General features: G+C 38.1%; 116 protein-coding genes, 1 pseudogene and 1 riboswitch. Of the genes and pseudogenes, 108 read left to right on the top strand and 9 right to left on the bottom strand.

What is annotated here, in order from left to right:
- The first annotated feature begins 6 nt into the window (after positions 1-6).
- The 66 genes from codY (at position 7) to D1953_RS07325 (ending at position 69,615) form a co-directional block, all read left to right on the top strand.
- Entirely contained in the window at positions 7-786 is a 780-nt protein-coding gene (gene codY, locus D1953_RS07650; protein ID WP_119116569.1) for a GTP-sensing pleiotropic transcriptional regulator CodY, read from the top strand.
- Between the two features lie 903 nt (positions 787-1,689).
- Positions 1,690-2,079: a flagellar basal body rod protein FlgB gene (flgB, locus tag D1953_RS07645; RefSeq protein WP_119116568.1), complete on the top strand. Its 390-nt coding sequence runs from the start codon at positions 1,690-1,692 to the stop codon at positions 2,077-2,079.
- The gene (flgC, locus tag D1953_RS07640; protein ID WP_119116567.1) at positions 2,079-2,537 is read left to right on the top strand and encodes a flagellar basal body rod protein FlgC; all 459 of its coding nucleotides are present in this window, start codon (positions 2,079-2,081) and stop codon (positions 2,535-2,537) included. The genes flgB and flgC overlap by 1 nt, the downstream gene beginning before the upstream one ends.
- A 21-nt stretch (positions 2,538-2,558) precedes the next feature.
- Positions 2,559-2,867 carry a flagellar hook-basal body complex protein FliE gene (gene fliE / locus D1953_RS07635; RefSeq protein WP_119116566.1) on the top strand — a complete coding sequence of 103 codons (309 nt, stop codon included), beginning with the start codon at positions 2,559-2,561 and terminating at the stop codon, positions 2,865-2,867.
- A gap of 97 nt (positions 2,868-2,964) precedes the next feature.
- Positions 2,965-4,569 carry a flagellar basal-body MS-ring/collar protein FliF gene (gene fliF / locus D1953_RS07630; RefSeq protein WP_119116565.1) on the top strand — a complete coding sequence of 535 codons (1,605 nt, stop codon included), beginning with the start codon at positions 2,965-2,967 and terminating at the stop codon, positions 4,567-4,569.
- A 12-nt stretch (positions 4,570-4,581) separates the two neighbouring features.
- Positions 4,582-5,601, top strand: coding sequence for a flagellar motor switch protein FliG (gene fliG / locus D1953_RS07625; protein WP_245979975.1), 1,020 nt, complete (start codon positions 4,582-4,584; stop codon positions 5,599-5,601).
- Positions 5,594-6,355, top strand: a complete 762-nt coding sequence (gene fliH, locus D1953_RS07620) for a flagellar assembly protein FliH (RefSeq protein WP_182480542.1) — start codon at positions 5,594-5,596, stop codon at positions 6,353-6,355. Before fliG ends, fliH begins: the two co-directional genes overlap by 8 nt.
- A complete protein-coding gene (gene fliI, locus D1953_RS07615) occupies positions 6,355-7,674 on the top strand; it encodes a flagellar protein export ATPase FliI (protein WP_119116562.1) in 1,320 nt (439 codons plus the stop codon). Before fliH ends, fliI begins: the two co-directional genes overlap by 1 nt.
- A 2-nt stretch (positions 7,675-7,676) precedes the next feature.
- Positions 7,677-8,117, top strand: coding sequence for a flagellar export protein FliJ (gene fliJ, locus D1953_RS07610; RefSeq protein WP_119116561.1), 441 nt, complete (start codon positions 7,677-7,679; stop codon positions 8,115-8,117).
- 13 nt (positions 8,118-8,130) lie between these two features.
- Positions 8,131-8,742 (top strand): MotE family protein, encoded by a 612-nt coding sequence (locus tag D1953_RS07605; protein WP_119116560.1) that lies wholly within the window; start codon positions 8,131-8,133, stop codon positions 8,740-8,742.
- A gap of 21 nt (positions 8,743-8,763) precedes the next feature.
- A complete protein-coding gene (locus D1953_RS07600; RefSeq protein ID WP_119116559.1) occupies positions 8,764-11,493 on the top strand; it encodes a flagellar hook-length control protein FliK in 2,730 nt (909 codons plus the stop codon).
- Between the two features lie 10 nt (positions 11,494-11,503).
- Positions 11,504-12,136, top strand: coding sequence for a flagellar hook assembly protein FlgD (gene flgD / locus D1953_RS07595; RefSeq protein ID WP_245979973.1), 633 nt, complete (start codon positions 11,504-11,506; stop codon positions 12,134-12,136).
- Between the two features lie 151 nt (positions 12,137-12,287).
- The gene (locus D1953_RS07590; RefSeq protein WP_119116557.1) at positions 12,288-13,697 is read left to right on the top strand and encodes a flagellar hook protein FlgE; all 1,410 of its coding nucleotides are present in this window, start codon (positions 12,288-12,290) and stop codon (positions 13,695-13,697) included.
- 18 nt (positions 13,698-13,715) lie between these two features.
- Positions 13,716-13,967: a flagellar FlbD family protein gene (locus D1953_RS07585; RefSeq protein WP_425454255.1), complete on the top strand. Its 252-nt coding sequence runs from the start codon at positions 13,716-13,718 to the stop codon at positions 13,965-13,967.
- The gene (gene fliL, locus D1953_RS07580) at positions 13,957-14,385 is read left to right on the top strand and encodes a flagellar basal body-associated protein FliL (RefSeq protein ID WP_119116556.1); all 429 of its coding nucleotides are present in this window, start codon (positions 13,957-13,959) and stop codon (positions 14,383-14,385) included. Before D1953_RS07585 ends, fliL begins: the two co-directional genes overlap by 11 nt.
- A gap of 50 nt (positions 14,386-14,435) precedes the next feature.
- Entirely contained in the window at positions 14,436-15,434 is a 999-nt protein-coding gene (gene fliM / locus D1953_RS07575) for a flagellar motor switch protein FliM (RefSeq protein WP_119116555.1), read from the top strand.
- Positions 15,424-16,650, top strand: coding sequence for a flagellar motor switch phosphatase FliY (gene fliY, locus D1953_RS07570; protein ID WP_119116554.1), 1,227 nt, complete (start codon positions 15,424-15,426; stop codon positions 16,648-16,650). The genes fliM and fliY overlap by 11 nt, the downstream gene beginning before the upstream one ends.
- A 20-nt stretch (positions 16,651-16,670) precedes the next feature.
- Positions 16,671-17,033: a response regulator gene (locus D1953_RS07565; protein WP_119116553.1), complete on the top strand. Its 363-nt coding sequence runs from the start codon at positions 16,671-16,673 to the stop codon at positions 17,031-17,033.
- A 23-nt stretch (positions 17,034-17,056) separates the two neighbouring features.
- Entirely contained in the window at positions 17,057-17,716 is a 660-nt protein-coding gene (fliO, locus tag D1953_RS07560; RefSeq protein ID WP_119116552.1) for a flagellar biosynthetic protein FliO, read from the top strand.
- Entirely contained in the window at positions 17,713-18,378 is a 666-nt protein-coding gene (gene fliP / locus D1953_RS07555) for a flagellar type III secretion system pore protein FliP (RefSeq protein WP_119116551.1), read from the top strand. Before fliO ends, fliP begins: the two co-directional genes overlap by 4 nt.
- Positions 18,379-18,392: 14 nt before the next feature.
- Positions 18,393-18,662, top strand: coding sequence for a flagellar biosynthesis protein FliQ (gene fliQ, locus D1953_RS07550; RefSeq protein ID WP_119116550.1), 270 nt, complete (start codon positions 18,393-18,395; stop codon positions 18,660-18,662).
- A gap of 3 nt (positions 18,663-18,665) precedes the next feature.
- Positions 18,666-19,442, top strand: coding sequence for a flagellar biosynthetic protein FliR (gene fliR / locus D1953_RS07545; protein WP_119116549.1), 777 nt, complete (start codon positions 18,666-18,668; stop codon positions 19,440-19,442).
- 1 nt (position 19,443) lies between these two features.
- Complete coding sequence (flhB, locus tag D1953_RS07540) at positions 19,444-20,526, top strand: flagellar biosynthesis protein FlhB (RefSeq protein ID WP_119116548.1); 1,083 nt, start codon at positions 19,444-19,446, stop codon at positions 20,524-20,526.
- 32 nt (positions 20,527-20,558) lie between these two features.
- Complete coding sequence (gene flhA, locus D1953_RS07535) at positions 20,559-22,595, top strand: flagellar biosynthesis protein FlhA (protein WP_119116547.1); 2,037 nt, start codon at positions 20,559-20,561, stop codon at positions 22,593-22,595.
- On the top strand, positions 22,592-23,770 hold the full coding sequence (flhF, locus tag D1953_RS07530) for a flagellar biosynthesis GTPase FlhF (protein WP_119116546.1): 1,179 nt from the start codon (positions 22,592-22,594) through the stop codon (positions 23,768-23,770). The genes flhA and flhF overlap by 4 nt, the downstream gene beginning before the upstream one ends.
- Positions 23,751-24,620 carry a MinD/ParA family protein gene (locus tag D1953_RS07525; RefSeq protein WP_245979971.1) on the top strand — a complete coding sequence of 290 codons (870 nt, stop codon included), beginning with the start codon at positions 23,751-23,753 and terminating at the stop codon, positions 24,618-24,620. Before flhF ends, D1953_RS07525 begins: the two co-directional genes overlap by 20 nt.
- A 9-nt stretch (positions 24,621-24,629) precedes the next feature.
- Complete coding sequence (locus D1953_RS07520; RefSeq protein ID WP_119116544.1) at positions 24,630-25,736, top strand: protein-glutamate methylesterase/protein-glutamine glutaminase; 1,107 nt, start codon at positions 24,630-24,632, stop codon at positions 25,734-25,736.
- Between the two features lie 14 nt (positions 25,737-25,750).
- Positions 25,751-27,799: a chemotaxis protein CheA gene (locus tag D1953_RS07515; RefSeq protein ID WP_119116543.1), complete on the top strand. Its 2,049-nt coding sequence runs from the start codon at positions 25,751-25,753 to the stop codon at positions 27,797-27,799.
- A 162-nt stretch (positions 27,800-27,961) separates the two neighbouring features.
- Entirely contained in the window at positions 27,962-28,435 is a 474-nt protein-coding gene (locus D1953_RS07510) for a chemotaxis protein CheW (protein WP_119116542.1), read from the top strand.
- A gap of 3 nt (positions 28,436-28,438) precedes the next feature.
- On the top strand, positions 28,439-29,080 hold the full coding sequence (locus D1953_RS07505) for a chemotaxis protein CheC (RefSeq protein ID WP_119116541.1): 642 nt from the start codon (positions 28,439-28,441) through the stop codon (positions 29,078-29,080).
- Positions 29,073-29,576, top strand: a complete 504-nt coding sequence (locus tag D1953_RS07500) for a chemotaxis protein CheD (RefSeq protein WP_119116540.1) — start codon at positions 29,073-29,075, stop codon at positions 29,574-29,576. Before D1953_RS07505 ends, D1953_RS07500 begins: the two co-directional genes overlap by 8 nt.
- 107 nt (positions 29,577-29,683) lie before the next feature.
- Positions 29,684-30,454 carry a FliA/WhiG family RNA polymerase sigma factor gene (locus tag D1953_RS07495; protein WP_119116539.1) on the top strand — a complete coding sequence of 257 codons (771 nt, stop codon included), beginning with the start codon at positions 29,684-29,686 and terminating at the stop codon, positions 30,452-30,454.
- A gap of 111 nt (positions 30,455-30,565) precedes the next feature.
- On the top strand, positions 30,566-31,207 hold the full coding sequence (locus D1953_RS07490; protein WP_119116538.1) for a hypothetical protein: 642 nt from the start codon (positions 30,566-30,568) through the stop codon (positions 31,205-31,207).
- Positions 31,208-31,362: 155 nt separating this feature from the next.
- Positions 31,363-32,088 (top strand): 30S ribosomal protein S2, encoded by a 726-nt coding sequence (rpsB, locus tag D1953_RS07485; RefSeq protein WP_119116537.1) that lies wholly within the window; start codon positions 31,363-31,365, stop codon positions 32,086-32,088.
- 144 nt (positions 32,089-32,232) lie between these two features.
- Positions 32,233-33,117 (top strand): translation elongation factor Ts, encoded by an 885-nt coding sequence (tsf, locus tag D1953_RS07480; RefSeq protein WP_119116536.1) that lies wholly within the window; start codon positions 32,233-32,235, stop codon positions 33,115-33,117.
- Between the two features lie 158 nt (positions 33,118-33,275).
- Positions 33,276-33,998: a UMP kinase gene (pyrH, locus tag D1953_RS07475; RefSeq protein WP_119116535.1), complete on the top strand. Its 723-nt coding sequence runs from the start codon at positions 33,276-33,278 to the stop codon at positions 33,996-33,998.
- Between the two features lies 1 nt (position 33,999).
- Entirely contained in the window at positions 34,000-34,557 is a 558-nt protein-coding gene (gene frr, locus D1953_RS07470) for a ribosome recycling factor (RefSeq protein WP_119116534.1), read from the top strand.
- 377 nt (positions 34,558-34,934) lie between these two features.
- Positions 34,935-35,708: an undecaprenyl pyrophosphate synthase gene (locus D1953_RS07465; RefSeq protein WP_119116533.1), complete on the top strand. Its 774-nt coding sequence runs from the start codon at positions 34,935-34,937 to the stop codon at positions 35,706-35,708.
- A 26-nt stretch (positions 35,709-35,734) separates the two neighbouring features.
- On the top strand, positions 35,735-36,529 hold the full coding sequence (locus D1953_RS07460) for a phosphatidate cytidylyltransferase (protein ID WP_119116532.1): 795 nt from the start codon (positions 35,735-35,737) through the stop codon (positions 36,527-36,529).
- A gap of 51 nt (positions 36,530-36,580) precedes the next feature.
- Positions 36,581-37,738 (top strand): 1-deoxy-D-xylulose-5-phosphate reductoisomerase, encoded by a 1,158-nt coding sequence (dxr, locus tag D1953_RS07455; RefSeq protein ID WP_119116531.1) that lies wholly within the window; start codon positions 36,581-36,583, stop codon positions 37,736-37,738.
- A 6-nt stretch (positions 37,739-37,744) separates the two neighbouring features.
- On the top strand, positions 37,745-39,013 hold the full coding sequence (gene rseP / locus D1953_RS07450) for an RIP metalloprotease RseP (protein WP_119116530.1): 1,269 nt from the start codon (positions 37,745-37,747) through the stop codon (positions 39,011-39,013).
- A 516-nt stretch (positions 39,014-39,529) separates the two neighbouring features.
- On the top strand, positions 39,530-41,230 hold the full coding sequence (locus tag D1953_RS07445; RefSeq protein WP_119116529.1) for a proline--tRNA ligase: 1,701 nt from the start codon (positions 39,530-39,532) through the stop codon (positions 41,228-41,230).
- A gap of 148 nt (positions 41,231-41,378) precedes the next feature.
- Positions 41,379-45,695: a PolC-type DNA polymerase III gene (locus D1953_RS07440; RefSeq protein WP_119116528.1), complete on the top strand. Its 4,317-nt coding sequence runs from the start codon at positions 41,379-41,381 to the stop codon at positions 45,693-45,695.
- A gap of 191 nt (positions 45,696-45,886) precedes the next feature.
- Positions 45,887-46,357 carry a ribosome maturation factor RimP gene (gene rimP / locus D1953_RS07435; protein WP_119116527.1) on the top strand — a complete coding sequence of 157 codons (471 nt, stop codon included), beginning with the start codon at positions 45,887-45,889 and terminating at the stop codon, positions 46,355-46,357.
- A 41-nt stretch (positions 46,358-46,398) separates the two neighbouring features.
- Positions 46,399-47,526 (top strand): transcription termination factor NusA, encoded by a 1,128-nt coding sequence (nusA, locus tag D1953_RS07430; RefSeq protein WP_119116526.1) that lies wholly within the window; start codon positions 46,399-46,401, stop codon positions 47,524-47,526.
- Between the two features lie 17 nt (positions 47,527-47,543).
- On the top strand, positions 47,544-47,819 hold the full coding sequence (gene rnpM / locus D1953_RS07425; protein ID WP_182480541.1) for an RNase P modulator RnpM: 276 nt from the start codon (positions 47,544-47,546) through the stop codon (positions 47,817-47,819).
- A 5-nt stretch (positions 47,820-47,824) separates the two neighbouring features.
- Positions 47,825-48,127, top strand: a complete 303-nt coding sequence (locus D1953_RS07420) for a YlxQ family RNA-binding protein (RefSeq protein ID WP_119116525.1) — start codon at positions 47,825-47,827, stop codon at positions 48,125-48,127.
- Between the two features lie 19 nt (positions 48,128-48,146).
- Positions 48,147-50,288 carry a translation initiation factor IF-2 gene (infB, locus tag D1953_RS07415; RefSeq protein ID WP_119116524.1) on the top strand — a complete coding sequence of 714 codons (2,142 nt, stop codon included), beginning with the start codon at positions 48,147-48,149 and terminating at the stop codon, positions 50,286-50,288.
- Positions 50,285-50,566, top strand: a complete 282-nt coding sequence (locus D1953_RS07410) for a DUF503 domain-containing protein (RefSeq protein WP_119116523.1) — start codon at positions 50,285-50,287, stop codon at positions 50,564-50,566. Before infB ends, D1953_RS07410 begins: the two co-directional genes overlap by 4 nt.
- An 18-nt stretch (positions 50,567-50,584) precedes the next feature.
- A complete protein-coding gene (rbfA, locus tag D1953_RS07405) occupies positions 50,585-50,953 on the top strand; it encodes a 30S ribosome-binding factor RbfA (protein WP_119116522.1) in 369 nt (122 codons plus the stop codon).
- Positions 50,954-51,055: 102 nt separating this feature from the next.
- On the top strand, positions 51,056-51,976 hold the full coding sequence (gene truB / locus D1953_RS07400) for a tRNA pseudouridine(55) synthase TruB (RefSeq protein ID WP_119116521.1): 921 nt from the start codon (positions 51,056-51,058) through the stop codon (positions 51,974-51,976).
- Between the two features lie 33 nt (positions 51,977-52,009).
- Positions 52,010-52,960, top strand: a complete 951-nt coding sequence (gene ribF / locus D1953_RS07395) for a bifunctional riboflavin kinase/FAD synthetase (RefSeq protein WP_119116520.1) — start codon at positions 52,010-52,012, stop codon at positions 52,958-52,960.
- 135 nt (positions 52,961-53,095) lie between these two features.
- On the top strand, positions 53,096-53,365 hold the full coding sequence (gene rpsO / locus D1953_RS07390) for a 30S ribosomal protein S15 (protein ID WP_119116519.1): 270 nt from the start codon (positions 53,096-53,098) through the stop codon (positions 53,363-53,365).
- Between the two features lie 289 nt (positions 53,366-53,654).
- Positions 53,655-55,775: a polyribonucleotide nucleotidyltransferase gene (gene pnp, locus D1953_RS07385; RefSeq protein ID WP_119116518.1), complete on the top strand. Its 2,121-nt coding sequence runs from the start codon at positions 53,655-53,657 to the stop codon at positions 55,773-55,775.
- A gap of 221 nt (positions 55,776-55,996) precedes the next feature.
- Positions 55,997-56,962 carry a polysaccharide deacetylase family protein gene (locus D1953_RS07380; protein ID WP_119116517.1) on the top strand — a complete coding sequence of 322 codons (966 nt, stop codon included), beginning with the start codon at positions 55,997-55,999 and terminating at the stop codon, positions 56,960-56,962.
- Positions 56,963-56,997: 35 nt separating this feature from the next.
- Positions 56,998-58,224: a M16 family metallopeptidase gene (locus D1953_RS07375; protein WP_119116516.1), complete on the top strand. Its 1,227-nt coding sequence runs from the start codon at positions 56,998-57,000 to the stop codon at positions 58,222-58,224.
- A 145-nt stretch (positions 58,225-58,369) separates the two neighbouring features.
- Positions 58,370-58,618, top strand: coding sequence for a YlmC/YmxH family sporulation protein (locus D1953_RS07370; RefSeq protein WP_119116515.1), 249 nt, complete (start codon positions 58,370-58,372; stop codon positions 58,616-58,618).
- Between the two features lie 193 nt (positions 58,619-58,811).
- Positions 58,812-59,711 carry a dipicolinic acid synthetase subunit A gene (gene dpaA / locus D1953_RS07365; protein WP_119116514.1) on the top strand — a complete coding sequence of 300 codons (900 nt, stop codon included), beginning with the start codon at positions 58,812-58,814 and terminating at the stop codon, positions 59,709-59,711.
- Positions 59,712-60,311, top strand: coding sequence for a dipicolinate synthase subunit B (locus D1953_RS07360; RefSeq protein WP_119116513.1), 600 nt, complete (start codon positions 59,712-59,714; stop codon positions 60,309-60,311).
- 144 nt (positions 60,312-60,455) lie between these two features.
- Entirely contained in the window at positions 60,456-61,511 is a 1,056-nt protein-coding gene (gene asd, locus D1953_RS07355; protein ID WP_119116512.1) for an aspartate-semialdehyde dehydrogenase, read from the top strand.
- Positions 61,512-61,586: 75 nt separating this feature from the next.
- Positions 61,587-62,819, top strand: a complete 1,233-nt coding sequence (gene dapG, locus D1953_RS07350) for an aspartate kinase (RefSeq protein ID WP_119116511.1) — start codon at positions 61,587-61,589, stop codon at positions 62,817-62,819.
- 35 nt (positions 62,820-62,854) lie between these two features.
- Positions 62,855-63,721, top strand: coding sequence for a 4-hydroxy-tetrahydrodipicolinate synthase (gene dapA / locus D1953_RS07345; protein WP_119116510.1), 867 nt, complete (start codon positions 62,855-62,857; stop codon positions 63,719-63,721).
- Between the two features lie 656 nt (positions 63,722-64,377).
- Positions 64,378-66,045 carry a ribonuclease J gene (locus D1953_RS07340; protein WP_220453359.1) on the top strand — a complete coding sequence of 556 codons (1,668 nt, stop codon included), beginning with the start codon at positions 64,378-64,380 and terminating at the stop codon, positions 66,043-66,045.
- Between the two features lie 219 nt (positions 66,046-66,264).
- Complete coding sequence (locus D1953_RS07335) at positions 66,265-66,945, top strand: ClpP family protease (protein WP_119116677.1); 681 nt, start codon at positions 66,265-66,267, stop codon at positions 66,943-66,945.
- A complete protein-coding gene (locus D1953_RS07330) occupies positions 66,942-67,169 on the top strand; it encodes a YlzJ-like family protein (protein ID WP_119116509.1) in 228 nt (75 codons plus the stop codon). Before D1953_RS07335 ends, D1953_RS07330 begins: the two co-directional genes overlap by 4 nt.
- Before the next feature lie 121 nt (positions 67,170-67,290).
- Complete coding sequence (locus D1953_RS07325; protein ID WP_119116508.1) at positions 67,291-69,615, top strand: DNA translocase FtsK; 2,325 nt, start codon at positions 67,291-67,293, stop codon at positions 69,613-69,615.
- A gap of 37 nt (positions 69,616-69,652) precedes the next feature.
- On the opposite strand, the gene D1953_RS07320 is transcribed toward D1953_RS07325, so the two are convergent.
- On the bottom strand, positions 69,653-69,946 hold the full coding sequence (locus tag D1953_RS07320; RefSeq protein ID WP_119116507.1) for a DUF6509 family protein: 294 nt from the start codon (positions 69,944-69,946) through the stop codon (positions 69,653-69,655).
- 340 nt (positions 69,947-70,286) lie between these two features.
- Here D1953_RS07320 and D1953_RS07315 point away from each other — a divergent pair, with 340 nt between their 5' ends.
- From D1953_RS07315 to mutL, 25 genes are all read left to right on the top strand, one after another.
- On the top strand, positions 70,287-71,381 hold the full coding sequence (locus D1953_RS07315; RefSeq protein WP_182480539.1) for a BMP family lipoprotein: 1,095 nt from the start codon (positions 70,287-70,289) through the stop codon (positions 71,379-71,381).
- Positions 71,382-71,809: 428 nt separating this feature from the next.
- Complete coding sequence (locus D1953_RS07310) at positions 71,810-73,345, top strand: ABC transporter ATP-binding protein (protein WP_119116506.1); 1,536 nt, start codon at positions 71,810-71,812, stop codon at positions 73,343-73,345.
- Positions 73,338-74,384: an ABC transporter permease gene (locus D1953_RS07305; protein ID WP_119116505.1), complete on the top strand. Its 1,047-nt coding sequence runs from the start codon at positions 73,338-73,340 to the stop codon at positions 74,382-74,384. The genes D1953_RS07310 and D1953_RS07305 overlap by 8 nt, the downstream gene beginning before the upstream one ends.
- Positions 74,385-75,344 carry an ABC transporter permease gene (locus tag D1953_RS07300; protein ID WP_182480538.1) on the top strand — a complete coding sequence of 320 codons (960 nt, stop codon included), beginning with the start codon at positions 74,385-74,387 and terminating at the stop codon, positions 75,342-75,344.
- A gap of 222 nt (positions 75,345-75,566) precedes the next feature.
- Positions 75,567-76,847 (top strand): EF-P 5-aminopentanol modification-associated protein YfmF, encoded by a 1,281-nt coding sequence (yfmF, locus tag D1953_RS07295; RefSeq protein WP_119116504.1) that lies wholly within the window; start codon positions 75,567-75,569, stop codon positions 76,845-76,847.
- On the top strand, positions 76,847-78,133 hold the full coding sequence (yfmH, locus tag D1953_RS07290; protein WP_119116503.1) for an EF-P 5-aminopentanol modification-associated protein YfmH: 1,287 nt from the start codon (positions 76,847-76,849) through the stop codon (positions 78,131-78,133). The genes yfmF and yfmH overlap by 1 nt, the downstream gene beginning before the upstream one ends.
- 128 nt (positions 78,134-78,261) lie before the next feature.
- Entirely contained in the window at positions 78,262-78,987 is a 726-nt protein-coding gene (ymfI, locus tag D1953_RS07285; RefSeq protein WP_119116502.1) for an elongation factor P 5-aminopentanone reductase, read from the top strand.
- A gap of 81 nt (positions 78,988-79,068) precedes the next feature.
- A complete protein-coding gene (locus tag D1953_RS07280; RefSeq protein ID WP_119116501.1) occupies positions 79,069-79,329 on the top strand; it encodes a DUF3243 domain-containing protein in 261 nt (86 codons plus the stop codon).
- A gap of 588 nt (positions 79,330-79,917) precedes the next feature.
- On the top strand, positions 79,918-80,709 hold the full coding sequence (locus D1953_RS07275) for a DUF3388 domain-containing protein (protein WP_119116500.1): 792 nt from the start codon (positions 79,918-79,920) through the stop codon (positions 80,707-80,709).
- Positions 80,710-80,726: 17 nt separating this feature from the next.
- Positions 80,727-81,629, top strand: coding sequence for a helix-turn-helix domain-containing protein (locus D1953_RS07270; protein ID WP_119116499.1), 903 nt, complete (start codon positions 80,727-80,729; stop codon positions 81,627-81,629).
- 53 nt (positions 81,630-81,682) lie between these two features.
- Positions 81,683-82,267 (top strand): CDP-diacylglycerol--glycerol-3-phosphate 3-phosphatidyltransferase, encoded by a 585-nt coding sequence (pgsA, locus tag D1953_RS07265; protein ID WP_119116498.1) that lies wholly within the window; start codon positions 81,683-81,685, stop codon positions 82,265-82,267.
- A 24-nt stretch (positions 82,268-82,291) separates the two neighbouring features.
- Entirely contained in the window at positions 82,292-83,533 is a 1,242-nt protein-coding gene (locus tag D1953_RS07260) for a competence/damage-inducible protein A (RefSeq protein ID WP_119116497.1), read from the top strand.
- A 329-nt stretch (positions 83,534-83,862) separates the two neighbouring features.
- Positions 83,863-84,906 carry a recombinase RecA gene (gene recA, locus D1953_RS07255; protein WP_119116496.1) on the top strand — a complete coding sequence of 348 codons (1,044 nt, stop codon included), beginning with the start codon at positions 83,863-83,865 and terminating at the stop codon, positions 84,904-84,906.
- A gap of 294 nt (positions 84,907-85,200) precedes the next feature.
- Positions 85,201-86,760: a ribonuclease Y gene (gene rny, locus D1953_RS07250; RefSeq protein WP_119116495.1), complete on the top strand. Its 1,560-nt coding sequence runs from the start codon at positions 85,201-85,203 to the stop codon at positions 86,758-86,760.
- Between the two features lie 101 nt (positions 86,761-86,861).
- The gene (locus D1953_RS07245; protein WP_119116494.1) at positions 86,862-87,659 is read left to right on the top strand and encodes a TIGR00282 family metallophosphoesterase; all 798 of its coding nucleotides are present in this window, start codon (positions 86,862-86,864) and stop codon (positions 87,657-87,659) included.
- A 164-nt stretch (positions 87,660-87,823) separates the two neighbouring features.
- On the top strand, positions 87,824-88,084 hold the full coding sequence (gene spoVS, locus D1953_RS07240; protein WP_119116493.1) for a stage V sporulation protein SpoVS: 261 nt from the start codon (positions 87,824-87,826) through the stop codon (positions 88,082-88,084).
- Between the two features lie 121 nt (positions 88,085-88,205).
- Positions 88,206-89,126 carry a dipeptidase gene (locus D1953_RS07235; protein WP_119116492.1) on the top strand — a complete coding sequence of 307 codons (921 nt, stop codon included), beginning with the start codon at positions 88,206-88,208 and terminating at the stop codon, positions 89,124-89,126.
- A 252-nt stretch (positions 89,127-89,378) separates the two neighbouring features.
- On the top strand, positions 89,379-91,115 hold the full coding sequence (locus tag D1953_RS07230) for a 2-oxoacid:acceptor oxidoreductase subunit alpha (RefSeq protein WP_119116491.1): 1,737 nt from the start codon (positions 89,379-89,381) through the stop codon (positions 91,113-91,115).
- Position 91,116: 1 nt separating this feature from the next.
- Positions 91,117-91,983, top strand: coding sequence for a 2-oxoacid:ferredoxin oxidoreductase subunit beta (locus tag D1953_RS07225; RefSeq protein WP_119116490.1), 867 nt, complete (start codon positions 91,117-91,119; stop codon positions 91,981-91,983).
- 215 nt (positions 91,984-92,198) lie between these two features.
- Complete coding sequence (locus tag D1953_RS21190) at positions 92,199-92,576, top strand: hypothetical protein (protein WP_182480537.1); 378 nt, start codon at positions 92,199-92,201, stop codon at positions 92,574-92,576.
- A 248-nt stretch (positions 92,577-92,824) separates the two neighbouring features.
- A complete protein-coding gene (gene miaB, locus D1953_RS07215) occupies positions 92,825-94,369 on the top strand; it encodes a tRNA (N6-isopentenyl adenosine(37)-C2)-methylthiotransferase MiaB (protein ID WP_119116488.1) in 1,545 nt (514 codons plus the stop codon).
- A gap of 1 nt (position 94,370) precedes the next feature.
- Positions 94,371-94,799, top strand: a complete 429-nt coding sequence (locus D1953_RS07210; protein WP_119116487.1) for a YlbF/YmcA family competence regulator — start codon at positions 94,371-94,373, stop codon at positions 94,797-94,799.
- Positions 94,800-95,143: 344 nt separating this feature from the next.
- A complete protein-coding gene (gene cotE / locus D1953_RS07205) occupies positions 95,144-95,680 on the top strand; it encodes an outer spore coat protein CotE (protein ID WP_119116486.1) in 537 nt (178 codons plus the stop codon).
- Between the two features lie 207 nt (positions 95,681-95,887).
- Positions 95,888-98,488, top strand: coding sequence for a DNA mismatch repair protein MutS (gene mutS, locus D1953_RS07200; protein WP_119116674.1), 2,601 nt, complete (start codon positions 95,888-95,890; stop codon positions 98,486-98,488).
- A 21-nt stretch (positions 98,489-98,509) separates the two neighbouring features.
- A complete protein-coding gene (gene mutL, locus D1953_RS07195; protein ID WP_119116485.1) occupies positions 98,510-100,399 on the top strand; it encodes a DNA mismatch repair endonuclease MutL in 1,890 nt (629 codons plus the stop codon).
- 58 nt (positions 100,400-100,457) lie between these two features.
- On the opposite strand, the gene D1953_RS07190 is transcribed toward mutL, so the two are convergent.
- The 5 genes and pseudogenes from D1953_RS07190 to D1953_RS07170 all read right to left on the bottom strand — a co-directional run bounded on the left by D1953_RS07190 (position 100,458) and on the right by D1953_RS07170 (position 104,821).
- Positions 100,458-101,573 (bottom strand): site-specific integrase, encoded by a 1,116-nt coding sequence (locus tag D1953_RS07190; RefSeq protein ID WP_119116484.1) that lies wholly within the window; start codon positions 101,571-101,573, stop codon positions 100,458-100,460.
- A 493-nt stretch (positions 101,574-102,066) separates the two neighbouring features.
- Positions 102,067-102,189 (bottom strand): annotated as a pseudogene (locus D1953_RS22175) (excalibur calcium-binding domain-containing protein); the annotation flags it as partial.
- Positions 102,190-102,931: 742 nt separating this feature from the next.
- Positions 102,932-103,813: an outer membrane protein assembly factor BamE domain-containing protein gene (gene bamE, locus D1953_RS07180; RefSeq protein WP_119116482.1), complete on the bottom strand. Its 882-nt coding sequence runs from the start codon at positions 103,811-103,813 to the stop codon at positions 102,932-102,934.
- An 81-nt stretch (positions 103,814-103,894) separates the two neighbouring features.
- Entirely contained in the window at positions 103,895-104,329 is a 435-nt protein-coding gene (locus D1953_RS07175; protein ID WP_245979968.1) for an ImmA/IrrE family metallo-endopeptidase, read from the bottom strand.
- Positions 104,330-104,347: 18 nt separating this feature from the next.
- Complete coding sequence (locus D1953_RS07170) at positions 104,348-104,821, bottom strand: helix-turn-helix domain-containing protein (protein ID WP_119116481.1); 474 nt, start codon at positions 104,819-104,821, stop codon at positions 104,348-104,350.
- Between the two features lie 168 nt (positions 104,822-104,989).
- On the opposite strand from D1953_RS07170, the gene D1953_RS07165 reads away from it, so the two are divergent.
- From D1953_RS07165 to D1953_RS07105, 15 genes are all read left to right on the top strand, one after another.
- Positions 104,990-105,250 carry a hypothetical protein gene (locus D1953_RS07165; RefSeq protein WP_119116480.1) on the top strand — a complete coding sequence of 87 codons (261 nt, stop codon included), beginning with the start codon at positions 104,990-104,992 and terminating at the stop codon, positions 105,248-105,250.
- A gap of 18 nt (positions 105,251-105,268) precedes the next feature.
- Positions 105,269-105,415, top strand: coding sequence for a hypothetical protein (locus D1953_RS21185; protein ID WP_182480536.1), 147 nt, complete (start codon positions 105,269-105,271; stop codon positions 105,413-105,415).
- A 12-nt stretch (positions 105,416-105,427) separates the two neighbouring features.
- Positions 105,428-105,724 (top strand): group-specific protein, encoded by a 297-nt coding sequence (locus tag D1953_RS07160; protein ID WP_119116479.1) that lies wholly within the window; start codon positions 105,428-105,430, stop codon positions 105,722-105,724.
- Complete coding sequence (locus D1953_RS07155) at positions 105,724-106,425, top strand: Rha family transcriptional regulator (RefSeq protein ID WP_119116478.1); 702 nt, start codon at positions 105,724-105,726, stop codon at positions 106,423-106,425. Before D1953_RS07160 ends, D1953_RS07155 begins: the two co-directional genes overlap by 1 nt.
- A gap of 54 nt (positions 106,426-106,479) precedes the next feature.
- On the top strand, positions 106,480-107,127 hold the full coding sequence (locus D1953_RS07150) for a sporulation sigma factor-processing peptidase (RefSeq protein ID WP_119116477.1): 648 nt from the start codon (positions 106,480-106,482) through the stop codon (positions 107,125-107,127).
- A gap of 279 nt (positions 107,128-107,406) precedes the next feature.
- Entirely contained in the window at positions 107,407-107,625 is a 219-nt protein-coding gene (locus D1953_RS07145) for a YqaI family protein (RefSeq protein ID WP_119116476.1), read from the top strand.
- 104 nt (positions 107,626-107,729) lie between these two features.
- Positions 107,730-108,674, top strand: coding sequence for a YqaJ viral recombinase family nuclease (locus D1953_RS07140; RefSeq protein ID WP_119116672.1), 945 nt, complete (start codon positions 107,730-107,732; stop codon positions 108,672-108,674).
- Entirely contained in the window at positions 108,674-109,570 is an 897-nt protein-coding gene (locus tag D1953_RS07135; RefSeq protein WP_119116475.1) for a recombinase RecT, read from the top strand. The genes D1953_RS07140 and D1953_RS07135 overlap by 1 nt, the downstream gene beginning before the upstream one ends.
- A 170-nt stretch (positions 109,571-109,740) precedes the next feature.
- Positions 109,741-110,472 (top strand): DnaD domain protein, encoded by a 732-nt coding sequence (locus tag D1953_RS07130; protein ID WP_119116474.1) that lies wholly within the window; start codon positions 109,741-109,743, stop codon positions 110,470-110,472.
- Positions 110,363-111,274, top strand: coding sequence for an ATP-binding protein (locus D1953_RS07125; RefSeq protein ID WP_245979966.1), 912 nt, complete (start codon positions 110,363-110,365; stop codon positions 111,272-111,274). The genes D1953_RS07130 and D1953_RS07125 overlap by 110 nt, the downstream gene beginning before the upstream one ends.
- A gap of 31 nt (positions 111,275-111,305) precedes the next feature.
- The gene (locus D1953_RS07120; RefSeq protein ID WP_142920442.1) at positions 111,306-111,521 is read left to right on the top strand and encodes a hypothetical protein; all 216 of its coding nucleotides are present in this window, start codon (positions 111,306-111,308) and stop codon (positions 111,519-111,521) included.
- A 103-nt stretch (positions 111,522-111,624) separates the two neighbouring features.
- A complete protein-coding gene (locus D1953_RS21010; protein WP_142920441.1) occupies positions 111,625-111,807 on the top strand; it encodes a hypothetical protein in 183 nt (60 codons plus the stop codon).
- A 20-nt stretch (positions 111,808-111,827) separates the two neighbouring features.
- Positions 111,828-111,986, top strand: a complete 159-nt coding sequence (locus D1953_RS07115) for an IDEAL domain-containing protein (RefSeq protein WP_119116472.1) — start codon at positions 111,828-111,830, stop codon at positions 111,984-111,986.
- 13 nt (positions 111,987-111,999) lie between these two features.
- On the top strand, positions 112,000-112,257 hold the full coding sequence (locus D1953_RS07110) for a hypothetical protein (protein ID WP_119116471.1): 258 nt from the start codon (positions 112,000-112,002) through the stop codon (positions 112,255-112,257).
- Positions 112,258-112,283: 26 nt separating this feature from the next.
- Entirely contained in the window at positions 112,284-112,757 is a 474-nt protein-coding gene (locus D1953_RS07105) for a DUF1064 domain-containing protein (RefSeq protein ID WP_119116470.1), read from the top strand.
- Between the two features lie 124 nt (positions 112,758-112,881).
- On the opposite strand, the gene D1953_RS07100 is transcribed toward D1953_RS07105, so the two are convergent.
- Together D1953_RS07100 and D1953_RS07095 are read right to left on the bottom strand one after the other, a co-directional pair.
- A complete protein-coding gene (locus D1953_RS07100) occupies positions 112,882-113,013 on the bottom strand; it encodes an anti-repressor SinI family protein (protein ID WP_245979964.1) in 132 nt (43 codons plus the stop codon).
- A 29-nt stretch (positions 113,014-113,042) separates the two neighbouring features.
- A riboswitch (cyclic di-GMP riboswitch) is annotated at positions 113,043-113,126 on the bottom strand.
- A 232-nt stretch (positions 113,127-113,358) separates the two neighbouring features.
- A complete protein-coding gene (locus D1953_RS07095; protein ID WP_119116469.1) occupies positions 113,359-113,739 on the bottom strand; it encodes a DUF4183 domain-containing protein in 381 nt (126 codons plus the stop codon).
- A 150-nt stretch (positions 113,740-113,889) separates the two neighbouring features.
- Here D1953_RS07095 and D1953_RS07090 point away from each other — a divergent pair, with 150 nt between their 5' ends.
- A complete protein-coding gene (locus tag D1953_RS07090; protein ID WP_245979961.1) occupies positions 113,890-114,222 on the top strand; it encodes a DUF4183 domain-containing protein in 333 nt (110 codons plus the stop codon).
- 493 nt (positions 114,223-114,715) lie between these two features.
- Here D1953_RS07090 and D1953_RS07085 read toward each other — a convergent pair whose 3' ends face one another.
- Positions 114,716-114,886, bottom strand: a complete 171-nt coding sequence (locus D1953_RS07085; RefSeq protein WP_119116468.1) for an aspartyl-phosphate phosphatase Spo0E family protein — start codon at positions 114,884-114,886, stop codon at positions 114,716-114,718.
- A 201-nt stretch (positions 114,887-115,087) separates the two neighbouring features.
- Between D1953_RS07085 and D1953_RS21180 the strand changes: the two genes are divergently transcribed.
- Positions 115,088-115,255 (top strand): hypothetical protein, encoded by a 168-nt coding sequence (locus D1953_RS21180; RefSeq protein ID WP_182480535.1) that lies wholly within the window; start codon positions 115,088-115,090, stop codon positions 115,253-115,255.
- Positions 115,256-115,343 lie beyond the last annotated feature (88 nt).

Genomic DNA, 115,343 nt, shown 5'->3' with positions numbered 1-115,343 from the left:
ATAAAGATGAACTTATTAAGTAAAACAAGAAAAATTAATGCAATGCTCCAAAAAGCAGCTGGTAAACCTGTGAATTTTAAAGAAATGGCCGACAGTTTAAGTGAAGTGATTGACGCGAATGTATTCGTTGTAAGTCGTCGAGGAAAATTACTAGGTATTTCTATTAGTCAAAAAATTGAAAATGAACGCTTAATAAAAATGTATGAAGAGAGACAATTCCCTGAACAATATACGAAGAGTTTATTTAATATACAAGAAACTTCTCCTAATTTGACTATGGATAGTGAGTATACAGTTTTCCCGATTGAAAATAAAGACCTCTTCGCTAATGGATTAACAACGATTGTGCCGATTATCGGTGGTGGTGAGCGTTTAGGTACATTAGTTCTAGCTCGTTTAGAAGAAAAATTTGAAGATGATGATTTAATTTTAGCGGAATATGGTGCAACGGTAGTAGGAATGGAAATTTTGCGTGAAAAAGCAGAAGAAATTGAAGAAGAGGCTCGCAGTAAAGCGGTCGTACAAATGGCAATCTCTTCACTATCCTATAGTGAATTAGAAGCAATTGAGCATATTTTTGAAGAATTAAAAGGGAATGAAGGGCTGTTAGTAGCATCTAAAATTGCTGACCGTGTCGGCATTACACGTTCCGTTATTGTAAATGCTCTTCGTAAGTTAGAAAGCGCTGGGGTTATTGAATCTCGCTCTTTAGGTATGAAAGGGACATATATTAAAGTATTGAATGATAAATTTTTATTTGAATTAGAGAAATTAAAAAATAGTTAATAGAAGAATAGGGTCTTGTAATGTCCTAAGTAAGGGTATTACAAGGCTCTTTTTTTGATGTTAAAAAAACAATTTAGTGGGGATTTTCTCCGAAAGCGGGTGGCGGTCCAGTTTTGACAGCATATGGCCTCGAGAGGCTAAGCTGGTTATAGAGGTACAGTAGATTATTTATTCCCTGTCTATATTTCTTATTTCCTCATAAGTTTGAGATCGGCGTCTTGATTTTTCTGTTAAGTGTTAGGTAAAAAGTTATAATGGAGAACAGTTTGTTACATTAGTGTGACGTTTTTGTGGGAAATAGGGGGAAAAGTTACGTAAGTGTGATTTTTATCATTTTAATTATATTATTATAACTACTACAATAGTAGAAATGCTTTATATAATGTGCGGGATATGTAAGATTGAAGAAGACGGTCGATAGTCGTGGTAAATGTAGATATTTGTCAATTTTTATCGAAAATAGGTGGATATTTCTAGTTGGTATAGGTATTAATGTTTAAAAGTATGAAAAATCTTAATAATTTTTGAATCCAATATACGGTATAATTGTTAATAGCTATAGATTCTTAACCATTATTTTTAAAAGAAGTTATTTTGAAATGAGTTAAAAGGGAAGAAGCAATTATTTCCACTAAGAAAATAGTTCTAAAGTAACAGGCGCATAGAGTGATTTTCTTCTATTATTAGAGATGTGCTTTCAGAATAACTGGATTATTTGTCGAAATATGTAACAAAAAATCATTTTTTGGGATTTGAGGAGCAGGGTCTCGACAAAATAGTGCTTTAGTTCCGTGAAAATTCGATGATTTATTTGCGGATTAGTCTTACAATAATTACTGAGAAGATGGTCGATATAATACAAAAGTAAAATATAATTGCCATAAGAAAGAGGTGGAGAATAATATGGAATTATTTTCAAATACCTTTAGGGATCTTGAAAATGCTTTAGACTATTCAAGTATGAGGCAGAAAGTTATTTCGCAAAACATTGCTAATGTAGATACACCTAACTATAAGGCGAAGAATGTGACGACCAGTTCTTTTAAAGAAGCGTTGCAGGCCTCTATGGACAGCTACCGTACGGATCAAAGGCATCTTAAGTTTAGTACAAAAATCAATGGCTCAGCGATTGTGACACAGCAAAATGTAACGTATAACAATAATGGTAACAGTGTTGATATTGATAAAGAAATGACTGCTTTAGCGACAAATCAAATTTATTATAATGCAGTAACAGAGCGACTAAGCGGAAAATTTAGTTCATTACAAAATGTAATCAGGGGTGGTAAATAATGAGTATGTTTCACAGCATAAACACAACAGCCTCTGCTCTTACTAGTCAGCGCTTGAGAATGGATGTCATTTCTTCTAATATGGCGAATGCTGAAACGACTAGATCACAGTATGTTGATGGTGAATGGAAACCATATAGTAGAAAAGCGGTAGTTCTTCAAAGTACAGAGAATGAAAGCTTCTCAAACTTTTTACATACAGCCATGGGACAATCGAAGGGTGTGGGAGCTGGTGTGCAGGTGACTAAAATTGTCGAAGATGAGGCAACGCCTTTTAAGCTTGTATATAACCCAGAACACCCGGATGCAAATGCAGAAGGATATGTGGAAATGCCAAACGTAGATCCTCTTAGGGAAATGGTAGATTTAATGAGTGCTACACGCTCGTATGAAGCGAATGTAACAGTGTTGAACGCCTCAAAAGGGATGATGATGAAAGCACTAGAAATAGGGAAATAAATAGAATAGGGGGATGACACAATGGCAGGACTTACTCTTTCTGCTGCCAATAACGTGGCCAATTTGCAAGAAGTGACTAATATAAAGAAAACAACACCATTTGAAGCGCAGCAATCTTTTGGAGCAGCGTTGAAGGAATCAATTAATCAAGTGAATGAAGCACAACTTTATTCTGATTCGTTAACGAATAAAATGGCGAATGGAGAAAACGTAGACTTACATAGCGTAATGATTGCATCACAAAAAGCAAGCATTTCATTATCAGCAACATTAGAGATTCGTAATAAAGTTGTTGAAGCGTATCAGGAAATTATGAGAATGAATATTTAACGTTCATTTTAAAACCTCATTTTAAAATATAGTGCTAGGAGGAATGAAAATGTAAACCTCCTTTCATACATTTAATTAGACTAACCGGGGGATTAAAATGAATGATTCATTAGTGAGAATAAAAGAGAAAATAACGGGATACTGGAGTACTCGTACAAAAAAACAAAAAATTATTGGTATTAGTGCAGCAGTTTTACTAGTTATCCTCATCGTTGTTGCTTCGATTTTAGCTACACGCACTACTCTTGTTCCTTTATATTCTAATTTGACTCCTTCAGAGACGGGTTCAATTAAAGAGAACTTAGATAGCAAAGGTATTGAAAATGCAATTTCGAACGATGGAACAACGATTAGTGTTCCAGAAGAAAGTGTAGATACCTTAAAAGTAGAATTAGCTGCTGAAGGTATTCCAAGTTCAGGAAATATTGATTATTCTTTTTTTGGTGAAAATGCTGGAATTGGAATGACAGAAAATGAGTTTAATGTTGTAAAGCTAGATGCAATGCAATCAGAAATTGCTGGTCTTATTAAGAAAATCGATGGTGTTCAAGATGCTAGTGTAATGATTACATTGCCGGAACAAGGTGTTTTTGTTAGTGATACGAATGAAGAGGCATCTGCATCCGTTGTGTTAACAACAAAGCCAGGTTATAAATTTGAAGAAAATCAAATTAATGCTCTCTATCATTTAGTGTCAAAAAGTGTTCCAAACCTTCCTACTAATAATATCGTCATTATGAACCAAAACTTTGAGTATTTTGACTTAGAAGATGAAAATAATTCTGTAGGAACTAAATTTGCTTCACAACAAGAAATCAAAAAAGAAATTGAACGAGATGTTCAGAGACAAGTGCAAAATATGCTTGGAACATTAATGGGAAGAGATAAAGTAGTTGTATCAGTTTCTACGGATATTGATTTTACTCAAGAAAATCGTGAAGAAAATTTAGTTGCTCCTGTTGATGAGGAAAATATGGAAGGGATTGCAATCTCTGCCCAGAGAATTAATGAAACCTATACAGGTGATGGTGCGGCAGCAGCAGGTGGAATTCCGCAAGGTGAGGATACAGCGGATTCATTAGGCGCATATGTGCAAGGTGGAACAAATGGCAATGGGGATTATGAGAAAGTAGAGGAAACAATTAATAATGAAGTAAACCGGATTAAAAAGGAAATAGTAGAAAGCCCGTATAAAGTACAGGACCTAGGCGTTCAAGTGATGGTAGAGCCGCCTACACCGGATGATCCCACCTCTCTTTCACAAGATAGCATCGATGATATTACAAAAATTCTTGGAACGATTATTCGTACAACGGTAGCTAAAGGTGAGAATGGAGAAGCGTTAACAGATGCGGAAATTGAAGAGAAAATTGCTATTTCTGTTCAACCGTTTAATGGAAAAGTGGACGTAACGAATGCTCAAGAAAGTTCAACGTTACCATTATGGGCTTATGTTGTTGGCGCAGTATTATTGCTTGCTATTATCGTTCTGCTTGTTTTATATATTCGTTCAAGAAAACAACAGGCAGCAGAGGAAGACGAAGAAGAAGAATTGTTGGAAGAAGCAGTTTATGAAATACCAGATTTACCTGAAGAACAAGATTCCGAAGCTTCTATCAAACGCAAGCAGCTGGAGAAAATGGCAAAAGAAAAACCAGAAGATTTTGCAAAATTATTAAGAAGCTGGATAGAAGAAGACTAGGAGGCGATGCAGGTGACAGGGAAAAAGAAAAAAGGTGAATTAACAGGGAAACAAAAAGCAGCCATCCTCCTGATTTCCTTAGGTCCGGATGTTTCTGCATCGGTCTATAAACATCTTTCTGAAGAGGAAATTGAAAGGTTGACTCTTGAAATCTCTAGTGTAAGAAAAGTAGATTCAAAGGAAAAAGAAGAAGTATTAGAAGAGTTTCATAATATTGCGCTGGCGCAAGATTATATTTCTCAAGGCGGAATTGGTTATGCGAAACAAGTGCTTGAGAAAGCGTTAGGGGAAGAGCAAGCAGCAGCAATTATTAATCGTCTTACTTCTTCACTGCAGGTACGTCCGTTTGATTTTGCTCGAAAAGCTGAACCAGGGCAAATTTTAAACTTTATTCAAAACGAGCATCCACAAACAATTGCTTTGATTTTATCGTATTTGGAAGCGACACAAGCGGGGCAAATCTTATCGGAGCTGCCACAAGAGATGCAAGCAGATGTTGCTAGACGAATCGCTTTAATGGATAGTACATCACCAGAGATTATTAATGAAGTAGAACAAATTCTGGAGAGAAAACTATCAGCTACTGTGACGCAAGATTATACGCAAACAGGTGGTGTTGAAGCGGTTGTAGATGTCTTAAACGGTGTGGATCGCGCTACGGAACGAACGATTCTCGATGCACTTGAAATTCAAGATCCTGAATTGGCTGAGGAAATTAAAAAACGCATGTTTGTTTTCGAAGATATTGTTACGTTGGATGGAAGAGCGATTCAACGTGTTATTCGTGAATCAGATAATGAAGATTTAAAGCTTGCTCTTAAAGTGGCAAGTGAAGAAGTAAAAGAAATTGTATTCCGCAATATGTCTAAACGAATGGTGGAAACGTTCCAGGAAGAAATGGAATATATGGGACCTGTAAGATTACGTGATGTCGAAGAAGCACAATCCCGTATTGTTGCTGTTATCCGCCGCCTGGAAGAAGCAGGTGAGGTCGTCATCGCTCGTGGCGGAGGAGATGATATTATTGTCTAGGATTATTAAATCATTTCAAGCGAAAGAACAAGTTGGAAAAACGATTAACATCCGCCCGTTTCCCGTCATTCATTCAGAACATGAAGAACAGGCGGCAGTAATCGATGAGACAACGCTACATGAATTGTTAGAACAAGCTGAGAGACAGGCTGAATGGCTAGTTCAACAAGCAAACGAACAAGCAGCCATGATTAAAAACGAGATAGAACAGGCAAGGGTTTATTGGGAACAAGAAGAAAGACCAATGTACATGGAGCAAGCCCAAAAAGAGGGCTATCAGCAAGGAATAGAGGACGGGGTACAAAAAGGATATAGGGAGACAGCTGAAGCGATTGCTTATGCCAAGGAAATTGTGGAACTGTCTAAACAAGAATACAGCAAACAAATTGAAGCAGCGGAGCCTGTTATTTTAGAACTTGCGATGAAAGTGGCTGGTAAAATTATTGGATATGAATTAAAGGAGAATGAAGAGGGCTTTTTCTCGATGGTGAAACGGGCAATTAAAGAGGCGAGGGAGAATCGCGAAGTACAACTTCATATACATCCAAGTCAGTATCCGTTCATTCTTTCTCATAAAGAGGAGCTTGAAGCAATCTTTCCGAAGAACACGGATTTATACGTCTATCCTAATGATGAATTGGCAGAAAGCAGCTGTATCATTGAATCTGAAAGCGGGAGAATCGATGCAAGTGTCGATAGTCAACTTCGAGAAATGAAAGATAAACTGACGGAATTATTAGAAGGGGAATCATGATGAAAGCGATTGACCTGATACCGCTAATTGATGAACTTGGTACGTTTAAGCACTATGGCCGTGTAAAACGGGTTGTAGGGTTAATGATTGAATCTCAAGGTCCTGAAAGTGCGATTGGAGATATTTGCTACATTCATACCGGTGTTCGTCAACATAAAAAAAGAATTTTAGCAGAAGTTGTCGGTTTTCGTGATGAAATGGTCATTCTTATGCCATTTACAGCCGTCAATGATATTTCTCCAGGAGCAATTGTAGAAGGATGCGGTCGTACATTAGAAATTAAAGTGGGAAGCGGTCTAATCGGGAAAGTTGTGGATCCGCTTGGACAGCCGATTGATAGCTCGATTCTTCCGAAAGGATTGGCTTCTGTAGCGATTGATCAAGATCCACCTAACCCGATGACGCGTCCACCTATTTCTGAGCCAATCGATGTAGGGGTTCGTATGATTGATAGTTTGCTAACAGTTGGGAAAGGACAGCGTGTAGGAATCTTTGCAGGGAGCGGTGTTGGGAAAAGTACGCTTCTTGGGATGGTAGCGAGAAACACCACCGCAGATTTAAATGTTATTGCGTTAATTGGAGAGCGTGGTCGAGAGGTGCGTGAGTTTATCGAAAAAGACTTAGGTCCAGAAGGCTTAGCACGGTCTATCATTGTTGTAGCAACAAGTGATCAACCAGCATTAATGCGTATTAAAGGGGCGCTTGCTGCAACAGCGATTGCTGAGTATTTCCGTGATAAGGGCTTGAATGTCATGTTAATGATGGACTCTGTTACTCGGGTGGCGATGGCTCAGCGTGAGATTGGCTTAGCTGTGGGCGAACCGCCGACAACAAAGGGATATACGCCATCTGTCTTTGCGATATTGCCGCGTCTTTTAGAAAGAACGGGTACGAATCAACTTGGAACGATTACTGCTTTTTATACAGTGCTTGTTGATGGGGATGACATGAATGAGCCGATTGCGGATGCTGTGCGTGGAATACTTGATGGGCACTTTGTATTGGACAGGCAGCTAGCAAACAAAGGTCAGTTTCCAGCGCTTAACGCATTGAAGAGTGTGAGTCGCGTTATGAATAATATCGTTGGTACTGAACATAAGAAGGCAGCTGAGCAATTACGAGCGAATTTAGCAACGTATTTAGAATCAGAAGATTTAATTAATATTGGAGCTTATAAACGAGGTTCTTCGAAGACAATTGATGAGTCAATTAAACGCTATCCTGCTATTTTATCTTTTTTAAAGCAAGGGACGCATGAAAAAGCGACAAAGGAAGAAAGTATTGACAACCTTATACAGTTGATGGGAAAAGGTGAATGAAAATGATCTACCAATATAAATTTGAAAAGATATTAACCATCAAGGAAAAGGAAAAAAGCGATGCACGTACGGCATATAATGAAGCGCTGAAAAATTTTGAACAGGTAGCTGAGAAGCTTTACAAATTGTTGAAGAAAAAAGAAGAACTGCTTGATTATCAGCAAGTAAAGTTGACTTCAGGCCTTTCTGTCCAAGAAATTCGTCACAACCAGCTTTTTATGGGGAATTTAGAGAGGTTGATTGAGCAATGTCAAAAAGATGTTATTGAAGCACGCTACAGGATGAATCTTCAACAGGAAAGATTGAAGGAAAAAAACATCGAAGTAAAAAAATATGAAAAAATAAAAGAAAAAGACTTTCAAAAATTCCTAGAAGTTGTAAAGGAAGCTGAAAATAAACAGATGGATGAGATTTCTATCCAGCAGTTTTTAAGCAAGGGATAGGGGGGGGGCTAAAGTGGCTCGAAAAGCTAAACAAAACATTGAAGACGTTGCACTAGAAGAACAGAAATCGGGAAAAATTCAATGGTTTCTATTTGCTATCGTCATTCCTGTCATCTTTTCCATTTTGGTTACAATCATTGTCATGACTTACTATGGTGTAAATGTATTTGAAAAAACGAAGGAGATTTCAGATAAGATTTCCATGCCAGTTTTTCAAACGGATGAAAAACAAAAAGAAAAAACAACTACAGACTATAATCAAAAAATTGTTGACCTTCAAGCAGAGATTAAAGACAAAGAGGCAGAAATTCAGTCTCTAGAGAGCATCATTGATAGTCGCGATAAAAATCTTCAAAAGATAGAGGCCGAAAAAGAACAACTTCAAAAAGAAATCAATGAATTCAAACAAACTCAAACGACAAGCGATGTAGAAACTAAGGAAATTGTAAAAACATATGAAACGATGTCAGCTAAAAAAGCAGCGCCGATTATTACACAAATGAGTGACGATGATGCTATCCAGATTCTCGCTAATTTGAAACCAGCAACTCTAGCCAAAGTATTAGAACAAATGGATCCTGAAGATGCTGCCCGCCTAACAAAAAAATTACAATCACAGTCTTGATCAAAGGGGGTGAAACAGGATATGAACTCAGCTATGTTCGCGATGCTGCCAATTGTCAGTCCTTCCACTTCAACACTAGTAGCTTCTCAAGCGTCTACATCTAGTGAAGCAGGAAAGTTTGGTGCTGTTTTAGATAGTGCAATGTTGACTGAAATGGTAGAGAAGGAACCTCAGTTTGAACAACAACAAGTATTTTCAGAAGATCAAATATCTGTTATCGAAGACGTAGTTCAGTTTTTAGAGATTGGTAGTTTAGCGGAAGTAGAGGGCGGCGGTATAGTAGCAGAAGAACTGTTATTGAATGAAAGTTTCACTGAACAGAATGCATTATTGCAATTGTTGTTAAAGTTAAATGGTGAAGATGAAACGGCGGTAGCAGAATTTTTTACGAGTATTGTACAAGTTAGTGTGCCGCCAAAAGAAGAGGAAAACGGCGGATTACTATTCACTGGTATTTCTACGGAATTACAATCACTAGAAAGGCAAAGCGATTCAGTAGAAAATCAAGGTATCTATCAACTGTTTTCAAACAATTCGATTGAACGTTTGAAAGAAGTCGAGAGTAGCCAATTAGAGCTAGAAGACTTTGGAGAGGTATTGACTGACATTTCACTTGATCTATATACGGCATTAAAACAATTGGAAGCTTTGGATATGAAAGAGTGGTCGAAGCTTGATTTAACAGGGACAGTGAATGTGTTATACATAGCCAAACTTCAAGAATTACTAACCGGCAAGCAAGATGCAACAGAAGATCAAGTTGGGATGCATAAAGAAATCAAAAGTCTGTTAGAATCTATTGCTGAGAAACTGCGAAAAGGGTTAAATAAGGAGTCACGAAGAGCAGTGACAGAAATCGCCCTTGTAAACGATAGACCGTTATTCACTAGCATTTCCACTGAATGGTCTAAGAGTTCACAAGAAGTACTGAATAATAGTCAAGTGGCGCCTCAAGAAAGTACTCCAATGTTTCTGAATAGTGCTGTGGACTTTTCGAAAGAAGTTCCGAGCAACCAAATAGAGCTTAAAACGATTACAGAGATGCTTCGCAATCTATCACCCGATCTATATGAGGCACTAAAACAATTGGAAGCTTTAGATGTGAAAGAGTGGAAAAGGCTTGATTTAACAGATATAGCGAATGTGTTAAAGCTTGCTAAACTTCAAGAGGTACTCCCTGTACAGCAAGGTGAAACAGAAGATGAAGCTATGCTGCAAAGTGAGATTAGTAACCTGCTGGAATCGATTGCCGAAAAACTGCAAAAAGGGGTAAATACAGATTCACAAAAGGCGGCAGTGGAAACCGCTTCTGCATCCTTATTAGAAAACGGTGGACCGTTATTTAGAAGTATTTCTAACAATTCACAAGAAGTATTTAATGGTCAAGTGGTAGTTCAGAAAAGGACTCAAACGTTTCCGCGCAGTGCTGTGGACTTTTCAAAAGAAGTTCAGAGCAGCGAAGCAAAGATTGAAGTGGTGAAAGAGGTACTGGATAACATATCGCCTAAGCTATATATGACATTAAAACAATTGGAAGCTTTTGATGTGAAAAAGCAGTTGGGATTAGATTTAACGGATACGGCGAATGAGTTGCAACTGGTCAAACTGCAAGAGTTACTAACCGCGCATCAAGGTATAAAAGAAGATGCAAATGAAGCTATGTTGCAAAAAGGAGTAAATACAGATTTACGGAAAGCGGCGACCGAAACCTCCTTTGCGCCCTTATTAGAAAACGATAGACCATTGTTTACACGTATTTCTACTGAATCGTATAACAACAATTCACAAGAAGTGTTTAATGATCAAATAGCACCTCACGAAAGGAATCAAACGCTTTTGAATAGTGCTGTCGACTTTTCGAAAGAAATTCTGAGTAACGAAGCAGAGCTTGAAGCTGTGAAAGAGTGGTCGAAGCTGGATTTAACGAGTACAGCGAATGAGCTGCAACTGGCTAAACTGCAAGAGTTACTAACCGCGAGGCAAGGTGTAACAGAAGATGAAACTATACTGCAAAAGGAAATCAAAAACCTGCTAGAGTTCATTACTGGAAAACCGCAAAAAGGATTGAATAATAAGGATGCACTAAAAGTAGTGACAGAAACATTAGTTGCTGCTTTATTAGAAAATGATAGAAATAAGTCTTTAGAGGTTATAAAACAGGCTTATGCCCGATTCGTGATTTCTAATAGTGATAGCTCCGAAGAAACGAGTAGCGATGTAACGTTAAAAACAGCAGAGCTAAACATACAAAGCTCTTCGTTACCATTTCAAATGACGAAACTTGAACAATTTGTGTTAAATATGGGTAAAAATGATCAAACTGTCGATGCTGAGCAATTTGTTAAATCGTTTGAAACTATTTTAAGTAAAGCGAATTTCTCAAAAGCAAATGGCATTCAAAAATTGTTCATTCGCTTAAACCCAGAGCATTTAGGTTCACTTCGAATTGAGTTGATTCAAAAAGAAGGTGCGATGGTAGCTAAAATTTTAGCAACGACTGCGCAAGCAAAAGAACTGCTTGAACATCAGTTGCAAAGTTTAAAGCAGGCTTTTACTAACCAAAACATTCAAGTAGAGAAAATTGAAATTTCTCAGCAAATTAGCACGTTTAACTCTGAGCGCTTTGCACAGCGAGATAACGAAGCGAATGAACAACGACAGCAACAAGCGCAGCAAAATGAAAGCGAAGCTGATTCAGAAACGGATTTTACTGAGAGTTTTGCAGAAGCTTTATTAAATATAGAAGTATAGGTGAAGAATAATGACCACAATTGATACATCGCTTTTACTGTCTAATAATGTGCAAGAAAGAAAAGTAGGAGATGCATTAGGAAAAGACGATTTTCTAAAGCTACTTATTACTCAACTGCAAAATCAAGACCCAAGCAGTCCGATGGATAACGGTGAATTTATTGCACAAATGGCTACCTTCTCGACTATGGAACAAATGATTAATATTGGTTCTAAACTCGATACACTGATTGAAAATAATAAGCAAAGTGACTTGCTTAATTATAGTACATTTGTTGGTAAGGAAATCAAATGGCACTCAGTTGAAGAAAGTGGAGATAGTGAGGAAGCAATAATTAAGGAAGGAACGGGTGTAATCCAATCTGTGCAGTATAAAGGAGACAGCGTATACTTTTTTCTTGAAGATGGCACGAAATTAGAGCCAGGGAATATTTCAGAAGTACATAGCATTCCTTCTAATAGCCTTGCGACAGGCAGTGAATTAATTGGAAAACAAGTAACCTGGCAAGATGAAGATGGAAATGAATTGTCAGGGTTAATTCGTTCTGTCTTAATGAGTAATAATAAACTTCTCTATGAAGTAGATGATGAAAAAGGGACAAAGCTTACGAGTGATCAATTGATTAAAATTGCGAGTAAATAAAGAGATGAGACAAACAAGGTTTTAACCAATTATTACATAAATCTCTACCGGTATTACGAGTGAGATTTTGTTGGATAAATAGGCCTAATCTTTTAAGAGAGAGCCATGATTGCTCTAGAGGCAGTCAATAATCGAAAGGGGAAATGAAAAGATGCTTCGTTCAATGTACTCTGGTATTAGTGGATTAAAAAATATGCAAACAAAACTGGATGTAATCGGGAATAATATTGCCAATGTCAATACATATGGGTTTAAAAAAAGCCGTGTTACGTTTAGTGATACAATGAATCAAACGATTGCAGGAGCTAGCGCAGCGACAGAAAATAGAGGAGGAACAAACGCTAAGCAAGTAGGTCTAGGCTCTGCAATTGCATCAATTGATACTATTCATACGCAATCAAGTTTACAAAACACGAGTCGCGATCAAGACCTCGCAATTTCAGGAGACGGCTACTTTGTTGTCAAAAATGGTGATGCTGAATTCTACACGCGTGCGGGGAACTTTTACTTAGATGATAACGGAACACTTGTTACTTCGGATGGATTAAAAGTACAAGCATTTAAAGTGGACGCAGATGGAAATGTCACAAACGATTATGATGATGTATCGGTGAATGTGAACGCACTTATGCCGGCTGTAGCAACTAAGAAAATCACGTTTAAAGATAATTTATCAGCTGATTCCACACCGGGTGCTGCATCAGTTTTTACGCAACAAATCAAAGTAACGAATAAAGAAGGAAAAGCGGAGAGTTTAACAGTCTACTTTATGAAAAATATTGATGGGAAAACGTGGGGAGCTTATCTAAATGATCCTAGTAAGTCCGATGATGCTATTGCTACACCAAATCCAAAACCAGTAGATTGGGTTAATCCGCCAGCACCAACTGGAAAATTGGCAAATTTCACATTCTCAAATGGTAAAATAACAGCAGTAAATGGTACTTCTGTACCGGCTACAGCAACAACGGCCACAGCTACAGTAAAGGTAACAAAGTGGTCTGATGGACAAATAAGTACGGTTTATAATGGGGGAACGGGTATCCCTACTTATCCTCCTTATACAGATGCAAGTGGTAAATCTGTGACCACTCCTCCGGATGGGGTTAGTGAGGTTTTAAATTCAACATTTACATTAGATTTTACAAATCTTATGGAAAATAAAGGGACGACTACAGCTTCAATTAATCCTGATGGCAATGCCCAAGGTAAACTAGAAAGCTTCAATTTCGGTTCTTCTGGGGAAATCAATGGAGTGTATTCAAATGGTTTAGTTGTAACATTAGGTCAACTAGCGATTGCTAAATTTAGTAATTCATCTGGATTAATGAAAACAGCAGGAAATACGTTCCAAGAGTCGATTAACTCGGGTACAGCGGATATTAGTATTGCTGGAGATGGACGTGGGACCATTCGTTCTGGTTCTCTTGAAATGTCGAATGTCGATTTATCAGAAGAATTCACAGAAATGATCGTAACACAGCGTGCATTCCAATCAAACACAAAAGTTATCACAACATCTGATGAAATCCTACAGGAGCTTGTTAATTTAAAACGATAGGTTAAGGGAGGGATGAGGTTGGCTGATGGGTCAACCTCAATCATCATTATTAAAGTAACCCGATTGAATGGTAGAAGTTTTACGGTAAACGCCTTATATATAGAGGCAATTGAATCGTTGCCAGATACGACGATTACGTTTACGACGGGGAAGAAGATTGTTGTACGCGAGAAGGAAGAAGAAATCACACAAGCTATTATTCAATTTTACCGTGCTGTGAATGTTCTCGGATTTCGTCAGGACGTGGAGGGTATAGGTTATGAAGAATAAAGTGTTAACGATTATGCTGATTATGCTTGTTGCCATTTCGCTGTTAGGTGTATTGGTAGTTGTGGTGATTAATAAGATGAATGATACGGGTGTCGCAAATAGAGAACCATCCATTGATGAAATTGTGGAGGCGTCTGTTGAAATTCCAGAGATTACTACAAATCTTGCTGGCAATGACTATATTAAAATTTCGTTTACCATTCAAACCGATGGAAAAAAAGCAAAAGAAGAGTTAGAAAAGCGAAATTTCCAAGCGAAGAATATTATTATTACGGAATTGTCAGAAGTAAAGACAAGTGAATTAGCTGGGAAAGCAGGGAAAGAAAAGCTGCAGGAAGTCATTAAAAAAGAATTAAATGAATTAATGCAAGAAGGACAAGTTGAACAGGTGTATATCACCTCCTCAATCCTTCAATAAGAAATCTTTTGGGCAAACGCTCAAGTGAGCAGTTTTGGAGGTGATGGCGATTGTCTGGTGAAATATTATCACAAAGTGAAATTGATGCTTTGCTTTCAGCGCTTTCTACAGGAGAAATGGATGCTGAGGAGCTGAAAAAAGAAGAAGTTGAGAAAAGAGTTAAAGTTTATGACTTTAAACGAGCGCTTCGCTTCTCAAAAGACCAAATTCGAAGTTTAACGCGAATTCATGAAAATTTCGCGCGATTACTGACGACGTACTTTTCAGCACAGCTTCGAACGTATATTCATATAGCGGTGGCATCTGTTGACCAACTCCCGTATGAAGAATTTGTTCGTTCGATTCCGAAAATGACGATTTTAAATGTCTATGAAGTGCCGCCGTTAGACGGGCATATTATTCTGGAAATCAACCCGAATATTGCTTATGCGATGATGGATCGCGTGCTTGGGGGGAGAGGTGAAAGCGTAAATAAGGTCGACAATTTAACGGAAATTGAAACGAAAATTATGACGAGTTTATTTGAAAAGGCATTTGAGAATTTGCAGGAAGCATGGGCTACAATCGTTGATATTGATCCGATCATGACAGACTTTGAAGTGAATCCTCAGTTTTTACAACTTGTCTCACCTAATGATACAGTGATTGTTATTTCGTTAAATATTCAAGTAGGGGATACAACTGGAATGATTAATATGTGTATTCCGCATGTTGTATTAGAGCCGATTATACCGAATTTATCGGCGCATTACTGGATGCAGACTTCACAAAAAGAACGAAGTCCAGAAGAAATGGCGATGCTTGAAAAGAGAATTACGCATTCGGACATGATTGTTGCGGCGGAATTAGGAGAAACAAGCATTACTATTCATGATTTTCTACAACTAGATGTTGGCGATGTGATTGAGTTAAATCAACTCATTGATGCACCTTTAACTGTGAAAATCGGGGATGTTCCGAAATTTTACGGACAACCAGGTAAGGTAGGCAAAAAGCTAGCCATTCAGATTCTTGATATTTTGAAGGGGGGAGACGAAGATGGTAAGTGATGAGATGCTTTCTCAAGATGAGATTGATGCTCTGTTAAGAGGTGATACAGAGGATGACGTAAGTGAGGTGAGATCTCCCCTTAACGTAGAAGATTATTTATCGCCGATGGAACAGGATGCACTTGGTGAAATTGGAAATATTTCTTTTGGAAGTTCAGCAACCGCTCTATCCACTTTATTAAATCAAAAGGTAGATATTACAACGCCGACTGTTACATTAATTGAAAAAAGTAAATTAGCCGCTGAGTTTCCGCATCCATATGTGACGATTCAAGTGGAGTATACGGAAGGATTTTCTGGGGTTAATGTTCTAGTCATTAAACAAAGTGATGCTGCAATTATTGCAGATTTAATGCTGGGTGGTAATGGATTAAACCCAAGTGGCGATCTTGGAGAAATTCAATTAAGTGCTGTACAAGAGGCGATGAATCAAATGATGGGCTCAGCAGCTACTTCGATGTCGACCATTTTTAGTAAGAGAGTCGATATTTCACCGCCAAGCATTGATTTACTTGATATGGTCAGTGGAGAAGGAGAAAAGTCGATTCCAAACTCAGATCCACTGGCGAAAATTTCATTTCGATTGCGTGTCGGTGAGTTAATCGATTCTAATATTATGCAATTGTTACCATTGCCTTTTGCAAAAGGGTTGGTTGAGGAACTGATGGGCGGAGCAATTTCAGAGTCTGATCTGCCAGTACAGCCAGCAACGGCTCAAGTCGAGTCACCACAAGCTCAAGTCGCTCAAGCGGTTGAACAAGCAGCAGCAGTGCAGCAGCCAGTATATGAACAACCGATTCAACCAGATCAACCAGCTTATCAAATGCAGCAACCAGTACAAATGGCGAGTTCCCCGCAGCATTTTGGTACAGGTACAGTGGTGCCAAGTCAACCAGTGAATGTTCAACCAGCGAACTTTACAAGCTTTCAGCCTTATCAGCTTCAAGAGGCAGAAGCAAAAAATTTAAATATGTTAATGGATATTCCGCTTCAAGTAACCGTTGAATTAGGTCGAACTAAACAATCGGTTAAAGATATTTTGGAATTAGCGTCTGGTTCAATTATTGAGCTGGATAAATTAGCCGGTGAACCGGTTGATATTCTTGTGAACAGCCGCCTAATTGCTAAAGGTGAAGTGGTTGTTATTGATGAAAACTTTGGTGTTCGTGTGACAGACATTGTCAGTCAAAGCGATCGATTACAAAAATTAAGATAATTTCAGGGGGTATACAGGATATGGCACATAAAATTTTAATCGTTGATGATGCAGCATTTATGAGAATGATGATTAAGGATATTCTTGTGAAAAATGGATTTGAAATTGTTGGGGAAGCAGCTGATGGAGCACAAGCGGTACAACTGTTTCAAGACACACAGCCAGATTTAGTAACAATGGATATTACAATGCCGGAAATGGATGGTATTACAGCGCTTAAAGAAATTAAAAAAGTTAATCCGCAAGCCAAAGTAATTATGTGTTCGGCAATGGGACAGCAAGCGATGGTTATTGATGCGATTCAAGCGGGTGCAAAAGATTTTATCGTCAAGCCATTTCAGGCAGATCGCGTGTTAGAAGCCATTAATAAAGCGTTAAGCTAATAAAGTAAGAGGGTGTCATTCACTTGTTTTCTGTAAAAAAATTATGTCAAGTTTTGTTCGCCCTTGGCATTGTTTGTTTTTTTCAAACAATGCCTGTTCATGCAGAAAACCTTGATCAATCAGTGAAGGATATGTATGAGCAGCCTGAATCATCTAAAGCAGAAAATGCTGTGAAAGATGATTCAACAACCGAAGAGAAAGCTGTATCCTCTAGCGGTGTCGGGCTTTCTTTCTCGGACTTTTTCAGGATGATATTTGCGATGCTTTTTGTTGTAGCTTTGCTTTATATTGTTCTTCGGTTCATTAGTAAAAAGTCAAAGACGTATCAACAAGCCAATTTTATCGAAAATCTAGGTGGAACAAACTTAGGCAATAATCGCTCCGTTCAAATTGTGAAAGTAGGAGAGCGTGTGCTCCTTGTTGGAGTCGGCGAAAATATTCAACTGTTAACAGAAATTGAAGATGAAGAAGAGCGCCGACAATTACTAGAAGCCTATAATCAAAAATATGAACAAATGATGCAGCCCACTGATTTTGTAATGAAGTTAAAAAAGAAATGGACAAAATCAGCGGTGAGCGGAGAGTCATTTTCAAGTGAATTAAAAAATCAGTTAGAAGAAATGAGACAAAGTAGAAAGCAGCTAATGGATAAGCTTGATCAGAAAGGAAGAGACGATAAATGAGTGAGTTTATGGAGTTTTTCAATACTAGCGATCCTGCTAATGTCTCTACTTCTGTCAAGCTCCTTTTAATGCTGACGGTTTTATCTCTTGCTCCGAGTATTTTAATTTTAATGACTTGTTTTACAAGAATTATTATTGTGTTGGGATTTGTGCGAACGTCTCTTGCAACACAGCAAATGCCGCCGACTCAAGTGTTGATTGGCCTTGCCATGTTTATGTCTTTCTTCATTATGGCTCCGACATTTCAAGAGGTGAATAAACAAGCACTTACCCCTCTATTTGAAGAAAAGATTACGTTAGAGGAGGCGTATGAGAAAGCGTCAATCCCATTTAAAGAATTTATGAGCGAGCATACGAGGCAAAAGGACCTGGCGCTTTTTCTTGATTACGCCCAAATGGACCAGCCAAAGTCTATTCAAGATATTCCATTGACAGCACTAGTACCCGCTTTTGCGATTAGTGAAATGAAGACGGCTTTTCAAATTGGATTTATGATTTTTATACCATTTCTTGTGATCGATATGATTATTGCCAGTGTTTTAATGTCGATGGGGATGATGATGTTGCCGCCGGTCATGATTTCATTACCATTTAAGATTCTTCTCTTTGTGCTAGTAGATGGATGGTACTTAGTAGTCAAATCTTTATTACAAAGTTTTTAAGCAGGTGAAAAACGTTGAGTGCAGATTTTGTTATTGATGTAGCGGAACGAGGAATTTATACGATCTTGATTGTATCGGGGCCATTGTTATTAATTGCGCTAGGCGTTGGTTTAGCGATTAGTATCTTTCAGGCGACGACGCAAATTCAAGAACAAACACTTGCCTTTGTTCCGAAGATTGTTGCCGTTCTTATTGGCATTGTTTTTTTAGCACCGTGGATGATTAGCCATTTAATTTCATATACTGCGGAAATACTTGGAAACTTGAATCGTTTTGTAGGTTAGGGCATGGCAGAGATTCTACCCTATTTTCCCGCCTTTTTATTAATCTTTGTTCGTGTAACTACCTTTTTTGTTGTCCTGCCAATCTTCTCGCATCGATCGCTTCCGATGATGCATCGAATCGGATTTGGTTTTTTCCTTGCTTGGATTATGTATTACACGATTGAAGCGCCTGTATTAGAGATAGATTTGACTTATTACTTTTTGATTTTGAAGGAAGTGCTTGTTGGGCTGTTTATTGGCTTTGTTGCGTATATGATGATGTCAGCAATTCAAATTGCTGGGGGATTTATTGACTTTCAAATGGGGTTTGCGATGGCGAATGTTATTGACCCGCAAACAGGAGCGCAAAGTCCGCTAATGGGCCAATATATATATACCATTGCTTTATTGTTTTTATTAAGTACGAATGGTCATCATTTGTTGCTTGATGGTATTTTTTACAGCTATCAATTTATTCCGATTGATCAAGTATATGTACCGTTTGGAGATGAATCCATTATTGAATATTTGGCAAAGGCGTTTAGCCAATCCTTTGTTATTGCTTTGCAAATGTCGATTCCTGTTGTAGGAAGTGTTTTTTTAGTGGATGTGGCACTTGGAATTTTGGCGCGTACGGTTCCACAGCTTAATGTATTTGTTGTCGGAATTCCAGTTAAAATTGTGGCGGGTTTTATCGTACTTTTTGTTGTCATTGGAGCAATGATGCATGTTGTCACTAATTTATTTGAACTGATACTTATTGCTATGCGAAATTTGATGGAACTGATCGGAGGCAGGTAAGATGAATGAACTTCGGTTAGACTTGCAATTTTTCGCAGGAGAAAAAACAGAAAAAGCAACACCGAAAAAAAGGCAGGATTCTAGAAAAAAGGGGCAAGTTGCTAAAAGTCAAGATATAAATACCGCCATAAATTTACTCGCGGTGTTTGGAGTGCTTGTTATTACGGGGCCATTCATGTATGAACAGATTTTCGGTCTTATGCGAGAGTTTTTGCAAAATATGATGTTAGAAAGCGTGACAGAAGAAAATATTCAGGTGATGGTGTACGAAATATTGAAGATGATGGTCTTGACCCTTGCGCCTGTTTTTGTTACCGCTATGATTGCCGGGATGCTCGCGAATATCATGCAAGTTGGGTTTATGTTCTCAACAGAAACGATTCAATTTAAACTAGAAAAATTAGATCCGATTAAAGGATTTAAACGAATCGTCTCTATGCGAGCTATGGTGGAGTTATTAAAATCTATCTTAAAAATTTCGATTATCGGCTTTATTGCTTTTTTTGTGTTATGGAACCGTATGGATGAAGTGATGGTGCTTTCGCATATTCCTGTTAGTGATGCGCTTGTTTTGTTAGCGGATATTACGATTAAAATGGGACTATACGCCGCGGTTGCCTTGTTTTGTATAGCAATTCTTGATTATTTATATCAGAAATATGACTTTGAAAAAAACATTAGAATGTCCAAACAGGATATTAAAGATGAACATAAAAATTCTGAAGGGGACCCGCTCATCAAGTCTAAAATTAAGCAAAAGCAACGGCAAATGGCGATGCAGCGTATGATGCAAGAAGTACCAAATGCTGATGTGGTTATTACAAACCCCACACATTTTGCGATTGCTTTAAAATATGATGAACAAAAATCAGATGCTCCTCTTGTTGTAGCAAAGGGTGTCGATTTTGTCGCTCAGAAGATTAAATATATTGCAAAAGAAAATGATGTCATAATGGTTGAAAATCGCCCGTTAGCGCGAGCCTTATATGATCAAACAGAAGTCGGACAAGCAATACCGGAAGAGTTTTTTAAAGCAATAGCAGAAATACTTGCCTTCGTTTATAAAACGAAGGGGAAGATATAATGCCTTAAAGTAGCTAGTTAGGAGAGAAGAAAATGAAAGCGCGAGATTTAGTTGTTCTTATATCGGTTATCATGATTGTAGTCATGTTAATTATTCCTTTACCAACATGGTTGTTAAGTATTTTATTATTAATAAATATTTCTCTTGCGTTGTCGGTTCTTCTTATTACGATGAATATTAAAGAACCGCTAGAGTTTTCCGTTTTTCCGACTCTACTTTTATTGTTGACGTTGTTTCGATTAGGACTGAATGTTTCTACAACTCGTGCAATTTTAACGCATGGTGATGCAGGTGGGGTTGTAGAAACATTTGGATCGTTCGTTGTAGGTGGAAATGTGCTTGTCGGTTTAGTCGTCTTTATTATTTTAGTCATCATTAACTTTATTGTTATTACAAAAGGTTCGGAGCGTGTTTCAGAAGTAGCTGCTCGCTTTACATTGGATGCAATGCCAGGTAAGCAAATGTCGATTGATGCAGATTTAAATGCTGGAATGATTTCAGAAGCAGAAGCACGTGTAAGACGTGAAAAAATTAGTAGTGAAGCAGACTTTTATGGTTCCATGGACGGTGCGAGTAAATTTGTTAAAGGGGATGCCATTGCTGGAATTATTATCGTCATTATCAATTTAATCTTTGGGATTATGATTGGGATGTTGCAGTTAGGGTATTCGTTTGGCGATGCAGCGGCACATTTCTCGACACTGTCTATCGGGGACGGAATTGTCAGCCAAGTTCCGGCTCTATTAATTTCAACCGCAACTGGGATTGTTGTGACACGGGCTGCTTCTAATGGTAATTTGAGTGCCGATATTACATCACAGTTGTTTCAATATCCGAAAATGTTATATGTCACAGCTGGTACTATTTTTTGCCTAGGTTTATTTACGCCTATTTCGAATCTGTTTACAATTCCAATCGCTGCTGCACTAGCAATTGGAGCTTATATGATGGCAAAAGCTCCGAAACAAGATAAAGAGGATTTACAAGAGATTGAAGAAGAAATAGAAACGGACGAAATGAAAAGCCCAGAGAGCGTTGTCAATTTATTAAGCGTCGATCCAATCGAATTTGAATTTGGATATGGATTAATCCCGCTTGCCGATACAAATCAAGGTGGCGATTTATTAGATCGAGTCGTGATGATTCGCCGACAGCTTGCCATTGAAATGGGACTTGTCATTCCTGTTGTACGGATTCGCGATAATATTCAATTAAACCCGAATGAATATCGTTTGAAAATTAAAGGAAATGAGATGGCAAGGGGCGAGCTGCTGTTAAATCATTACTTAGCGATGAGTCCGGGGATTGAAGATGATTCGATTGAAGGAATTGATACGGTAGAGCCTTCCTTTGGGTTACCGGCTAAATGGATTGCCGAAGATATGAAAGAACATGCGGAAATGATGGGTTATACCGTTGTCGATCCACCGAGCGTTGTATCCACTCATTTAACAGAAGTGATTAAAGCTAATGCTCATGAGTTACTTGGCCGTCAAGAGACGAAACAGTTAATTGAGCATTTGCGTGAAACGGCGCCAATTCTTGTTGAAGAAGTGACACCAAGTCCGCTAGCGATTGGCGATGTTCAGAAAGTGTTGGCTAAATTACTAAAAGAAAAAGTATCGATTCGAAACTTACCTATTATCTTCGAAACACTTGCGGATTATGGGAAAATGTCGTCTGATACGGACCTGCTCACCGAATATGTACGTCAAAATTTAGCAAGACAGATTACGAATACATTAGCTGGGGGAGAACAGCGCCTTCAGGTTATTACTGTATCTGGCAAGGTGGAGAAAATTATTGCCGATGCTGTTCAACAAACGGAACATGGAAACTATTTATCGTTGGACCCAAATGACTCTCAACTCATTTTAGAAACGCTTGCAGCTAAACTAGAAGAGCTAGCCTTAATGGAGCAGCAACCTATTGTGCTTTGTTCACCAGCAGTTCGGATGTATGTGCGCCAATTAACAGAGCGTTATTTCCCGAATGTGCCGATTATTTCCTATAATGAGTTAGAAGCTAGCGTTGAAGTACAAAGTGTAGGGGTGGTGGATGTAGCGTGAAGGTAAAGAAGTATACAGCAGAGTCGATGACGGAAGCGATGAAATTTGTTCGTGAAGAATTAGGCGCAGATGCGGTTATTTTAAGCTCGAAACCGATATATATTGGTGGATTTTTAGGCTTGTTTAAAAAACGGCGTATTGAAGTTGTAGCGGCTATCGATTCAACAGCAGAATCCAATCAGACGGTTGTTAAGCAAGAACCAAGGAAAGTAAAGCCGTCATCTGTACTTGAACAATTGCCGAAGCCAGTTTCAAGTGAATCTATAAAGAAAGACCTGGAAACACCGAACTCTGATTTGTTAAAAGAAATTGCTGATTTAAAAGGAATGATTACGGGATTACGTGCTACAGGAACGGAGGATATTCACTATCCAGAATTGTTAGCGCCGGCTCATGCTGTTTTAGTGAAGCAAGAAATTGCTGCATCGATTCGTACGGAAGTAATGGATGTTTTAGTTGCGAAGTGGCGTATGGCGAAACATGAGGTCACCCAAGAAGAAGTGCAGGATTGGCTAAAATCCGCTTTGGCTGAGCAAATTGAATGGATTTCCAAAGAAGATCTGGCTTTTCAAAAGAAATATATTAATGTTGTCGGACCAACTGGAGTAGGTAAGACGACAACACTTGCTAAAGTTGCCGCTCAAACAGTATTAAAGGAGCGTAAGAAGGTAGCCTTTATTACGACGGACACATACCGAATTGCGGCGATTGATCAATTGAAAACTTATGCAAAAATTTTAAATGTGCCGATAGAGGTGGCTTATAATTTAGACGATTTTAAACGAGCAGCTGAGCGTTTTGCACACTATGATTTAGTATTTATTGATACGGCAGGAAGGAATTTTCGAAATGCTCAATACGTAAAGGACTTAGGGGACATTATTGATTTTACAGAGGAGATGGAAACGTATCTTGTGCTCAGTTTGACGTCTAAGCAAAGAGATATGGAGGATATTTATCGTCAATTTTCCACAATCCCTTTGAAACATATTATTTTTACGAAAGCGGATGAAACAGCGACATATGGAGCAATGATTAATATGATGCAACAATATCAATTAGCGCCTGCGTATATTACAAATGGGCAAAATGTACCCGATGATTTGATGAAGGCCACCCCTGTTAATATATTGAACTTATTATTTGGAGTTAAAGATGATGAAAGATCAAGCTGAAAATTTACGTCAGCAATTAGAGGACTATCGAAAGAAATCTATGGCGAAGACACTCGCAGTCATTAGTGGAAAAGGCGGAGTAGGAAAGTCAAATTTTTCGTTAAATTTCGCCATCGCTTTAGCGAAAAAAGGAAAAAGAGTTCTTCTGTTTGATATGGACATTGGTATGGGGAATATTGATATTTTAATTGGCAGACATTCGACATACAGCATTGTTGATTTTTTTGATCGAGGCCTTTCACTCGTCGATATTATGACAGCGGGACCGGAACAAATCTCCATTATTACAGGCGGTACAGGCTTAACGAATTTATTTTCACTTAGTGAAGTGAATTTTTCAAGGTTTATGGAAGAATTTAATGAATTATTGAATCAGTATGATTACATTTTGTTTGATATGGGTGCTGGAATTACGGAGGACTCGGTTAAGTTTCTTCTATGTGTGGATGAGTTAATCGTCATTTGTACACCAGAGCCGACAGCGGTTATGGATGCATACTCCGTTATGAAGTATTTACATTCTGTTAATCCAGAACTGCCATTTCTACTCGTTTGTAATCGTGTATTAACGATAAAAGAGGGACAGGAGACGATTACGCGTATTCAAAATGCACTGCGAAAGTTTTTGCGAAAAGAAGCCATTGTGTTAGGATGTCTCCCAGAGAATCGGACGGTATCAAATGCTGTATCAAGGCAAGTCCCTTTTATCGAGTACGATTCAGGATCGGATGTTTCAAAAGCTTTAATGAATCTTGTCCTCAGATATAACAATCATTCTTTTAACGAAGAGTGGACGTTGCCCAAAAGTAACTTTCTTCAAAATATGAAGCGATATTTTCTTGGAAGGTAGGCGGCTGATATGAAAAAAATAAAGGTTTTGGTTGTAGATGATTCAGCGTTCATGCGGAAGTTAATTGCGGAGTTTTTAACAGAAGATAGCAGGCTCGAAGTAGTCGGAAGTGCAAGGAATGGACAGGAGGCTATTAGTAAAATTCAATCGTTACGACCTGATGTTGTAACGTTGGATGTAGAAATGCCTATTATGAATGGCCTAGAAGCTTTAGGGGAAATTATGAAGGATTGTCCAACGCCTGTTGTCATGTTGTCGAGTACAACGAAAGAGGGAGCGGAAAATACACTTATAGCCATGCAAAATGGAGCGTTTGATTTTATCGCTAAGCCATCAGGGGCAATCTCACTAGATTTATATAAGGTAAAGCAGGAAATCATAGATAAAGTAGTTGCTGCGAGCCGGGCAAATGTTCACAAATTACAAAAAAATGCAGGAGAAATACAAAGAAATCTATCTGGATGTAAGAAATATAGTAAAATAGAATCAGAAGTATCTGTCGTTTCAAGTTATGCTATAAGAGATAGGGTCTATAGAAGTAAGAAAATTGTTTTGATTGGTACTTCTACTGGAGGACCGAGAGCGTTACAAACCGTATTGACTAATCTTCCACAGTCCATTAATGCACCGATTTTAGTTGTTCAGCATATGCCGCCGGGGTTCACGAAATCATTAGCAGAACGTTTAGATTCACTTTGTCATATTCATGTGAAAGAAGCGGAAGATGGTGAGCTGATTCAAAAAGGAACCGCGTATATTGCTCCTGGCGGGTTCCATTTGAAAGTGCGAAAGATTGGTACGGGTTTAGCGATTGTATTGGAACAATCTGAACCTCGTAACGGTCATCGTCCTTCTGTAGATGTTATGTTTGAGTCAGTGGCGAGTGAGTTAATAGATTTTACGAAAACAGCTGTCATTATGACCGGTATGGGAAGTGATGGGGCAAATGGTTTAACTGAATTGAAGAAAAAAGGGCAAGTGAAAGCTATTGCAGAGTCCCAAGAAACATCTATTGTATTCGGTATGCCAAAGGCAGCTATAGCCACTCATTTAATAGACAATGTAGAGAATGTAGAGAATATCGCCAAAACAATTGTAAAGTATTGCGAGTCTTAGGAGGTGCAGGGTTTATGGATATGAATCAGTATTTAGAAGTATTTATTGAGGAAAGTAAAGAACATCTTCAAATGTGTAGTGAGCAGTTATTAGAGCTTGAAAAGAATCCAGATGATTTATCCATTGTAAATGATATTTTCCGTGCAGCTCATACATTAAAAGGGATGTCTGCGACAATGGGATATGAAGACTTAGCTAATTTGACACATAAGATGGAAAATGTGTTAGATGCTATTCGTAATGAGCAGATTACATTACAGCCTGAAACGTTTGATACGTTATTTCTAGCCGTTGATGATTTAGAAGCGATGGTCTATTCCATTGCAGAAGGTGGCGAAGGAAAGCGAGATGTGAAGGACGTTGTGGAAAAACTACTTCTTATCGAAAAAGGTGAATCTCTTATTCCGACAGCAGCTAATGAAGTTTCAGCAGCAAGTGCTATACTTGAGCCGAAAATTGTAAATAGTGAATACGATGAATTTGAAATAACGGTTTTACAACAGTCTCAGGATCAAGGCTTTAATAGCTATGAACTAAAGATTAGTTTACGAGAAGATTGTTTATTAAAAGCAGCGCGCGTGTTTATGGTGTTTGAAGTATTAGAGAAAATCGGTGAGGTTATTAAATCAAATCCACCGGTTGAACAGCTAGAGGAAGAACAATTTGATCACAGTTTTTCTGTCACAATGGTAACGAAGGAATCTGTTGAGGATGTTCAGAAGAAAGTAATGAAAGTTTCTGAAGTAGATAAGGTTCAAGTACATACGATTGATCTCGAGCATTTGCGAATACCGGTTCCTGTAGAGGAACAAGAGCCAGTTGTAACAGCTAGTCAAGAGGCGCCAGTTGTGACAACAGTTGCAACAGAACAAACAAAAAAAGAAGAGAAAAAGCAAGCGCCTGTTAAATCCAATTCAAGTAAAACGATTCGGGTAAATATTGAACGTTTAGATATTTTAATGAATTTATTTGAAGAATTAGTTATTGACCGAGGCAGATTAGACCAAATCTCACGTGATTTGGATAATCAAGAGCTTCATGAAACTGTAGAAAGAATGTCACGTGTGACAAGTGACTTACAAACTATTGTGTTAAATATGCGAATGGTCCCGGTTGAAACGGTCTTTAACCGTTTTCCGAAAATGGTTCGTCAGTTAGCACGTGATTTAAATAAAAAAGTAGATTTACAGATTGTTGGTGCCGAAACAGAGTTGGATCGTACGGTCATTGATGAAATTGGCGATCCGCTCGTACATTTATTGAGAAATGCGATGGACCATGGAATTGAAAGACCTGAAGTGCGTTTAGCAAATGGGAAGCCGGAGGAAGGGAAGATTCTTCTAAAAGCGTACCATAGTGGAAATCATGTTTTTATTGAAATTGAAGATGATGGAGCAGGAATTAATAGAGAGCGTGTATTGAATAAAGCTATTGCAAACGGAATTCTTTCGGAAGAAGCGGTAGCCACTCTCACAGATAAGCAAGTGTATGAGTTAATTTTAGCTTCAGGTTTCTCCACTGCTGAAAAAATTTCTGATGTATCTGGACGCGGTGTTGGTTTAGATGTAGTGAAAAATACGATTGAGTCTCTTGGTGGAAGTGTGACGATTGATTCTAAAGAAGGGGCCGGTTCTGTTTTTTTAATTCAGCTTCCGCTCACACTTTCCATTATTTCAGTCATGCTTGTTGAGATTCAAAAAGAAAAGTATGCGATCCCACTTTCTTCTATTATAGAGACAGCTATTATTAAAAAAGAAGATATTATGAATGCGCACAATCAGCAAGTTATTGATTTTAGAGGGAAAATTCTTCCACTTTTATTCTTGAAGGATATTTTTGAAGTACCTGAGTTCGGTAAAGAGGATGAGTTCTTATCAGTTGTTATTGTTAGAAAAGGCGATAAGATGGCTGGTTTAGTCGTGGATTCGTTCATTGGCCAACTTGAGGTTGTCTTAAAATCGTTAGGAGATTATTTAAGTACAGCTTTTGCGATTTCTGGAGCAACGATTTTAGGGGATGGACAAGTTGCGTTAATTATTGATTGTAATGCGCTTATTAATTAATGCCTAAAAGAAAACGAGCAGTAAGCCCTCAACTCAAGCTGTATGAGGAAACAAAGAAGATAGGGACGCCTGTTCGGAAAGGTCCAATTAGTTGAACTTTATTTTCTGCGATGGAGTTTTGTTCAAAAATACATAAGTTTAGAAGAAAAGGAGGAGAAGAGCATGACAGCAGTGTCCACGGAGCAAGAGATGAAGATTATTGTATTCCAAATTAAAGACAAAGAATATGCCTTGCCAGTTGAGCGTGTAAGAGGGATTGAAAAGCTTCTACATATTACGAGAGTACCTAAAACATTGCCATTTATTAAAGGTGTCATTAATTTACGAGGTGTGATTACGCCAATCATTGATTTAAGAATTCGTTTTGGCTTTGATGAAGTTGTTTATAACGAATCTACAAGAATTATCATTGTTGTGATTGAGGGGATGGAAGTGGGATTAATCGTGGATTCAGCTAATGATGTAATGGATATTCCTGTCGCTAGTATTGAACCTCAGCCTGAAGTGGTTGGTCATCGTATAGATGAGTATATTAGCGGTGTTGCTAAAATTGATAAACGGTTATTAATTTTGGTGAACCTAGAGAAGACTCTTTCATTAGATGCCCTTCAAGAATCTATGAGAAAAGAAGGGTAAATTATGTCTTTTATTGAGAAAATCAATAGTTTGCATCTCGATGTATTGAAAGAGATTGGGAATATTGGAGCAGCTCATGCAGCAACCGCCCTTTCTGGAATCTTGAATCAAAAAATTGAGATGAGCGTTCCTAATGTACGGATTGTTTCTTTCGATCAAATGATGGAATTGGCAGGCGGTCCGGAAAATGTAGTTGCGAGCGTATTTTTAAGGCTTGAGGGGGATGTGACTGGAAGCATGTTCTTTATTCTATCGCTGCCAGCTGCTACTTATTTTATTCAACAGATGATTGGGAATGATTCATTCATCTTTGAATCAGAGTCCCCCCATTCAGAAATGTCCTTGTCTTGTTTGCAGGAGTTAGGAAATATTTTATCCGGTTCTTATTTATCTTCGCTGTCTGACTTTACTAATCTATATCTCTATCCGTCTGTACCATCGCTTACAATTGACATGGTTGGTGCAACGATTAGCTTTGGTTTATTGGAGCTCTCACAAGTAAGTGATTATGCAATTGTGATTGATACGGTTCTTGAGAAGGAAGGGGATGGATCAGGTGCGATGAATGGACATTTCTTTTTATTACCTGATCCAGATTCTTTTGAAGTTATTTTTAACTCATTAGGGGTGGCGACAGATGGTTGAGTTGAGAGATCCCCATATTGTGAAAGTTGGAATAGCGGATATGAATATTGTTAAATCTCCATCATTGATACGAACATCAGGTTTAGGTTCATGTGTGGGCGTTATTGTTTATGATGAAAAGAAAGAACTAGCTGGATTAGCCCATGTGATGCTGCCGGATTCATCTCTTGCTAAATCTGGCAGCATCAATACGGCTAAGTTCGCTGACACAGCGATTAAAGAGTTAGTTAATCGACTTGTAATAAAGGGTGCGAGAGCGTCGGTACTAAAAGCAAAAATGGCTGGCGGTGCACAAATGTTTCAATTCTTCTCCGGTGGAGATATGATGCGAATCGGGCCCAGAAATGTAGAGGCTGTTCGAAAGGGATTAGCTAATTTAAATATTCCAATTATAGCGGAAGATGTCGGGGGAAATAGCGGGCGAACGATTGAATTTAATCCTAAGACTTGTTTGCTTAATATTCGCACCGTTAATAAAGGTACGAGAAATATATAATGATAGATTAAATCACTTTTCATTGGATTAGGTAAAGGGCTAGTTGAAAAAAGCTTCAAAAAGTAACTTTCTCTGGCCTTATATTAAAAAATGTTAGGAGGAATCCCATGTCTCAGCTGACTATCGGAGAAGAGCAGTTATGTTGGAAAAATTGGATTGACTGTCGCGATCCACAAGCGGGAAATACATTAGTGGAAAAGTATCTTCCGCTTGTTTCTTATCATGTGCAGCGCATCTCTGTTAATCTACCAAAAAATGTTAGTCGTGATGATATAAGAAGTTTAGGGATGATGGGGTTGTTTGATGCGTTAGAACGTTTCGACCCAGAGCGAGACTTTAAATTTGATACATATGCTTCTTTTCGCGTTCGAGGGGCTATTCTTGATGGTTTAAGAAAGGAAGATTGGCTGCCGCGTAGTGCAAGGGAAAAATCAAAAAAAATTGAAGCGACTATTGAAAAACTAGAGCAAAAGCTAATGAGGGATGTTACGCCAGCAGAAGTTGCTGCAGAGCTGAATATTTCAGAAGATGATGTATATGCCGCATTAAATGAAAATTTCTTTGCTAATGTATTGTCTATAGATGAGCACCCACAAGATCAAGAAGAAAAAGAAAGTGCTAGCTTTCATATAAAAGATGAGCATGCAAGGCTTCCTGAAGATTATTTGTTACAAGAAGAATCGTATGTAGAATTATCTAAGATGATTGAAACGTTAAATGCGAAGGAGCAGCTTGTTCTACAACTTTTTTATAAAGAAGAACTCACTTTAACCGAAATCGGTCAAGTAATGGGGTTATCCACCTCAAGAATTTCACAAATTCATTCGAGGTCCATTTATAAATTGCGCAATGTGATGCAAGGTGTAAAGTACGAGTAATAGAACCGTTTTTAAAGCAAAATAAAAAGAAAAAGAGAAAAACTACCGGACAAAGTCAGTCTTATCCTTACCCAGGAAAAGCGATGGACAATTCTAGTTAAGAGGGATTCTATGTCAGTACTATTCATGTTTATACTCTTTCTTTTGAATATTTTTTCGATATTTGCCATTATTGTTTTATTTGTACGTCAAAATCGTTTTCATCAAGCGGAAAAAAATCAAAAGGCTGTTATTGCAGAAATGGAAGAGTTAATGACAGGCTATATTATAGAAATGAAAGAAGAAAACGAAGCTTTGCTAGAAAAGCTTATGCAAAAGGGATTGACAGGAGTTAAAGGAAACAAAGAACAACAAACAGAGTTGCCCCATCCGGCACCCGCCGTTGTCATTGAAAAGTCTGAGGAGGAAGCGGTACATACGATAAAGCATAAAGCAGTAGCTGCTTATACAAATCCATCACTTACACAAGAAGATAGAGAATTTGATTTGCCGATTCATAAGAATGACCGCTTAGAGCTATCAGCTGAATCGAAAGAGAAAGAGATGGATAAGCGGAACGAAAGTGTGCATCCAAGCTTTTCTGATACGTTACAAACGTCGTTAAATGGACAATCTCGCCAGCTAGAACCATCTCTTCATGAACAGGCACTTGTGCTTTTAGAACAAGGTTTATCAGTTGAAGAAATTGCAAAATCCTTAAAACGAGGAAAAACTGAAATTGAACTTTTACTAAAATTTCAACTTAATGAATAGATAGTGCTTGCTTGTGCTTTGCATGTATGCTATATTATGAAATGGTGTTAATACACACGCTTTGCGATTCAAACAGATGGTGCTGTTCATAAACAGTTTCTGTAGGAAAATGACCGAAGCGGAGGAAAAACAAAACCGTTTAGGAGGAAATTATAATGTCAGTTATTTCAATGAAACAATTGCTTGAAGCTGGTGTACACTTCGGACACCAAACACGCCGTTGGAACCCAAAAATGAAGAAGTATATCTTCACGGAGCGTAACGGAATTTACATCATCGACTTACAAAAAACAGTGAAAAAGGTTGAAGAAGCTTACAACTTCGTTAAAGAAATCGCAGCTAACGGAGGAACTGTTCTTTTCGTGGGTACGAAAAAACAAGCTCAAGAATCAGTTAAAGAAGAAGCGATCCGTTCTGGTCAATTCTATGTAAACCAACGCTGGTTAGGTGGAACTTTAACAAACTTTGAAACAATTCAAAAGCGTATTAAACGTCTTAAAGACATTGAAAAAATGGAAGCAGATGGCGTTTTCGACGTACTTCCTAAAAAAGAAGTTATCCAACTTAAAAAAGAGTGGGATCGCTTAGAAAAATTCTTAGGCGGTATTAAAGAAATGAAATCTATTCCAGACGCAATCTTTGTTATCGACCCACGTAAAGAGCGTATTGCTGTAGCTGAAGCACATAAATTAAACATTCCACTTGTTGGTATTGTTGATACAAACTGTGATCCAGACGAAATCGATGTAGTTATTCCTGCGAATGACGATGCGATTCGCGCTGTTAAATTATTAACAGGTAAAATGGCAGATGCTATTTTAGAAGCTAAGCAAGGCGAAGAAACAGCAATTGAAACAGAAACAGAAACTACAACTGCTTAATTGAGCCGCAAAAAAAGGTGATAAGAGGATAATGCCTTTTATCCCTTTTTTTTGCAAAATTATCACCTACATAAAGTTATGTAGTTTTTGGCAAAATAATAACAAATTGAATAAAATGTATCCGTATTGAGGAGGAGTAATAATATGGCAATTACTGCACAGTTAGTTAAAGAATTGCGCGAAAAAACAGGCGCTGGTATGATGGACTGTAAAAAGGCACTTGTAGAAACAGATGGAGATATGGAAAAAGCAATTGATTTCCTACGCGAAAAAGGAATTGCGAAAGCAGCTAAAAAAGGTGATCGTATTGCAGCAGAAGGATTAACTTCTATCCTTGTTGAAGGAAACAAAGCCGTAATCCTTGAAGTAAACTCTGAAACAGACTTCGTTGCGAAAAACGAAGGGTTCCAAACGCTTGTAAAAGAGCTTGCAGCTCACATTCTTGCTAATAATCCTGAATCTGTTGAAGCGGCACTTGAGCAAACAATGGAAAACGGTGTAAAAGTTGCAGATCACATCAACGCTGCAATTGCTACAATCGGAGAAAAATTATCTTTACGTCGTTTCCAAGTAGTAACAAAAACAGATAGCGATGCTTTCGGTGCATACCTTCACATGGGTGGACGTATCTCTGTACTTTCTGTTCTTGAAGGAACAACTGATGAAGAAGCAGCGAAAGACGTGTCTATGCACATCGCAGCACTTAATCCTAAATATGTTTCTCGCGACCAAGTGGATGCTAGTGAATTAGAACGTGAGCGTGAAGTTTTAACACAACAAGCACTTAACGAAGGTAAACCAGAAAAAATCGTTGCTAAAATGGTAGAAGGTCGTATTAACAAATTCTACGAAGAAATCTGTGTAAATGAACAAGCATTTGTTAAAAACCCGGATGTTAAAGTAGGTCAATTTGTTGAATCAAAAGGCGGAAAAATTCAATCATTCATTCGTTTCGAAGTAGGCGAAGGGATTGAAAAACGCGAAGATAACTTTGCTGAAGAAGTAATGGCGCAAGTGAAAAAAGACTAATTGTAACAAAAATGATTGAATAGGGGACACTATGGTGTTCCCTATTTTTGAACCGTCATGATTAAGCTGATCATGCTTTCGTGATGTTAGGCTAAGCGGCCGGTTTTGATCGGGCCGGTTGTGCTTTTCAAAAGAAGATTACATAGTTGGAGGTTCTTATGAGTAACGCGAAATATGAACGTGTCGTTTTAAAGTTAAGTGGTGAAGCATTAGCCGGTGAAGATGGCTTTGGTATTAATCCTAAAGTGATTAAGTCTATTGCTGAACAAGTAAAGGAAGTAGCTGATTTAGACGTAGAGGTAGCCGTTGTTGTTGGAGGCGGTAATATTTGGCGTGGGAAAATCGGAAGTGAAATGGGCATGGACCGTGCGAATGCCGACTATATGGGAATGCTGGCAACGGTTATGAACTCGTTAGCTTTACAAGACAGTTTAGAGCAGCTTGGAATTGAGACGCGCGTCCAAACGTCTATTGAAATGAGACAAGTAGCCGAGCCTTATATTCGCAGAAAAGCGATTCGTCATCTGGAAAAGAAAAGAGTTGTTATTTTTGCGGCAGGTACAGGAAATCCGTACTTCTCTACTGATACAACGGCAGCGCTTAGAGCAGCTGAAATTGAAGCAGATGTTATTTTAATGGCGAAGAATAACGTAGATGGTGTTTATAATGCTGACCCAGTGAAAAATGCAAATGCTGTGAAATATGATGAACTTTCTTATTTAGATGTGTTAAAAGAAGGTTTAGAAGTTATGGATTCAACGGCATCATCGCTTTGTATGGATAACGACATTCCATTAATTGTCTTCTCAATCATGGAAAAAGGTAATATTAAACGCGCTGTATTAGGTGAAACTTTAGGAACAATCGTAAGGGGGAAATAAGATGCCAAAACAAGTCATTTCAAATGCAAAAACGAAAATGGAAAAAGCGATTAGTGCATATACAAGAGAATTAGCGACAATCCGTGCGGGCCGTGCTAATGCTTCTTTACTTGACAAAGTTTTCGTTGATTATTACGGTGCACCGACACCAGTTAACCAATTGGCGGGTATTTCAGTTCCAGAAGCAAGGCTTTTAGTTATTCAACCGTATGATAAAACTATTTTGGGTGAAATTGAAAAAGCGATTCTAAAATCAGACTTAGGATTAAATCCTACAAATGATGGTTCATTAATTCGAATTGCTATTCCTGCTTTAACAGAGGAGCGTCGTAAAGAGCTTGTAAAAGTTGTGAAGAAAGAAGCGGAAGAAGCGAAAATTGCTATTCGTAACATTCGTCGCGATGGAAATGATGACCTGAAGAAGCTTGAGAAAAACGGTGAAATTACAGAAGACGATTTACGCGGGTATGCAGATGATATCCAAAAAATGACCGATCAACATATTAGCAAAATTGATGATATTACAAAAGATAAAGAACAAGAAATTTTAGCTGTATAATCGAGTTAGCTACTTATCTTTAGATAAGTGTATTGAGAAAAAGAGCCTAATCCATAAAACATGTTATGCAATAACAGCGGTTGAGAACCTTTTTTATGATCTTGCGAAATGTTGCTGCATACATGAGGGTGGAGAAGGCTCTTTTTATTTGAAGGACTTACATATTTCAAGTGAAAAGAATAGAGGTAATAGGCCTATTTTTAAATCAGGAAACGAGTCTTTTTTTGTGATAATAATAGGAGTTCTTTGCTTTTTTTGATATGATTAAGTAAATTCTTTTGTTTATTTAAAAGATTGTTTTTCGCATACTAACGTTTTGTTTAGTATAATAATCTAGATGTTGCTGTTATAAAGTGTATTTATTGGGGGACTAGAATATGTATTCAATATGGAAGCGTTTCGTTAAGAAGGATGCTTCTTCCGATTTAACAGATCGAATTCAGCGTATAAGAGAGTTTGGGGTTCCTCAGCATATTGCAATCATTATGGATGGGAACGGACGTTGGGCCAAAAAAAGAGCACTTCCTCGTGTGGCCGGTCATCATGAAGGAATGAAAGTTGTTCGTAAGATTACGAGAATGGCTAATCAATTAGGGGTCAGTGCATTAACCGTTTATGCTTTTTCTACAGAGAATTGGAAACGACCAAAGACCGAAGTAGAGTACTTGATGAAATTGCCTGAAGAATTTCTAGGTTCGTTTTTGCCGGAGTTAATTCGAGAAAATGTAAGAGTGGAAATGATTGGTGATTTCACTACTCTTCCTGCCCATACTCAGCGTGCGGTTCAAAAGGCAATCGATGATACGAAAGATAACGATGGCCTAGTGTTAAATTTTGCCTTGAATTATGGCAGCCGCGCTGAAATTGTAAAGGGCGTGAATAATGTCTTAAAAGATGCACAAAAGGGTATATTAAAGGGTGACATTTCAGAGGATGTCTTTTCTCGTTATTTAATGACAAGCACTTTGCCAGATCCGGACTTATTAATTCGGACAAGTGGTGAAATTCGTTTGAGTAATTTTATGCTATGGCAGTTGGCTTATACGGAACTGTGGTTTACTGAAGTATTATGGCCGGATTTTAATGAAACACATTTGCTTGAAGCGATTGAAGTGTATCAAAAGCGTGCGCGAAGATACGGTGGCGTGTAATTTAGAAGGTGAGGATTAATAGAGGTATGAAGCAACGAATAATTACAGCAATCATTGCAGCAGCTATTTTTGTTCCGCTTGTGATTGTTGGGAAGTTGCCATTTTTGCTGTTAGTGTATGCAATGGCTACAATTGGATTATATGAATTATTAAGAATGAAGAACTTGCACAAACTTTCCTTTGTGTCAGTTATCTCGTATGTATTATTGTGGATTATATTATTGCCGCAAGAGTATACAGATTTTTTAACAAACAATGACTATGATAAAACTCAGATCATGCTAATTGGTGGGCTATTATTTTTAATTTTTTCTGTTGTATCGAAAAATCGCTTTACATTTGATGATGCTGGATTTTTATTATTAGCGATCGTATACGTGGGCATCGGTTTTTATTTTATGTATGTGACACGTGAAGCTAAGCTAGTATATATCTTCTATGCGTTGTTCACGATTTGGGCAACAGACTCGGGTGCTTACTTTGTCGGTAAAGCGATTGGTAAGAGGAAATTGTGGCCGGAAATCAGTCCGAATAAAACAATTGAAGGGTTTTTCGGCGGTTTGGCGTTTGGACTAATTGTTGGAATCGGATTCTATTTATTTACACCTGTTGGGGATTCGTTTTCGTTAGTTAAAGTGTTATTAATGAGTCTTATGATATCTGTATTTGGTCAATTAGGCGATCTTGTTCAATCCGCTTATAAGCGCCATTATGGTGTAAAGGATGCAGGAAAGCTGCTGCCAGGACATGGTGGGATTTTAGATCGAATGGATAGTTTAATATTTATTTTGCCAATTCTACATTTATTTCATGTTTTGTAATAAAGATATAAATAAGCGTGTGTTGAGTAGTCGTTAGGAGTGGAATGGGAATTGAAGTATATTAGTTTGTTAGGGGCAACAGGATCGATTGGACAACAAACAATCGATGTTGTACGAAATCATCCCGAACAATTTAGTTTAGTTGCGTTATCAGCGGGAAGAAATATAGATTTAGTAAGAACATACATAAACGAATTTAAGCCAGAACTTGTATCTGTACACACAAAAGAAGATTGTGATACGTTAAAGGGTGAATTTGGCCATGAACAGATGACCTTCATGTATGGAGAAGAAGGACTTGTCGCTGTAGCAATTTATGAGAAGGCTTCTATTTTGGTGAATGCTGTAATTGGCAGCGTAGGCCTTGGTCCAACACTTCAAGCGATTGAGGCGGGTAAAGACATTGCTCTTGCTAATAAAGAAACACTGGTGACAGCAGGGCATCTTGTTATGAATGCTGTCAAACAAGCCGGCGTACAGCTGCTTCCGGTAGATAGCGAGCATTCAGCTATTTTTCAAGCATTGCAAGGGGAGCAGGAGAAGAATATTGAGCGTCTTGTCATTACAGCCTCTGGCGGCAGCTTTCGCGATCGGACGCGTGAACAGTTAGTTGGAGTAACAGTAGAAGAAGCGTTGAATCATCCGAATTGGTCGATGGGAGCCAAGATTACAATTGATTCGGCATCGATGATGAATAAAGGGCTGGAAGTCATTGAAGCACATTGGTTATTTGATCTACCATATGAACAAATTGATGTATTATTACACCGAGAAAGTGTGATTCATTCGATGGTTGAATTTCATGATTCAAGTGTCATGGCACAGCTCGGTACACCGGATATGCGCGTTCCAATTCAATATGCACTCACATATCCAGATCGATTGCCGCTTGTCGGAAGAAAACGATTAAATTTAGCCGATTTTAGTAAGCTGCATTTTGCGGAAATGGACTTTGATCGATATCCTTGTTTGCGATATGCCTATGACGCTGGTAAAATGGGCGGCACAATGCCAACGGTGTTAAACGCAGCGAATGAAGCCGCTGTAGCCGTTTTTCTAGCTGGACAAATATCCTTTTTAGATATTGAAATGTTGATTGAACAAGCGATGAATCGTCATCAAGTTATCGCTCATCCGGATTTAACAACGATTCGAGAAGTCGATCAAGAAACAAGACAGTTGATTCATACATTATTGAAAAAGAGGTGATGGGCTTTGCAAACAGTAGAAACTCTTTTGGCATTTATCGTTATCTTTGGAGCGCTTGTTTTCTTTCATGAGTTAGGGCATTTAGTGTTTGCTAAACGTGCGGGTATTTTATGTCGTGAATTTGCCATCGGAATGGGTCCAAAGGTGTTTACGTATAAAAAGAATGAAACGCAATATACTATTCGTTTATTGCCGCTTGGTGGCTATGTTCGAATGGCTGGTGAAGATGCGGATAACGTGGACCTTAAGCCGGGTTATCGTGTTGGATTAGTAATGGATGAAGAAGAAAATGTTACAAAAATTATTTTAAATAATAAAGATAAATACCCAGATATTCGTTTAGTGGAAGTAGAACGAGTAGATCTTGATCATAAACTGTTTTTAACGGGATTTGAGGAAGGAGACGAAGAGACACTTAAATCATTCTCGATTCATCCTCAGGCTGTTATCGTAGAAAATGGAGTGGAAAATCAAATTGCACCATATGATCGTCAATTTCCTTCTAAATCACTTGGTCACCGTGCTATGACGATTTTTGCTGGGCCGATGATGAACTTTGTGTTAGCTTTCTTTATCTTCCTCATTATCGGTTTGTTTCAAGGGGTAGAAGTGGATGAAGCTAAGCTAGGTAAGTTAACGGAAGATGGACCGGCTCTTACATCAGGCCTGCAAACAGGAGATCGCGTTGAATCGGTGAACGGAGCGGAAGTTTCATCATGGACAGATGTACAAGAAAATATTCAAAGTAATCCTGGGAAAGAAATTGAATTTGTTGTCGTTCGTGATGGTGAAACATTAACTATTCCGGTTGTACCTAAAGAAATCGAACGAGAAGGTAAAACGATTGGTATTATTGGTGTGTATCCGCCGGTTGAAAAAGATATTTTAAAATCGATTCAATATGGTTTTACACAAACATATTTTTGGACAAAGCAAATTTTTATCATTCTTGGTGACCTTGTAACAGGCGGCTTTACGATTGATAGTTTGTCTGGTCCAGTTGGGATTTATAAATCTACAGAAGAAGTGGCGCAACAAGGAATTTTTGTTTTAATGAAATGGGCAGCACTTCTTAGTATTAATCTTGGAATTATGAATCTTCTCCCATTGCCTGCTCTAGATGGTGGACGACTTTTATTTTTCTTAGTAGAGTTCTTACGAGGAAAACCAGTTGATCGTCAAAAAGAAGGGCTTGTACATGTTATCGGTTTTGCTTTATTGATGCTGTTAATGATTGTTGTAACATGGAATGACATTCAGCGCTTTTTCTTATAATGAATGAAATCAGCAGAAAATTTTCTGCTGATTTTTTTGTATTGTTATGACTAGGCTGAAAGATTCCTGAAACCTTGATTTCGAGTAAAATGGGTCCTGAATTGTTTTATCAAAAAATAGTTTACTACAGCTATTTCGGCTTCATCAGCAGGGGGAGGCGTATCGTGAAGTAGGAGAGAAAGTTTAATTTCTTAAAAGAAGTAAAGCATAAGGAATGGATATCAGCTTTTCCATTAGGAGCGACAAGTCGTATTTTTCTAAAAATAGTTTGTTTTCCTCCTAAATCGTACGGTATAATCTTATTTGATGATAAGAACTGTTTTCTTTTCAGCGCTCGATTTTAAGAAGCGCTTTGTTTGGTTGAAGGAAAAAGGTGGAGCTGCGCTAAACTTAATAAGTGCTGCAACCTTATTGGGTGAGTGGAAATGCTTCTGCTATATATTCCTTCATAAATAAATGGTGGCTTTAAAACGCCATATTCGTTTTGTATAAATGTGTATTTGAAGAGGTGCAAAGATGAAGCAAAGTATGACATTAATTCCTACATTGAGAGAAGTTCCTGCTGATGCTGAAATTAAGAGCCATCAGTTGTTACTGCGTGCAGGATATATGAGACAAAATTCAAGTGGTGTGTACAGCTTTATGCCGCTTGGGAAAAAAGTGTTACAAAAAGTAGAAGCGATTGTTCGTGAAGAAATGGATAATGCGGGTGCAGTTGAACTATTAATGCCAGCCCTTCAACAAGCTGAGTTTTGGCAAGAGTCTGGTCGTTGGTATACATATGGACCAGAGCTAATGCGTTTAAAGGATCGAAATAATCGTGAGTTTGCGCTAGGAGCGACACATGAAGAAGTCATTACGAGCTTAATTCGTGATGAAGTAAAATCATATAAACGTTTGCCATTGACTTTATATCAAATTCAAACGAAATTCCGTGATGAAAAGCGTCCTCGCTTCGGATTATTACGTGGCCGTGAATTTATTATGAAAGATGCGTATTCTTTCCATGCAAGTCAAGAAAGCTTGGATGAAGTATATAACCGATTATATCAAGCGTATTCGAATGTATTCGCTCGCTGCGGATTAAATTTCCGTGCGGTTATTGCGGACTCAGGTGCGATGGGAGGAAAAGATACTCACGAATTCATGGTTCTTTCTGACATTGGAGAAGATACAATTGCTTATTCAGATAGCTCTGATTATGCGGCCAATGTAGAAATGGCGCCGGTTATTACGAGATATGAAAAATCTGAAGAAGCAGAAGCAGCGCTTGAGAAAGTGCATACACCTGGACAAAAATCGATTGAAGAAGTATCGGCATTTTTGGATACTGACGCAACGAAATGCATTAAAACATTACTGTTCCAAGTCGATGATAAACAGGTTGTTGTGTTAGTTCGCGGCGATCATGAAGTCAATGATATTAAATTAAAAAATTACTATAATGCTTCTGTTGTGGAACTTGCTGAGCCAGAGGCTACGAAAGAAGTTCTTGGCTGTGCAATTGGTTCACTTGGTCCAATCGGTGTAAGCGATGGTATAGAGGTTATTGCAGATGCAGCTGTGGAGGCAATTGTTAATGGAGTTACAGGTGCGAACGAAGAAGATTATCACTATATCAATGTGAATCCAGGCCGTGATTTTACTGTAACGGCTTATGTGGACCTTCGTTTTATTCAAGAAGGAGATCTTTCTCCAGACGGAAACGGTACCATTCAATTTGCCAAAGGAATTGAGGTTGGTCATGTCTTTAAACTTGGTACGAGATACTCTGAAGCAATGAATGCTGTATATCTTGATGAAAATGGACGTACACAACCGATGATTATGGGTTGTTACGGGATTGGGGTATCTCGAACGGTTGCAGCGATTGCGGAACAATTTAACGACGAGAAAGGCTTGGTTTGGCCGGGAAATATTGCTCCATATCAAGTTCATTTAATCCCAGTGAATATGAAAGATGAAACACAAGCGACTGTTGGAGAAGAATTATATAGCGAACTAAAAGCTGCAGGTTTTGATGTGTTAATGGACGACCGTCAAGAACGTGCTGGTGTGAAATTTGCTGACTCTGATTTAATTGGACTTCCAATTCGCGTAACGGTTGGTAAAAAAGCAGCAGAAGGTATTTTGGAAGTGAAAATTCGTAAGTCAGGTGAAGTAGTAGAAGTTAATCGCTCTGAATTAGCAGCGAAAATTAGAGAGCTATTAGGTTAATTCAATCATATAGACACGAAAGACATCATTCATATGAATGGTGTTTTTTGTTTGGCTGTTTCTAATCCATATAATGCGTTCGAGTATGGTATAATAACCTCTGTTCAAAAAGGATTTCTAAGAAAAATTTAAGATAAGGAGAGAGAGAATGGATCAAAATAGCGGTCGAGAAAGATTTCAACTCTTGCTCCAACAATTAGGTTTAACGGACGATGCGTTCGTTCAATTTTTTAATGGGGCTGAAATTGAAAAGTTGTCGATTGAGCGACAATCGAAAACGTGGCATTTTCTGTTTAAGCTTCAACAACTAATACCATCTAGCGTGCATATGCGCCTTCGAACACAGTTAACGAGTACGTTTGCTCATATTGCTAATGTGTCCTTTTCACTTAATGTTGTAAATCCACAGATGAGTGAAGAATTAGTTAAGGACTACTGGAGGCAGTGTTTAGGTGAGCTTGAGGGCATGTCTCCTGCATTATTATCTCTTTTACAGGGACAGGAGCCAAAGGTTGTTGGTCATCGTCTTATGGTGAACGCCCGCAATGCGGCAGAAGCAGGACAATTGAAACAAAAATATTCTCGTTTTATTTCAGATATTTATCAATCTTACGGTTTTCCGACACTATCTCTGGATGCAGAAGTTCTGCCTGAAGAGAGCGGAGAGGATTATCAACAGTTTCTTGAAGAGAAGCAAAAAGAAGATGAAGCTAAGGCATTTGCTGCACTCGTTGAAATGCAGAAGAAAGCATCAGAACAAGCAGTGGATGATAGTGTGTATGAAGGACCTGTTAAAATCGGTTATACGATTAAGGAAGATGCAGATTTCCGACGCATTGAGGAAATTATTGATGAAGAACGCCGAATCGCGATTGAAGGATTTGTGTTTGATGCTGAAGTGAAGGAGCTTCGCAGTGGTCGTAGTTTGTTGACGTTTAAAGTGACGGACTATACAAGTTCCATCCTTGTTAAAGTATTTTCGCGCGATAAAGAAGATGCGGTTATGCTTTCTCGCGTAAAAAAAGGAATGTGGGTCCGTGCTCAAGGAAGCATTCAGAACGATACATTCGTTCGTGACCTTGTGATGATTGCTAATGATATTAATGAAATTTCGAAAATAGGTCGCCAAGATACAGCTCCAGAAGGAGAAAAACGAGTAGAGCTTCATTTGCACACACCGATGAGTCAAATGGATGCTGTTACTCCGACTTCCGCACTCGTTGCTCAAGCAGCGAAGTGGGGTCATAAGGCGGTGGCTATTACGGACCATGCGGTTGCTCAGTCTTTCCCGGAAGCGTATAGTGCCGGCAAAAAGAATGGGATAAAAATTTTATATGGTGTTGAAGCAAACCTGGTTGATGATGGTGTGCCAATTGCTTATAACGAAGCCAATCGCGTGTTAGCTGATGATACGTATGTCGTGTTTGACGTAGAGACGACGGGGCTTTCTGCTGTTTATGATACGATTATCGAACTTGCAGCAGTGAAAATTAAAGAAGGAGAAATTATTGATCGATTTGAATCCTTTGCAAACCCGCATCATCCGTTATCAGCAACGACAATTGAGTTGACGGGGATTACTGATGATTTAGTCGAAAATGCTCCTGACGTTCCAGAGGTGTTAGAAAAGTTTCGTGAGTGGACAGGCGATAGTATTTTAGTTGCGCACAATGCCTCCTTTGATATGGGATTTTTAAATATTGGTTACAAACAAATGGGACATCCGAAGGCGAGTAACCCAGTTATTGATACACTAGAACTCGGTCGCTTTTTATATCCTGAATTTAAAAATCATCGTTTGAATACGTTATGTAAAAAGTTTGATATCGAATTAACCCAACATCATCGTGCAATTTACGATGCTGAGGCAACAGGATATTTATTGTTAAAAATGCTCAAAGATGCGGATGAAAAAGGAATTACTCATCATCACCAGTTTAATGATAATATGGGACAAGGGAATGCTTATCAACGTTCACGTCCATATCATTGTACATTGTTTGCTCAAACACAAGATGGTTTGAAAAACTTATTTAAGCTGATTTCTCTTTCGCATGTAGATTATTTTTATCGTGTGCCGCGTATTCCACGTTCGCAGTTACGAAAGTATCGCGAAGGAATTTTAGTCGGATCAGGCTGTGATAAAGGTGAAGTGTTTGAAGGGATGATGCAAAAAGGCTTTGAAGAAGTTGAGGAGCTTGCTGAGTTTTACGATTATTTGGAAGTGCATCCGAAAGAAGTGTATCAGCACTTAATAGAGATGGAATATGTACGTGATGAAAAATCACTCGAGACAATTATTTCAAATATTGTGAAGCTAGGAGAAAAACTAAATAAGCCTGTTGTTGCAACAGGAAATGTTCATTACTTAAACCCAAATGATAAAATTTATCGCAAAATATTGATTGGTTCACAAGGTGGAGCAAATCCATTAAATCGCCATAAGCTTCCAGACGTTCATTTTCGTACGACAGATGAAATGCTTAAAGCATTTCAGTTTTTGGGTAAAGAGAAGGCGAAAGAAATCGTTGTAACAAATACGAATCAAATTGCTGATATGATTGAAGAAGTGAAGCCGATTAAAGATGATTTGTATACGCCAAAAATTGAAGGCGCTGATGAAGAAATGCGCGAGATGAGTTATGGCATGGCGAGGAAAATTTACGGTGAAGATTTGCCTGAAATCGTAGAGGCACGACTTGAAAAAGAATTGAAAAGTATTATCGGACACGGCTTTGCGGTTATTTATTTAATTTCGCATAAATTGGTGAAAAAATCACTCGATGATGGATACTTAGTTGGTTCGCGTGGTTCCGTTGGTTCATCGTTTGTTGCGACAATGACAGAAATTACAGAAGTGAATCCATTGCCGCCGCATTATGTGTGTCCAAATTGTAAAAAATCAGAGTTCTTTGATGATGGTTCAGTCGGTTCGGGCTTTGACTTACCAGATAAAGATTGCCCAGCGTGCGGCACGCGATATAAAAAAGATGGACATGATATTCCGTTTGAGACATTTCTTGGTTTTAAAGGGGATAAGGTTCCGGATATTGATTTGAATTTCAGCGGTGAGTATCAGCCTCGTGCTCATAACTATACGAAAGTACTGTTCGGTGAGGAATATGTCTATCGTGCTGGAACGATTGGTACGGTAGCAGAGAAAACGGCCTATGGGTATGTGAAAGGGTATGCGGCGGATCATAATCTTCATTATCGAGGTGCGGAAGTAGATCGTCTCGTTTCCGGCTGTACCGGTGTAAAACGAACAACAGGTCAGCATCCAGGAGGTATCATCGTTGTGCCGAATTATATGGATGTTTACGACTTTACACCAATTCAATTCCCGGCTGATGATCGCAATTCTGAGTGGAAAACGACACATTTTGATTTCCACTCGATTCATGACAATATTTTAAAGCTTGATATACTAGGACACGATGATCCAACTGTTATTCGGATGCTGCAAGATTTAAGCGGCATTGATCCAAAAACCATTCCGACGGATGACCCGGTTGTAATGAAAATTTTCAGTAGTCCAGAGTCATTAGGCGTGACGGAAGAACAGATTATGTGTAAAACAGGAACACTTGGTATTCCAGAATTCGGAACAAGGTTCGTGCGTCAAATGTTAGAAGATACGAAGCCGACGACTTTCTCAGAACTTGTACAAATCTCTGGATTGTCGCACGGTACGGACGTATATCTCGGCAACGCGCAAGACTTGATTCATAATAAAACGTGTACGTTAAGCGAAGTAATTGGTTGTCGTGATGATATTATGGTGTATTTAATTTATCAAGGCTTAGACCCATCACTTGCGTTTAAAATTATGGAATCAGTAAGGAAAGGGAAAGGGCTATCGGAGGAATTTGAAGCCGAAATGCGTAAGAACGAAGTTCCGGAATGGTATATTGATTCTTGTAAGAAAATTAAGTATATGTTCCCTAAGGCCCATGCTGCGGCATATGTATTAATGGCGGTTCGGATTGCTTATTTTAAAGTCCATTTGCCGCTGCTTTATTATGCTGCGTATTTCACGGTTCGAGCTGAGGATTTTGAAATTGAAGCGATGACACGTGGTTCGCAAGCCATTCGTTCAAAAATTGAAGAAATTAACGACAAAGGGTTGGATGCATCCACCAAGGAAAAAAATACGTTAACAGTGTTAGAATTAGCACTCGAAATGTGTGAGCGTGGTTTTTCATTTGCTAAAGTAGATTTATATAAATCGAGTGCGGATGAATTTATTATTGAAGGCAATTCATTAATTCCGCCATTCAACTCGATTCCAGGTCTTGGAACGAATGCGGCAATCAATATTGTGCGTGCTCGTGAGGAAGGGGAATTCCTTTCAAAAGAAGATTTGCAACAACGAGGGAAAGTTTCAAAAACGATTCTTGAATATCTCGATAAACAAGGTTGTTTAGAATCGCTGCCTGACCAAAATCAGTTATCATTGTTTTGATACGGTTTGATAAAAGGCTTTAAAAAACTTGTTAATTTGCATAAATTACTGAATTGTGGTATATTTTTAGTGGAAATACTAAGAGGAACCAATGGAAAGAGTGGGGAAACCCACTCTTTCGTGTTTGTATTGACCCATTATTAGAATAATCCATTACCAAGCGCGTAAGCCACATGTTTGGAGGAAACAAATTGAGTAAAAAGGTAACCGAAATAGTAGAAGAACTTGTCACACCAATTCTTGAGGATTTACAACTTGAATTAGTGGAAGTAGAGTATGTTAAGGAAGGAAGCTGGTTCCTTCGTGTCTACATTGATAAAGAAACAGGCGTAGATATTGAGGATTGTGGAACTGTCAGTGAAAAATTAAGTGAAAAGCTTGATGAGGTTGATCCGATTCCACAAAATTATTTTCTCGAAGTTTCATCACCGGGTGCAGAAAGACCTTTAAAGAAAGATAAAGACTTTCAAAAAGCAATCGGGAAAAATGTGTACATAAAAACATACGAGCCTATTTTAAATGAAAAAGAATTTGAAGGCACTCTTATGGCGTTTGACGGTCAGGAAGTTACGTTAGAAGTCAAGATTAAGACAAGAAAGAAAACGGTTGTCATTCCATATGACAAAGTAGCTAAAGCAAGATTAGCCATTAGCTTCTCTTAATATGTATATTTTATTATAAAAATCCGTAAGGGGGATCAACCATGAGCAGTGAGTTATTGGATGCTCTCTATATTTTAGAAAAAGAAAAAGGAATCTCAAGAGAGGTATTACTTGAAGCTATTGAGGCAGCGCTGATTTCAGCATATCGTCGCAATTTCAATCAGGCACAGAATGTTCGAATTGATTTAAATCTTGGAAAAGGAACAATGCGTGTGTTTGCGCGTAAAGACGTCGTGGATGAAGTATTTGATTCACGCCTTGAAATTTCCTTAGAAGAAGCAAAAAAAATCAATCCGAATTACCAACTTGAAGATGTAGTAGAGATGGAAGTTACACCGAAAGACTTCGGACGTATTGCGGCTCAAACAGCGAAGCAAGTTGTAACACAAAGAGTACGTGAAGCAGAACGCGGTATCATCTATTCAGAGTTTATTGATAGAGAAGAAGATATTATGACGGGAATTGTACAGCGTCAAGATTCTCGTTTTATTTATGTGAGTCTTGGGAAGATTGAGGCGTTGCTTCCGGTCAATGAGCAAATGCCAAACGAACAGTATAAGCCGCACGACCGTATTAAAGTATTTATTACAAAAGTAGAAAAAACATCAAAAGGACCGCAAATCTTTGTATCACGTTCACATCCAGGTCTGTTAAAGCGCTTGTTTGAAATCGAAGTTCCTGAAATCTTTGACGGAACAGTAGAAATTAAATCAGTGGCTCGTGAAGCAGGGGATCGTTCGAAAATCTCTGTGTATGCTGATAATGAAGAAGTTGATCCAGTTGGTTCATGTGTTGGTCAAAAGGGACAACGCGTTCAAGCGATTGTCAATGAACTAAAAGGTGAAAAAATTGATATTGTTAAATGGTCAGAAGATCCGGTTGTTTTTGTTGCCAATGCGTTAAGTCCTTCTAAAGTACTTGAGGTTATTGTTAATGAAGAAGAGAAAGCAACGACGGTCATTGTACCAGACTATCAATTATCGCTTGCGATTGGTAAACGCGGTCAAAACGCTCGTTTAGCAGCAAAGCTAACAGGCTGGAAAATCGATATTAAGAGTGAAACAGAAGCGCGTGAAGCTGGCATTTATCCGGTTGAGGAGCAAGAGTTTTTGTTAAACCGAGACAGCTATGTGGAAGATGAAGAAGATTTTATTGAGGATAATGAGTAAGTAAGGGGTGAGCGAATTTGAAAGCCCGAAAAAAAATTCCTATGCGTAAATGTGTGGCAACTGGCGAAATGAAGCCGAAAAAAGAGCTGATTCGAATCGTTCGCTCAAAAGAAGGAGAAGTAAGCATCGATCTGACTGGTAAGCAATCAGGTCGTGGTGCTTATTTAACACTTGATCGTGATGTTATTGAGTTAGCTAAGAAGAAGAACGTCTTAGCTAACCAACTCAGCGTTCAAATTGATCCTTCTTTATATGAACAATTGCTTGAACTAGTGGATAAGGAGAAACACTAACCATCATGACCCAACAACAATGGATGTCTCTATTAGGTTTGGCCAATCGAGCGCGTAAACTAATTTCTGGTGAGGAATTAGTCGTCAAAGAGGTTAGAAGCGGAAAAGCAAAACTTGTCCTTTTGGCAAGTGATGCTTCTAAAAATACAGAAAAAAAAATATCTGATAAGTGCGCATATTATCAGGTTCCTTTAAAAAGAGTCGAGAACAGGTCTTTGCTTGGTCAAGCGATTGGCAAAGAAGCGAGAGTTGTCGTCGCCATACTGGATGAAGGTTTTGCACAAAAACTCCGAACGCTGCTCGATTAAATTTTACGGGGGTGAACGTATGACTAAATTGCGTGTACATGAATATGCAAAGCAAAAAAATGTTTCAAGCAAGGATATTATTGAAAAACTTAAAGAAATGAATATAGAGGTAACAAATCATATGACAGCATTAGACGATTCTACTGTACAAAAATTAAATGAATCATTACAACCAAAACAAGAAGTACCAAAAACAAGCTCAACTGTTGAACAGTATGAAGCTGAAGCTGATGCAAAAGGCACAGTAGTGAATAAAGAAAAAGTAAAGAAAAAACCTGTTGCGGGTCCTGGAGCAAAAAAACCAGGTCAAGGGCAGTTTAATAAAGGGAAAAACAATCGAAATAAAAATAAACAAAGACCACAACAAACACAACAAGCGTTGGCTCCAAAGCGTAAGGAAAAAGAGCTTCCAGCTAAAATTACGTTTTATGAGTCATTGACGGTACAGGAGCTTGCGAAAAAACTTCATCGCGAACCATCTGAAATTATTAAAAAATTATTTATGCTTGGTGTTATGGCAACAATCAACCAAACATTGGATAAAGATGCAATCGAATTAATTGCAGCGGAGTATGGTGTTGAAGTAGAAGAAGAAATTCGTGTGGATTTAACAGATCTTGAGTCACTAGTAACAGAGGATGCGGAGGAAGATTTACAAGAGCGTCCAGCGGTTGTTACAATTATGGGACATGTTGACCACGGTAAAACAACATTGCTTGATTCGATTCGTAAAACAAAAGTAACAGAAGGCGAAGCGGGTGGAATCACGCAGCATATCGGTGCTTATCAAGTTAACGTAAACAATAAGAAAATTACATTCCTTGATACACCTGGTCACGCAGCTTTTACAACGATGCGTGCACGTGGTGCTCAAGTTACGGATATTACAATCATTGTTGTAGCAGCAGATGATGGGGTTATGCCGCAAACGGTTGAAGCGATTAGCCATGCAAAAGCAGCGGAAGTACCAATTATTGTGGCTGTGAACAAAATGGATAAACCAACTGCCAATCCTGACCGTGTTATGCAGGAGCTAACGGAGCACGGTTTAGTGCCTGAAGATTGGGGCGGAGATACAATCTTCGTACCAATTTCAGCGAAAAAAGGTGAAGGAATTGACAGTTTGCTTGAAATGATTCTGTTAGTAAGTGAAGTAGAGGAATATAAAGCAAATCCAACTCGCAGAGCAAACGGAACAGTTATTGAAGCGCAACTTGATAAAGGACGCGGCTCTGTAGCAACTCTTCTTGTTCAAAATGGAACACTAAAAGTCGGAGATCCAATCGTTGTTGGGAACACATTTGGTCGTGTTCGTGCGATGGTAAATGATCTTGGACGACGCGTAAAAGAAGCAGGTCCATCAACACCTGTTGAAATTACGGGGTTAAACGAAGTGCCGCAAGCTGGTGATCGTTTTATCGTCTTTGAAGATGAAAAAACAGCTCGTCAAGTTGGGGAAACTCGTGCGCAAAGACAGCTTGTTTCACAACGTAATGAAGGATCTCGCGTAACGCTAGATACATTATTTGAACAAATGAAACAAGGGGACATTAAAGAACTAAATATTATTTTGAAAGCAGACGTACAAGGTTCTGCGGAAGCATTAGCAGCATCACTTCAAAAAATTGAAGTAGAAGGTGCAAAAGTAAAAATCATTCACTCTGGTGTTGGGGCAATTACGGAATCTGATATTATTTTAGCGACAGCTTCAAATGCTATCGTAATTGGTTTTAACGTACGTCCTGATGTAAATGCAAAACGTGCAGCAGAATCGGAAAATGTAGATGTTCGTCTGCACCGTATTATTTATAAAGTAATCGAAGAAATCGAATCAGCAATGAAAGGGATGCTTGATCCTGAATTTGAAGAAAAAATTATTGGTCAAGCGGAGGTACGTACGACATTTAAAGTATCGAAAATTGGTACAATTGCTGGTGCGTATGTTATCGAAGGAAAAATTACTCGCGATAGCGGTGTACGCTTAATTCGTGAAGGTGTTGTTGTTTTTGAAGGTGAAATCGATGCGCTAAAACGTTTTAAAGATGACGTTAAAGAAGTCGCAACAAACTATGAATGCGGAATCACGATTAAAAACTTCAACGACATTAAAGAAGGCGATATCATTGAAGCGTACGTGATGGAAGAGATTGAACGTAAATGATCGTTGGTGCAGTCCTTTGTGAATGTATCATTTATGATGCGCATTCTTTGAAAGAAAAAAGAGCAGTCCTTCAAAGGGTGATGTCACGCTTGAAACAGAAATATAATATTTCTGTTTCTGAAACGGACTATCAGGATTTATGGCAACGAACGAAGCTGGCAATTGTTACCGTATCGTCTTCTAGAAAGGCCACGGAACGGGAATTGCAAAATGCGCTTCATTTTCTTGATTCATTTCCGGAAATCGAGCGCACAATAACAGATATAGAATGGCTTTAAGCTAGCGAGGTGAATAGAATGAGTCTTCGTTCAAATCGTATCGGTGAACAAATGAAGAAAGAGCTAAGTGATATTATCAGTCGCAAATTGAAAGACCCAAGAGTTGGTTTTGTCACAGTGACTGATGTAGCTGTTACAGGCGATCTTCAACAAGCAACGGTGTATATTTCTGTGCTAGGTGATGCAAAGCAAAGGGAAGATACGCTTAAAGGCTTGGAAAAAGCAAAAGGATTTATGCGTTCCGAAGTCGGTCAAAGAATTCGTTTACGCAAAACACCGGAGTTGTTCTTTGAATTTGATGAATCCATTGATTATGGAAATCGAATTGAAACATTGATTTCACAAATCAATGCCGAGAATAAACCCGATGTAAGGGATGAGGAATAATCAAGTGTTAAAATAGAGGCCGACTCATGCATGATAGAGTCGGCTTTTTTTAATAACAGAGTGGGTTAACATAGTTTACTGAAAAAAGAGGTGACAGAAAACATGGATGGGATTTTGCCATTATTCAAGCCAAAAGGGCTGACTTCTCATGATTGTGTATTTAAACTAAGAAAAATTTTGAAAACAAAGAAGGTTGGACATACTGGAACACTCGACCCAGATGTAACAGGAGTACTCCCAATTTGTATTGGTCGTGCGACGAAGGTAGCTGAATACTTAACGGAAGCGGGCAAGGCCTATGAAGGAGAAGTTACGTTAGGATTTTCAACAACAACTGAAGATGCGAGCGGAGACCGAGTTACTGAAAAAACGGTGACGGAAACTTTTACTCGGGAGCAAATTTTGGGCGTGTTACAATCTTTAACCGGAGTGATTCAACAAACGCCGCCAATGTTTTCTGCTGTAAAAGTAAACGGCAAAAAACTTTATGAATATGCGCGCGCTGGTATTGAAGTAGAACGTCCAACAAGAGATGTAACGATTTATGAGTTGGAGCTCTTAGATGATCGAGAAGAATTTAGCGGTAAGACAATTTCTTTTCGTTTCCGGGTAAGGTGCTCTAAAGGGACGTATATTCGTACACTTGCCGTCATGATTGGCGAGAGATTAGGGTATCCAGCCCATATGTCGAATTTAATCAGAATTGAGTCAGCAGGCTTTACACTTGATGAGTGTAAAACATTAGAGCAAATTCAAGAATTGATGGAAGCAGGGCAATCCGCTGCGTTTTTACAACCGCTTGAACAAGGTTTGTTTCATTTGCCGAAATTTCAGATTAATGATAAAGTATCAAAGAAAGTATTAAATGGAGCTGTGTTAGCTCAGCCCGAAGAATTAGCAGTAGAAAAGGGTGAACCTTTTGTTATGATGGATCAAAATGGAAGGGCGCTAGCTATTTATCAAGTTCATCCAACAAAAGAAAAGCTCATTAAACCTATTAAAGTTTTGGCACTAGAATTATAGACCGTTCTGCCGTTGGAAAGAGGAGATTGAAAGGTGAAAGTGATTGCAATAACGCACCCTCATCAGTTTACCCAGGATCATTTTCCTGAGCTTGTGATGGCACTCGGATTTTTTGATGGGGTACATAAAGGTCATCAAATTGTGATTAAGAATGCAAAAGAAATAGCGGACAGCACACATCGTAAATCGGCGGTGATGACATTCGATCCTCATCCGTCCGCGGTGTTAGGAACCACAACTGATACAATTCGTTATATTACGCCTTTAGAGGATAAAATAGCGATTATTGAATCGTTAGGGATTGATTATTTATTTATTGTTCATTTTACTAAAGAATTTGCCGCTGTATCGCCTGAACAGTTTGTTGATCAATATTTAGTTGGTTTACATGTTGGGCATGTAGTGGCAGGATTTGATTATTCTTATGGTCATTTTGGTAAAGGCAATATGGAAACATTGCCTCTTTATGCGAAAGGCCGTTTTACTCAAACGGTTGTTGAAAAACAAACGCTTGAAGATGAGAAAGTAAGTTCATCAAGAATTCGCAAAACGTTAGCTGAAGGAAATTTTACAGAATTCTATCATCTTGTTCGTCGTCATTATGTAACAAAAGGTTATGTTATTCATGGTGAAAAACGTGGTCGCAAGCTTGGATTTCCAACAGCTAATATTGAAGTAAGCGATGTGTATATATTCCCAGCTACAGGCGTATATGCAGTACGAATTCAAATTGAAGGCAAGTGGTATAACGGTGTTTGTAATGTAGGCTATAAACCAACTTTTCATGACCAACAGCCCAAGTTTCCATCTGTTGAGGTGCATGTGCTGGGCTTTGACCGAAACATTTATGGAGCTGAAGTTGTTGTGGAATGGCATAAGAGATTGCGCAGTGAGCAAAAGTTTTCAGGGCTTGAAGAATTGGTAAGCCAAATTGAAATCGATAAACAACAGGCTGAAAAATATTTTCAAAGCATGAATAATTAAATTTCCTTACTTGCATTTTAATTGAAAAAGCGGTATTCTATTAAATGTATGAAAAATAACCATTGCTTGGCTAGGCGACACTCCGACGTTAGACTAGGTAATTGGTGATTCTACAGAATTTAGGAGGAAAAAAACATGGCTATTACACAAGAACGTAAAAACGAACTAATCGCTGAGTTCAGAACTCACGACACTGACACTGGATCTCCAGAAGTTCAAATCGCAGTACTTACAGAGGAAATCAACAACTTGAATGACCACTTACGTACTCACAAAAAAGATCACCACTCACGTCGCGGTCTTTTAAAAATGGTAGGTAGACGTCGTAACCTTTTAACTTACCTTCGTAATAAAGACGTTACTCGTTACCGTACTCTAATTAACAAATTAGGTTTACGTCGATAATTGTTTGTAAGAAAGCGGGAAATTTCCCGCTTTTTTGGTGTAAATCAATCGGAATAATCGGGATGATTTCGGACGTCTATTTTGTTTTTTTCAATTTATACATATATTACTTGCAATGTTTTTAATATTTCGTTGATTTTGCTGTTAATGCTTGTTTTTTTCGTGCATAATAGGAATAGTTTGGTTCTAATATGATTTATGAAATTTTAACATATATGATGTATTGTATACAGGTTTGGTAGGTGTACTAGACCTCTAAGTGAAGAGTTAGAGAGGGGTTTAATTTAAGATGGGACAGGAAAAACATACGTATTCATTTGACTGGGCCGGCCGCAATTTAACAGTTGAAATCGGTCAGTTAGCTAAACAAGCGAACGGAGCTGTTTTAGTTCGTTACGGCGATACAGCAGTATTAAGTACAGTAACTGCTTCTAAAGAGCCAAAAAATGTCGACTTTTTTCCATTGACTGTAAACTATGAAGAGAAATTGTATGCTGTTGGGAAAATTCCCGGTGGCTTTATTAAACGTGAAGGGCGTCCAAGCGAGAGAGCGATTTTAGCCAGCCGTCTTATTGACCGTCCAATCCGTCCGATGTTTCCAGATGGATTCCGTAATGATGTTCAATGTATTAGTATGGTTATGAGTGTGGAGCAGGATTGTTCTTCAGAAATGGCTGCGATGTTCGGTTCATCACTTGCACTTTCAGTATCGGACATTCCGTTTAATGGTCCTATTGCTGGTGTTGTTGTTGGCCGCATTGATGGACAATTCGTTGTGAATCCAACCGTTGCTCAAATGGAACAAAGCGATATCGATTTAACGGTAGCAGGTAATAAAGACGCGATTAACATGGTGGAAGCTGGTGCTAAAGAAGTACCGGAAGAAACAATGTTAGAAGCGATTATGTTTGGTCATGAGGAAATTAAGAAATTAATTGCCTTCCAAGAAAAAATTGCTGCTGAAATTGGTAAAGAAAAAATGGAAGTAACGCTGTATCAAGTGGATGAGGAGCTTGAAGCAGAAATAAAAACAATGTGCTTAGCGGATTTAAACAAAGCTGTTCAAGTACAAGAAAAGCATGCTCGTGAAGATGCAATTACTGAAGTGAAAAATCATGTTCTTGCGCAGTATGAAGAGCAAGAAGCAGATGAAGAGAAAGTGAAGCAAGTAAAAGAAATTTTAAATAAATTAGTAAAAGCAGAAGTACGTCGTTTAATTACAGAAGAAAAAGTGCGTCCTGACGGTCGTAATCCAGATGAAATTCGACCACTTTCTTCAGAAGTTGGCTTATTAGCGCGTACACATGGATCTGGTCTCTTTACGCGCGGGCAAACTCAAGCGCTTTCTATTTGTACATTAGGTGCGCTTGGAGATGTGCAAATTTTAGATGGTCTTGGGACAGAAGAATCAAAACGTTTTATGCATCATTATAACTTCCCGCATTTCAGCGTAGGGGAAACAGGACCAATTCGTGCTCCTGGTCGTCGTGAAATCGGTCACGGTGCACTTGGTGAACGAGCACTTGAGCCAATTATCCCAAGTGAAAAAGATTTCCCATACACGGTTCGTCTTGTATCAGAAGTACTTGAATCTAATGGTTCAACGTCACAAGCAAGTATTTGTGCAAGTACGTTAGCGATGATGGATGCAGGTGTGCCGATTAAAGCACCGGTAGCTGGTATCGCTATGGGTCTTGTTAAATCTGGTGAGCACTATACGATTTTAACAGATATTCAAGGGATGGAAGATCATCTAGGAGACATGGACTTTAAAGTAGCAGGAACAGCGAAGGGTGTTACTGCACTTCAAATGGATATTAAAATTGATGGGTTATCTCGTGAGATTTTAGAGGAAGCCTTGCAGCAAGCAAAACGAGGCCGCATGCATATTCTTGATTCAATGCTAGCAACACTGAATGAACCGCGCGTCGAGCTTTCACGCTACGCACCAAAAATCTTAACGATGTCTATCAATCCAGATAAAATTCGCGATGTCATTGGACCAAGCGGAAAACAAATCAATAAAATTATTGAAGAAACAGGCGTGAAGATTGATATTGAACAAGATGGTACAGTATTCATTTCCTCTACAGAGCAAGAAATGAATTTAAAAGCGAAGAAAATTATTGAAGATATTGTTCGTGAAGTGGCTGTCGGTGAACAATACCTAGGAAAAGTAAAGCGTATTGAGAAATTTGGTGCGTTTGTCGAAATCTTTAATGGAAAAGATGGTTTAGTTCACATTTCAGAGCTTGCTGAAGAACGAGTAGGCAAAGTAGAAGATGTGGTGAAAATTGGCGATGAAATTTTAGTGAAAGTTACTGAAATTGATAAGCAAGGCCGCGTCAATCTTTCTCGAAAAGCGGTTTTAAAAGAGCAAAAAGAAGCGGCGAATCCAGCTCAATCTTAAGCGAGAACGAAGGCATGTGGTTTCGATTGGAACGCACATGCCTTTTTTCCGTCTATGGCTATGTTAATCAAACAAGGACATTTAACAACACTCTGTGTATAAAGGATGTTGACTTCAAGAATAATTTCCCTATTTTCTTTACGAGCTGACCGAGGCATCTACGCTTTTCGGTATACCTTGTCTTCTTTTTTCATACATTTTTGTATGAAGGGGGCAAAAAAATGAATAATAAGTGGAAGCAGATAGTTGCGATAAGTGCCATTGCAGGTATATCATGGTTATTAGTGCAAAATCCATATACAAATGATTATTTTACTCGACTAACAGATAAGTCGATTGCAACGAGTATGCAGGAAGATGAGCTTTTGTTTGTGATTAAATCGTCGGTTAAAAAGTATGAGATTGAGCCACAAGATGCACGAATCGATTCGGTTTGGAAAGCTGTACCAGGGTATAATGGGGTAAAAATTGATGTACAAGCATCCTATGAAGCCATGAAGAAAAAGGGAAGCTTTGATGAACGTAAACTTGTTTATAGACAAGTAGCCCCAAAGAAGCATCTAAATGAACTTAAGCCATCACCGCTTTATAGAGCTCATCCAGATAAACCGGTTGTTTCATTCTTAATTAATGTGGCTTGGGGAAATGAATATTTACAGGATATGCTTTCTGTTTTAAAAGAGCATCATGTCAAGGCTACTTTCTTTCTAGAAGGAAGATGGACAAAAAACAATCCTGAACTCGCAAAGATGATCAAAGAGGGTGGACATGAAATAGGAAATCATTCGTATACACATCCCAATATGCAAACTTTGTCTACCCAAGCAACGCGGGAAGAGCTTCGAAAAACGAATGAAGTAATTGAGGCTGTGACAGGAGTGCGAAGTACATGGTTTGCGCCACCAAGTGGAAGCTTTCGTGATGAAACGGTTAGCCTTGCGGAAGATTTAGGCATGGGAACAGTTATGTGGAGTGTTGATACGATTGATTGGCAGAAGCCTAGCCCGGAAGTCCTGCAGCAAAGGGTGTTATCTAAGGTTCATCCGGGTGCTTTTATTTTAATGCATCCAACAGAGTCAACAGCGAAATCATTGGAAACATTAATTGTAAATATTCAAAAGAAAGATTTACATGTTGTGACTGTTTCAGAAGCGGTCGATGAAAAACGAATCCTTCCGTATAGGTGATTCGTATGAGCAGCATAGATTAGGAGGAATGTTTGTTGATAAAGAAATATACTTGTCAAAATGGTGTAAGAATTATTGTAGAGCAAATACCAACAGTTCGTTCAGCGGCCATTGGTGTTTGGGTGAAGACAGGGTCCCGTAATGAAACAAAGGAACTGAATGGAATTTCGCATTTTCTTGAGCACATGTTTTTTAAAGGAACAACGACGAGAAGTGCACGTGAAATTGCCGAATCATTTGACAGCATCGGAGGGCAAGTGAACGCATTTACGTCAAAGGAATATACATGCTACTATGCTAAGGTGCTTGATAATCATGCAAGCCATGCTCTTGAAGTACTTTCTGACATGTTCTTTAATTCTACATTTGATTCTGAAGAGTTAGAGAAAGAGAAAAATGTTGTGTACGAAGAAATTAAAATGTATGAAGATGCACCTGATGATATTGTACATGATCTATTAAGTCAAGCGGTATATGAAAAGCATTCATTAGGCTTTCCAATTCTAGGTACAGAAGAAACGCTTTCTACTTTTACAAGTGAAACGCTTAAACAATATGTGCATGATATGTATACACCAAATAAAGTTGTAATTTCTATTGCGGGGAATGTAGATGAAACGTTTATTAAGGAAGTAGAGAGCTATTTTGGTTCTTTTGAACGAGGACAAGAGCGTTCAGCAATCGAGAAGCCGCATTTTCATCAAAACCAATTAATTCGTAAAAAAGAAACAGAACAAGCGCATTTATGTCTCGGATTTAACGGGTTGAAAATTGGTGATGAAGATATGTATAACCTGACTATTTTAAATAATATTCTGGGCGGCAGCATGAGCAGCCGTTTATTCCAAGATGTACGTGAAGAGCGTGGTTTAGCTTATTCCGTTTACTCTTATCACTCTAGCTATCAAGATAGCGGAATTGTGACGATTTATGGCGGTACAGGAGCGAATCAGTTAGATAGTTTGTATGAAACGATTCAACAAACGCTCGCTACATTAAAACGCGATGGAATTACAGATAAAGAATTAAATAATAGTAAAGAACAGTTAAAGGGAAGCTTAATGTTAAGTTTAGAAAGCACGAACAGTCGAATGAGCCGCAATGGTAAAAATGAATTGATGTTAGGAAAACATCGTTCGTTAGATGATATTATCGTTAAAATTGATGAAGTAACGAAAGAACGTGTTTTTGAACTAGCTAACAGTATTTTTACAGAGCATTCGCTATCTTTAGTAAGTCCATTAGAAAATTGGAAAAATTAATCTTACACTGCCTTTCTTCCATAGAAAGGCAGTGTTTTTTTAGGAAGATTATGTTATTTAACAGGACCTTTAGGAAAGAAAAGCGCTTCTAATGATTGGATAAGCAGGATATATATGAATATACGCATCAAAAAGGGGGAATAGCATGAGGTTAAGTGAGTTAGGCGGAAAAGAAATTGTTGATGTGAATCGGGCTGAACGATTAGGCGTTCTTGGACAAACGGATTTAGAATTTGATGAAAGTGGACAAATAACGGCGTTGATTATCCCTTCCGTTAAATGGTTTGGGCTGATGAAAAGCGGACAGGAGATTCGCGTTCCATGGTCCGATATTAAAAAGGTTGGAGCGGATATGGTTATTATTGATTTTCAAGAAAATATGCCTGAGCATTAGTTATGATGAAAAACCGCGTAAAATCGCGGTTTTTTTGCTGTTTAGGAAGGAGCCTATTTTACTTTTCGAAAATCATTCACCGTTTTAGGCAGAGGTACATAAGATGGGAGAGTATTAAACGTATTATTGATAAATAACTCAGCCGGGTAGCTCGCTAGTTGGCAAGTTTTGAACAAAAGAAGGTGACGGTTGAATGCTCACAGGTATGCAGATTGCTGTGATTGGTGGGGATGCGCGTCAGCTTGAAGTTGTACGAAAACTGACAGAGCTTGATGCAAAGTTATTATTGGTAGGATTTGAACAGCTAGATCACGCATTCACAGGTGCAGTAAAAGAAAAAATAGAAGATTTAAATTTTGGCGAAATAGATTCAGTCATTCTACCAGTACGTGGAACAGATGGAGATGGAAAAGTAGAGACGATTTTTTCTAACGAAGACGTAATTTTAACGGAAGAAATCATAAAAAGGACCCCTCCGCACTGCACATTTTATACAGGGATTAGTAACGCTTATTTAGATAGAATTTTGCAGGCAGCCAATCGTAAACAAGTGTCTTTATTTGAAAGAGATGATGTAGCAATCTATAACTCCATTCCCACAGTTGAAGGCACGATTATGATGGCGATTCAACATACGGATTTTACGATTCATGGGTCTTCCGTTGCAGTACTTGGTCTTGGGCGTGTTGGTATGAGCGTAGCGAGAGCCTTTCAGGCACTTGGGGCTAAAGTGATGGTTGGTGCGAGAAAAAGTGAGGATCTTGCGAGAATTACAGAAATGGCATTAAAGCCGTTTTACTTAAGCAATCTTGCTGAGGAAATAAAAATAGCGGATATCGTCATTAATACGATCCCATTCCCTATTCTTACAGCTAACGTCCTTGCGAATATGCCTGTGCATACGTTAATTATTGATCTTGCCTCTAAGCCAGGAGGAACTGATTTTCGTTTTGCTGAAAAACGAGGTATAAAAGCATTGCTCGCTCCTAGCTTACCAGGTATTGTTGCACCGAAAACGGCAGGACAAATATTGGCAAATGCACTTGGTCAATTAATTCAAGAAGATTTGAAAGAACGAAAGGGGAAGAAATAGATGAGTCTCCAAGGAAAGAGAATCGGTTTTGGTTTAACTGGTTCACATTGTACCTACGATAGTGTATTTCCGGAAATTGAGAAATTAGTCAATGAGGGAGTGGAAGTGATTCCAATTGTTACATCTACTGTGAAACAGACGGAAACCCGCTTCGGCCGTGGAGAGGATTGGGTAGAAAGAATAGAAAAATTGACGGGACATCATGTTGTTGATACAATCGTCAAAGCGGAGCCGTTAGGACCAAAATTGCCACTCGATTGTATGGTGATTGCTCCGCTTACTGGGAATTCGATGAGTAAGCTTGCTAATGCTTTAACCGATTCACCGGTATTAATGGCAGCGAAAGCAACAATGCGCAATCATCGTCCAGTTGTCGTTGGAATTTCAACGAACGATGCGTTAGGTTTAAATGGGGTTAATTTAATGAGATTGATGGCGGCGAAAGATTTGTATTTTGTTCCATATGGTCAAGATGATCCATACAAGAAGCCTAATTCAATGGTCGCTCGAATGAGTATGATTCGAGATACGATTATTGCTGCCTTAAAGGGTGAGCAACTGCAGCCTGTGATTGTCGAAAGATTTAAAGATTTAACGTAAAAAAATCACCCCTCTTGACAGAATATTTTGTAAAAGTTTGTTTCTTTGGAATGTTCATATGTTAAAATAGATGATATTCTAAAATAGAAGTAATTAAAAAACTAACAATCATTTTTAATGGATTTGAAAAGGGGTATTAATAAAATGACTGAGACACAAGGATTGCATATTGCAGTTGTAGGAGCAACTGGAGCTGTAGGTCAGCAAATGATTTCAACATTAGAAAAAAGAAACTTACCGATTAAGAAGGTTACTTTCTTATCATCAGCTCGTTCTGCTGGTACAAAACTATCATTTAAGGGCGAGGAAGTCATCGTTCAAGAAGCGAAACCAGAAAGTTTTGAAGGTATCGATATCGCTTTATTTAGCGCAGGCGGTAGCGTGTCTAAGGAACTTGCTCCAGAAGCTGTTAAACGCGGTGCAATCGTCGTTGACAACACGAGTGCTTTTCGAATGGATGAGAATGTGCCACTAGTTGTACCTGAAGTTAATGAAGAAGACTTAAAGAAACACAATGGGATTATTGCGAACCCAAACTGTTCGACAATTCAAATGGTCGTAGCACTTGAGCCAATTCGTCAAGCATATGGATTATCTAAAGTTCTTGTATCGACATATCAAGCAGTGTCTGGTGCAGGTGCAGCTGCGATTGCAGAAATGAAAGACCAAGCTCGCGATTTGCTAGATAATAAAGAAATTGAACCGAAAATTTTACCAGTTGGCGGAGATAAAAAGCATTATCAAATTGCTTTCAACGTTATTCCACAAATTGATAAATTCCAAGATAATGGCTTTACATTTGAAGAAATGAAAATGATCAATGAAACGAAGAAAATTATGCATATGCCAGAGTTAGCTGTAGCGGCTACATGCGTACGCCTTCCAGTTGAAACAGGTCATTCTGAATCTGTTTATATCGAAGTAGATCAATCAGGTGTAACAGTTGACCAAATTAAGGATCTATTGAGCTCAGCACCAGGTGTTGTATTAGAAGATAACCCAAGTGAGCAAATTTATCCAATGCCAGCAAATGCTGTAGGTAAAAACGATGTATTTGTTGGTCGTATCCGCAAAGACTTGGATGAGGATAAGGGCTTCCATTTATGGGTTGTTTCCGATAACCTATTAAAGGGTGCAGCTTGGAACTCTGTTCAAATTGCTGAAAGTCTTTTAAAATTAGGTCTAGTAACAGTTAAATAACAGGTACTCGATGTTATAAGAGTTTTAGTCAGCTTTCCGATTAGGAAAGCTGGCTTATATTTGAGGTGTGTAGATATGAAAATCATCGTACAGAAATTCGGTGGAACTTCTGTTCGGAACGAAGAAAGTCGATTACAAGCGAAGCGTCACATTGAGCAATCGCTGCAAGCAGGCTACAAAGTGGTTGTTGTAGTATCTGCAATGGGAAGAAAAGGCGAACCGTATGCTACGGATACTTTGTTATCACTTGTCAATGGTGTAAATAGTTCCCTGTCAAAGAGAGAACAAGATTTACTTATGTCAGTAGGGGAAACGATTTCATCTGTCGTTTTTACCAATATGCTATTAGAAAGTGGAATTAAAGCAATTGCTTATACGGGGGCTCAGGCAGGCTTTATAACAAATAATGATCATTCTAATGCGAAGATTATAGAGATGCAATGTGAGAGGCTGTTGAAAGAACTAGAGTTCAATGATGTTGTCGTTGTTGCTGGTTTTCAAGGTGCAGCTAAAAATGGAGATATAACAACAATTGGCCGCGGTGGAAGTGATACGTCAGCAGCAGCGCTTGGTGCCGCTTTACAAGCCGATTTCGTTGATATTTTTACTGATGTTGAAGGAATTATGACAGCAGATCCTCGTATTGCAGAAAGTGCCCGTCCGTTATCGGTCGTATCGTATACAGAAGTATGCAATATGGCGTATCAAGGTGCTAAAGTTATTCATCCACGTGCAGTGGAAATTGCTATGCAGGCTAAGGTACCAATCCGTATTCGTTCCACATATAGCGAGGGACTTGGAACGCTTGTGACAAGTGTAAACAAAGGAAACGAGGGAAGCGATATTCGCGAGAGACTTGTTACAGGAATTGCTCATGTTGCGAAGATTAGCCAAATTAAAGTTCAAGCCAAAAAGGATCAATACAATCTGCAGGCCGAAGTTTTTAAGGCAATGGCAAATGCGTCAATTTCTGTTGATTTTATTAACATCTCACCAAACGGTGTCGTTTATACAATTACAGAAGATACAACAGATCATGCTGTTTCTATTTTAAGAGAATTAGGGTATGAGCCAATTGTGGAAAGAAATTGTGCTAAAGTATCAGTTGTTGGTGCTGGGATTAATGGTGTACCGGGAGTCGCTGCGAAAATTGTTACAGCCTTATCTAGTAAAGAGATTGGAATTCTTCAATCAGCAGATAGTCACACAACAATCTGGGTATTGGTTAAAGAAGAGGATTTAGTTGAAGCGGTTAACGCTCTCCATGATGCATTTCAATTGCATCTAGATGGAATTGAATCAATATAAGATAAAAGTGTGGATAAACGGAGAGGTGTTAGTAGATGGTATTTGGTAAAGTAGTAACAGCAATGGTCACCCCCTTTGATATTAAAGGAAATGTTGATTTTCAAAAAACAACTACGTTGGTTAATTACTTACTTAATAATGGCACAGATGCACTCGTTCTTTCAGGTACTACAGGTGAGTCGCCAACGCTTTCTTCTGAAGAGAAAATTGCTTTGTTACGTCATGTCGTAAAAGTTGTCGACAAGCGTGTACCAATTATTGTAGGAACAGGAAGCTATAATACGTATGCATCAATTGAACTGACCAAAAAAGCAGAACAAAATGGTGCAGATGCGATTATGCTTGTAGCACCCTACTATAATAAAACAAATCAAGAAGGGCTATATCAGCATTTTAAAGCAATTGCCGAGAGTACAAAACTTCCAGTGATGCTATATAATATTCCAGGAAGAGCGGCTGTCAATATTGCTCCAGAAACAATTATTCGTTTATCAGAAATTCCAAACATTGTAGCTGTTAAAGAAGCAAGCGGTGATTTAAATGCTATGACGCAAATTATTGCGGAAACAGCTGAGAATTTTGTGTTGTACAGTGGAGATGACGGATTAACGTTGCCGGTTCTTTCAATTGGAGGGGTAGGAGTTGTTTCCGTTGCCTCTCATGTAATTGGTAAGGAGATGCAGCAAATGGTTGATGCTTTCTTAGCAGGTAATCTACAAGAGGCAGCAAAGCTGCATCAAAAGCTTCTTCCAATTATTAAAGGCTTATTCTCTGCACCTAGCCCAGCTCCGGTTAAAACAGCTTTACAGTTGATAGGAATAGATGTTGGTTCAGTCCGTCTTCCAATTGTTCCTTTAACAGAACAAGAACGAAGTGTATTGGCGAATCTTTTAGGTAAATAAGTATATCTTCTATTCTTAGTATGTAATAAGCGAGCTAATTACGCTATTCTGAAAACAAGTCAATCTATAGATTGGCTTGTTTTTTATTTATGGTTATGTTAAATGATATTGTGGATTCAGGCAGTTATATCACATAATCATTTTGAAAATTTTTTTTAAAAAGGTGAATAATTCCTTTCCTGAATATAGAATAACGATTATACTTGAACATATGTGTTTATTCAAAGGTGTTATTAGATTCTTATATCTATAAGTTTGTTTCCTACATAATAGAAGATTCAATAAAGAATCATGATCGTTAAAATAAAGTGAAACTGCTGGGGAGAGATTGCCACCTCTTGTCCCTGATTCTTTTGATCTGATTTATTTTTTAGGCTCTACAATGAAATAGCTGTGGATAACTATTATTTCATTCATTTATGTGTCTAATATTTTGTATGGCTGTTTGTTAATGAAGATTGTTGATTTATCTGATTTTTAAAAAATATTTTTTAGTAAGAGATTTTACTGTCCAGGTATGCGGACTGCATAAAACATAGCACAAGCTTTGACAAAGGAATATGTTTGAGAAAATGATATATGTTGTGAAGCTTTTTGGACATCGGGTATAATGAAAGGTAATAGATTTATGAACGGTGCAATGCTAAGGAGGTACTCTGTTGGGTAAAGATTATAAAGGAATTAAAATCATTTCTCTTGGTGGACAAGGGGAATTAGGTAAAAATATGTACGTAATTGAAGTAAATGAGGACTTATATATTCTAGATGCGGGATTAATGCTGCCTGAAGGTGAAATGCTTGGGATTGACGCGGTTATTCCAGATATCTCTTATTTACAAGAGAACAAAGAAAGGATTCAAGGTATATTTATTAGCCATGGTCATGAAGATCATATTGGGGCTCTTTCCTATGTATTAAAATACATACGTGTTCCGGTTTATGGAACGAAACTGACGCTTGCGTTAGTTAAATTGAAGCTGAAGGAAGACGGATTTAACGGTAGAGCAGAGTTGATAGAAATTGATTCTGATTCGGTGTTAAGTTTCCCAGAAACAGCGATTTCGTTTTTCCGTACAAATCATAGTATTCCTGATTCGCTTGGTATTGTTGTTCATACTCGTGAAGGGGCCATCGTGTATACAGGGGATTTTAAGTTTGATCAAGCTGCAAAGGGCTTTTATCGACCGGAAATCGGCAAAATGGTCAGCCTAGGTGAAGAAGGTGTCTTATGTTTATTATCCGATAGTGCGGGTGCAGAGAAACCTGGTTATACGACATCAGAAGCAATTGTAGCAAGAGATATGACAGAAGCGTTTCTCACAGCAGAAGGCAGAATTATTGCGGCTTGCTTTGCTTCTAATATTAATCGTATTCAACATGTGCTTAATGCAGCTGCTGCAAGCGGGCGAAAAGTAGCACTTGTTGGAAAAAGTTTACAAAAGGTATACGACATTGCTTTGAATCTTGGTTATTTACAAGTGGATGAAGAAATGATTATTTCTGTCAATAATATTTCAAATTTTGAAGAGCGTGAAGTTGTTATACTTGTGACAGGTCATCAAGGAGAACCGATTACAGCTATACAAAAAATGGCGAAGCAAACACATAAGCAAGTCGTGATTAAAGAAGGAGATACCGTGTTAATCGCAGCTTCCCCGCTTAAAGGCGGAGAACTTATTTTGGCGAAAACGATTGATTTATTATATCGTGTTGGTGCACGTGTCGTATCTAATCGCTATCAAGTGCATGTCACTGGTCACGGTGCTCAAGAAGAGTTAAAAATGATGATTAACTTCATGCAGCCGAAATATCTCATTCCAGTTCACGGTGAGTTTCGTCACTTATATGCCCATGAGAAAATTGGTCTTGCCGCAGGGATGGAAGCAGAGCAGATTATGATTGCCGAAAAAGGTGATATCATAGAAGTAACAGAGGATAAGATTCGTCTATCAGGCAAGGTTTCTGCAGGGAATATTTTAATTGATGGAAGCGGAGTTGGGGATGTTGGTAATATCGTGCTGCGCGACCGACGCTTGCTATCACAAGATGGAATCTTAATTGTCGTTGTTACGCTCAATCGTCAAGATAAAAGTATCGCAGCAGGTCCGGAGATTATTTCTAGAGGATTTGTTTATGTACGGGAATCGGAGAAACTAATGGAAGAAGCAACGGCCATTGTACGTGATATTGTTCAAAAAAATGGAGTGCGCCAGCCTTTCGATTGGTCCACGCTTAAGCAGGAAATGCGTGATTCTTTAAATCAATATCTTTATGAAAAAACGAAAAGACGTCCGATGATTTTACCAATTATTATGGAAATTTAATTTATGCTCCCCTTGACTTGTAGTTAAGGGGAGTTTTTTGTTAAAAGATGACGAAATAAATGGCTATTTTAAGAACTACGCCCCTCTTTTTGAATGAAGTTTTACTTCTGAGACATACTACATGTATACGTTTTTTGAAGAAAGGGGTAGGGAAAAGTGGATAATCCATCGTTACCGAATGAAGGAGAAGAGCGTGAGGAAGGGAAGAACTCGACCTTAATGGAAAAAATCCAGCAGTTAGGTACAACAAATGTGCCTCAAATGTCGCAGGATTCCAAAATTCACTGTTTAACTATTATTGGACAAATCGAAGGGCATATGCAACTGCCTCCTCAAAATAAAACAACCAAATATGAGCATGTCATTCCACAAATTGTGGCTATTGAACAAAATCCGAATATTGAAGGTTTGCTTGTCATTTTAAATACAGTAGGCGGAGATGTAGAGGCAGGATTAGCGATTGCTGAGATGCTTGCATCTTTATCTAAACCGACCGTCTCAATTGTATTAGGCGGGGGACATTCCATTGGTGTTCCGATTGCTGTATCGTGTGACTACTCGTATATTGCGGAAACCGCTACAATGACGATTCACCCGATTCGTTTAACAGGACTTGTTATCGGTGTACCACAAACCTTTGAATATTTGGACAAAATGCAAGAGCGTGTCATTAATTTTGTTACGAAGCATTCAAAAGTCACAGAAGAGAGCTTTAAAGAATTGATGTTTGCCAAAGGGAATTTAACGCGAGATATTGGAACAAACGTTGTTGGTAATGAAGCAGTGAGTATTGGGATGATTAATGAGGTCGGCGGTGTTGGCCAAGCGATGAAGAAACTAAACGAATTAATTAGCGCAAACAAACATGAACTGGGTGGAGAGGAAGGGCTCTTACAATGACGTTTTATACGATTATGCCTCATGAGCAAATTCATCCGCATCGGCATGAAGAGCTAACTAACTATTTTGAAATTATGTATAATGGCATTCCTGTAATGGTGGAGCATAATGGAGGAACAATGCTTCGAATTGATCGAATTTTAAGTACAGATCCTGCTCATTTTTTACAAGAAAGTGTTCAGCCAGGTCAGTCCATTCCTCTTTTTGAAATGCTGAACAATTAGAAATAATGACCAACAAAGCGAAATTATGATATACTAAAAGCAAACAAAAAATAGAGCAGCCAAGTCGGCTGCTCTATTTTTTCAAGGAGCTATATGTAGGAAAAATAGGTGATATTATATTATGGCAAAGAAAAAAACCAGAAATAAGAAGACGAAAGAGAAATTAAAAACAACGATGAAATATGAATTGATTGGTTTGATTATACTTGGTCTCTCTGCGATTGCAATTGCTAAGCTTGGAGTAGTGGGACGTGCTATCGTATCATTTGTTCGTTTTTTCATGGGTGAGTGGTATATCCTATTGCTGCTTGGAAGTATTATTATTGGGTTTTATTTGATGATTAAGCGAGAAATTCCTTATTTTTTCAAGCGGCAACTTGTTGGCTTATACTTTATTATTGCAAGTATTTTGTTATTAAGTCATGTGACCTTATTTCAATTATTGGCAGAAGGCGGGCCATTTAAAAAGCCAAGTGTTATTTTGAATACGTGGGAGTTATTTTGGATGGAAGTGTCAAAGACATCGAGTACAGAGGAACTTGGCGGCGGCATGATTGGTGCCTTATTATTTGCGACTTCCTATTTTCTTTTCGATGCTGCAGGTTCTAAAATTATTTCCTTTATCTTTATCGTAATTGGAATGATCTTGCTAACGGGAAAAACTTTAGGAGATACACTCGGGACTTTTTTTACGGCCGTTACAAGTTTTTTAGTGAAACAATGGAAGGCTTTTACGGAGGATTTAAAAGAGTGGGGAAATGAAAGAAAAGAAAAGAAAAAGAAGGCACCACCAAAACAGAAGAAGGAAAAAGAAGTAGAGCCTGAAGTAGAGCCACCGTTAGTTGTTGAGGCTGTACAACCAGTTGAACCGATTATTTCAAGCTTTACAGATACAGCATACGAACGAGAAGAGGCCATTTCAGTGGAGATAGCACAGAAAACGGAGCAGGTTGAAGAAGAAATGGAGCCGGATGATGATGTTCCACCTATAAATTTTACTGAAGTAGAGAATAAAGAATATGTATTACCACCGCTTTCTTTATTGAAGCAACCGAAAAAGACGGATCAAAGTGGTGAGTATCAATTAATTCATGAAAATGCAGCGAAGCTAGAGCGCACATTTGATAGTTTTGGTGTGAAAGCCCGGGTAACACAAGTGTATTTAGGGCCGGCTGTAACGAAATACGAAGTACATCCAGATGTCGGTGTAAAAGTAAGTAAAATTGTGAGTTTATCGGATGATTTGGCGCTTGCATTAGCAGCCAAAGATATTCGGATTGAAGCGCCTATCCCAGGAAAGTCGGCGATTGGGATTGAAGTACCTAATTCAGAAATTGCAATGGTGTCTCTTCGCGAAGTATTAGAAGCAAAGGAAGTTGATAAACCTGACTCTAAGCTGCAAATTGGGTTAGGACGTAATATTTCCGGGGAAGCTGTGAAAGCCGAATTAAATAAAATGCCGCATTTGCTTGTGGCTGGGGCAACAGGAAGCGGAAAATCGGTTTGTATTAACGGAATTATTACGAGCATTTTGATGCGTGCTAAACCACATGAAGTAAAAATGATGATGATTGACCCGAAAATGGTAGAGCTAAACGTTTATAATGGAATTCCGCATTTATTAGCACCTGTCGTAACGAATCCCAAAAAAGCCGCCCAGGCATTGCAAAAAGTCGTGAGTGAAATGGAACGGCGTTATGAGCTATTTTCGCATACAGGAACGCGTAATATTGAAGGATATAATGATTATGTTAATCGCTATAATATCGAGGAAGAAGACAAGCAGCCGCTGCTTCCATTTATTGTCGTCATTGTCGACGAGCTTGCAGACTTAATGATGGTAGCGTCTAATGATGTCGAGGATGCGATTACACGTCTCGCTCAAATGGCTCGTGCAGCGGGGATTCATTTAATTATTGCGACACAGCGCCCTTCTGTAGATGTCATAACGGGTGTTATTAAAGCAAATATTCCATCGCGTATTGCTTTTAGTGTATCTTCAGCAACCGACTCGCGTACGATTTTAGATATGGGAGGGGCAGAAAAGCTACTAGGTCGCGGTGATATGCTCTTTTTACCAGTGGGGGCATCAAAGCCCGTTCGTGTTCAAGGGGCGTTTCTTTCTGATCAAGAGGTGGAAGATACGGTTAACTACGTAATTGCTCAGCAAAAAGCGCAATATAATGAAGAAATGATTCCAGATGACCTCCCTGAACGGAGTGTTGGCGACGTTGCGGATGATTTATATGATGAAGCAGTTTCTTTAATTATAGAAATGCAAACAGCTTCTGTATCGATGTTACAGCGCCGTTTCCGCATTGGTTATACACGGGCAGCACGTCTTATTGATGAGATGGAAGCAAGAGGAATTGTCGGTCCATATGAAGGCAGTAAACCTCGAGCTGTTCTTATTGGCAAAGACGATCATGAAGCACATTCCTCATAAAACGAAAAGACCGGGCATTTTGCCCGGTCTTTTCGTTTTATTCTGCTTCTTCTATATGTTTCTTACAGAAGGCGAGTAACATATGAAGTTCCTCTTCCTCTAAATCAAAATCAAGAACTTCTTCATTTGCTTTTGCGATGATGTTATATTGTTTAATCGTTTGTTCTTCTCCATCTACAACATAAATTAAGCGGATTGATAAACCGCCCTCTGTATAGAGTTCATCATCTTCTGGTACTTCAATATCCAAGACATATTCAAAGCGTTCTCCTGTTAAGATACCAAATGGATCTTTTAATTTTTCGACACTATATTCTGTAATGGTAATCATATATTTATCCCTCCAAAATAGATACGTATTATTATACCGTAAAACTAAGAATTGAAAAGAAAGTAACGTATAAAGTAAAAGGCTATTTATTTATTTTGAGAAAAATGGTATATTATTATCCAATAATAGGACTAATTTACATTATGTGTATCGTACTCCTGTCCTTACTTTTGAAGAGCGGGTGTGAGTAATTAGTCACTTTAAGAGAAAAATGAAATGTTTGTATGATGTGTACAACTTTTTTCATTCTTCAATACCGCACTAATTTTACCCTATGGAAAACAGGAGCATCATCGAACATTCCTATTAAAAACTTATAGAAATATAGGAGGGGGAAAGTTTGAAAAAGCGTAAATTTGGTTTAGCTCTTTCACTAATTTTAGCAGCGGGAACAATGTTAGGTGCATGTGGCAATGCAGAAAAAGATGATGCAAAAGACAATGGAGCGGATAAAAAAGAAAACTTTACTGTAGCGATGGTTACTGATATTGGTGGTGTGGATGACAAATCATTTAACCAATCAGCATGGGAAGGTCTCAAAAGTTTCGGTGAAGAAAATGGTTTGGAAAAAGGCAAAGACGGTTATAATTATCTTCAATCAAAATCAGATGCTGACTATACAACGAATCTAAATACACTTGTTCGTGAAGATTATAATCTTATTTTTGCGATTGGTTATGCTTTAGCGGAATCAGTTGCAGACGTAGCTGATCAACGCCCAGAAGCTCAATTTGCTATTGTTGATTCAGTTGTCGAGAAAGATAACGTAGCAAGTATTACGTTTAAAGAGCACCAAGGTTCATTTTTAGTAGGTGTGATTGCAGGCTTACAAACGAAAACAAATAAAGTTGGTTTCGTCGGTGGTGTGGAAGGTGAATTAATTAAGAAATTTGAAGTAGGGTTTATTGCAGGTGTTAAATCTGTTAATCCTAAAGCGGAAGTTGTTTCTAAATATGCAGGTAGCTTCGGTGACGCTGCAAAAGGTAAATCAATCGCAAGCAGCATGTATGCTTCTGGCGTTGATATTATTTATCATGCTGCGGGCGGGACAGGAAATGGTGTATTTGCAGAAGCAAAGGATCTAAAGCAAAAAGATCCGTCGAAAGAAATTTATGTAATTGGTGTCGATCGTGATCAACATGAGGAAGGTGCTGTAACAGTTGATGGAAAAGACTACAATGTAACCTTAACTTCTATGGTTAAACGTGTTGACGTAGCCGTGAAAGACCTTGCAACAAAAGCTAAAGCTGGTGAATTCCCAGGTGGTCAAATTATCGAATATGGTATGGAAGAAGACGGTATTAAAATTTCTGACTCTAAAGAGAATATAAGCGAAGAAACTCTTAAAGAAGTTGAAAAGTGGACAGAGAAAATCAAGTCTGGTGAACAAAAAGTTCCGACAACGGATGAAGAATTAAAAGTAATGAAGTTTTAATAGGGAGAGAAGGTGAGAAGGCAATTAGTTGCCTTCTCTTTCCTTCTTTCTTTAAAAGATAGGTTATGTTATAGAACGCTGTTGATTTTTGGCTTATTTTAAGCTGTGACTCTATGAAATGAACTACCTATATCGACAAGATTGTCTAACACAGTGACCAGATAAGAGGGTATAACTTTTTCGATCTGCTTTAGTGTCTAGCTTTTAAGCGCCTTGCACTTTTCTTCATTAGTATTCTATACATAAATGGAAAACCTGAATGAAAGGCTATAATTAGGCTTTAAATACTATTGAGAATGGTAGAGGATTATAGTTTTCCATTTGGTTCTTTCGACCAATAAGAGGGTTACTATCGGGACGATTAGAAGAGGAGCAACAATCACTTAATCGGAGAATTGTATCTCATTTTTTTATAGGAGTGAATGTACATGGAATATGTAATTGAGATGCTTAATATCCGGAAAGAATTCCCTGGAATTGTAGCAAATGATAATGTCACCCTGCAATTAAAAAAAGGGGAAATTCATGCCTTATTAGGCGAAAATGGTGCGGGAAAGTCAACATTAATGAACGTACTGTTTGGTTTATACCAGCCTGAGCAAGGAGAAATTCGGGTCAAAGGAAAACCTGTTCATATTACAAGTCCCAATGTCGCTAACGACTTAGGAATCGGGATGGTTCATCAGCATTTTATGTTGGTCGACCCTTTTACTGTAACAGAAAATATTATTCTTGGTAAAGAACCAGCAAACGCAGGAAAAATTAATTTAAAGGATGCCAGTAAAAAGGTGCGTGAGCTTTCAGTAAAGTATCATTTAAGCGTTGACCCTGATGCGAAAATTGCTGATATTTCCGTAGGGATGCAACAACGGGTTGAGATTTTGAAAACACTATATCGTGGTGCAGATATTTTAATTTTTGATGAACCAACTGCTGTATTAACTCCGCAAGAGATTAAAGAATTAATCGCTATTATGAAAGCACTAATTAAAGAGGGAAAATCTATTATTTTAATTACACATAAACTTAAGGAAATTATGGAAGTTTGTGATCGTGTAACGGTTATTCGAAAAGGACGAGGAATCGATACGTTGGATGTAAGAGATACGAATCCGAATGAACTGGCGAGCCTTATGGTGGGGCGTGATGTCGTTTTTAAGACAGAAAAAATAGAGGCGAAACCAACAGATATTGTTTTAGAAGTAAAGAACATTGAAGTGAAAGATTCTCGTGGCATTTCAGCGGTTAAGAATTTAAGTCTTTCCGTTCGAGCAGGCGAGATTATTGGAATTGCAGGGGTCGATGGTAATGGCCAGTCAGAGTTAATTGAAGCGTTAACAGGCTTGAGAAAGATAAGTGCTGGTACGATTAAGTTAAACGGAAAAGAGCTTCAAAATCAAAGGCCGCGTAAGGTAACGGAATCAGGTGTTGGGCATATTCCAGAAGATCGTCATAAGCACGGATTAGTGCTGGACTATAGTATCGGGGAAAATATCGTTTTGCAAACTTATTATCAAGAGCCTTACTCTAAAAAAGGCGTATTAAACTCGAAGAAAATTTTTGAAAAAGCACGAAAAATTATTAAAGAATATGATGTGCGGACCCCGAGTGAATATACGCCGGCTCGCTCTCTTTCCGGTGGAAATCAGCAAAAAGCAATTATTGGTCGTGAAGTCGATCGTAATCCGGATTTACTTATAGCGGCTCAACCGACCCGTGGACTAGATGTTGGTGCGATTGAATTTATTCATAAGCGTCTTATTGAACAGCGTGATACTGGTAAAGCAATCCTTTTAATTTCATTTGAATTGGATGAGATTATGAATGTTAGTGACAAGATTGCAGTCATTTACGAAGGAGAAATCGTGGCCATCGTTGACCCTAAAAAAGCGACAGAGCAAGAACTAGGGCTATTAATGGCTGGAAGTAAACGTGCGGAAGCAGGTGACAAATCGAATGTCTAAATATTTGTCCAAATTAACCATTCCACTACTTGCAGTCATGCTAGGATTAATTGCTGGTTCCATCATTATGCTTATTAGCGGTTATGATCCAATCGCAGGTTACGGGGTGATGCTCGATGGTATTATTGGCGAGCAATACTATATCGGTGAATCGTTACGAACGATTATTACGTATGTTTTAGCCGGTCTGGCGGTAGCATTTGCCTTTCGAACGGGACTATTTAATATCGGAGTAGAAGGGCAATTAATTGTCGGTTGGCTCGCCGCTGTTTGGGTCGGAGTTGCTTTTGAATTACCTAAATTCATTCATTTGCCGCTAGCAATTGTAGCCGGTGCATTAGCAGGAGCACTTTGGGCGTTTATTCCAGGATATTTAAAAGCAAAATTTAGAGTACATGAAGTCATCGTGTCCATTATGTTAAATTATACTGCACTTTATGTGACCAACTATTTAATTAACGATATTTTGACTGATAAAAAGGATAGAACAGAAAGAATTGCGGACTCCGCTTCACTTAGTTCTCCGTTCTTACAATCGCTTACAGACTATTCACGATTACACTGGGGAATTGTGATTGCCATCATTTGCATCATTATTATGTGGTTTATTCTTGAAAAAACAAAAATGGGTTTTGAATTAAAGGCGGTTGGCTTCAACCAACATGCTTCTGAATATGCTGGGATGAGCGTAAATAAGAATATTATTCTTTCTATGGTAATTTCCGGTGTATTTGCGGGTCTTGCAGGTGTCATGGAAGGATTGGGCACATTTGGTTATGCAGCGATTAAAGGTGGTTTTACAGGCATGGGCTTTGATGGAATTGCGGTTGCGCTACTTGGCGCGAATACAGCGATTGGTGTTGCTTTAGCAGCGATACTATTTGGTGGCTTGAAAGCGGGAGCGTTAAATATGCCGTTGCAAATTGGGATTCCAAGCGAGATTGTGGATATTATTATCGCGTTAATTATTTTCTTCGTGGCGGCTAGCTATTTCATTCGATGGCTTGCTCAACGCTTTAACCAGAAGGGAGTGAAATAAGTGGACTTTTATCAAGTGTTATTAATCATTATCCCGTCAATGATTGCTTACGCTGCCCCGCTTATTTTCACTGCACTTGGTGGGGTATTCTCGGAGCGCTCTGGTGTTATTAATATTGGTTTAGAAGGTTTAATGGTTATCGGAGCATTTACAGGCATTGTGTTTAACTTAACATATGCAGATGTATTTGGAATCTGGACACCTTGGATTTCTGTTCTTGTTGCGATGGTGGCAGGAGTGTTATTTTCATTGCTCCTTGCTGTAGCTACCATTACATTCCGGGCTGATCAAACGGTTAGCGGGGTGGCATTAAACTTGTTAGCTGTCGGTTTAACGATATTTCTTGTGAAAAAGATTTATGATAAAGGACAAACAGATTTTATTTCTGAAACATTTGCCCGGATTGACATCCCATTATTAAGTGATATTCCATTTATTGGCCCAGTTTTCTTTTCTAATAGTTATTATATTGCGTATATCGCAATTTTAGTTTCATTTATCGTTTGGTATATTTTATATAAAACTCCATTTGGTTTACGTATACGTGCAGTTGGTGAACATCCAATGGCTGCTGATACGATGGGCGTTAATGTATTCAAAATTCGTTACGCAGGAGTGTTAATTTCTGGTGCTTTTGCTGGAGTTGGCGGTGCTATTCATGCGACGATTTTTGCAAATGATTTCAGTCATGCGACAATTAATGGTCAAGGTTTCATGGCAATTGCTGCGATGATTTTTGGAAAGTGGCATCCTGTTGGGGCAATGGGTGCCGCTCTATTCTTTGGGTTGGCACAAAGCTTAAGCATTGTCGGGTCAAGCCTCCCCTTCTTTAAAGATATTCCATCTGTATATTTATTAATTGCTCCTTATGTGCTTACCATTATTGCTCTGACAGGGTTCATCGGTCGTGCCGATGCGCCTAAAGCGTCTGGACAACCGTATATTAAAGGGGAACGCTAATAGGATAACAAGAAACCGGCCGAGCTGTGTCAGCTAGCTGGTTTCTTTGCTATTGGTGCGATTAAACAACAGTATCTTATTACAAAGCCTTAAAAAAGTAGTTGGAACTTGCATGATTTTTCTTTTCGCATGTATATTTTAATGTAGAAGTAAATGTTTAAAAGGCTTATAACATACAAACAATAAGTATATCGGTTTTTATACATATTAAGGAGGATGATCATGGCGATTGCTTCTGAAACAATCAAGCACAAAAGCGGTTACAAGCTCCATATTGTTCGTACTACTAAATATAAAACGAATACACTGGTATTCAAAATGAAAGCGCCACTAACGAAAGAAACAGTGACATATCGGGCGCTATTTCCGCATGTTTTACAAAGTAATACAAGTAAATATCCGACAACAACTGAGCTTCGGTCTTATTTAGATGATTTGTACGGAGCTGGACTTTATGTGGATGTGACAAAAAAAGGAGAATACCACATTATTAGTTTCAGCATTGATATCGTAAATGAGAAATTTTTAAGTGATACTACGCCGCTTTTAGAGAAGGCTTTTTCGCTTTTGTCTGAAGTTCTTTTTCATCCAAAAGTTGAAGAGAGGGCTTTTGATTCAGCAACTGTAACAAATGAAAAACGAGCATTAAAGCAACGAATTCAATCCATTTTTGATGATAAAATGCGCTACTCGTCGAAGCGTCTTGTCGAAGAAATGTGTGCCAATGAACCTTATGCGCTAGAAGCAAATGGCCGTTTGGAAGAATTGGAGCAAATTACGCCAATGTCTCTTTACGATTATTATCAAAAAGCGCTGAATGAAGATGAAATTGACTTATATGTAATAGGTGATCTTTCAGAAGACGAAGTAGATAGATTAGCGAGTCAGTATATCTCGCTTTCTGACCGTAAACCAGTTGTGTTGCCGAGGCAGGCCAATGCTTCGATTGAGGAGGAAAAGGAAGTAATTGAAAAAATCGATGTAAAGCAAGGAAAATTGAATATCGGTTATCGGACGAATATTTTATATGGAGACCCTCAGTATTTTGCTTTGCAGCTATTTAACGGTCTTTTTGGCGGTTTTTCTCACTCCAAATTATTTATCAATGTGCGTGAAAAGGCCAGTCTCGCTTATTATGCAGCGTCTAGGGTAGAAAGTCATAAAGGCTTATTAATGGTCATGTCAGGAATTGAAAATGAGAACTATAAGCAGGCTGTTGGCATTATTAAAGAACAGTTCGAGGCGATGAAGCAAGGGGATTTTACAGAAGACGAACTATCGCAAACGAAGGCAGTTGTGAAAAACCAAGTATTAGAAACGGTGGATGTTGCACGAGGTTTGGTCGAGCTTTTATATCATAATGTGCTGGCGAATCAGTCTATTTCTCTCGATGAATGGCTAGGAAAGACGGAACAAGTTACAAAAGAGGAAGTTATTAAAGTTGCTAATCAGATGAAGTTAGATACGATTTATTTCTTAACGGGAACGGAGGTGCAACGCTGATGGAGAAGATTCTTTTTGAGCAGTTACAAGAAGAGTTGTATTACGAAAAATTAACGAATGGCTTAGATGTGTATATTTTACCGAAACAGGGGTTTAATAAATCGTTTGCGACGTTTACGACAAAGTATGGCTCAGTTGATAACCATTTTAAATCTTTACAGAAACAGGAATTTATTCAAGTGCCTGATGGCATTGCTCATTTTTTAGAGCACAAGCTATTTGAGAAGGAAGATGGAGATGTTTTTCAACAATTTAGTAAGCAAGGGGCTTCAGCCAATGCGTTTACCTCTTTTACTAGAACCGCTTATCTTTTCTCAAGCACAGATGAATTTCAACCGAATTTAACGACCTTGATTGATTTTGTTCAAGATCCCTATTTTTCTGAGAAAACGGTTGAAAAAGAAAAAGGAATTATCGGTCAAGAAATTAATATGTATGATGATAATCCAGATTGGCGACTATATTTCGGTACCATTGCAAATATGTACCATAACCATCCGGTTAAAATTGATATTGCTGGTACGGTTGAATCGATTGCGAAGATTGATAAAGATATGTTATATGAGTGTTATCATACTTTTTATCATCCAAGCAATATGTTATTGTTTATTATTGGTCCTGTTGAAGTGGAATCGATTATGGAGCAAATTCGTCAAAATCAGAACAGTAAGAAGTACGAGGCTGGAGCAGAAATTGAACGAAAGTTTGAGCTGGAGCCGGATTCCGTTGCTAAGAAGATGGAACGTTTGAGCATGAATGTACAAACACCAAAAGTGATGCTTGGCATTAAAGCTGCAAATGTACAGCAAAGCGGGAAGGAACTTTTGAAGCGAGAGCTCGCAACGAATATTTATTTAGAAATGTTATTTGGGAAAAGTTCACCCCTTCATGAAAATTTGTACACAAAAGGGTATATCGATCAAAGTTTTTCATATGATTATACACAAGAACAAGGCTTTGGCTTTGCTTTAATTGGCGGTGATAGTGAGAAGCCGGACGAATTAGCTGAGCAACTGCTTCATATCTTACAGCAATCGAAGACAGGAACAGGGTTAACAGAGGAGAGCTTGCAGCGAACGGTTAAGAAAAAAATCGGCTCTTTTCTGCGCTCATTGAATTCTCCGGAGTATATTGCCAACCAATTTACAAGATATGCGTTTAATGACATGAATTTGTTTGATGTTGTAAGTGAATTAGAGCAGCTAACTTTCACAGATATTAAACATATCGCTAATGAATTAGTGACAGATGATCGAATTACGGTATGTCAAGTCGTTCCTAAATAAAAAGTTAGGTTAGTAATTCATTGATTAGGGCTCATTTTGTGCGAAACTTTAGGCTTGAAATGAGCTCCTAATCGACCAAGCTAAAAAGAGGAATTGATGTAAAAAGAAATAAAAAGGGGGCGCAAGTTGTGGAGAAACGCTTTGCCCTTATTACGGGAGCGAGCGGCGGAATTGGCAGTCAAATTGCTTTAAAACTCGCCGAGGAGAACTATTCACTTTATTTACATTACAATGCAAATGAAGAAGCGATTCAAAACTTGATGAGACAGCTTCAACCATTTGATATCGAAGTAATTCCGATTCAAGCAGATCTCTCAACAAAGGAAGGCTATAAGCAGCTTGTTCGAAATATTTTTGCTCTTCATGCTATTGTATTAAATAGTGGAAATAGCTATTATGGACTGATTTCTGATATGGACGAGCAAGTGGTTAGTGAGATGGTTCAATTGCATGTGACCAGTCCGTTTCAATTAACGAAAGAATTATTGCCAAAACTCATGTATCAAGAAAAAGCTGCAGTTGTTGCAGTGACGTCGATTTGGGGACAAACAGGGGCTTCCTGTGAAGTGTTATATTCGATGCTAAAAGGCGGGCAAAATGCGTTTATTAAGGCGCTTAGTAAAGAGGTTGCATTAAATGATATTCGCGTTAATGCGGTAGCTCCTGGTGCGGTTTCAACAGCCATGTTGCAATCTTTTAGTGCCGAAGATCTTGAATTAATTAAAGGGGATATTCCCATGGGGCGGATGGGGAACCCAGAAGAAATTGCTGAAGCCGTAGCGTTTCTGCTGTCGGATAAAGCGGCTTATATTACCGGTCAAGTTCTTGGAGTGAATGGTGGTTGGTACACCTAATAATTTTTCGTAAATGATGTATAAACCCTTCGTCTTTGCTGCAAAATATCATTGTACTATTACGAAGGAGGGTGACTTTCAATGTCTGTTTTAGATAATTGGGATCAATGGAAAAATTTCTTAGGAGACCGATTACATCAAGGACAAAGTCAAGGTTTAGAACAAAGTGCAATTTCGAATTTAGCTTATGAAATTGGTGACTACTTAGCAACGCAAGTAGATCCAAAAAATGAGCAAGAACGAGTGTTATCAGATCTTTGGTCTGTAGCTAGTGAAGAAGAAAGACATGCCATTGCAAGTGTAATGGTTAAACTCGTTGAAAACAACGGTACATCAAAATAAAACATATAGTAAAAACCCTGTTTATGTAGCAGGGTTTTTCTATTTTTATAAACGTGTGCTAAATAAAAAGTGCATGCTTCAATGAAGGGGAGTTGGATTCAGAAAATAGGTTGACTTTTGCAAGGTTTTCCCTTTCAACTTCTATTGAAATGCTATATCATAGAAGGTATACAAAGAGGATGGTGTTCATTCGAAAAAGTTTTAAATAAATAGAAGTGCGTATATAAGTGGGGAAAAAGAAAGGTAAAGATTAAATATTTTTTACGTTCTGTTAAATAATGTTGTTGATTTTGGGTGTGTGAAACAACACTATTCATTAACATAGCTTTTTTTAACAAGACAACAATGATTATTCAAAAGTGTACTGAAACCTTTGATACAAATAAATTTGTTAAAAGAGTTTTATTAGTTAACATCAACAGCGGCAAATACCATATCCATAAAAATAAAAAGCAAAAAGCGAGGTGAAGCCTGCTATAGGAGTACGGATGAATAACTCTTGCGAACATTCAGGAGGAAATCTGCTTAGCAATGTCTCAGCTTAAGTACGCGAAGAGAGTTTATCTAATCTTTTAGTAGCAGTGTATCGTGGAAACAACTGAATGGTACTTTGAATACGAAATCCAAAAAAACCGCCCAGGGTTATTAGGAGATATTTCGTCGTTATTAGGTATGCTTTCGATTAACATCATTACAATAAATGGCGTTGATGAAGGCAAACGTGGTATGTTACTCGTAGCGAAGGAGCGCAGAAATATAGAGAGGTTTGAATCAATCCTCCAAACGATGGATACGATAAAGTTGATTAAGTTAAGAGAACCTAAATTGCGTGATCGGCTCGCTGTACGGCATGGAAGATATATTCAACGTGATGCAGATGAGAAGAACACCTTTCGCTTTGTGCGTGATGAGTTAGGGTTGCTTGTCGATTTTATGGCAGAATTATTTAAAAAAGAAGGTCATAAACTGATAGGAATTCGAGGGATGCCGCGTGTAGGGAAAACTGAATCCATTGTGGCTGCGAGTGTGTGTGCCAATAAACGGTGGTTATTTGTGTCATCGACGCTTTTAAAACAAACCATTCGGAGTCAATTAATTGAAGATGAATACCACAATGACAATTTATTTATTTTAGATGGAATTGTATCTACTCGCCGAGCAAATGAACGTCATTGGCAGCTCGTACGTGAAATTATGAGATTAGATGCGGTTAAAGTAATTGAGCATCCAGATGTTTTTGTCCAAAATACAGAGTATACGCTCGAAGATTTTGACTACATTATTGAATTGCGAAATAATCCTGAAGAAGAAATTAAATATGATGTAGTTGACCAAAACGACCATTTTTCGACATCGGAATTTGGCGGTTTTGATTTTTAAAATGGAAGGTGTTTTAGTTGACAGAACTAGGTAATAGATTGAAGGAAGCGAGAGAAGCTAAAGGGCTTAGCTTAGATGATTTGCAAGAAATAACGAAGATTCAAAAGCGCTATCTCGTTGGAATAGAAGAAGGCAATTATGAAATGATGCCCGGCAAGTTCTACGTGCGCGCTTTTATTAAACAATATTGTGAAGCGGTCGGCTTAGATTCAGAAGAAATTTTTGAACAATATAAAAGTAACGTTCCCGTTACACATCAAGAGGAATTACCTGAGCTTTCGAGAGTTCAAACACGAAAAACAGTTTCAGCAAGCCAGTCTAAAATCATAGACATGCTTCCAAAGATTTTGGGCGGTGTAGTAGTGATTGGAGTCGCTGTACTTATTTATGTATGGGTGTCTAATGCTATGAGCGATTCCAAAAATGAACAAGCTGAGGATACTAAGCAATCGGAAAACGTTGGTTTTAATGAAAGTGAAGAATTCTCTAAAGAAAAAGAACCAAAAGAGACAGATACGAATAAAGAAGCTGCAAAACTGAATGAAGAAGAGAAAGATGAGCCTATAGCAGAGGAAGTAGAGCAAGAATTAAAGGTTATTAACTCTAGCGGTAAAAATAGCACATATGAATTAAAGAATACAGAAGAATTTACGGTTAAGCTTGTTTCCTCAGGTGAACCTTGGGTCGGTATAACAAACGGTAATGGAAGTTATTTATATCAAGGAACACTGAAAGTAGATGAAGAGAAAGAATTAGATGTGAAGGATGAGTCTGTTATTATCCTGAACTTAGGAAGAGCACAAGATGTTGAAATTTATGTGAATAACGAGAAACTGGAATATGCTATTTCTCCAACAGAAGTGCTCAGTCAAAAGATTACGATTCAATTTACGAAAGCTGATTCGTCCTCTACTCAATAACGAGCACTATAAAAGAACAACTTTAGGAAAGCGCATATTTTGGAGGTTTAACATTGAATTTACCTAATAAGATTACACTATCTCGTATTTTTTTAATTCCTATTTTTTTAATTATTATGCTTGTCCCTTTTTCTTGGGGAGATCTCTCATTAGGAGATTATTCTTTGCCTGTTACCCATTTTGTTGGAGCGTTATTGTTTATTATTGCTTCGACAACAGATTGGATTGATGGGTACTATGCACGGAAATATAATATGGTTACCAATTTAGGGAAGTTTTTGGATCCACTTGCGGATAAGCTATTAGTTTCGGCTGCTTTAATTGTGTTAGTTGATTTAAATTTAATGTATGGTCAGGCTTGGATTGCCATCGTTATTATTAGTCGCGAATTTGCGGTCACTGGATTGCGTCTCGTATTGGCAGGAACAGGTGAAGTTGTAGCAGCTAATCAGCTTGGGAAAATTAAAACGTGGGCACAGATTGTGGCTATTTCTGCATTATTACTTCATAATTTGCCTTTCGCTATGATATCTCTTCCGTTTGCTAATATTGCGCTATGGATTGCTTTAATCTTCACAATTTGGTCAGGTTATGATTATTTTGCTAAAAATAAAGATGTATTTGTAAACTCTAAGTAATAAGAGTAGGGAGAGGGTATTGGAATGGATGCAGAAATTATTGCTGTTGGTTCCGAGCTATTACTAGGGCAAATTGTGAATACAAATGGTCGTTTTTTATCGCAGCAGTTTGCTGAAATGGGGATTAATGTTTTTTATCATACGGTCGTTGGCGATAATGATCGTCGCTTGCAGCAAGCTATTGAATTAGCTGAGTCACGTGCTGATTTAATTGTATTTACAGGTGGCCTTGGTCCAACGAAAGATGATTTAACGAAAGAAACAATTGCTCGTCATTTAGGGAAACAGCTCGTGTTTGATGAGGAAGCTCTTCGTTCTATTGAAGATTATTTTAGTAAAAAGGGTCGGATAATGACAGAAAATAATAAAAAGCAAGCCCTTGTTTTGGAAGGCTGTCATGTCTTAAGAAATGATCATGGAATGGCGCCAGGAATGGTGTTAACTCAAGCAGGCATTACATACATGTTATTACCTGGCCCTCCAAAAGAGATGGAACCGATGTTTTTAAGCTACGGCTCTCAACAATTACAAAATAGACTTCAAAGTAAGGAGCGAATTGAATCAAAGGTTCTTCGCTTTTACGGCATAGGAGAAGCGTTATTAGAAACAGAAATTGAGGACTTGCTAGAGAATCAAACAAATCCAACGATTGCCCCGTTAGCGGCCGACGGTGAAGTAACATTACGGATTACTGCTAAAGATGAATCAAAGGAAAAATGCGAAGCTCTTATTTCACAAGTAGAAGCTGAAATTCTCCGCCGTGTTGGTCAATTTTATTATGGCAGTAATCAAACCTCGCTTATTCAAGAATTAGTAAAAGAGCTAACAAAGCGTGATATGACCATTGCTGTTGCCGAAAGCTTAACAGGTGGGATGTTTCAAGAACAATTAACGACCATCCCTGGTGTTAGCGCAATATTTAAAGGCGGCGTTGTTAGCTATGCAACGGCAGTAAAAGCAAAAATGCTTCATGTAAGTGAAGAGACGATTGCAACCTATGGTGTTGTTAGCGAACAATGTGCCCTTGAAATGGCAGCTAATATACGTACGGAGCTGGAGAGTGATGTCGGAATCAGCTTTACTGGTGTAGCAGGGCCAGAGGAACAGGAGGGTAAACCAGCCGGTACAGTTTTCATTGGTATCTCGTATCGAGATGGTCGTTCTCATGTTCAATCTTTAAACCTTTCTGGAAGTAGGGCACAAAATAGGATTCGGACTGTCAAATATGGCTGTCATTATTTATTAAGAGATATACAGCAAATGTAGTTGAAACAGGGCTTCTTTTGAAGCTCTGTTTTTCTATGCAGGTCAAGGTTCAATATGTGAACCTTTTTTGAACATTCTTTTTAGATGAAATTTGATTTTTACATGTATTTATGCTTTAAATAGAGACTTACGAGATGGGTTTTATGTTTTTATTGGAAAAATGGCCAAGTGAAAAAACGAATAAATGTTCGTCTTTTTACTTGGCAAATGATCGAAAACAGTATATAGTAGAGATAGGTTTTGAGACAAGTTCCATACCGCTTTATGTTACCGTTTAGAATAATAATAATCATAGATTGATTAATTTGAATATATAAGGAGGCAATACAATGAGTGATCGTCAAGCCGCATTAGAAATGGCGTTAAAGCAGATTGAAAAGCAATTCGGAAAAGGTTCTATTATGAAAATGGGAGAACAAACAGACCGGAAGATTTCTACTATTTCAAGTGGTTCTCTTGCTTTGGATGTAGCCCTTGGAGTAGGCGGGTATCCACGTGGAAGAATTATTGAAATTTATGGACCAGAAAGTTCAGGTAAAACAACAGTGGCTCTTCATGCTATTGCAGAGGTACAAGCTAATGGAGGCACAGCTGCGTTTATTGATGCCGAACATGCGCTTGATCCAGACTATTCACAGAAGCTGGGTGTAAATATTGATGAATTGCTGCTATCTCAACCAGATACAGGGGAGCAAGGACTTGAAATCGCTGAAGCATTAGTACGAAGTGGTGCAGTCGATATTATTGTTATTGATTCGGTTGCTGCATTGGTGCCAAAAGCAGAAATCGAAGGAGAAATGGGTGACTCTCACGTAGGTCTTCAAGCGCGTCTTATGTCGCAAGCGCTTAGAAAATTATCTGGGGCGATTAATAAATCGAATACGATTGCTATCTTTATTAACCAAATCCGTGAAAAGGTCGGTATTATGTTCGGAAACCCTGAAACAACTCCAGGAGGCCGTGCGCTTAAGTTTTATTCAACTGTTCGTCTTGAAGTACGTCGTGCTGAGCAATTAAAACAAGGAAATGACGTAGTCGGAAATAAAACAAAAGTAAAAGTTGTGAAAAATAAAGTAGCTCCCCCATTCCGTCAAGCGGAAGTTGACATTATGTATGGAGAAGGGATTTCACGTGAAGGTGAAATTATTGATATGGGTTCTGACTTGGATATCGTGCAAAAAAGTGGCTCATGGTACTCTTATAATGATGAGCGTCTTGGACAAGGCCGTGAAAATGCGAAGCTTTTCTTAAAAGAAAATAAAGATGTTGCAAAAGAAATCGCTCAGAAAATTCGCGATCATTACAATTTAGATGGAGAACATGTACTGCCAGAAGGAGCAGACGATGAGGAGTTGCTACCTGAACTTGATTAATCAATGAACCGAAAAACAGATCTTAGTCCTTGGGCTAAGGTCTGTTTTAGTTAATCTATAAGGTATAGGTGTATGAATGTTTTATTTAGTGGATTTTTAAAGAATAATCCGTTCGCATAACGGTACGGCACTTGACAATAAAAATCCACAACTATACAATTAATATGTATATTTTACATTTTTTCAAACTAAAATTTTGAAAATTAAGCGCTGTATATTGAACGTATGTACAATGTATTTGCCGACAGTTCAACTTTATTAGGAAAAAAGTTCGTAGCAAGGGGAGGTGAAATGATGGAACCCATGACAATCATCTTCACTTTGCTTGGCCTAGTCGTCGGTGCAGTTGTTGGCTATTTTGTTCATAAGTCAAAGTTTGACAACAAAATAGCAGGGGCAAGGGGCTCTGCTGAACAGATTGTAGAGGATGCAAAACGAGAAGCGGAGGCTCTGAAGAAAGAAGCCTTATTGGAAGCAAAAGATGAAATTCATAAAATTCGTACGGATTCTGATCGTGAAGTACGTGAAAGAAGAAACGAATTACAAAAACAAGAAAATCGATTATTGCAAAAAGAAGAGAATTTAGATCGCAAAGACGAAGCGTTAGATAAACGTGAAGTTCTTTTAGAGAAGAAAGAAGATTCTCTTAACCAAAGACAACAGCATATTGAAGAGATGGAAAGCAAAGTGGACGAGATGGTTCGTAAGCAGCAAACAGAGATTGAACGTATTTCAAGCTTAACTCGTGACGAAGCAAGAACGATTATTATTGATCGTATGGAGCAGGAGCTCGCTCACGATATTGCGCTTATGGTTAAAGAAAGTGAAACCCGAGCTAAAGAAGAAGCAGACAAGAAAGCGAAAGATATTTTATCTTTAGCCATCCAACGTTGTGCAGCTGACCATGTTGCTGAAACAACGGTGTCTGTTGTTACTCTTCCAAATGATGAAATGAAGGGACGGATTATCGGACGTGAAGGCCGAAATATCCGAACACTTGAAACGCTAACTGGAATTGATCTTATTATTGATGATACCCCAGAGGCTGTTATTTTATCAGGGTTCGATCCAATTAGACGAGAAACAGCTCGCCTAGCTTTAGAAAAATTAGTCCAAGATGGGCGAATTCATCCGGCTCGAATTGAGGAAATGGTGGATAAAGCAAGACGTGAGGTGGATGAACACATTCGCGAAATTGGTGAACAAACTACTTTTGAAGTAGGTGTTCACGGGCTCCATCCAGACCTTATTAAAATTCTAGGTCGTTTGAAATTCCGTACTAGTTATGGACAAAACGTGTTAAAACATTCGATTGAAGTTGCACAACTTTCAGGTTTACTTGCCGCAGAGCTAGGGGAAGATGAGGTGCTTGCTCGCCGTGCTGGATTGCTTCATGATATTGGTAAAGCTATTGATCATGAAGTAGAAGGTAGTCATGTCGAAATTGGTGTCGAATTAGGGACGAAGTATAAAGAACATCCAGTCGTCATTAATAGTATCGCTTCTCATCATGGAGATACAGAGCCAACTTCAGTTATTGCTGTACTTGTGGCTGCAGCAGATGCTTTATCTGCAGCAAGACCAGGTGCTCGCAGTGAAACACTTGAAAATTATATTCGTCGTCTGGAGAAATTAGAAGAAATTTCTGAATCCTATGATGGTGTTGAGAAATCTTTTGCGATTCAAGCTGGACGCGAAGTGCGTATTCTTGTGAAACCTGAACAGATTGATGATTTAGCTGCTCATCGACTTGCACGTGATATTCGCAAGCGAATTGAAGAAGAACTCGATTATCCTGGACATATTAAAGTAACAGTTATTCGAGAAACAAGAGCTGTTGAATATGCTAAATAAAACGAAGTGGTTTTAAACCGCTTCGTTTTTATTTTCGGCTATGTTACAATATTGTCTGAAGAAATGATAATGATGATGCGTTAAGTAGAAAGGATTTTTGTATGAAATTGCTGTTTATTGGAGATGTTGTCGGCTCTCCAGGTAGAGATATGATAAAGGAATACTTACCAAAGTTAAAAGAGAAACATCGTCCACATATTACGATTATTAATGGTGAAAATGCCGCTGGTGGACGTGGGATAACAGAGAAAATATACCGTGAATTTCTTGAATGGGGTGCACAAGCTGTTACAATGGGCAACCACACATGGGATAACCGTGATATTTTTGAATTCATTGATAAAGCTAAATATCTTGTACGACCTGCAAACTTTCCTGAAGGTACGCCAGGAGAAGGTTTAAAGTTTTTAAAATTAAATGAGCTCGAAGTTGCGGTCATTAATCTTCAGGCCCGCACCTTTATGCCAGCGCTAGATTGTCCGTTTCAAAAAGCGGAAGAGCTTATTTTAGAAGCGCAAAAAAGAACGCCGATAATTTTCGTTGATTTTCACGGAGAAGCGACAAGTGAAAAACAAGCAATGGGCTGGTACTTAGATGGAAAAGTGTCGGCAGTTGTTGGAACTCATACACATGTTCAGACAGCTGACAATCGAATTTTGCCAAATGGAACAGCTTATATATCGGATGTAGGGATGACAGGTCCATATGATGGAATTCTTGGTATGGAACGAAGCGCTGTCATTCATCGTTTTTTAACGAGCTTACCTGTTCGTTTTGAAGTACCGAAAGAAGGGCGTACTTTATTAAGTGCTGTTTTAATTGACATTGATGAAAAAAGTGGAAAAACAAAGAAGATTGATCGCATTTTAATTAATGAAGATCATCCGTTTTTTCATTAAGAAGTTCTGTTACATACATTTATTGAACTATGGCTTTAGAGTAAACGAGCTGTCTCCTTATTTCTTGTCATACAAGTTTATCCCTTTGAATATAGTAGCAGTGGAAAGAGTCATACCAGTTGAACCATGCTTCAATCGGTAAGGGAAAACGAGGAGGACTAGGAATGGAAATATTAAAGGTTTCAGCAAAATCTAATCCTAATTCTGTAGCTGGCGCACTAGCTGGAGTTCTGCGAGAACGAGGGGCTGCCGAAATTCAAGCAATTGGAGCAGGTGCGTTAAACCAAGCCGTCAAGGCAGTAGCAATTGCAAGAGGGTTTGTTGCCCCTAGTGGAGTCGATTTAATTTGTATTCCTGCTTTTACAGATATTCAAATTGATGGTGAGGAAAGAACGGCCATTAAGTTAATTATTGAACCGAGATAGCTTTATACGCAAATGTCCTGTTTGTCAACTGGCAAGCAGGTTCTTTTTGTTGAATCCGTTATGCTAGATAAGCATGTAATTCCTTATCATATGAATAAGTTTAAATAAAGGAGAGGTTCGCTTGCCCATTTTTGATGCTCATTGTGATGTGTTAATGAAAATGTTTATTAATCCAGAGATTTCTTTTAACGATAGTCATATATTGCATGTAACGAAGCGAGCATTAATCGAAACGAATGGAAAGGTACAATGTTTTGCAATCTATATTCCCGAAAGCGTGCCTCCGAACAGAAGATTTACCGCTGCTCTTAGTATGGTTGATATTTTTTATGAAAAAATTTTAGCGGAACCTGAAATGAAGCTCGTGCGTTCAAAAGCAGATATTAATTCCTTAAAGGAAGGGGAAATTGGTGCACTGCTTACGTTAGAAGGATGCGATTGCATTGGGCAAGACATATTAAAGTTAAAGACATTGCTCCGTTTAGGTGTTACTTCAGTTGGTTTAACATGGAATTATGCTAATTTCGTGGCGGATGGAGTGTTAGAGAAGAGAGGGGCAGGTTTATCCAGCTTTGGGGAAGAGGTTATTGTCTTATTGAATGAACAATCTGTTTGGTGTGATGTATCTCACTTATCAGAAGCAGCTTTTTGGGATACGATTCAACGAGCTGCATATCCCATTGCGTCTCATTCAAATGTATATCATTTATGTGCACATCCGCGTAATTTAAAGGACGATCAAATTCGGGCTTTATTACAGAAACAAGCGGTCATTGGGGTGACGTTTGTACCGCAATTTTTAACGAGTCAGATTTCTGCGACGATTGCTGATGTTTTACAGCATATTGATTATATTGCGAGCTTAGGGGGAGAGCGTCAAATTGGGCTGGGTTCTGATTTCGATGGAATCGATGAAACCGTTATAGGATTATCAACTTATCGACAATATAATGATTTATGTAATGAGTTAGTGAAACGGTATTCAGCGGATTTTGTCAAAGGTCTATTATTTACCAATTTTGTGAATCATTATCCACGTTAATTAGCGTTTATGGAAGCGGAATGGATAAACAAGACTTATATAACGAATTATTATTTAAATTTTCTGAAAATATAAACAAATGGAAGCAAAAAATTTGCAATTTAGTAGATAAAAACGCTAGAATTGAAACGTTTAATACATGTTTCCTGTTATAATAATAAATGATTCCCAATGTATTAGATAAATGTTGAGGGTTACAGTCAAATTTCGTTAGGTTGTAATTATTTGAACGTATTCAAAGGAGTGTAAGTCATGATCAATCAACTTTCATGGAAAGTTGGCGGGCAGCAAGGTGAGGGTATTGAAAGTACAGGCGAAATTTTCTGTATTGCTCTTAACCGTTTAGGTTACTACTTGTATGGTTACCGTCATTTCTCATCCCGGATTAAGGGAGGACATACGAATAATAAAATTCGTGTAAGTACAAAAGAGACACGCGCTATCTCGGATGATTTGGATATCCTAGTTGCGTTTGACCAAGAAACGATTGATGTCAATTACCATGAAATGCATGACGGTAGTATTATTATTGCCGATGCAAAATTTAAACCAGTGAAGCCAGATGACACGGAAGCATCTCTATACGTTGTTCCGTTTACAGAGATAGCGACAGACTTGGGCACATCATTAATGAAAAATATGGTGGCTATTGGTGCAACATGTGCTATTCTCGGTATGGAGATTTCTGTATTTAGTGAAGTTGTAGAAGAAATTTTTGGTCGTAAAGGCGAAGAAATTGTGAAAAAGAATATGGACGCGATTGCTGCTGGATATGACTATATGAAAGACGAGCTTGGTGAACAACTTGGTGCTATGAAGCTTGAAGAAGCAGATGGCCAAAAGCGTTTATTTATGATTGGCAACGATGCGATTGCGCTTGGAGCAATTGCAGGTGGATGCCGTTTTATGGCTGCGTATCCAATTACTCCAGCTTCTGAAATTATGGAGTATTTAATAAAAAAATTACCTGTATTAGGTGGTACTGTTATTCAAACGGAAGATGAAATTGCCGCAGCTACAATGGCGATTGGGGCAAACTATGGCGGAGTGCGTGCACTTACAGCATCAGCTGGTCCAGGTCTTTCTTTGAAAATGGAAGCAATTGGCCTAGCAGGTATTACTGAAACACCGATTGTTATTGTCGATACACAACGTGGCGGTCCGTCTACAGGTCTGCCAACGAAACAAGAACAATCGGATTTAATGGCGATGATTTATGGGACACATGGTGAGATTCCGAAGATTGTAATGGCGCCAAGTACAGTAGAAGAAGCATTCTACGATACAGCCGAAGCTTTCAATCTAGCAGAGGAATACCAATGTCCGGTTATTGTTTTATCAGATTTACAGCTTTCCTTAGGAAAACAAACGGTACAACCGCTTGATTATAGCAAGGTGGAAATTCGTCGTGGTAAATTAGTAGATTACGATATTCCTGATACGGAAGGTCATGCATACTTCAAACGTTATGAAGTAACAGCAGATGGTGTTTCTCCTCGTGTTATCCCGGGAATGAAAAATGGAGTTCACCATGTAACAGGTGTTGAACATGATGAGACAGGTAAACCGTCTGAATCTCCATTAAACCGAAAAGCCCAAATGGATAAACGTATGCGAAAAATCGAAAATATCCGCTTTAACACACCAGTCTATAAAAATGTACCGCATGCTGAAAGCGATTTGTTAATTGTTGGTTTTAATTCAACACGTGGAGCTATTGAAGAGGCGATTGAACGGTTAGAAGCGGATGGAATAAAAGTGAATCATGCTCAAATTCGTCTGATTCATCCATTCCCAACAGATGAAGTGCTTCCTTTAGTACAAACAGCGAAAAAAGTAGTCGTGATTGAAAATAATGCGACAGGACAATTGGCAAATATTTTGAAAATGAATGTTGGCCATGTAAATAAAATTTCAAGTATCTTGAAATATGATGGTAATCCATTCCTACCGCATGAAATTCATACACAATGCAAGGAGTTGTTCTAATATGGCAACATTTAAAGACTTTCGAAATAATGTAAAACCGAATTGGTGTCCAGGATGCGGTGACTTTTCTGTTCAAGCAGCGATTCAACGTGCTGCAGCAAACGTTGGTCTCGAACCAGATAACTTGGCCGTTATTTCAGGAATTGGTTGTTCTGGTCGAATTTCCGGTTATATTAAATCGTATGGATTTCATGGGATTCATGGACGTTCACTGCCAATTGCTCAAGGAGTGAAAATGGCAAACCGTGATTTAACCGTAATTGCTTCAGGCGGAGATGGAGATGGCTTTGCAATCGGAATGGGGCATACCATTCATGCAATCCGTCGTAATATTGATATTACGTACATTGTTATGGATAACCAAATTTATGGTTTAACGAAGGGACAAACTTCTCCGCGTTCAGCCACTGGATTTAAAACAAAATCAACGCCTGAAGGTTCGATTGAACAAGCTGTATCACCAATGGAACTAGCGCTATCTGCTGGTGCTACATTTGTTGCTCAAAGCTTTTCAACGGATTTAAAAGATTTAACAGCGATTATTGAAGCAGGTCTGAATCATAAAGGATTTTCATTTATTAACGTATTTAGTCCATGTGTAACGTATAATAAAATCAACACGTATGATTGGTTTAAAGAGCATTTAACAAAACTAAATACAATTGAAGGCTATGATTCTTCTAATAAAGAATTAGCAATGCAAACGTTAATGCAGCATGATAGTCTAGTAACCGGAATTATTTATCAAGATACATCACGCCCTTCATATCAAGAGCTTGTTCCTGGTTATGCAGAAGAACCATTAACGAAGGCAGATTTAACATTAGATCAAGCACATTTTGATAAATTAGTAGCAGAATTTATGTAAAAAAGAAAAGTGTTGGAATTTCTTTGGATTAGGTATTCCTTGTCTTTTTCAGCAGGTAGACTATGACTTAAGGTGCCGTGCTGCTTGCGTTTGATTAGTTGAAAAAAACTATATCTATATATTACCAAAAAAGGTTCACTCATATTTCTTGAGTGAACCTTTGTTGTTGGCAACTATTTATGGTTGAAGATTAGTATAGAGTTTGGCAACTATAGTTGTGTGGTGGTGTAAATAGTGTATTACCAACAACGATGTCCTCTGTTACTATTATGATCACGATCGTTGTTACGGCGCATGCAACGGCGTACAGCACGACAAAAATCATCTTCGTTGAAGGAAACTCTCATACTGAATACATTATCTCTGTTTCTGTCTCTATCTCCTCTTCTATGGTCGTCACAATCATGGTGACGCTGTCTGTTGCATCCACAGAATCTGTTACTGTGACACCCGCGGAATCTGTTACATCCACAGAAAAAGTTACTAAAACACATATTAGCCAACCCCTTAAAATTTTGTATTTTGTTTGTTGTACACCTTATCATATGCAGAGATGGACAAAATGTATGGGAAGCAGGCCATTTTTGGAATAAAATGAATAAAATGGATAAAATGCCCGATGAAGCGCTACTTTAGGGAAGTTTGTGGATTTCTTTTCTAACATGTCTATACAAAGTACGAGCTATTGTGTCTTATAGATAAAAGCTTTATACTAGGGTAATGTGTATATCTCACACATCATACGTTCAAAAACCTTGATAAAATCAAGAAAATATATGAAACTAAAAATAGGGAAATATAGTTAGTCAGAGGAGTCTAACTTTAATGAAAGGGGATTACTATGAACGAGAAACAACGATTAGAATCACAACAAGTACAGGCTGAAACACCAGCGGACAAAAAATCCGAAAAGGACTACAGCAAGTACTTTCAAGCCGTTTACATTCCACCTTCCTTGAAAGATGCTAAAAGACGCGGAAAAGAAGAAGTGAAGTATCATGATGACTTTAAGATCTCAGAACAATTCCGTGGAATGGGAGAAGGAAAGAAATTCTATATTCGAACATATGGCTGTCAAATGAATGAGCACGATACAGAAGTCATGGCTGGAATTTTTATGGCTTTAGGCTATGAGGCGACGAACTCTGTAGAAGACGCAAATGTCATTTTACTAAATACATGTGCTATTCGTGAAAATGCTGAAAATAAGGTGTTTGGTGAACTTGGACATTTGAAAGCATTAAAGCTTGAAAAGCCAGACTTATTACTCGGTGTCTGTGGTTGTATGTCTCAAGAGGAATCTGTTGTAAAGAGAATTTTAGAAAAACATCATTTTGTAGATATGATTTTTGGTACACACAATATTCACCGTCTTCCAGAAATTCTGAATGAAGCGTACCTTTCAAAAGAAATGGTTATTGAAGTGTGGTCTAAAGAAGGAGACGTCATTGAAAATCTTCCAAAAGTGCGTAAAGGGAAAATTAAGGCATGGGTTAATATTATGTATGGGTGTGATAAGTTCTGTACGTATTGCATCGTGCCGTATACTCGCGGTAAAGAGCGCAGTCGTCGCCCTGAGGATATTATTCAAGAAGTTCGTCATTTAGCAGCGCAAGGATATCAAGAAATTACACTTCTTGGTCAAAATGTCAATGCGTACGGAAAGGACTTTACAGATATCGATTATCGCTTCGGTGATTTAATGGATGAAATTCGCAAAATTGATATTCCGCGTATTCGTTTTACAACGAGTCATCCGCGTGATTTTGATGATCATTTAATTGAAGTGCTTGCAAAAGGCGGAAACTTGGTGGATCATATTCATTTACCTGTTCAATCAGGCAGCGATGAAGTGTTAAAAATTATGGCTCGTAAATATACACGTGAGCACTATTTAGAGCTTGTGAGAAAAATTAAAGAAGCAATTCCAAATGCTTCTTTAACAACAGATTTAATCGTTGGTTATCCAAATGAAACCGAAGAGCAGTTTGAAGAAACGTTATCTCTTTACCGTGAAGTGGGCTTCGATTCTGCTTACACATACATTTATTCACCACGAGAAGGTACTCCGGCTGCAAAAATGAAGGATAATGTACCGATGGAAGTGAAGAAGGATCGATTACAACGATTAAATGCAGTTGTGAATGAATTTTCAGCAGAGAAAATGCATGCATATAAAGGCAAGGTTGTAGAAGTGCTTGTGGAAGGGGAAAGTAAGAATAACCCTGATGTTTTAGCTGGTTATACAACTAAAAATAAGCTGGTGAACTTCAGAGGACCGAAATCTATTGTCGGCCAAATTGTGAAGGTGAAAATCACTGAAACGAGAACATGGTCACTAAATGGAGAGTTGGTTGAAGAAGGAGCAGCAATTGAGGTGAAGTAAAATGACGAAATATACAAAAGACGACATTTTAACAAAAGCAGCTGAACTAGCAGAGATGATTGCCAAGACAGAAGAAGTGGATTTCTTTAAGCAAGCCGAGGTAAAAATTAATGAAAATCAGAAGGTTCGTGAAATGATTGCAAGTATTAAAAGCTTGCAGAAACAAGCAGTGAATTTTCAGCATTATGGAAAAGAAAAAGCTTATAGTCAAGTGCAAGCGAAAATTGAAGAATTAGAGAAGCAATTGGATGAGCTTCCGATTGTCCAACAATTTAAACAATCTCAAGTTGATGTGAACGATTTACTGCAAATGGTCGCGTCCCAAGTATCGAATAAAGTGACGGATTTGATTATTGAATCAACAAACGGGGATGTCTTACGTGGTGAAACAGGTTCACAAGTTCAAGCCGGCGGTGGAAGTTGTTCTTAATGAGTCATTAATCTTTACTTCAAAAATAAAAGAGCGTATGGGTTTTTCATAAAAAACCTATGCGCTTTTTTATTGGTTATATAACAAGTAGCTAGATAACTTTTCTCCGTATAAGCAAGTTTCTGCTTTGAAACAGGGAGAGGATCTCTCCACTTTTGTAATTATGCTTCCGCTTTTTCAAACACTTCTCATCCGCCCATTCATGACACATATCCCATACGGCTATCATAAAATAACCTAGATTTACAAAATAAACGCAGTTTTCCATGTTATAAATTAATTTGCACACTAGACTTTTACCACGCATACGATGAATGGAAACTGTATGAGGAGGGTTCGCTAGCATGTCACAATATAGAGAGATTATTACAAAAGCGGTGGTGGCAAAGGGACGTAAATTTACAAAGTCCTCTCACACCATTAGCCCGGCTCATCATCCTACTAGCATTCTAGGTTGTTGGATCATTAATCATAAATATGAAGCAAGAAAAGTCGGCAAGAAAGTAGAAATTCATGGCAGCTATGAAATTAATGTTTGGTATTCCCATAACCACAATACGAAAACAGAAGTTGTCACAGAAAAAGTACGTTATACCGACGTTGTTTCCATCAAATACCGCGATCCAGATTGCTACGATGACCAAGACATTGTCGCAACAGCGGTTCAACAGCCGAATTGTTTAGAAGCGTGCATTTCTCCATGTGGACAAAAAATTATTGTTCACGTGGAACGGGAATTTTTCGTGGAAGTGATCGGTGAAACAAAGATTTGTGTCGCTGTAAGCCCGAATGGACGCTGTGAGGATGAGTGGGACATCGATGATGACGATGATTTTGAAGACTTAGATCCAGACTTTCTTGATGAGTTCGAAGACGAATAAGATATTTTTTACCCGGATGGACATTCTTTTCATCCGGTTTATTTTATATGGCTGGAAAGTAAGAGAATCGAAGGGATTTGGAATATCCATTAATCATACAAATCGGTAAACCTTTCATATCTCTAGATGCCTGAATCTAAATGGAGATGTGTTATAATGGTGATACGTATGTACGATTTTACTACAGATTGGAAAGGTTTTGAAACAATGGCTGCATATACGCCGATGGTACAACAATATTTAACAATTAAGGCAGAGTATCAAGATGCCTTTTTATTTTTTCGATTAGGCGATTTTTACGAAATGTTCTTTGACGATGCTATTAAAGCGTCGCAGGAATTGGAAATTACGTTAACGAGCCGTGATGGTGGAAGTGCCGATCGCATTCCAATGTGCGGAATTCCTCATCATTCTGCGGCTAATTATATTGATATATTAGTAGAGCGTGGCTATAAAGTAGCCATTTGTGAGCAAACGGAGGATCCGAAGCAGGCGAAAGGAGTCGTTCGTCGTGAAGTTGTTCAGCTTATTACACCTGGAACAAAAATGGATGGAAAAGGCTTGAATGAGAAAGAAAACAACTTTATTGCGACGGTGACAGACTTTGAGGATGGAACATTTGGCTTTGCCTATACGGATCTTTCAACTGGAGAAAATAAGGTCACCCTTATAGAAGGCAGCTTTGATGAAGTGCTAAACGAATTTGCGATTCTTGGTGCGAACGAAGTTGTGATGGCAAGTGATTTTCCGGAAGATTGGAAGAAAAAGCTGCAAGAGCGTGGTGCAAAGGCAATTTCACTTGAAGACTATACAGAACAAACGGAGCAGTTTACATCGTTACTGTGTGATTTAAAGCAGGAAAAACAAAAGTTGGCTGTAACAAGACTATTTAATTACTTATATCGCACACAAAAACGTTCCCTCGATCATTTGCAGTCTGTACAAGCTTATGAAACGTCGCAGTATATGAAAATAGATTATTATTCAAAGCGGAATTTAGAGTTAACGGAAACGATCCGATCGACAGGGAAGAAAGGCTCTTTACTTTGGTTATTAGATGAAACGAAGACCGCGATGGGCGGACGTTTATTGAAGCAATGGATTGACCGACCGCTCATTAATCAAAAGCAAATTGAACGCCGTCAACATATCGTGGAAACTTTAAAAAATCAATACTTTGAACGTCAGGACTTACGTGAACGCTTTAAAGAAGTATACGACTTGGAACGTTTAGCTGGTCGAGTAGCCTTTGGAAATGTGAACGCGCGTGACTTGATGCAATTAAAGCGTTCGCTTCAGCAGTTGCCTATCATTCGTGAAATTGTTCGTTCATTGGGAGATTCTCCTGAAATTTCAACACTAGCTGAACGACTCGATCCATGCGAGGAAGTGACTGATTTACTAGAAATGTCGATTGTTGAAAATCCACCGCTGTCAATCAAAGAAGGTAATATTATTCAAGATAGCTATAATGCGGAGCTTGATATGTATCGCGATGCTAGTCGCAACGGGAAAACGTGGATTGCGAATTTAGAGCGTGAGGAACGAGAACGGACAGGCATTAAATCATTAAAAATTGGCTATAATCGTGTGTTTGGGTATTATATTGAAGTAACGCGTGCGAACTTGCACTTGCTTGAGGAAGGTCGCTATGAGCGGAAGCAGACGTTGACAAATGCTGAACGCTTTATTACGCCAGAGTTGAAGGAAAAAGAAGCATTAATTCTGCAAGCAGAGGAAAAAATTATTGGACTTGAATATGAACTGTTCTTACACATTCGTGAACAAGTGAAGGAGTATATTCCTCGCTTACAAGCGTTAGCCAAAGCGGTAAGTGAGTTAGATGTGCTTCAATGCTTTGCGACAATCAGTGAAGAACGTCATTATGTGAAGCCTGTTTTTTCAAATGACCGTACAATCCAGTTGAAAGAAGGACGTCACCCTGTTGTGGAAAAAGTATTACAAGCTCAAGAATACGTGCCGAATGATTGTTATATGAATGGTGAACGAGAGCTTCTCCTCATTACAGGACCGAATATGTCGGGGAAAAGCACGTATATGCGACAAGTAGCTTTAACTGCGATATTGGCGCAAATCGGCTGTTTTGTATCGGCAAGTGAGGCAGTGCTTCCGATTTTTGATAAAGTGTTTACTCGAATTGGCGCGGCAGATGATTTAATTTCTGGACAAAGTACGTTTATGGTCGAAATGTTAGAAGCGCGGAACGCTATTATGAATGCAACCGAAAATAGTTTAATTTTATTCGATGAAATTGGGCGTGGAACATCTACGTATGATGGGATGGCGCTTGCCCAAGCAATTATTGAATATATTCATGAGAAAATCGGAGCAAAGACGTTATTCTCGACTCACTATCATGAATTAACAGTATTAGCAGAAGAACTGCCACGACTACAAAATATTCATGTAAGTGCGATTGAACAAAATGGAAATGTAGTCTTTTTGCATAAAATTAAGGAAGGCGCAGCGGACAAAAGTTACGGAATTCATGTGGCGAAGCTGGCGGATCTGCCACAGCCGCTCATTGACCGTGCTTCCGAGATTTTGTCGCAACTCGAAAGCGAAGGAAGTCAAACCGCCGTTGTAAAAGAAGCACCATCCGTTGTGATGGAGGCTGATATCGCTCAACTTTCTTTTTTTGGAGAAGAAACGGCACAGCTGGAGAAAAAAGAGCCTTCTACAAAAGAAAAGAAAGTACTGGAACAGTTACAACAACTTGAGATTCTTGACATGACACCACTTGAGGCGTTGAATGTTTTATATAAATTGCAAAAGAAATTAAAGTAAAAAAGAAACGAGGCGAAATGTATGGGGAAAATCGTTCAGCTTGACGAGGCACTTTCGAATAAAATTGCAGCCGGAGAAGTTGTGGAACGCCCAGCCTCGGTTGTCAAGGAATTGCTTGAAAATGCTATTGATGCAAACAGCACCATTGTCGAAATTGAAGTAAAAGAGGCCGGGCTTGAATCGATTCGCTTGATTGATAATGGAGATGGAATTCTTTCTGAAGATGTAGAAAATGCGTTTAAGAGACATGCTACAAGTAAAATTAAAGATGAAAATGATTTATTTCGAATTCGCACACTCGGTTTTCGTGGTGAGGCTATGCCAAGTATCGCCTCTGTTTCGCAATTTACGTTGAAAACAAGCACCGGCGATGGGGCAGGGACAAAAATTGTCTTAGAAGGTGGCGTAGTGAAGCAACTTGAAGCGGCCTCTAGTCGCAAAGGAACGGATATTACCGTTTCAGATCTTTTTTTCAACACACCGGCTCGCCTAAAATATATGAAAACGGTCCACACGGAGCTTGGGAATATTACCGATGTTGTGAACCGTTTGGCCCTGGCGCATCCTGAGGTGTCAATTCGTTTGTCACATAACGAGAAAAAAATTCTGCATACAAACGGGAATGGTGATGTACGTCAAGTGCTGGCTGCCATTTATGGAATGAATATCGCTAAAAAGATGATTCCGATTGAAGCAAAGACACTTGATTATAAAGTGACAGGCTACATCGCTTTACCAGAGATTACGCGCGCTTCAAGAAATTATATTTCGACGATGATTAATGGGCGTTTTATCAAAAACTATGGTTTAGTAAAGGCTATTTTAGAAGGGTATCATACGTTGCTTCCAATTGGCCGGTTCCCAATTGCGCTGTTGTCGATTGAGATGGATCCGATTTTAGTCGACGTGAATGTTCATCCGTCGAAAATGGAAGTTCGCTTAAGTAAAGAACAGGAATTATTTACGGTTGTTTCAGAGACCATTAAAGCAGCTTTTACAAGTTTATCGCTTATTCCAAGCGGCTTTGCACCACAGGTGAAACAGCAGCCAAAAAGTGAACAAACTGTCCTTGATTTGGATCATGTAGTAGAGACTAAGCCGCCTGTAATGGAAGCAAAGCCAGAACCGGCGCTTATAAAAGATTTATTAGCGAAAAAAGAAGCTCCGAGTATGAACATGAATTTCGAACCAATCCAAACTTTTGTACCTGCATTTGAGCGCACCGAGCCTCAAGAAGTTCACGAAAGTACATTGGACATGTCAGAATCTATCGAGGAGATTTTGATTGAAACAGGGGAAGAGCCGGCCTATGTTCAATCGGAGCAACCGCGCGTACCACCGATGTATCCAATCGGGCAAATGCATGGTACGTATATTTTTGCGCAAAACGATAAAGGGTTATATATTATTGACCAGCATGCCGCTCAAGAGCGGATTAAATATGAATATTTTAAAGAAAAAGTTGGCCGCGTTGAAAAAGAATTGCAAGAGATGCTCGTTCCAATTACACTAGAATTCTCAACAGACGAATATATACGAATTAATGAATATAAAGATGAACTTGAAAAAGTCGGTGTCTTTCTTGAAGAATTCGGTCATAATGCCTTTATTGTTCGGTCCCATCCGCAATGGTTCCCTAAAGGTATTGAACAAGAAATTTTGGAAGAAATGATTGAGCAATTGCTTCATATGAAAAAAGTCGATATTAAAAAATTACGTGAAGAAGCGGCTATCTTAATGAGCTGTAAGGCATCGATTAAAGCGAACCGCCATTTGCGCAATGATGAGATTCAAGCTTTATTAGATGAATTACGGCATACGACCGACCCGTTTACATGCCCACATGGTCGTCCAATTATTATTCACTACTCGTCATACGACATGGAGAAGATGTTTAAAAGGGTGATGTGACGGGCTTTGTGGCAGGTTTAAATTGATTTTGCCCACCATTTGCCCACCTTCATCCTAATTAACTTAAATATGACTCAAGTTTTAATAGATTTTCACCTTCATATTTTTTGGTAATATGAACATATACATCAGCTGTCATATTTATCGTTCTGTGACCGAGTCGTTCACTTACAAATTTAATATCTGCACCACTTTCTAATAACATAACGGCATGTGTGTGACGCAAACCGTGTGGCGAAATGTGGTGCAGATTTATTTTTGTTTTCTTTAAAATAGAATCAATCACTTTATTTACTCCGTATTCGCCCATTTCTTTACCATTAGGACTGATTACCAAAAATTCTGATGAATGATAATCGGGACCATACTTTACTTTATTTTTCTTTTGCCAAAGTTGATATTGCTTTAGTTCCGCAATCATGGTGTCATCTATGCCGATAGTGCGAATACTTGATTTAGTTTTTGGTTTTTTAATCCCACGATCACTTCGGGTTTTAGTAATTGAAACTGTTTTATTTTCAAAATCAATATCATCCCATTTTAAAGCTAACATTTCTCCTTTCCTCATTCCTGTCCGCAATAAGATTGAAGCAATTATATAGTGATGGAAAGGGGAGCCTTTAGCAGCCTCCATAAAAATGTCCACTTCTTCCCTAGACAAATAATTTATTTTTTCCTCATCGTTTTCTACCTTGATAGATATTCCTCTGTATTTATTATGAGAGAGCATTTCTAATTCAACAGCCTTGTTAATCGCTGTACAAAAAATAGAATGAATCGTTTGTACAGTTTTTTTAGCATATCCTTTTTGGATGAGAGCATTAATAAACTTTTGATATTCAATTTTTGATAGTTGATTTATTTTATAGTTACCAAGGTTAGGGATGATATGTTTATTTATATACCGTTTTCTGGTGATTAAAGTACCTGCCTCACATTGGGCACCATATACTTCTAACCATTCATTTAACCAATCCCTTAGAATGGTTTCCTGATTTTGAATGATTGTATGTTGTTGGAGATAGAGTTTTTTCTCTACTTCAGCAGCTTCTATTTGTGCTTCTTTTTTTGTTCTAAATCCACTTTTTGTTTTTTCTTTCGATTTACCTGTTGCGGGGTCTTGATATTTGATTCTATATTGCCAGGTCGTACCTCTTTTTCTGAATGAAGCCATTTTTTATCACTCCTTTTTGTCGGCAATAGTTGCCTACAATATTTCCTACAAACCATTTGTCAGCAATGATTGCTGACAACCTTTCCGACAATTTCTTATAAGCTAACTTATACTTATCTGTAAAACAGACAAATAATGCCCACTTATCTGTTTTACAGACAACAACCCAGACAACAACCCAGACAACAACCCAGACAACAACCCAGACTATTAATTAAACTAAACAAAACTAAACAAAATAAAGAGAAGGAGGGGGAATGCGCGCGTGAAAAATCTACTTTCAAAATTCTTGCAACGAAAAATAAATTGTGATATTTTGAAATCACCCTCTTCCATCCGAAACCGTTAATCTTGTTAGTGCATGTATCTCTGTCCGTTAATCTGTTCGATTTTGTAGTCATTTTAAAAACTCCGGTTTATCTGAATAAGAATGTATGTTCTGTTTAAGGTTGAAAGAAAAGCCCAGGGGAGGGCCATTCTTTCGTTTGTTGTTTTATCTCTCGCAAGCATAGTTATCTTTGTCGCGATCCATGCTTGGTACATAAGCCGGATGGCTAGATGGAACGCCGTTAGGGTATGTGCCTCGTAAATCTGTACAGTTTTCGAAAATTTCTCTTTCTCCTGATGATGCAGAAGCTGTTGAGTTATCGGTACTTACAGAATTGCTGGCACTAGAAGATGCTGATTCAGCACTTGCAAGTTGCGATTTTAAACTATCAATTTCATTTTGTAATTCTGTATTTGTTGTTGTTAACTTACTAATTTTCTTATTTAAGGATTTTTTTTCTGATGTGAATGCTGTTTTTTCATCTTCAAATGATTTTATATTGTTCTCATATTCAGTAATTTTTGAAGATGTTTCTTTAATTTCAAACTCAAGATTAGTAATTTGTTTTTCAAGTTTCGCATTTTCTGACTTTAAGGTTTTATTATCAGCGGTTAATTTAGCATTTTGTTTTAATGCAGTATCAAGTTTAGCTTGTGCTCCAGTGTCTATAAATGCCCCCCCGATTATCATCAAAATTAAACCACCAACAAAAAGAGGATAAAAGGTCTTCTTTGATAGAGTTCTTTCTTTGTTTTTTATTTTCCTAATAAAATGATAAATAAGATAAAAAATTGCAAAGATAAGAGCGAAGAAACCCAATATTACTATTGCTAACATAAAACAACCCCCATTTATATAGATTGATAATTAATACCAAGTTAGAACAGGTGAGACTTCCATAAACGGATTATTAGCAGCTAATCCTCATATTTAAACAACCCGCGCTTGCTCTGAATTCATACGGTCTTCATTTACAAATTACTTTGTAAAGGGGTAAATAGAAAAGGTTATCTAAAGGTTTGAAAGAAGGCTATTCTTGATCGTTGAACAATACGTTGTATTGATTAGCTATCGTTGGTAAATCAACATACGCTAAATCCTCATAGTTGATATTTTCTAATGTATCTCGCTCTAATGAGATTTTATATGCAGTTTTTTCTTTTGTTTTTCCGTAACTATCGGTAAGAGGCAAGTACCACCAATACGTAATGCTATCTATTTCAAAATCTAATGAGTCATCTTGTGTTAAAGCTTTAGCAATCTCTAAAGTTTGCTCATTCACTTTTTGTCTAACTCCACTACCTGTAAGTGCAATTGGTCCATTTAAGTGAACAAGAATTAATTTACTACCATCGTTTTTTCCAATATTGTCATTGACTTCAACTTTTTTGACGACATCTTTTGATTCGTCATCCCAATTAACGTTTTCTCCTATAGTTTCTTCAATAGCAAATTCAATATCATATGTATAATCTTCGTTAGCTGGTACGTCGTTAGTAGAAGCATCTGTAGTTTCGATTTTACTTAGTAGCCCGCCTTCCAGTTTAAATTCTAGTTTATCGTCTGGATCAAAGTGAAAAGATGCATAAGATTTTTTTTCCACTCCGTTAATCCCTGAGTACTCCCATTCGTTTATATCATCATCTTTAGAATGTGGTTCTCCTAGAATATTGATGATTTTATCTTTTGTCATTCCGTCTTTAATTTGCTTATATTGCGCTTTAGTGATAGTTCCTGGTTCATCGTTTGGATAACTTTTCTCAGGTGCAATAGCATAACTAACTAAACAAACAAGAAAAAAACCAATTGATATTTGTTTGCCTTTTGTTCTTGTTTTCTTTGGAATTAATAAAAACAAACCGACAATAGTTATTAATCCACTTAATAAAAATAGGACTGAAAAAACCCACATTTAAACTTCCTCCCTTTAATACAAACAACAGAACGAATATTCTTGATAAAAATGTCATGTGATAATAGTCACAGTTCAAACTTAAATTTTTTTGAGATGCGATAATTCACGAGGAATACCATGCATCTCGCATATTTCATAGATTGATAAGTTAGTATTTGAATATTCAGAAATAAAATTATCCTGAAGAAGAAATTCAACAGCGAATGTATTAGCTTCGACTTCTATCTTATCAATCGAAAAGAGCGTATTTTTTCTGAGGAAGGGGGTGTTGGATCTTGGATGTAATATAGCATGTCCTAACTCATGGGCGCATACAAAGCGTTGAGTTTCTTCAGGTAAGTTGTTGTTATATACTATGTATTTATTTCGTCTGTCATACTTATAAAACCCATTAATCTCTTCATGTAAATCCCACGGAATAACTTCGATTTTTAATAAAGATGCGAGTTCGAAAGGGTCTGTTGTTTGATATTTCTTTTCTAATTCGTTCACGATGCTCTTGATCCAGTTCAAATAAATCGCCTCGCATCCCTATTCTTTGTTATCTTCTCTATGTTTTTTAGGAATGTATTTCTTGTTAATGCGTTTTGTCTGACGAACAATATGCTCCATAGCTTCCATAAGAGACTCTACGGCTTCTTCGCTCATAGGTTCACCATCGAAAGAGAGTCCATCCGTATGCTCGATTTCATTTCTTATTTGTTCAAGCCTTTTTGCAATGTCTTTTTCGTCTTTTTGTGAAAGGGTAGGGGCCTTTGAATTTTGGTTGGGTGTTGCTTTTTCTTCTGTGTAGCCAATACCATTTAATAAATCATTGTAATCAACTGACTTTAAGAAAGGGGCTATTTTTTTTAAAGTTTCTGGAGTTGGTTTTTGAGTACCAGCCTCGATTCTTGCGATAGTACCGTTACTGACACCAGATGCAATAGCTAGTTGTCGTTGACTTTCATATCCACTTTCTTCTCTTGCTTGCGCAAAAAATAATCCAAATTCTTTAAGGTCCATATTAATACCACCTGATTATATTCTAACCATATATTATCAAATGTGTTTCATGTACGAAACAAAAAAACTGTGTAGTGAGCTACAAATTTTTCGATAATTATGTTGCATTAACTACACAAGTGTTTTATACTAAGTGTGTAGAGGGTGAAACATAAGGGGGTGAATAAATTGAAAATTAAACTTCGTGTAGATGTTCTCGAAGAACTTCAGGAAAAAAATAATTGGAATGACACCGAATTAGCGAAACAAATGGGAATTTCACGAAGCCGTCTTTGGAGAGCTAAGCTTCCTGAAAATCATAATGAATATTGTTCTTCAGGCGAAAGTCTTATTGTTGGTGCAATGAAGGCATTTCCAGATAAAAAATTCGAAGATTTATTTTTTTTAACTGATGTGTGTAGTGTGGTACACAATTCGAGTACAGCTTAAAAGGAGTGATTTTACATCATGATGAACATCGATGAAATGCTCTATGAGTCAGAAATAAGAACTGACATCTTAACAATTGCTAATGCTTTACAAAGTGACAGCAACTACACGAAAGAAGATGCGATTCAAGATTTACTCAAGTTTCTTGAAAAACATATTTCGTAGGAGGTGATTGTCTTGTTTCAAATTCAAATTGACGAACAACAACTAAAAGACCTTTACATGAGCGAGGTTAAAAAACGTTTAGACCAACTGGATAAAGAGTTAACGTTCTGGGATGTCAAGGAACTCAAACGTCAAACGAATATGAGTTGGAATACCATGCAAGATAAATTCTTTCATCATCCTGATTTCCCGAAATTCAAAATCGGTCAAAAGTGGTACTTTCCAGCAACTGAATGTCGTGCCTTTTTAATCAAATGGGCAAGAACTAACCAGTATAACTTTAAAAAGTCAGAAAAGGAGGCTATTTAATGAGCCGACTAGTTTTTATTGAAAATAACAAGATTGTCACTGATAGTTTGACAGTCGCTGAGGTATTTGGCAAACGTCATGACAATGTAATGACTGACATCGTTAACCAAATTGAAAAATTGAATCAGGCTGATGAAGCTGAATGGGGTGCCCTAAACTTTCAGGAGGCCCAATATCAACATTCGCAAAATAAACAGTGGTATTCAAAATTTAATTTAACAGAAGATGCCTTCACACTTGTTGCAATGTCCTATGTCACTCCAGAAGCGATGAAGATGAAAGTAAAGTTCATCCAAGAGTTCAAGAGAATGCGCGAACACATTGAGCAGAACAAAGTCGTTCCTTTATCTAAAGACCAAGCACTTGTAACGGTTCTTCGTACCACAGCCGACTTGGTAGAAGACACTCAAGCTATCAAAGAAGAACAGCATGAAATCAGAAAATTGATTACTCAAGTTGATCAAAAGGTCGAGCAACAAATCACATTGGACCATGGTGAGCAACGTCGATTACAAAAATGTATTGCTTCAAAGGTTTATGAACTTAGCGACGATCCCGAAACAAGGCCAAAGCTCTTTAAGGAAATCTATCGAGAAATTAAAGATAGATTCGGTGTTGCTAGCTATAAAGACGTGAAACGCCAGGAACTTCAATCAGCGATTAACTACATAGAGAACTGGGTGCCACGGAAAGTTTCTTAATTGGAATCTATTACTATTGTATCTTTGAAAACTAAATAATCGGAGGCGAACAAAATGTCGAACAATTCAAGTAGAACGATTTTATATTCTCCTTCACAGATAGGAACAGTGCTAAGAGTAGCGAGGGAGCGTTCGTGTCAAGTCGAACGCCGTACTAAACGTTATCTTTCTCATGCTCTAGGAATAACGGAAAGACGGCTAACAAATATCGAGGAAGGGCATTCCATTCCACCTTTTGAATTAGCTATAGATTGGTGCAGAATTGTTCAAGACTACACGGCACAGGACAAAATCAAACATATCTATCAAGTTGGATTACCGGCTACAGACCCTAGATTACTAGAATCTGTGCCGGATCAATTGAATAATTTAGTCCAGCAAGCCGAGGGGGCTATTAATGCCGCAGAGAGCTTAAAACGAATGAGTAAAGATATGCGCCCTGGTCGTTCAATTGATGAACAAACTCGTATAGAGCTAATGAAAATGGCAGAGGAAATTCTAGATATAAAACAGGCAGCAGAGGCCACTCTGTCTTCATTGAGACAAAATTGGGATTTGGACTATGAACAGGTTGTGAAGAACTGGACGCGAGAAGCGATTTCAGATTATGTCATTATTCCATCTGTATCATACTTTGAGGATTTGAGGAAAGAGCAGTATTTTGAAGAGCGAGCACGTTCATTTGGGAGGGTGGAACATTGATTATTAAAGCAGGAGAGTGGCTTAGCCTTTCTAACGAAACAAAACAGTTTCTTCTTTCAAAAATAAAAAAGTAGCAAGCTGGGGGCTCACTACTTTTTAACTGCTTAAGTTAACGGCATTTATAGTTTAGCAGATTGATTCTGCTGCGGCAAGAATTCGTTCTTGCCGTGGGGCTCAAGAGAAAAAATATTTTCTCCATCTAAAATCTATACCACCTTGAGTCCCACGGTGCGAATGAAGCACCTGTTCTTTGGAAAATTGATAGAGAGGAGCGATTTCATGAATATTCAGCATCCCGATATTACTCAAGCTGAACGTACTGGTTATCCATATGGAGTTGAGCAAGAAGAAGCGATTGGCGTTGATTATTTTGGTCATGAGATTTGGCCTGGTGATGATTACTTCGAAGATCCTGAACGTGATGAGATGGTTTTGCAAGAATACTGGCAGGATTACATGAGTGAAGTTTATGGATTTAAATTCAGAACGGCTGAATGAAAAAGACTCCTACGGCAATAGGAGTCAGAAGTTCAAAACTAATTTGAATACTACTATTTTAGCACATTACTTCAATAGTGGTAAAGGAGGCAATTTGTATGGCAATGAATCAAAACGCTATTTCTACTCGTGAGATGACCCGTATCGAATGGCTTGAAGAACGTACAAAGGGTATTGGTGGATCTGATGCCGGCATCATCCTTGGTTTAAATAAATATCGTACAGCTTTTGAATTATGGCTCGAAAAAACTGGACAAGTTACACCTCAAGAAATCGATAATGAGGCAATTTATTGGGGAAATGAAATGGAGAACGTGGTGGCTAAGGAATTTGAAAAGCGTACAGAAAAGAAAGTACGTCGGACTAATTTTATGTACAGCCATCCGGAATATCCTTTTATCAAAGCGAATGTGGACAGGCTAGTTGTAGGGGAATCGGCTGTATTAGAATGCAAGACTGCCAGCGCTTACTTAGCGAAGGAATGGGAAGCTGATGAAATCCCAGCTACCTATCTGGTTCAAGTTCAGCACTATCTCGGTGTTACAGGCAAGGAAACAGGTTATATCGCTGTATTGGTTGGTGGAAACAAATTCATCTGGAAAGAAGTTGAGCGTGACGATGAATTAATCAACATTATTTTCAATGCAGAAAAGCATTTTTGGGAATATCACGTTATTCAAGGGCATCCACCAGAACTGGACGGATCCAGTGCAGCTGAAAAGTATCTGAAAGAGAAATATGAACGTGCGGAAAAAGAGAAGGAAATTATTCTCCCTTCTGATTTCAAGGATATGTTAGCTCAATACGAAAAAATCAAAGCTGATGAAAAGTTGATTAAAACAGCTAAAACAGAAATTGAAAATAAAATCAAAGCTGAATTGAAAGATGCTGAAACAGGGTTAGTTGATAGCTTCTTAGTTTCCTGGAAGAACCAGTCCCAAAATAGAGTGGATTCCAAAGCTTTGAAAGAAAAATTCCCTGATATTTATCGCGAAGTCTTGAAAGAAACTAGTTTTCGTAAATTTTCTGTAAAGGAGATGACTAACTAATGGCTACAAATTCTGCTTTAAAAAATCAATTATCACAAAAACAAGAAACGGCAACTAAACAAGTATCAGCTCAATCACTTGGACTTAAAGGGTTATTAAATACACCTACTATGAATAAAAAATTTGAACAAGTTCTTGGTAAAAAAGCTCCACAATTCATGTCATCGCTCTTAAATATCTATAACGGGGACACTGCCATTCGTACAGCAGAACCAATGAGTATCATTTCATCAGCCTTAGTTGCTGCAACTCTTGATTTACCGATTGATAAAAACTTGGGATATGCCTGGATTGTCCCATTCTACGATAGCAAGAAAGGCCATAAAGCAGCACAATTTCAGCTTGGATATAAAGGCTACATTCAACTAGCGTTAAGAACCGGTCAGTATAAAGGGATTAACGTCATTCCTGTAAAAGAAGGAGAGCTGCTTAAATGGAATCGCCTTACAGAAGAAATTGACCTCGATTTGGATGCTGCCACTAGTGAGAAAGTTATTGGCTATTGCGGGTACTTCAAACTTATCAATGGATTTGAAAAGACCGTCTATTGGACCCGGGACCAAATTGAAGAGCATCGAATCAAACACAATAAAGCCAAGGACAAAAAGTCCCTAAATAATGTATGGAAATCAGATTACGATGCCATGGCTATGAAAACTGTTTTAAGAAACATGCTTGGTAAGTGGGGGATTTTATCAGTTGAAATGCAAACAGCGGTTATGGAAGACGAGAAGGAAGAATCAGAAATGAAAGATATTACGGACGAAGCTCATGAAGTGACAATCGACGGTGACGGTCCAGATATTATCGATGCTCAGTCTGTAAATGACCCAGAAGCGTCGAAAGAGCAAAAGCCTTCCATTCTTGATCAAGAAGAATTCGATTTTGAACAATGAGTAACTTTGAATATAAAACCAACGTCCTGTTGCCTTCTTGGATTTTCAAGGAGGCGAGGGATAAGGAACATTTGGAAAGGCTTGTACTTCAATATATGAAGCGTTATCCGGATTATACGGTGAAATCAATAAAAAATAGAATGGCGGTTTGTGAGAGGAGGGAGTAGGCATTGAATTACATCAGGGAAATAAACGCTTTTTATGATTGGCTCGAACTAAATGAGTTGCCCAAATCAGCGGTCCTATTATGGCACGCTTTAATGCACCTTAATAACAAGTCTGGTTGGCAAGAAACATTTACGGTAGCTAGATCAGTGATTGAAGCGAAAACGGGACTAAAAAAAGATGCCTACTACAAAGCGAGAAACCAACTCAAACAATCGGGTTTGATTGATTTTAAAGAGAGAGGAACAAAAGCCACTGCTTTTAAAATATTTTCTCTTTTGTCTGAAAAACAGACAGCTCCACCGACCATCATTATCGAATCGGAAAAAAGCAAACAAAAAGAGGAGGATGAAGATACAACAGTGGACCGCATTCTTGAGTTATTAGAAAAAAGTAAAATCCTTGAAAAGAAAGATATCACTGAATTTCTTCGGGATGATATCGATGACGTGATTACGACCTTCGGTTTTGAACAGCCAGAAGAAATGATTATTGAAGCAATCAAAGATGCTGCAAGAGGAAATGGACGGACATGGAAGTTTGTTTACATGAAGCTAGTTGATTGGAAAAAGAAAGGTATTAAAACGAAATCAGATTTAGAAACTCAATCTGGGGAGGGAGAGGCAAATGGCAAGAAAGTTTACCAGCATCGAACAGGTTATGGCAGACCTTCAAGCAAGAGCGCAGAGCAGGCTCTCAGAGAAGCCGAAGAAGCTAGAAGAGTATGGGGTGGATGAATTCGAATGTCCTGCATGTAGGGACACGGAATTTATTTTCTATACAGAATACAAAGATGAGAATGATAAGCATGGAATTCAAATGGCTAGACCTTGTGAATGCAGGGAACGAAAAGCTTGGAAAAGACGATTTAAACAGTCCATGATTCCTGATGAATTTACAAATGCTAACTTTAAAAATTATCAGCAATTCGATGATATCCAAAAGCAGATGTATGATACAACACTTGAATACTTAAAGCATTTTCGAATGGATGTTGAAGATAATCAAAAAAATAAGACAATCCCTTATCAAAACTTTGGATTAGTCGCTGTATTTGGTGAACAAAGATTGAAAGAGCTTCCTCCATCCGAACGATCAGCTATGAAGCAAAAACATAATAATTTTGGTATCGGAAAGACTCACTTGCAAATAGCGCTTGCTAAACACTTGATAAAAGAAGGATTCAACGTTTTGGTCGTATCGGATGTTGTTTTCATCGAGGAGCTTATGCAGGCCAAAATGATGAAGGATGAAGGAGAGACGTACAACCGGCTTTTACATAATACTCTCACTGCAGATGTACTGATTTGGGATGATATTGGGAAGGTAAATTGGACGGAAGCTCGTGAACGAATGTACTACACCATTATTAATGAACGATATCGCAAACAAAAACCGATTGTGTTCAATTCAAATGAAGATAGAGGAACGCTCGCTGAGAAGATTGGATATGCAGCTGCTAGCCGCTTAATTGGACAAGCTGAAGCATTCTTAATTGAAGCTGAGGGAACGGATTATCGTTTAAAAAAAGTAAATTAATAGATTGGTAGGTGGTTAGATGTTTAGACAAATGATGGGGTTCAATGGTAATCCACTGTGCGTGATTTATTGGCACCTTAACGGCCAAGCTCAATCCAGAACGGTTTGCTATACAGAGGACGATAAGAAATGGGCGTTAGATCGTTTTGATACGGTGGGTGATTTTTATAACAGTTATGAAAGGGCCGTTATTGATTATGGTGATGAAGTAGTTGAGTACGGTCATCTGAAAGAGAAGTCAGCTTAATGTTTGAGTATGTCTGCAAGGATTGTGAAGTGTCGGAAATACAGTGCAAGGTTATACCTAAAAAAGCATGTCCATCATGTCAGATGGTTATGGAGGTCATTGAGTGGGAGGGGATGGAGTGAATCCTATCGATGAACTAAAGGACGTTGTTGCCAATCAGAAAACGATTCGGACAAGCCGTTTGGCTCCTATCCTTAAAAACATCGAGACTATGTACATCCAGCAGGGGCAGAAAATAAAGCGGCAGCAAGAACAGTTAAACAAGTTCAATAGGGGTAAAAAATAAGTGGTTTTAGGAGGGAGAACATGCCTTATTATTATGGATTCGGTAGATATGAGGATGATTATATGGTGCCGCCTAGAACGACTAAACAGGATATTTTAGCTTTGATTGATCTAGCTATCGATACGGAAGATGAGGTATGGTTTCTCTCTTTAACCGATCGGCTAAAAAATATGGAGTAAGGGAGAAGAGTATATGGCGAATAAAATTTCTCGACTTAACAAACCGCGCATGAACCGAGTGATTGTACTTGAAGAGTTGAACTTTGTTTGGGATGAATGTGAACTAGAAGAAGTCGCCAGTATGGTAAATCAAGGTGATGATTTTTTCAAAATCGGTCAACATTTTAAACGTGATCCAGATGAAGTATTGCTGGCATTTATCCACCTAGCTAGACAAGACAAAGTAAAGGGGATACAGAATGAATTGCCCATTATGCAACCGTCCACTTAAGAGTAAAAGGAGTTGAAGGATAAGTAATGACTAACAAGTACGGCAACAAGAAGGTCATTCGGGATGGCCATGAGTTTGATAGCATTGCTGAGAGTAAATATTATGAGCAGCTAAAATGGTTGCTTGCATCTAAGCAAATCAAGAGCTTTAAATTGCAGCCGCGATATTTGTTGCAAGAAGCTTTCAAAAAGAACGGTATCACTTTTCGGAAGATTGAATACGTAGCAGATTTTGAAGTTCATAGATTGGATGGTTCCATCGAAGTCATTGACATAAAGGGAGCTCCACCGACAGCAGAGTTTAAGCTGAAACATAAGCTTTTTGAACATAAATACTTACAAAGTCTTACCGTTCTTTTCTATAAGCCTGAATATGGCGGCTTTATAACATGGGAAAGGTTAAAAGAAATTGAAAAGAAGGTGAAGCCAAGTGCGAAAAAGAAACCTCGTGTGGGTTCTGCTGTATCGAAAAGAGCGCGGAAAAGACGTTTATCTTTATGAGCAATTGCGTAAGAAGCAGCTATCCAACATGTTGAAGCACGGATGGGAGATTTGCGGGTAATAGTTGATAATACTCAATAGACAAAAACTACGTAACAAGATAAAAAATGAAATAAAAAAGACCTTATTCAGGTCTTGAAGATTGGCTTAAGAATTCTCTAATTTCATCAATAGTTATACCTAAATCTCGGGCATATAATATCAATTCTGCCCATTCTTTATCTAAACCATTTTCGATAATTAAAGAACTTAACATGTGTGCCCCCCTAAAATATTTTAATTATTTTAGGCAGCTCAGCCATCATAGTTTAAAACCTTAGACCTGGAGCTTTGTGTCCCAATCTTTCGAGAGGTTTACCTTTATCTTTTTTTAGTATTAACATGGTATCGATAATACCATTATTTTACTACATGGTTAATAGGACCTGCTAGGTATTTTATTCCGAAAATAAACATTTATTATCGAAATTAGTAATCAAAAAGATGAACAAGTTTGATGAAAAACGCTACTGAACGTGGTAGCGTTTCTGGCGAATGTAAAAAAGGAATTATTATAAAAAAACCACCTCATTAGCGAATGCTTTTAGAGGTGGCCAGTAGATTAAGTTACTATATCAGTTGTAGCGTCAGGAGCATAATTTGTTACTACTAAAACAACCGGTGAGTTTGCTTCGACTGTAGATCCAAGAGGAACGGTGATTACTAATTGTCCTGTTCCTGTACCACCTGGTGTATAGGTAGATAAACTTTCCATTTGCAAGACGCCATTTATATAGACATTAAAGTAACTATTATCAGTTGCTAATGCAGGTAAAGTAGTAGCATCTGCACCTGTATCTGTCCAGAAATCTTCAACAGGAATTGTGATTGTACCAGCACCTACTACTTGTGCCGCAACCTCATTAAAGAAACGTTCTACTGTTGGGTCTACACTGACTGAAGTAGTTCCTGTAATAGCCAGTTTCATGATTTTTAGTGGCAATCTATTCACCTCCCTAAAGAATTCTATATATCATATGGTGGTTTATGGAGAATGATTAGACTGTTAAAGCATTTGTGAAAAATGACGAATCACTTTAGAAAGGCTTTGATTATATATTAATATATAGGTTTTATCGAGGAAGTGGGAGAAGTGTCAAAAAAAAACTCAAAAGTATACTTGAATTTACCAGGTATACCCAAGGAGGAAAAACGTTTTATTTCCCCAAGAAAAGTATTGATATATGAATTTTATGCAATTTCTGACGGGTGTAGTCTAGTCTATAAAAACAAGGATGGACTTTGTGAAGTTGCAAAACAAGAAATTCTTGACCCGAAAGAAATATCATACATGAATCTTTTTATTAACGGCGTTCTACAGCCATATGAAAATTACATTGTAAAGGAAGGAGAAATTCGGTTAAAAACAGTGGATGTACCAATTAAAGGTGCACCAATTGTTTTACAAATGATAAAAGTATTATGAAAAGCTTGTTTAAATGAAGGAAAGCTTTGAAGTTAACTTTGTTAATTGAAAATTTAACTTGAATATTTCGAGGAAGTAGGTACAGGTAAGACAAAATAATCGTAATTTCCAAGTAGGTGACAACTGATTGCTCTGATTATGAACCAAAAGAAGGTTATGTAGTTATGGAATTTGTTTAATGCGCATTCCGAATAAAAAGCGAAATAAGAAAGGTTTTTATTATGTCAAAAATAACGGAGATATATGCACAGTATAAAGCAGGGGAAAAGTTTAAAACTGTTTTAGATTTATTAGAAGAACCCTTGTACATTAAGCATCCATCGGATTTAGTGGGGAGTAAAATGAGAGGGTTGGCCAAAAAACACTCTAAATATTTTAAACGATTTTAACACACAGCTCGAAGAAACCCGAAAGGAGCAAGGCTCATTGGTGGTTAATTCAATCAATAAATAATTAGTTAAAAGGCATAATGCTCAATTCAGAAAATAATAAATCATTTTGATTTAATTTTCTGATATTTGTTCAATAAAATATCTAACTCTTGACTGTACTTAATCGTATCAGGATGCGTAAGTCCTTTTGATATTCCAATAGTAATCATATGAGTTCTCAAATCATAAATGGAAGTTTCCAAATGTTTAAGAGATAAAGCTTTTGTATTCATGACTTAGCTCCTGTTAATTTGTAATTAAAAACCAAAGTGAAACAAGCATTTAACATTATAAACTAATTATTACAAAAATGTAATGAGACGATGAAATTTTTTTAGGAGGTTTAAGCCTATAAAACCGGCTGTCAAACTAGCAAAATTCAATGTGGCCTTATATCCACTGAATTTTATTAATAAGAAGGAGGTTTAAAACAAATGATTGGTGAAGTTCGTGAATGGAAAATGACGGAAGAAGAGCGGTTAGCTTATATTAAGAAGCATCCGATTAGACCGACGAAACAAGCTAAAAAGAATACGAAAATGGATTATAAATGGAGGTCTGAAAAAGCGGTTGCTGCAAGAAAGAAGAAGGGTCCTATATAAATGAAAATTCCCCGTCGGCCAACGGGGAACGATTAGAGATTTCTCTATGATTAGACACTATTATTTTAACACACAAGGGGGAATCTTT

It is taken from the genome of Peribacillus asahii (assembly GCF_003570725.1).
Classification (GTDB): Bacteria; Bacillota; Bacilli; order Bacillales; family DSM-1321; genus Peribacillus; species Peribacillus asahii.
This window is presented reverse-complemented; position numbering and strand designations above follow the sequence as displayed.

Coding starts and splice junctions, on each gene's coding strand:
- D1953_RS07525 (WP_245979971.1), top strand. CDS start 23,751: ATGATGAAAGATCAAGCTGAAAATTTACGTCAGCAATTAGAGGACTAT.
- D1953_RS07460 (WP_119116532.1), top strand. CDS start 35,735: ATGAAGCAACGAATAATTACAGCAATCATTGCAGCAGCTATTTTTGTT.
- rpsO (WP_119116519.1), top strand. CDS start 53,096: ATGGCTATTACACAAGAACGTAAAAACGAACTAATCGCTGAGTTCAGA.
- D1953_RS07380 (WP_119116517.1), top strand. CDS start 55,997: ATGAATAATAAGTGGAAGCAGATAGTTGCGATAAGTGCCATTGCAGGT.
- spoVS (WP_119116493.1), top strand. CDS start 87,824: ATGGAAATATTAAAGGTTTCAGCAAAATCTAATCCTAATTCTGTAGCT.
- flgD (WP_245979973.1), top strand. CDS start 11,504: ATGACCACAATTGATACATCGCTTTTACTGTCTAATAATGTGCAAGAA.
- D1953_RS07225 (WP_119116490.1), top strand. CDS start 91,117: ATGGCAACATTTAAAGACTTTCGAAATAATGTAAAACCGAATTGGTGT.
- D1953_RS07170 (WP_119116481.1), bottom strand. CDS start 104,821: ATGGACCTTAAAGAATTTGGATTATTTTTTGCGCAAGCAAGAGAAGAA.
- D1953_RS21180 (WP_182480535.1), top strand. CDS start 115,088: ATGATTGGTGAAGTTCGTGAATGGAAAATGACGGAAGAAGAGCGGTTA.
- miaB (WP_119116488.1), top strand. CDS start 92,825: ATGAACGAGAAACAACGATTAGAATCACAACAAGTACAGGCTGAAACA.
- tsf (WP_119116536.1), top strand. CDS start 32,233: ATGGCAATTACTGCACAGTTAGTTAAAGAATTGCGCGAAAAAACAGGC.
- D1953_RS07565 (WP_119116553.1), top strand. CDS start 16,671: ATGGCACATAAAATTTTAATCGTTGATGATGCAGCATTTATGAGAATG.
- nusA (WP_119116526.1), top strand. CDS start 46,399: ATGAGCAGTGAGTTATTGGATGCTCTCTATATTTTAGAAAAAGAAAAA.
- mutL (WP_119116485.1), top strand. CDS start 98,510: ATGGGGAAAATCGTTCAGCTTGACGAGGCACTTTCGAATAAAATTGCA.
- D1953_RS07465 (WP_119116533.1), top strand. CDS start 34,935: ATGTATTCAATATGGAAGCGTTTCGTTAAGAAGGATGCTTCTTCCGAT.
- rbfA (WP_119116522.1), top strand. CDS start 50,585: ATGAGTCTTCGTTCAAATCGTATCGGTGAACAAATGAAGAAAGAGCTA.
- D1953_RS07510 (WP_119116542.1), top strand. CDS start 27,962: ATGACAGCAGTGTCCACGGAGCAAGAGATGAAGATTATTGTATTCCAA.
- D1953_RS07230 (WP_119116491.1), top strand. CDS start 89,379: ATGATCAATCAACTTTCATGGAAAGTTGGCGGGCAGCAAGGTGAGGGT.
- truB (WP_119116521.1), top strand. CDS start 51,056: ATGGATGGGATTTTGCCATTATTCAAGCCAAAAGGGCTGACTTCTCAT.
- D1953_RS07245 (WP_119116494.1), top strand. CDS start 86,862: ATGAAATTGCTGTTTATTGGAGATGTTGTCGGCTCTCCAGGTAGAGAT.
- D1953_RS07420 (WP_119116525.1), top strand. CDS start 47,825: ATGACCCAACAACAATGGATGTCTCTATTAGGTTTGGCCAATCGAGCG.
- D1953_RS07085 (WP_119116468.1), bottom strand. CDS start 114,886: ATGAATACAAAAGCTTTATCTCTTAAACATTTGGAAACTTCCATTTAT.
- rpsB (WP_119116537.1), top strand. CDS start 31,363: ATGTCAGTTATTTCAATGAAACAATTGCTTGAAGCTGGTGTACACTTC.
- D1953_RS07505 (WP_119116541.1), top strand. CDS start 28,439: ATGTCTTTTATTGAGAAAATCAATAGTTTGCATCTCGATGTATTGAAA.
- D1953_RS07280 (WP_119116501.1), top strand. CDS start 79,069: ATGTCTGTTTTAGATAATTGGGATCAATGGAAAAATTTCTTAGGAGAC.
- D1953_RS07490 (WP_119116538.1), top strand. CDS start 30,566: ATGTCAGTACTATTCATGTTTATACTCTTTCTTTTGAATATTTTTTCG.
- D1953_RS07125 (WP_245979966.1), top strand. CDS start 110,363: ATGGCAAGAAAGTTTACCAGCATCGAACAGGTTATGGCAGACCTTCAA.
- D1953_RS07600 (WP_119116559.1), top strand. CDS start 8,764: ATGAACTCAGCTATGTTCGCGATGCTGCCAATTGTCAGTCCTTCCACT.
- D1953_RS07115 (WP_119116472.1), top strand. CDS start 111,828: ATGCCTTATTATTATGGATTCGGTAGATATGAGGATGATTATATGGTG.
- flhB (WP_119116548.1), top strand. CDS start 19,444: ATGAATGAACTTCGGTTAGACTTGCAATTTTTCGCAGGAGAAAAAACA.
- D1953_RS07370 (WP_119116515.1), top strand. CDS start 58,370: ATGAGGTTAAGTGAGTTAGGCGGAAAAGAAATTGTTGATGTGAATCGG.
- flgC (WP_119116567.1), top strand. CDS start 2,079: ATGAGTATGTTTCACAGCATAAACACAACAGCCTCTGCTCTTACTAGT.
- D1953_RS07320 (WP_119116507.1), bottom strand. CDS start 69,946: ATGATTACCATTACAGAATATAGTGTCGAAAAATTAAAAGATCCATTT.
- fliY (WP_119116554.1), top strand. CDS start 15,424: ATGGTAAGTGATGAGATGCTTTCTCAAGATGAGATTGATGCTCTGTTA.
- fliE (WP_119116566.1), top strand. CDS start 2,559: ATGGCAGGACTTACTCTTTCTGCTGCCAATAACGTGGCCAATTTGCAA.
- D1953_RS07135 (WP_119116475.1), top strand. CDS start 108,674: ATGGCTACAAATTCTGCTTTAAAAAATCAATTATCACAAAAACAAGAA.
- D1953_RS07500 (WP_119116540.1), top strand. CDS start 29,073: ATGGTTGAGTTGAGAGATCCCCATATTGTGAAAGTTGGAATAGCGGAT.
- D1953_RS07100 (WP_245979964.1), bottom strand. CDS start 113,013: ATGTTAAGTTCTTTAATTATCGAAAATGGTTTAGATAAAGAATGGGCA.
- dapA (WP_119116510.1), top strand. CDS start 62,855: ATGGTATTTGGTAAAGTAGTAACAGCAATGGTCACCCCCTTTGATATT.
- recA (WP_119116496.1), top strand. CDS start 83,863: ATGAGTGATCGTCAAGCCGCATTAGAAATGGCGTTAAAGCAGATTGAA.
- D1953_RS07305 (WP_119116505.1), top strand. CDS start 73,338: ATGTCTAAATATTTGTCCAAATTAACCATTCCACTACTTGCAGTCATG.
- D1953_RS21185 (WP_182480536.1), top strand. CDS start 105,269: ATGATGAACATCGATGAAATGCTCTATGAGTCAGAAATAAGAACTGAC.
- D1953_RS07325 (WP_119116508.1), top strand. CDS start 67,291: ATGGCAAAGAAAAAAACCAGAAATAAGAAGACGAAAGAGAAATTAAAA.
- D1953_RS07515 (WP_119116543.1), top strand. CDS start 25,751: ATGGATATGAATCAGTATTTAGAAGTATTTATTGAGGAAAGTAAAGAA.
- fliR (WP_119116549.1), top strand. CDS start 18,666: ATGGCAGAGATTCTACCCTATTTTCCCGCCTTTTTATTAATCTTTGTT.
- infB (WP_119116524.1), top strand. CDS start 48,147: ATGACTAAATTGCGTGTACATGAATATGCAAAGCAAAAAAATGTTTCA.
- fliJ (WP_119116561.1), top strand. CDS start 7,677: ATGATCTACCAATATAAATTTGAAAAGATATTAACCATCAAGGAAAAG.
- D1953_RS07155 (WP_119116478.1), top strand. CDS start 105,724: ATGAGCCGACTAGTTTTTATTGAAAATAACAAGATTGTCACTGATAGT.
- fliL (WP_119116556.1), top strand. CDS start 13,957: ATGAAGAATAAAGTGTTAACGATTATGCTGATTATGCTTGTTGCCATT.
- D1953_RS07110 (WP_119116471.1), top strand. CDS start 112,000: ATGGCGAATAAAATTTCTCGACTTAACAAACCGCGCATGAACCGAGTG.
- D1953_RS07105 (WP_119116470.1), top strand. CDS start 112,284: ATGACTAACAAGTACGGCAACAAGAAGGTCATTCGGGATGGCCATGAG.
- D1953_RS07260 (WP_119116497.1), top strand. CDS start 82,292: ATGGATGCAGAAATTATTGCTGTTGGTTCCGAGCTATTACTAGGGCAA.
- flhA (WP_119116547.1), top strand. CDS start 20,559: ATGAAAGCGCGAGATTTAGTTGTTCTTATATCGGTTATCATGATTGTA.
- D1953_RS07410 (WP_119116523.1), top strand. CDS start 50,285: ATGATCGTTGGTGCAGTCCTTTGTGAATGTATCATTTATGATGCGCAT.
- fliI (WP_119116562.1), top strand. CDS start 6,355: ATGAAAGCGATTGACCTGATACCGCTAATTGATGAACTTGGTACGTTT.
- D1953_RS07150 (WP_119116477.1), top strand. CDS start 106,480: ATGTCGAACAATTCAAGTAGAACGATTTTATATTCTCCTTCACAGATA.
- D1953_RS07330 (WP_119116509.1), top strand. CDS start 66,942: ATGACGTTTTATACGATTATGCCTCATGAGCAAATTCATCCGCATCGG.
- D1953_RS07335 (WP_119116677.1), top strand. CDS start 66,265: ATGGAAAAAATCCAGCAGTTAGGTACAACAAATGTGCCTCAAATGTCG.
- D1953_RS07590 (WP_119116557.1), top strand. CDS start 12,288: ATGCTTCGTTCAATGTACTCTGGTATTAGTGGATTAAAAAATATGCAA.
- D1953_RS07140 (WP_119116672.1), top strand. CDS start 107,730: ATGAATCAAAACGCTATTTCTACTCGTGAGATGACCCGTATCGAATGG.
- asd (WP_119116512.1), top strand. CDS start 60,456: ATGACTGAGACACAAGGATTGCATATTGCAGTTGTAGGAGCAACTGGA.
- yfmH (WP_119116503.1), top strand. CDS start 76,847: ATGGAGAAGATTCTTTTTGAGCAGTTACAAGAAGAGTTGTATTACGAA.
- frr (WP_119116534.1), top strand. CDS start 34,000: ATGCCAAAACAAGTCATTTCAAATGCAAAAACGAAAATGGAAAAAGCG.
- D1953_RS07190 (WP_119116484.1), bottom strand. CDS start 101,573: ATGGCTTCATTCAGAAAAAGAGGTACGACCTGGCAATATAGAATCAAA.
- rny (WP_119116495.1), top strand. CDS start 85,201: ATGGAACCCATGACAATCATCTTCACTTTGCTTGGCCTAGTCGTCGGT.
- pnp (WP_119116518.1), top strand. CDS start 53,655: ATGGGACAGGAAAAACATACGTATTCATTTGACTGGGCCGGCCGCAAT.
- dpaA (WP_119116514.1), top strand. CDS start 58,812: ATGCTCACAGGTATGCAGATTGCTGTGATTGGTGGGGATGCGCGTCAG.
- pyrH (WP_119116535.1), top strand. CDS start 33,276: ATGAGTAACGCGAAATATGAACGTGTCGTTTTAAAGTTAAGTGGTGAA.
- D1953_RS07445 (WP_119116529.1), top strand. CDS start 39,530: ATGAAGCAAAGTATGACATTAATTCCTACATTGAGAGAAGTTCCTGCT.
- D1953_RS07145 (WP_119116476.1), top strand. CDS start 107,407: ATGAATATTCAGCATCCCGATATTACTCAAGCTGAACGTACTGGTTAT.
- codY (WP_119116569.1), top strand. CDS start 7: ATGAACTTATTAAGTAAAACAAGAAAAATTAATGCAATGCTCCAAAAA.
- D1953_RS07495 (WP_119116539.1), top strand. CDS start 29,684: ATGTCTCAGCTGACTATCGGAGAAGAGCAGTTATGTTGGAAAAATTGG.
- D1953_RS07310 (WP_119116506.1), top strand. CDS start 71,810: ATGGAATATGTAATTGAGATGCTTAATATCCGGAAAGAATTCCCTGGA.
- dapG (WP_119116511.1), top strand. CDS start 61,587: ATGAAAATCATCGTACAGAAATTCGGTGGAACTTCTGTTCGGAACGAA.
- D1953_RS07120 (WP_142920442.1), top strand. CDS start 111,306: ATGATGGGGTTCAATGGTAATCCACTGTGCGTGATTTATTGGCACCTT.
- fliF (WP_119116565.1), top strand. CDS start 2,965: ATGAATGATTCATTAGTGAGAATAAAAGAGAAAATAACGGGATACTGG.
- yfmF (WP_119116504.1), top strand. CDS start 75,567: ATGGCGATTGCTTCTGAAACAATCAAGCACAAAAGCGGTTACAAGCTC.
- D1953_RS07360 (WP_119116513.1), top strand. CDS start 59,712: ATGAGTCTCCAAGGAAAGAGAATCGGTTTTGGTTTAACTGGTTCACAT.
- mutS (WP_119116674.1), top strand. CDS start 95,888: ATGGCTGCATATACGCCGATGGTACAACAATATTTAACAATTAAGGCA.
- fliP (WP_119116551.1), top strand. CDS start 17,713: ATGAGTGAGTTTATGGAGTTTTTCAATACTAGCGATCCTGCTAATGTC.
- D1953_RS07440 (WP_119116528.1), top strand. CDS start 41,379: ATGGATCAAAATAGCGGTCGAGAAAGATTTCAACTCTTGCTCCAACAA.
- flgB (WP_119116568.1), top strand. CDS start 1,690: ATGGAATTATTTTCAAATACCTTTAGGGATCTTGAAAATGCTTTAGAC.
- cotE (WP_119116486.1), top strand. CDS start 95,144: ATGTCACAATATAGAGAGATTATTACAAAAGCGGTGGTGGCAAAGGGA.
- bamE (WP_119116482.1), bottom strand. CDS start 103,813: ATGTGGGTTTTTTCAGTCCTATTTTTATTAAGTGGATTAATAACTATT.
- D1953_RS07520 (WP_119116544.1), top strand. CDS start 24,630: ATGAAAAAAATAAAGGTTTTGGTTGTAGATGATTCAGCGTTCATGCGG.
- D1953_RS07210 (WP_119116487.1), top strand. CDS start 94,371: ATGACGAAATATACAAAAGACGACATTTTAACAAAAGCAGCTGAACTA.